This is a genomic window from Polynucleobacter sp. AP-Melu-500A-A1, assembly GCF_018882125.1.
Lineage (GTDB): Bacteria > Pseudomonadota > Gammaproteobacteria > Burkholderiales > Burkholderiaceae > Polynucleobacter.
Genome location: NZ_JACVOZ010000005.1, coordinates 1 through 115,343, shown reverse-complemented (window position 1 = coordinate 115,343; position 115,343 = coordinate 1). Strand labels below are relative to the sequence as shown.

The 115,343-nt window shown below is 45.6% G+C and carries 100 protein-coding genes (1 of these 100 running past the window's edge); 44 read left to right on the top strand and 56 right to left on the bottom strand.

Annotated features, from left to right (window positions below; genetic code table 11):
- Positions 1-611 carry the 3' portion of an SGNH/GDSL hydrolase family protein gene (locus ICN38_RS11105; RefSeq protein WP_216257158.1) on the top strand. It extends 481 nt beyond the left edge of the window, so 611 of the gene's 1,092 nt are visible here — the last part of the coding sequence; the start codon falls outside the window, past its left edge; its stop codon occupies positions 609-611.
- Between the two features lie 22 nt (positions 612-633).
- On the opposite strand, the gene ICN38_RS11100 is transcribed toward ICN38_RS11105, so the two are convergent.
- The 3 genes from ICN38_RS11100 to ICN38_RS11090 are packed head-to-tail and all read right to left on the bottom strand — an operon-like array spanning position 634 to position 4,216.
- Positions 634-2,142, bottom strand: a complete 1,509-nt coding sequence (locus ICN38_RS11100) for a hypothetical protein (protein ID WP_216257157.1) — start codon at positions 2,140-2,142, stop codon at positions 634-636.
- 17 nt (positions 2,143-2,159) lie between these two features.
- Entirely contained in the window at positions 2,160-3,254 is a 1,095-nt protein-coding gene (locus ICN38_RS11095) for an acyltransferase (RefSeq protein WP_216257156.1), read from the bottom strand.
- A gap of 59 nt (positions 3,255-3,313) precedes the next feature.
- Positions 3,314-4,216 (bottom strand): dienelactone hydrolase family protein, encoded by a 903-nt coding sequence (locus ICN38_RS11090; RefSeq protein WP_216257155.1) that lies wholly within the window; start codon positions 4,214-4,216, stop codon positions 3,314-3,316.
- Positions 4,217-4,323: 107 nt separating this feature from the next.
- Here ICN38_RS11090 and ICN38_RS11085 point away from each other — a divergent pair, with 107 nt between their 5' ends.
- Positions 4,324-4,650, top strand: coding sequence for a DUF805 domain-containing protein (locus ICN38_RS11085; RefSeq protein ID WP_216257154.1), 327 nt, complete (start codon positions 4,324-4,326; stop codon positions 4,648-4,650).
- Between the two features lie 173 nt (positions 4,651-4,823).
- A complete protein-coding gene (locus tag ICN38_RS11080) occupies positions 4,824-6,626 on the top strand; it encodes a tetratricopeptide repeat protein (protein ID WP_216257153.1) in 1,803 nt (600 codons plus the stop codon).
- A 177-nt stretch (positions 6,627-6,803) separates the two neighbouring features.
- On the opposite strand, the gene ICN38_RS11075 is transcribed toward ICN38_RS11080, so the two are convergent.
- The 3 genes from ICN38_RS11075 to ICN38_RS11065 are packed head-to-tail and all read right to left on the bottom strand — an operon-like array spanning position 6,804 to position 9,709.
- Positions 6,804-8,171, bottom strand: a complete 1,368-nt coding sequence (locus tag ICN38_RS11075) for an NAD(P)(+) transhydrogenase (Re/Si-specific) subunit beta (RefSeq protein ID WP_216257152.1) — start codon at positions 8,169-8,171, stop codon at positions 6,804-6,806.
- Between the two features lie 43 nt (positions 8,172-8,214).
- A complete protein-coding gene (locus tag ICN38_RS11070; RefSeq protein WP_011903634.1) occupies positions 8,215-8,553 on the bottom strand; it encodes a proton-translocating transhydrogenase family protein in 339 nt (112 codons plus the stop codon).
- A gap of 25 nt (positions 8,554-8,578) precedes the next feature.
- The gene (locus ICN38_RS11065; RefSeq protein ID WP_216257151.1) at positions 8,579-9,709 is read right to left on the bottom strand and encodes a Re/Si-specific NAD(P)(+) transhydrogenase subunit alpha; all 1,131 of its coding nucleotides are present in this window, start codon (positions 9,707-9,709) and stop codon (positions 8,579-8,581) included.
- A gap of 203 nt (positions 9,710-9,912) precedes the next feature.
- Between ICN38_RS11065 and mnmA the strand changes: the two genes are divergently transcribed.
- Positions 9,913-11,025: a tRNA 2-thiouridine(34) synthase MnmA gene (gene mnmA, locus ICN38_RS11060; RefSeq protein ID WP_216257150.1), complete on the top strand. Its 1,113-nt coding sequence runs from the start codon at positions 9,913-9,915 to the stop codon at positions 11,023-11,025.
- A gap of 4 nt (positions 11,026-11,029) precedes the next feature.
- On the opposite strand, the gene ICN38_RS11055 is transcribed toward mnmA, so the two are convergent.
- A complete protein-coding gene (locus ICN38_RS11055; RefSeq protein WP_216257149.1) occupies positions 11,030-11,644 on the bottom strand; it encodes a glutathione S-transferase N-terminal domain-containing protein in 615 nt (204 codons plus the stop codon).
- 88 nt (positions 11,645-11,732) lie between these two features.
- On the opposite strand from ICN38_RS11055, the gene purB reads away from it, so the two are divergent.
- Entirely contained in the window at positions 11,733-13,112 is a 1,380-nt protein-coding gene (gene purB, locus ICN38_RS11050; protein WP_216257148.1) for an adenylosuccinate lyase, read from the top strand.
- Positions 13,109-14,470 carry a 3-deoxy-D-manno-octulosonic acid transferase gene (locus ICN38_RS11045; RefSeq protein WP_216257147.1) on the top strand — a complete coding sequence of 454 codons (1,362 nt, stop codon included), beginning with the start codon at positions 13,109-13,111 and terminating at the stop codon, positions 14,468-14,470. The genes purB and ICN38_RS11045 overlap by 4 nt, the downstream gene beginning before the upstream one ends.
- Here ICN38_RS11045 and secF read toward each other — a convergent pair.
- The 5 genes from secF to queA form a co-directional block, all read right to left on the bottom strand.
- Complete coding sequence (gene secF, locus ICN38_RS11040) at positions 14,467-15,441, bottom strand: protein translocase subunit SecF (RefSeq protein ID WP_216257146.1); 975 nt, start codon at positions 15,439-15,441, stop codon at positions 14,467-14,469. The genes ICN38_RS11045 and secF overlap by 4 nt on opposite strands.
- A gap of 3 nt (positions 15,442-15,444) precedes the next feature.
- Positions 15,445-17,304, bottom strand: coding sequence for a protein translocase subunit SecD (gene secD / locus ICN38_RS11035; RefSeq protein WP_216257145.1), 1,860 nt, complete (start codon positions 17,302-17,304; stop codon positions 15,445-15,447).
- Between the two features lie 25 nt (positions 17,305-17,329).
- Complete coding sequence (gene yajC, locus ICN38_RS11030) at positions 17,330-17,656, bottom strand: preprotein translocase subunit YajC (RefSeq protein ID WP_216257144.1); 327 nt, start codon at positions 17,654-17,656, stop codon at positions 17,330-17,332.
- A gap of 132 nt (positions 17,657-17,788) precedes the next feature.
- The gene (tgt, locus tag ICN38_RS11025; protein WP_216257143.1) at positions 17,789-18,946 is read right to left on the bottom strand and encodes a tRNA guanosine(34) transglycosylase Tgt; all 1,158 of its coding nucleotides are present in this window, start codon (positions 18,944-18,946) and stop codon (positions 17,789-17,791) included.
- Positions 18,943-19,989 carry a tRNA preQ1(34) S-adenosylmethionine ribosyltransferase-isomerase QueA gene (queA, locus tag ICN38_RS11020; RefSeq protein ID WP_216257142.1) on the bottom strand — a complete coding sequence of 349 codons (1,047 nt, stop codon included), beginning with the start codon at positions 19,987-19,989 and terminating at the stop codon, positions 18,943-18,945. The genes tgt and queA overlap by 4 nt, the downstream gene beginning before the upstream one ends.
- 9 nt (positions 19,990-19,998) lie before the next feature.
- Between queA and recG the strand changes: the two genes are divergently transcribed.
- Positions 19,999-22,089: an ATP-dependent DNA helicase RecG gene (gene recG / locus ICN38_RS11015; RefSeq protein WP_370624406.1), complete on the top strand. Its 2,091-nt coding sequence runs from the start codon at positions 19,999-20,001 to the stop codon at positions 22,087-22,089.
- A 10-nt stretch (positions 22,090-22,099) separates the two neighbouring features.
- Entirely contained in the window at positions 22,100-22,963 is an 864-nt protein-coding gene (gene ubiA, locus ICN38_RS11010) for a 4-hydroxybenzoate octaprenyltransferase (protein WP_216257140.1), read from the top strand.
- 7 nt (positions 22,964-22,970) lie between these two features.
- Here the strand turns inward: ubiA and proC are convergent, their stop codons facing one another.
- Genes proC through ICN38_RS10985 form a run of 5 tightly spaced genes read right to left on the bottom strand, consistent with a single transcriptional unit; the run spans position 22,971 to position 28,486 of the window.
- Positions 22,971-23,828: a pyrroline-5-carboxylate reductase gene (gene proC / locus ICN38_RS11005; RefSeq protein ID WP_216257139.1), complete on the bottom strand. Its 858-nt coding sequence runs from the start codon at positions 23,826-23,828 to the stop codon at positions 22,971-22,973.
- A complete protein-coding gene (locus ICN38_RS11000) occupies positions 23,825-24,550 on the bottom strand; it encodes a YggS family pyridoxal phosphate-dependent enzyme (RefSeq protein ID WP_216257138.1) in 726 nt (241 codons plus the stop codon). The genes proC and ICN38_RS11000 overlap by 4 nt, the downstream gene beginning before the upstream one ends.
- Positions 24,547-25,821, bottom strand: a complete 1,275-nt coding sequence (gene glcF / locus ICN38_RS10995; protein WP_216257137.1) for a glycolate oxidase subunit GlcF — start codon at positions 25,819-25,821, stop codon at positions 24,547-24,549. The genes ICN38_RS11000 and glcF overlap by 4 nt, the downstream gene beginning before the upstream one ends.
- An 8-nt stretch (positions 25,822-25,829) precedes the next feature.
- Positions 25,830-26,981, bottom strand: coding sequence for a glycolate oxidase subunit GlcE (glcE, locus tag ICN38_RS10990; protein ID WP_216257136.1), 1,152 nt, complete (start codon positions 26,979-26,981; stop codon positions 25,830-25,832).
- A complete protein-coding gene (locus ICN38_RS10985) occupies positions 26,981-28,486 on the bottom strand; it encodes an FAD-linked oxidase C-terminal domain-containing protein (RefSeq protein WP_370624401.1) in 1,506 nt (501 codons plus the stop codon). Before ICN38_RS10985 ends, glcE begins: the two co-directional genes overlap by 1 nt.
- A 27-nt stretch (positions 28,487-28,513) precedes the next feature.
- Between ICN38_RS10985 and ICN38_RS10980 the strand changes: the two genes are divergently transcribed.
- Positions 28,514-29,083, top strand: coding sequence for a cob(I)yrinic acid a,c-diamide adenosyltransferase (locus ICN38_RS10980; RefSeq protein ID WP_216257135.1), 570 nt, complete (start codon positions 28,514-28,516; stop codon positions 29,081-29,083).
- A gap of 42 nt (positions 29,084-29,125) precedes the next feature.
- Here ICN38_RS10980 and ICN38_RS10975 read toward each other — a convergent pair whose 3' ends face one another.
- From ICN38_RS10975 to ICN38_RS10960, 4 genes are read right to left on the bottom strand one after another with little or no spacing between them, the layout of a single operon-like run.
- Positions 29,126-30,250: a 3-deoxy-7-phosphoheptulonate synthase gene (locus ICN38_RS10975; RefSeq protein WP_216257134.1), complete on the bottom strand. Its 1,125-nt coding sequence runs from the start codon at positions 30,248-30,250 to the stop codon at positions 29,126-29,128.
- Between the two features lie 30 nt (positions 30,251-30,280).
- Positions 30,281-31,771 (bottom strand): metalloprotease TldD, encoded by a 1,491-nt coding sequence (tldD, locus tag ICN38_RS10970; RefSeq protein WP_255562834.1) that lies wholly within the window; start codon positions 31,769-31,771, stop codon positions 30,281-30,283.
- Between the two features lie 23 nt (positions 31,772-31,794).
- Entirely contained in the window at positions 31,795-32,628 is an 834-nt protein-coding gene (locus ICN38_RS10965) for a carbon-nitrogen hydrolase family protein (RefSeq protein WP_216257133.1), read from the bottom strand.
- Entirely contained in the window at positions 32,625-36,755 is a 4,131-nt protein-coding gene (locus ICN38_RS10960) for a YhdP family protein (protein ID WP_216862759.1), read from the bottom strand. Before ICN38_RS10960 ends, ICN38_RS10965 begins: the two co-directional genes overlap by 4 nt.
- Positions 36,756-36,835: 80 nt before the next feature.
- On the opposite strand from ICN38_RS10960, the gene glnE reads away from it, so the two are divergent.
- Positions 36,836-39,649, top strand: coding sequence for a bifunctional [glutamate--ammonia ligase]-adenylyl-L-tyrosine phosphorylase/[glutamate--ammonia-ligase] adenylyltransferase (gene glnE, locus ICN38_RS10955; protein ID WP_216257132.1), 2,814 nt, complete (start codon positions 36,836-36,838; stop codon positions 39,647-39,649).
- Positions 39,650-39,654: 5 nt separating this feature from the next.
- On the opposite strand, the gene recN is transcribed toward glnE, so the two are convergent.
- Positions 39,655-41,319, bottom strand: coding sequence for a DNA repair protein RecN (recN, locus tag ICN38_RS10950; protein ID WP_216257131.1), 1,665 nt, complete (start codon positions 41,317-41,319; stop codon positions 39,655-39,657).
- Between the two features lie 26 nt (positions 41,320-41,345).
- Positions 41,346-42,251, bottom strand: a complete 906-nt coding sequence (locus tag ICN38_RS10945; RefSeq protein ID WP_216257130.1) for an NAD kinase — start codon at positions 42,249-42,251, stop codon at positions 41,346-41,348.
- A 37-nt stretch (positions 42,252-42,288) separates the two neighbouring features.
- Between ICN38_RS10945 and hrcA the strand changes: the two genes are divergently transcribed.
- The 5 genes from hrcA to dnaJ all read left to right on the top strand — a co-directional run bounded on the left by hrcA (position 42,289) and on the right by dnaJ (position 48,393).
- Complete coding sequence (gene hrcA, locus ICN38_RS10940) at positions 42,289-43,299, top strand: heat-inducible transcriptional repressor HrcA (protein WP_216257129.1); 1,011 nt, start codon at positions 42,289-42,291, stop codon at positions 43,297-43,299.
- A 31-nt stretch (positions 43,300-43,330) separates the two neighbouring features.
- Positions 43,331-44,431, top strand: a complete 1,101-nt coding sequence (gene hemH, locus ICN38_RS10935; RefSeq protein WP_370624405.1) for a ferrochelatase — start codon at positions 43,331-43,333, stop codon at positions 44,429-44,431.
- A gap of 61 nt (positions 44,432-44,492) precedes the next feature.
- Positions 44,493-45,032 (top strand): nucleotide exchange factor GrpE, encoded by a 540-nt coding sequence (gene grpE, locus ICN38_RS10930; RefSeq protein ID WP_216257127.1) that lies wholly within the window; start codon positions 44,493-44,495, stop codon positions 45,030-45,032.
- Between the two features lie 188 nt (positions 45,033-45,220).
- Positions 45,221-47,155 (top strand): molecular chaperone DnaK, encoded by a 1,935-nt coding sequence (dnaK, locus tag ICN38_RS10925; protein ID WP_216257126.1) that lies wholly within the window; start codon positions 45,221-45,223, stop codon positions 47,153-47,155.
- 101 nt (positions 47,156-47,256) lie between these two features.
- Positions 47,257-48,393 carry a molecular chaperone DnaJ gene (gene dnaJ, locus ICN38_RS10920; protein ID WP_216257125.1) on the top strand — a complete coding sequence of 379 codons (1,137 nt, stop codon included), beginning with the start codon at positions 47,257-47,259 and terminating at the stop codon, positions 48,391-48,393.
- 6 nt (positions 48,394-48,399) lie between these two features.
- On the opposite strand, the gene panB is transcribed toward dnaJ, so the two are convergent.
- Genes panB through ICN38_RS10890 form a run of 6 tightly spaced genes read right to left on the bottom strand, consistent with a single transcriptional unit; the run spans position 48,400 to position 53,679 of the window.
- Complete coding sequence (panB, locus tag ICN38_RS10915) at positions 48,400-49,218, bottom strand: 3-methyl-2-oxobutanoate hydroxymethyltransferase (protein ID WP_216257124.1); 819 nt, start codon at positions 49,216-49,218, stop codon at positions 48,400-48,402.
- Between the two features lie 17 nt (positions 49,219-49,235).
- On the bottom strand, positions 49,236-49,763 hold the full coding sequence (folK, locus tag ICN38_RS10910) for a 2-amino-4-hydroxy-6-hydroxymethyldihydropteridine diphosphokinase (RefSeq protein WP_216257123.1): 528 nt from the start codon (positions 49,761-49,763) through the stop codon (positions 49,236-49,238).
- A 52-nt stretch (positions 49,764-49,815) separates the two neighbouring features.
- Positions 49,816-51,225 (bottom strand): polynucleotide adenylyltransferase PcnB, encoded by a 1,410-nt coding sequence (pcnB, locus tag ICN38_RS10905; RefSeq protein ID WP_216257122.1) that lies wholly within the window; start codon positions 51,223-51,225, stop codon positions 49,816-49,818.
- On the bottom strand, positions 51,222-51,902 hold the full coding sequence (locus tag ICN38_RS10900; RefSeq protein ID WP_216257121.1) for an HAD-IB family hydrolase: 681 nt from the start codon (positions 51,900-51,902) through the stop codon (positions 51,222-51,224). Before ICN38_RS10900 ends, pcnB begins: the two co-directional genes overlap by 4 nt.
- 19 nt (positions 51,903-51,921) lie before the next feature.
- Complete coding sequence (hda, locus tag ICN38_RS10895; protein ID WP_216257120.1) at positions 51,922-52,677, bottom strand: DnaA regulatory inactivator Hda; 756 nt, start codon at positions 52,675-52,677, stop codon at positions 51,922-51,924.
- Between the two features lie 12 nt (positions 52,678-52,689).
- Positions 52,690-53,679, bottom strand: coding sequence for an AI-2E family transporter (locus tag ICN38_RS10890; protein ID WP_216257119.1), 990 nt, complete (start codon positions 53,677-53,679; stop codon positions 52,690-52,692).
- A 72-nt stretch (positions 53,680-53,751) separates the two neighbouring features.
- Here ICN38_RS10890 and purM point away from each other — a divergent pair, with 72 nt between their 5' ends.
- On the top strand, positions 53,752-54,804 hold the full coding sequence (purM, locus tag ICN38_RS10885; protein WP_216257118.1) for a phosphoribosylformylglycinamidine cyclo-ligase: 1,053 nt from the start codon (positions 53,752-53,754) through the stop codon (positions 54,802-54,804).
- Positions 54,805-54,811: 7 nt separating this feature from the next.
- On the opposite strand, the gene miaA is transcribed toward purM, so the two are convergent.
- Positions 54,812-55,813, bottom strand: a complete 1,002-nt coding sequence (gene miaA / locus ICN38_RS10880) for a tRNA (adenosine(37)-N6)-dimethylallyltransferase MiaA (protein ID WP_216257117.1) — start codon at positions 55,811-55,813, stop codon at positions 54,812-54,814.
- 70 nt (positions 55,814-55,883) lie between these two features.
- Here miaA and ICN38_RS10875 point away from each other — a divergent pair, with 70 nt between their 5' ends.
- Positions 55,884-56,516 (top strand): VTT domain-containing protein, encoded by a 633-nt coding sequence (locus tag ICN38_RS10875; protein ID WP_216257198.1) that lies wholly within the window; start codon positions 55,884-55,886, stop codon positions 56,514-56,516.
- A 28-nt stretch (positions 56,517-56,544) separates the two neighbouring features.
- Here the strand turns inward: ICN38_RS10875 and ICN38_RS10870 are convergent, their stop codons facing one another.
- Both ICN38_RS10870 and murJ read right to left on the bottom strand, forming a co-directional pair.
- On the bottom strand, positions 56,545-57,387 hold the full coding sequence (locus tag ICN38_RS10870) for a SirB1 family protein (protein ID WP_216257116.1): 843 nt from the start codon (positions 57,385-57,387) through the stop codon (positions 56,545-56,547).
- A gap of 5 nt (positions 57,388-57,392) precedes the next feature.
- Complete coding sequence (murJ, locus tag ICN38_RS10865; RefSeq protein WP_216257115.1) at positions 57,393-58,946, bottom strand: murein biosynthesis integral membrane protein MurJ; 1,554 nt, start codon at positions 58,944-58,946, stop codon at positions 57,393-57,395.
- Positions 58,947-59,098: 152 nt separating this feature from the next.
- Between murJ and rpsT the strand changes: the two genes are divergently transcribed.
- The gene (gene rpsT / locus ICN38_RS10860; protein WP_216257114.1) at positions 59,099-59,365 is read left to right on the top strand and encodes a 30S ribosomal protein S20; all 267 of its coding nucleotides are present in this window, start codon (positions 59,099-59,101) and stop codon (positions 59,363-59,365) included.
- Between the two features lie 79 nt (positions 59,366-59,444).
- On the opposite strand, the gene ICN38_RS10855 is transcribed toward rpsT, so the two are convergent.
- A complete protein-coding gene (locus tag ICN38_RS10855) occupies positions 59,445-59,753 on the bottom strand; it encodes a DUF3579 domain-containing protein (protein ID WP_216257113.1) in 309 nt (102 codons plus the stop codon).
- A 151-nt stretch (positions 59,754-59,904) separates the two neighbouring features.
- Here ICN38_RS10855 and argF point away from each other — a divergent pair, with 151 nt between their 5' ends.
- The 3 genes from argF (at position 59,905) to ICN38_RS10840 (ending at position 62,490) form a co-directional block, all read left to right on the top strand.
- Positions 59,905-60,852, top strand: coding sequence for an ornithine carbamoyltransferase (argF, locus tag ICN38_RS10850; RefSeq protein ID WP_216257197.1), 948 nt, complete (start codon positions 59,905-59,907; stop codon positions 60,850-60,852).
- A 66-nt stretch (positions 60,853-60,918) separates the two neighbouring features.
- Positions 60,919-62,151 carry an argininosuccinate synthase gene (locus tag ICN38_RS10845; protein WP_216257112.1) on the top strand — a complete coding sequence of 411 codons (1,233 nt, stop codon included), beginning with the start codon at positions 60,919-60,921 and terminating at the stop codon, positions 62,149-62,151.
- Positions 62,152-62,184: 33 nt separating this feature from the next.
- Positions 62,185-62,490, top strand: coding sequence for a pyrimidine/purine nucleoside phosphorylase (locus tag ICN38_RS10840; protein ID WP_216257111.1), 306 nt, complete (start codon positions 62,185-62,187; stop codon positions 62,488-62,490).
- Positions 62,491-62,571: 81 nt separating this feature from the next.
- Here the strand turns inward: ICN38_RS10840 and ICN38_RS10835 are convergent, their stop codons facing one another.
- On the bottom strand, positions 62,572-63,036 hold the full coding sequence (locus ICN38_RS10835) for a DUF192 domain-containing protein (RefSeq protein ID WP_216257110.1): 465 nt from the start codon (positions 63,034-63,036) through the stop codon (positions 62,572-62,574).
- A gap of 84 nt (positions 63,037-63,120) precedes the next feature.
- The gene (locus ICN38_RS10830) at positions 63,121-63,324 is read right to left on the bottom strand and encodes a cold-shock protein (RefSeq protein WP_011903586.1); all 204 of its coding nucleotides are present in this window, start codon (positions 63,322-63,324) and stop codon (positions 63,121-63,123) included.
- Positions 63,325-63,598: 274 nt separating this feature from the next.
- Between ICN38_RS10830 and clpS the strand changes: the two genes are divergently transcribed.
- From clpS to ICN38_RS10815, 3 genes are read left to right on the top strand one after another with little or no spacing between them, the layout of a single operon-like run.
- Positions 63,599-63,955, top strand: a complete 357-nt coding sequence (gene clpS, locus ICN38_RS10825; protein WP_255562828.1) for an ATP-dependent Clp protease adapter ClpS — start codon at positions 63,599-63,601, stop codon at positions 63,953-63,955.
- Positions 63,952-66,258 (top strand): ATP-dependent Clp protease ATP-binding subunit ClpA, encoded by a 2,307-nt coding sequence (clpA, locus tag ICN38_RS10820; protein ID WP_216257109.1) that lies wholly within the window; start codon positions 63,952-63,954, stop codon positions 66,256-66,258. The genes clpS and clpA overlap by 4 nt, the downstream gene beginning before the upstream one ends.
- A gap of 30 nt (positions 66,259-66,288) precedes the next feature.
- A complete protein-coding gene (locus ICN38_RS10815; RefSeq protein WP_216257108.1) occupies positions 66,289-66,522 on the top strand; it encodes a hypothetical protein in 234 nt (77 codons plus the stop codon).
- A gap of 69 nt (positions 66,523-66,591) precedes the next feature.
- On the opposite strand, the gene dut is transcribed toward ICN38_RS10815, so the two are convergent.
- The 5 genes from dut to ICN38_RS10790 are packed head-to-tail and all read right to left on the bottom strand — an operon-like array spanning position 66,592 to position 72,586.
- Positions 66,592-67,041 (bottom strand): dUTP diphosphatase, encoded by a 450-nt coding sequence (gene dut / locus ICN38_RS10810; RefSeq protein WP_216257107.1) that lies wholly within the window; start codon positions 67,039-67,041, stop codon positions 66,592-66,594.
- Positions 67,042-67,062: 21 nt separating this feature from the next.
- The gene (gene coaBC / locus ICN38_RS10805) at positions 67,063-68,274 is read right to left on the bottom strand and encodes a bifunctional phosphopantothenoylcysteine decarboxylase/phosphopantothenate--cysteine ligase CoaBC (protein WP_216257106.1); all 1,212 of its coding nucleotides are present in this window, start codon (positions 68,272-68,274) and stop codon (positions 67,063-67,065) included.
- A gap of 9 nt (positions 68,275-68,283) precedes the next feature.
- Entirely contained in the window at positions 68,284-68,772 is a 489-nt protein-coding gene (gene lspA / locus ICN38_RS10800) for a signal peptidase II (RefSeq protein ID WP_216257105.1), read from the bottom strand.
- 9 nt (positions 68,773-68,781) lie between these two features.
- Entirely contained in the window at positions 68,782-71,643 is a 2,862-nt protein-coding gene (gene ileS, locus ICN38_RS10795) for an isoleucine--tRNA ligase (protein ID WP_216257104.1), read from the bottom strand.
- On the bottom strand, positions 71,636-72,586 hold the full coding sequence (locus tag ICN38_RS10790) for a bifunctional riboflavin kinase/FAD synthetase (RefSeq protein WP_216257103.1): 951 nt from the start codon (positions 72,584-72,586) through the stop codon (positions 71,636-71,638). Before ICN38_RS10790 ends, ileS begins: the two co-directional genes overlap by 8 nt.
- A gap of 39 nt (positions 72,587-72,625) precedes the next feature.
- On the opposite strand from ICN38_RS10790, the gene purN reads away from it, so the two are divergent.
- The 3 genes from purN to ICN38_RS10775 are packed head-to-tail and all read left to right on the top strand — an operon-like array spanning position 72,626 to position 76,055.
- Positions 72,626-73,255: a phosphoribosylglycinamide formyltransferase gene (gene purN, locus ICN38_RS10785; protein WP_216257102.1), complete on the top strand. Its 630-nt coding sequence runs from the start codon at positions 72,626-72,628 to the stop codon at positions 73,253-73,255.
- Positions 73,252-74,829 carry an RsmB/NOP family class I SAM-dependent RNA methyltransferase gene (locus tag ICN38_RS10780; protein WP_216257101.1) on the top strand — a complete coding sequence of 526 codons (1,578 nt, stop codon included), beginning with the start codon at positions 73,252-73,254 and terminating at the stop codon, positions 74,827-74,829. Before purN ends, ICN38_RS10780 begins: the two co-directional genes overlap by 4 nt.
- Positions 74,830-74,855: 26 nt before the next feature.
- Positions 74,856-76,055, top strand: coding sequence for a fatty acid desaturase (locus tag ICN38_RS10775; protein ID WP_216257100.1), 1,200 nt, complete (start codon positions 74,856-74,858; stop codon positions 76,053-76,055).
- Between the two features lie 114 nt (positions 76,056-76,169).
- On the opposite strand, the gene rpmG is transcribed toward ICN38_RS10775, so the two are convergent.
- The 3 genes from rpmG to radC all read right to left on the bottom strand — a co-directional run bounded on the left by rpmG (position 76,170) and on the right by radC (position 77,409).
- Positions 76,170-76,337 (bottom strand): 50S ribosomal protein L33, encoded by a 168-nt coding sequence (gene rpmG / locus ICN38_RS10770; protein ID WP_015421876.1) that lies wholly within the window; start codon positions 76,335-76,337, stop codon positions 76,170-76,172.
- Between the two features lie 11 nt (positions 76,338-76,348).
- Positions 76,349-76,582: a 50S ribosomal protein L28 gene (rpmB, locus tag ICN38_RS10765; RefSeq protein WP_011903570.1), complete on the bottom strand. Its 234-nt coding sequence runs from the start codon at positions 76,580-76,582 to the stop codon at positions 76,349-76,351.
- A gap of 149 nt (positions 76,583-76,731) precedes the next feature.
- Positions 76,732-77,409 carry a DNA repair protein RadC gene (gene radC, locus ICN38_RS10760; RefSeq protein WP_216257196.1) on the bottom strand — a complete coding sequence of 226 codons (678 nt, stop codon included), beginning with the start codon at positions 77,407-77,409 and terminating at the stop codon, positions 76,732-76,734.
- Between the two features lie 42 nt (positions 77,410-77,451).
- Between radC and ICN38_RS10755 the strand changes: the two genes are divergently transcribed.
- A complete protein-coding gene (locus ICN38_RS10755) occupies positions 77,452-77,898 on the top strand; it encodes a peptidylprolyl isomerase (protein ID WP_216257099.1) in 447 nt (148 codons plus the stop codon).
- Positions 77,899-77,901: 3 nt separating this feature from the next.
- Positions 77,902-78,852 carry a 4-hydroxy-3-methylbut-2-enyl diphosphate reductase gene (ispH, locus tag ICN38_RS10750; RefSeq protein WP_216257098.1) on the top strand — a complete coding sequence of 317 codons (951 nt, stop codon included), beginning with the start codon at positions 77,902-77,904 and terminating at the stop codon, positions 78,850-78,852.
- Positions 78,853-78,857: 5 nt separating this feature from the next.
- Here ispH and ICN38_RS10745 read toward each other — a convergent pair whose 3' ends face one another.
- Together ICN38_RS10745 and ICN38_RS10740 are read right to left on the bottom strand one after the other, a co-directional pair.
- A complete protein-coding gene (locus ICN38_RS10745) occupies positions 78,858-80,051 on the bottom strand; it encodes an acetylornithine transaminase (protein WP_216257097.1) in 1,194 nt (397 codons plus the stop codon).
- A 55-nt stretch (positions 80,052-80,106) separates the two neighbouring features.
- Positions 80,107-81,147 (bottom strand): 2Fe-2S iron-sulfur cluster-binding protein, encoded by a 1,041-nt coding sequence (locus ICN38_RS10740; RefSeq protein ID WP_216257195.1) that lies wholly within the window; start codon positions 81,145-81,147, stop codon positions 80,107-80,109.
- Between the two features lie 27 nt (positions 81,148-81,174).
- Here ICN38_RS10740 and ICN38_RS10735 point away from each other — a divergent pair, with 27 nt between their 5' ends.
- Positions 81,175-82,071, top strand: coding sequence for an SDR family oxidoreductase (locus tag ICN38_RS10735; protein ID WP_255562827.1), 897 nt, complete (start codon positions 81,175-81,177; stop codon positions 82,069-82,071).
- Here ICN38_RS10735 and ICN38_RS10730 read toward each other — a convergent pair.
- From ICN38_RS10730 to ICN38_RS10720, 3 genes are all read right to left on the bottom strand, one after another.
- Positions 82,052-83,821: a glutamine--tRNA ligase/YqeY domain fusion protein gene (locus ICN38_RS10730; protein WP_216257096.1), complete on the bottom strand. Its 1,770-nt coding sequence runs from the start codon at positions 83,819-83,821 to the stop codon at positions 82,052-82,054. The two genes, ICN38_RS10735 and ICN38_RS10730, sit on opposite strands and share 20 nt — an antisense overlap.
- Positions 83,822-83,905: 84 nt before the next feature.
- On the bottom strand, positions 83,906-85,411 hold the full coding sequence (locus ICN38_RS10725) for a tripartite tricarboxylate transporter permease (RefSeq protein ID WP_216257095.1): 1,506 nt from the start codon (positions 85,409-85,411) through the stop codon (positions 83,906-83,908).
- 19 nt (positions 85,412-85,430) lie between these two features.
- Positions 85,431-85,892, bottom strand: a complete 462-nt coding sequence (locus tag ICN38_RS10720; protein WP_216257094.1) for a tripartite tricarboxylate transporter TctB family protein — start codon at positions 85,890-85,892, stop codon at positions 85,431-85,433.
- 125 nt (positions 85,893-86,017) lie between these two features.
- Between ICN38_RS10720 and alaS the strand changes: the two genes are divergently transcribed.
- Entirely contained in the window at positions 86,018-88,642 is a 2,625-nt protein-coding gene (gene alaS / locus ICN38_RS10715) for an alanine--tRNA ligase (RefSeq protein ID WP_216257093.1), read from the top strand.
- Positions 88,639-88,878, top strand: a complete 240-nt coding sequence (locus tag ICN38_RS10710; RefSeq protein WP_216862756.1) for a sulfurtransferase TusA family protein — start codon at positions 88,639-88,641, stop codon at positions 88,876-88,878. Before alaS ends, ICN38_RS10710 begins: the two co-directional genes overlap by 4 nt.
- Positions 88,879-88,908: 30 nt before the next feature.
- Here ICN38_RS10710 and galU read toward each other — a convergent pair whose 3' ends face one another.
- A complete protein-coding gene (gene galU, locus ICN38_RS10705) occupies positions 88,909-89,793 on the bottom strand; it encodes a UTP--glucose-1-phosphate uridylyltransferase GalU (protein ID WP_216257092.1) in 885 nt (294 codons plus the stop codon).
- Positions 89,794-89,807: 14 nt separating this feature from the next.
- A complete protein-coding gene (locus ICN38_RS10700; RefSeq protein WP_216257091.1) occupies positions 89,808-92,699 on the bottom strand; it encodes a valine--tRNA ligase in 2,892 nt (963 codons plus the stop codon).
- A gap of 24 nt (positions 92,700-92,723) precedes the next feature.
- Between ICN38_RS10700 and ICN38_RS10695 the strand changes: the two genes are divergently transcribed.
- Positions 92,724-95,087 carry a UvrD-helicase domain-containing protein gene (locus ICN38_RS10695; RefSeq protein WP_216257090.1) on the top strand — a complete coding sequence of 788 codons (2,364 nt, stop codon included), beginning with the start codon at positions 92,724-92,726 and terminating at the stop codon, positions 95,085-95,087.
- A gap of 12 nt (positions 95,088-95,099) precedes the next feature.
- Here the strand turns inward: ICN38_RS10695 and ICN38_RS10690 are convergent, their stop codons facing one another.
- The 3 genes from ICN38_RS10690 to ICN38_RS10680 are packed head-to-tail and all read right to left on the bottom strand — an operon-like array spanning position 95,100 to position 97,275.
- Positions 95,100-95,876, bottom strand: coding sequence for a BPSS1780 family membrane protein (locus ICN38_RS10690; protein ID WP_216257089.1), 777 nt, complete (start codon positions 95,874-95,876; stop codon positions 95,100-95,102).
- The gene (locus ICN38_RS10685) at positions 95,873-96,850 is read right to left on the bottom strand and encodes a homoserine kinase (RefSeq protein ID WP_216257088.1); all 978 of its coding nucleotides are present in this window, start codon (positions 96,848-96,850) and stop codon (positions 95,873-95,875) included. Before ICN38_RS10685 ends, ICN38_RS10690 begins: the two co-directional genes overlap by 4 nt.
- 17 nt (positions 96,851-96,867) lie before the next feature.
- A complete protein-coding gene (locus ICN38_RS10680; RefSeq protein ID WP_255562826.1) occupies positions 96,868-97,275 on the bottom strand; it encodes a hypothetical protein in 408 nt (135 codons plus the stop codon).
- 82 nt (positions 97,276-97,357) lie between these two features.
- Between ICN38_RS10680 and polA the strand changes: the two genes are divergently transcribed.
- The 3 genes from polA to ICN38_RS10665 are packed head-to-tail and all read left to right on the top strand — an operon-like array spanning position 97,358 to position 101,849.
- Positions 97,358-100,180 carry a DNA polymerase I gene (polA, locus tag ICN38_RS10675; protein WP_216257087.1) on the top strand — a complete coding sequence of 941 codons (2,823 nt, stop codon included), beginning with the start codon at positions 97,358-97,360 and terminating at the stop codon, positions 100,178-100,180.
- An 11-nt stretch (positions 100,181-100,191) separates the two neighbouring features.
- Entirely contained in the window at positions 100,192-101,070 is an 879-nt protein-coding gene (locus tag ICN38_RS10670) for a dienelactone hydrolase family protein (RefSeq protein WP_370624400.1), read from the top strand.
- A 5-nt stretch (positions 101,071-101,075) separates the two neighbouring features.
- Positions 101,076-101,849, top strand: a complete 774-nt coding sequence (locus ICN38_RS10665) for a ZIP family metal transporter (RefSeq protein WP_216257085.1) — start codon at positions 101,076-101,078, stop codon at positions 101,847-101,849.
- On the opposite strand, the gene ICN38_RS10660 is transcribed toward ICN38_RS10665, so the two are convergent.
- Positions 101,846-102,676 (bottom strand): sulfurtransferase, encoded by an 831-nt coding sequence (locus tag ICN38_RS10660; protein WP_216257084.1) that lies wholly within the window; start codon positions 102,674-102,676, stop codon positions 101,846-101,848. The two genes, ICN38_RS10665 and ICN38_RS10660, sit on opposite strands and share 4 nt — an antisense overlap.
- A 37-nt stretch (positions 102,677-102,713) precedes the next feature.
- Positions 102,714-103,820, bottom strand: coding sequence for an aromatic ring-hydroxylating dioxygenase subunit alpha (locus ICN38_RS10655; RefSeq protein WP_216257083.1), 1,107 nt, complete (start codon positions 103,818-103,820; stop codon positions 102,714-102,716).
- 160 nt (positions 103,821-103,980) lie between these two features.
- On the opposite strand from ICN38_RS10655, the gene xseB reads away from it, so the two are divergent.
- The 4 genes from xseB to folE2 are packed head-to-tail and all read left to right on the top strand — an operon-like array spanning position 103,981 to position 107,891.
- Complete coding sequence (gene xseB / locus ICN38_RS10650) at positions 103,981-104,214, top strand: exodeoxyribonuclease VII small subunit (RefSeq protein ID WP_216219391.1); 234 nt, start codon at positions 103,981-103,983, stop codon at positions 104,212-104,214.
- Positions 104,214-105,116: a polyprenyl synthetase family protein gene (locus tag ICN38_RS10645; protein ID WP_216257082.1), complete on the top strand. Its 903-nt coding sequence runs from the start codon at positions 104,214-104,216 to the stop codon at positions 105,114-105,116. The genes xseB and ICN38_RS10645 overlap by 1 nt, the downstream gene beginning before the upstream one ends.
- A 20-nt stretch (positions 105,117-105,136) precedes the next feature.
- Positions 105,137-107,038 carry a 1-deoxy-D-xylulose-5-phosphate synthase gene (dxs, locus tag ICN38_RS10640; protein ID WP_216257081.1) on the top strand — a complete coding sequence of 634 codons (1,902 nt, stop codon included), beginning with the start codon at positions 105,137-105,139 and terminating at the stop codon, positions 107,036-107,038.
- 25 nt (positions 107,039-107,063) lie between these two features.
- Positions 107,064-107,891 carry a GTP cyclohydrolase FolE2 gene (gene folE2, locus ICN38_RS10635; RefSeq protein WP_216257080.1) on the top strand — a complete coding sequence of 276 codons (828 nt, stop codon included), beginning with the start codon at positions 107,064-107,066 and terminating at the stop codon, positions 107,889-107,891.
- A 38-nt stretch (positions 107,892-107,929) separates the two neighbouring features.
- Here the strand turns inward: folE2 and tsaD are convergent, their stop codons facing one another.
- Complete coding sequence (gene tsaD / locus ICN38_RS10630) at positions 107,930-109,015, bottom strand: tRNA (adenosine(37)-N6)-threonylcarbamoyltransferase complex transferase subunit TsaD (protein ID WP_216257079.1); 1,086 nt, start codon at positions 109,013-109,015, stop codon at positions 107,930-107,932.
- 77 nt (positions 109,016-109,092) lie between these two features.
- On the opposite strand from tsaD, the gene rpsU reads away from it, so the two are divergent.
- The 4 genes from rpsU (at position 109,093) to rpoD (ending at position 114,666) form a co-directional block, all read left to right on the top strand.
- Positions 109,093-109,305: a 30S ribosomal protein S21 gene (rpsU, locus tag ICN38_RS10625; RefSeq protein ID WP_011903537.1), complete on the top strand. Its 213-nt coding sequence runs from the start codon at positions 109,093-109,095 to the stop codon at positions 109,303-109,305.
- 120 nt (positions 109,306-109,425) lie between these two features.
- The gene (locus ICN38_RS10620; RefSeq protein ID WP_216257078.1) at positions 109,426-109,872 is read left to right on the top strand and encodes a GatB/YqeY domain-containing protein; all 447 of its coding nucleotides are present in this window, start codon (positions 109,426-109,428) and stop codon (positions 109,870-109,872) included.
- Positions 109,873-109,922: 50 nt separating this feature from the next.
- Positions 109,923-111,866: a DNA primase gene (gene dnaG / locus ICN38_RS10615; protein WP_216257077.1), complete on the top strand. Its 1,944-nt coding sequence runs from the start codon at positions 109,923-109,925 to the stop codon at positions 111,864-111,866.
- 223 nt (positions 111,867-112,089) lie between these two features.
- The gene (rpoD, locus tag ICN38_RS10610; protein ID WP_216257076.1) at positions 112,090-114,666 is read left to right on the top strand and encodes an RNA polymerase sigma factor RpoD; all 2,577 of its coding nucleotides are present in this window, start codon (positions 112,090-112,092) and stop codon (positions 114,664-114,666) included.
- Positions 114,667-115,343 lie beyond the last annotated feature (677 nt).

Below are 115,343 nucleotides of genomic sequence, written 5' to 3'. Positions count from 1 at the left end.
TCAATGACCAATTAGTCGATTCAGGAATCCGTATTAATAAAGTGATTGTTCCCTTTATATCGGATGACTATCAAAGAGTCGTCTGGAATTTTCCTGAGCGTTTTTTAAATTGTCTGGCTGATAGTAAAAACTGTAAGGGCGATGAAGGATATTATCCAAAGCCCGAAAAAGATGACGAAGCATTTGTTAGTCAGTTGAGGAAATTTAGAGATGCTGAATATGCAGATAAAAGCGTAGCCAAGGAGAAAAAATTCTTTCGTCAATATTTCTCAAGTCTTCATTTTATATGGGGATATATCAAAAATGAATACAAATTAAGATTTGCCAATCCTAATTTACCTGCTATGGAGACTTTGATAAAGCAATACGGGAATAATATTGTTTTTATTCACATCCCTACAAAAGAAGAGCTTGAACGTGGCAATACCCCCAATCCCTTAGGTCAGCTGGCCAGAGAAAAAATAGCTCACTCTGGCGCTAAGCTAGTAGATGGATTCAAAAACTGTGGTCTTGAGCCTGCGGATTATTTTATGAATGACCCTCACCCAAATCCAGAGGGGTATAAAAAAATAGCAAGATGCGTGGATAAAACAATGCAAGAACTTCATTAGTGCAGATGTAGGTCCGCAAAAATTAATCCTTTGGGACCCAAAACTCAGTGACCCAATTTTGCCCACCTGTTTGTAGGTCAATGGTTTCCAATTTCAAATAATTAGCCTCTAAAGTGGTTTGGGCAATCATCGGATGAAAATCTTTGGTGGTGGCAATTAACTTGAAGTGTTTACGGGCTATTTGGCTATCAATGTCATCGTAATAGGTTTTAAAAGCATTGAAATAGATATGCCTTTTAGGGAAGAGGATATCTAGTGTTGTTGAAGGGGTATCTAGACCTACATAACACTCAGAGTGTCCGTTATCTAGCAAAACTGAATCACCCATGATGGGAGCCAAAATTGGGCTAGAAATTAATTTTGGCCCTTGAATATTTGCAATGATTTGATTAGCAAAAGACCATCTCTGCAAAGACTGCTCGCTATAGATGGAGCGATAGCTTAATAGTTCACCATGAAAAATACTAAAGATCAGGATTCCGGTAATAAAAAAAGCACTGGCCGCTTTTGATCTTAATCTGGATAGAGAAATCAATCCAATAACAATTAGTGCCGGTAAGGCCAATTGATAGTAGTAGCTCAAGAAAGAGCCTGTATTGCGTCCCAAGGGAATTAAGCATAGCGCCGCAATCAATAAGACTAATAGATATAAATTTTCACCAGGGCTATAGGCACCCTGTTTTTTTGCTCTCTTCCAAAGGTATAAGAAGAGAAGGATGATGAGGGGCCAATATTGATTAAAAAAGAGAATCAGTTGACTGCGGGCATGACCCCACCCACCGCCTACTGCATAGAATTGCGCCAATATTGTGGCGTAGAAATAAACTGGATAGATTTGACTGATGAGTAGAACGGACGCTACCAAAATACCTAAGAAGGCTAAGGCATAAGTCAGCGCTTTTTTAAATCCTGAGTTCAGTAAGAGAAAAAGAAAAATAGGCGCAAAAATATAAACAAAATATTGTTTTGTATAAAAGGCTAGAACAGTTCCTAGTGCGACTACTAGAATCGAAGTGAAGCTTTGAGATTTTCTGATTTTGGATAAAACAAATATGATGATCAATAGCCCGCAGGAAGCGGGATTGAGTATGAATGCCGCATTGGTTGCTGACCCAGTCCAAAGGATTGCAGCAAAGCCTAGAATTGCTGGAAACAGCTGGCTACTTAATGCAAAAACTTCAGAGGCGATGAGTAAAGCAGTCAGGATGATGCAGGCGCATACGAATAATTTCGTGAGCAAAAATATATCGACATGAAAAATGCTGCTCAAACCTCCCGCTATAAGGGGAAAAACTAATCCATAGATATAGAAAAACGGCGGCCCATCAGAAAATGAATACGGTGAAAGTTGACCATAAAGGGCATTACTAAGATCAATACTGCCCCAATCTCGATATTCAGTAGGGATGGGATATTGAATGAGATGAAAGCACTGAATAATCCAAAAACCAATGAAGTAAATCACAAACACTAGAAAAAATTGCTGCAATCTAGTGAATGACTTAAGTTGATTGGAAATTTTTGCAGGCATATGTTGTTCTAGGCAGACTATTTTACTTTTTTAAGATTGCTAGCTCGTAAACGGATGAAATCTTGCATCGGCTTTTCATATTTTAAGTAAATAATGCGGGATAAGCATAAGACTAATGCCATATAAAAAATAAAGAAGTAGGACGAATAAAAAGGCATGGCTATATTTAGGGCTCCTAGCATTAAAACAACCAAGAGCTGAAGCGGAAGATGGATGAGATAGCTCGAATAGGTCATATTCCCTAGGGCCTCAATCAAATTTCCAATTTTCTGAGAAACCTTAATCTCCACTGCTGCAATATATATCAGTGCTGGGGCGAAGATAAGCAAGAAAATAGTTTTCATTTGCCTAAAAGAATCTTCATTTAGAACAACAAGAGGGCTAATGACCACTAAAAGACTGAATACCAGAATAAATTTTTGGTATTTTGTGTTTTCAAATATTTTGAATATCTGGGCAGTTAAGCCACCAAGGTAAAAGTAGATGATGCAGTCCACAATAAATGACTCGGTTAGATTATTAAACTTAATCAATCCAGCAATTAATAGCACCAACAAGGTCACCCAGACAGCTTTACCAACATATCTTAGTACTAGAAAGAAAAACAGATATATCAGTACCTCAACAGAAATAGACCAAATGGGCGCATTAAAGCTAAATCCTTGACCACCCCAATTGCTGGCTAAGAAAAGCTGCAAAATGAAATGCTTTAGATCATTATTGTGTACTACGAAATAATTACCATAGTCTCTGAAATAAATGATTTGCAGCGCAGCGATGAGTAGCAAAGTTGCAAAGTGCAATGGGTAGAGCCTAGAAAGTCTTAGGACAAAAAATTGACCACCACCAATGATTTTTTGATGGATCGCATTTTGGTATTTCCAGAAGAAAATAAAACCACTAATGCACCAAAAAAACTGAACACCTAATTCGCCATGAAGATAAAACCATTTAAAGAGCGTGTAAAAGGGCTGTTGATCCGCTTGATAGTTAACTAATGTGAGACCAACATAGGCAAATTGGTGATAGTGAAACACTAAGATCGCCATTGCTGAAATAAATCTTAATACCTCAAGGCCCAACAGCTTTTTTTCAGGTAAGGAATTAATCACAATTTTATTAAAGTAGCTTTACGTAAATGCTCTAGTGTGAAAAATCATTTTTAAAAGAACTAAAAGCCAAGGGACTTCACAAATGGATCGGTATGATCTGCCCAAAGTCGGCCGCCCCATTGTAGTAGGCTGTGACCACCGCGTCCCGGTAGGGGAGCAGTCATTACAAACTGTCCAGAGCCCCCGCTTGCTAAAAAGGCTTTGTGCCATTCAATGGGTGCAGTTGCACCCCAGTACTCATCGTTTTCTGCGTAAAGCCAGAGATTGGGTATTTTGGTGGTCTTGCCAAGACTGCCATAGAGTTCAGTTAAAACTTCAGGAAAGCAGGAATTACCGGGGTTGCGGATTGGATCGCCTCCTGTGCCACCAACAAAATTGATATAAGCAAGAACTCCTGAAGGAGGATTCGCACCAAGAGCAACTGCTGTCAGTCCACCTACCGATTGTCCAACTAGTAAGATTTTTTGGGGATTCACCCAACTTTGGGATTTTGCCCATCCAATCAGATCTCTCATTGGTTTTGCAGCATTTTCTGCAACCTCTTTATATTTGTGATCTCCAATACAGCGACCATCTTTTGTTATGGAATTGCCTGAGCGTTCCATATCTGGCCCCCCAGTTTCTCCATAACCAGGTCTAAATGGTGCTATCACTGCAAAGCCTTTACGCATCCAATATGCAGCATGGCCAGGAAGAATTGGATTTTTAAGGTTTGCTCGAGCTTCTTGGGTGCCAGCGCGCCCGTGCATAAAGACAACCAGCGGAAAAGGACCATCGCCTTCGGGTTTAAAAACTTGCACGACTATGGGTGTGCTGTAATCTTTCAAATTAATCCTGACAGTTTCTGGAACAGGTATTTCAGCAGTAATACCAGGATTTATCCAGCAAAGGAGAATGCCCAATGACAGCCCAAGGACTAACTTTTGGAATGCATTACTAGTAATAGGGAGGGGTTGAAGCATAGTCTTAAATTTTGCTTGAGATAAATAAAGTCTGATAGTAAATTGAATTTTTATAGCTTTACAATGATTTTTAAAACATTTACATTTTTTATGGAGACTAAAATACTATGACGTTTACTGAATCGATTTCAACTTGTTTCAAAAAATATGCAACATTTACTGGCCGCGCTAGTCGCAGTGAGTATTGGTGGTTCAGTCTTTTTTGTGTCATTGTTGGATTGGCTTTGTCTACACTTTTTGGAGATGGCAGCATCGTTTCCTTCGCCAATATTATCTTGATTTTGCCTTCGATTTCTGTTGCTTGCAGAAGATTACATGACGTAGGAAGATCAGGTTGGTGGCAGTTACTTGCAATTAGCTTGATTGGTATTCTTGTTCTGATCTATTGGTATGTACAACCAAGCAAAGAAGTCGATAATCAATACGCAGTGTAAGTTCTGATATTAAGTTAAAAGGCCCGAGTAAATCGGGCCTCATTCCTTTGCTCCCTGAGGGAATAAAACTTCCCATTTGTATACTTTTACAAAGTAGGACAGTATTTTTCTCGAATTAATATTCAATTTAATCTTATCTTTAAAGTAAGTATCGTCGCGATAGAATACCTACTATGAATTCCGAACTTCAAGCAGTACTTCAGCAAGCTATCCAAAATTTCCAGGACGGAGATTTTGATAGTGCTAAATTGGTGCTACAGGAGACTCTGGAAAACGATAAAAATAGTGCTGATGTTATTTTTGAAATGGCTATTGCTTATGCAAAAGCCAATAGATTTATGGAGGCATCAGCTATTTTTTACTGCTTGCAGTCCTATAAAAATGATGACGTAAGGATTCCTTATAACCTAGGACTTATCCATTCATTAAAGGGTGAGCACCAGCTTGCACTAGATGCCTATGATTTAGCCCTCAAAATTCAGCCCGATGATGCCGAGGTTTTGATTAATAAGGGTTCAACTTGTAATGATATTAAAAATTATCTTTTGGCATTAGAGGTCTTAGATAGGGCAATCCAAATAAGGCCTGATATCCCAGAGGCTTGGTCCAACAAAGGTATTGCATTAAATAATTTGAATTTATATCAGGAGTCCATCAACGCCTATAACGAGGCTATTAAGCTTGCCGCTAGCTATCACGAGGCTTGGTCAAATAAAAGTGTTCCCCTTAATAAGTTAAAACGATTCTTAGAGGCTTTAGAGGCATGCGATAAAGCGCTCAGTCTGAAGCCTGACTATGCAGAAGGCTGGTCCAATAAAGGCAATACCCTGCATGAACTTAAACGTTATGAAGAGGCTATTGCTCACTACGATAAGGCATTAAGTCTGAAACCCGATTATGCGGAAGGCTGGTCCAATAAAGGCAATACCCTGCATGAACTTAAACGGTATGTAGAGGCTATTACTCACTACGATAAAGCGCTCAGTCTGAAACCCGATTATGCGGAAGGCTGGTCCAATAAAGGCAATACCCTGCATGAACTTAAACGGTATGACGAGGCTGTTGCTCATTACGACAAGGCATTAAGTCTGAAGCCTGACTATGCAGAAGGCTGGTCCAATAAAGGCAATACCCTGCATGAACTTAAACGTTATGAAGAGGCTATTGCTCACTACGATAAGGCATTAAGTCTGAAACCTGATGAAGCAAGTTATTTTTATCAAAAAGCTTTAACGAATATTGCGCTTAATCAACATGCAAGCGCTATAGAGAATTTAGAAAATGCAGTTAAATATAACTATAGCCGAGAAGGGTATGCAGAATATCTACTTTCAGCATTAAAGCCTAACAATGGCTTAAAACCAATGCCGAAAAATTTTGTTGCAGAGTTATTTGATAATTACGCCGATTCCTTTGATCAACATCTTATCAATACCCTTAAATATGAAGCTCCGAATAAGTTGCTTGGATTATTAAATCTAAGTATTAACAACAAATTCGAAATCTTGGACATTGGTTGTGGCACTGGATTAATGGGAAAGTTGCTCAAGCCCTATGCCTCAAGAATTGTAGGGGTTGATTTATCGAAAGAAATGCTTGCAAGGGCGGAGTTAACAGGTGCTTACGATAAGTTGGTCGCTGAAGAAATTTCGGAATTTTTGAATAACTGTAACGATGAATTTGATTTGGTTATTTCCTCTGATGTATTTATTTATATTGGAGAGCTAAGTAATATTTTCATATCCTTATCTAGGCTCATAAAAGCTGGCGGCCTTTTTTGTTTCAGCGTAGAAAAGAGTGATTCTAGCGAATTTGTTTTGTCACCAAGAACGCTGAGATATAGTCATGCAAAGGAGTACATTCAAAAATTAGCATCTTTGCATAACTTCAAAATCGAACATTTTTTGGAGAGCCCCATAAGACAGGAAAATGATGTTGAAGTTGAGGGATATTATTTCTTGCTTAAGAAATACTGACAGAAGTTTTTCACAAATATGTTTGAAATTATCGCAACTGCTGCTTTATACAAGTTGCATAAAGCAGCGTAGAGCAGACTTTAAGTACTTCATCGTTAAAACTGTACGAGGGGTGTGATGTTGAAATAAAAAAATCCCGCCCTGGTTGGAGCGGGATTTTTATTGAGTACTTTTGCTTTAAGAGACTGACTTCACCATATCTTCAACGACCTTCTTCGCATCACCGAAGACCATCATGGTTTTATCCATGTAGAAGAGTTCGTTATCAAGACCAGCATAACCAGCGGCCATCGAACGTTTGTTTACGATGATTGTTTTCGCTTTGAAAGCTTCCAAGATTGGCATACCAAAAATTGGGCTGCCAGGGGTACGTGCAGCTGGATTCACCACGTCATTTGCGCCAAGCACTAAGACAACGTCGGCTTGACCAAAATCACTGTTGATGTCTTCCATCTCAAATACTTGATCATAGGGAACTTCAGCTTCAGCTAATAGAACGTTCATGTGGCCAGGCATACGACCTGCCACTGGGTGGATCGCATATTTAACCGTCACACCATGATGCGTAAGCTTCTCAGTTAATTCTTTCAGAGCATGCTGGGCACGCGCCACCGCTAAACCGTAACCTGGAACGATGATGACAGTGTCAGCATTTTCCATTAGGAATGCAGCATCTTCTGGTGAGCCAGTTTTGTAATTCTTTGGACTGCCATCATCGCCACCACCAGCAGCAGCTTCAGCACCGAAGCCGCCGAGCAATACTGCGATGATGGAGCGGTTCATCGCTTTACACATAATGTAAGACAGAATTGCGCCTGATGATCCAACGCAAGCGCCGGCAATAATCAACACAGGGTTGTTTAAGGTGAAACCAATACCAGCAGCCGCCCAACCAGAGTAACTGTTGAGCATCGATACCACTACTGGCATATCTGCACCGCCAATGGGGATGATCAAAGTCACACCCAATACCAAAGCAATCGCACACATTGCCAAGAAGGCTGCGTGACTATCACCCAAGTAGTAAGCAATACCAGCGCCTATCATCGAAATTGCTAGCACTAAGTTGAGCAAATGTTGGCCAGCAAAAGTGACTGGTTTGCCACTCACTTTGCCAGACAACTTACCAAAGGCAATTACCGACGCAGTAAAGGTAATTGCACCAATGAAGGCGCCAATAAAGAGTTCAATCTTCTGCGCACCAGTGTGGTCTTGGGCTGGATTGATAACCGCTGCAATCGCGATCAAGACAGCAGATAAGCCCACAAAGGAGTGCATCAATGCAACCAGCTCAGGCATTTTGGTCATCTGTACGCGTTTAGCAGCAATCGTACCGATGATGGCGCCACCAACAATGGCGACACCAATTAAAGAAATCACTGGCTTAAAGTCAGGAATGAAGAAGGTCGTAATGACGGCCAAGAGCATACCAATCATGCCGAAAGTATTGCCTTGGCGTGAAGTGGTGGGTGATGACAATCCACGCAGTGCCAGAATAAATAGCACTGAGGAAATGAGGTAAGAAATAGCGGTGATGTTTGACATTATTTTGGTCTCTATTAGTCTCTATACAGGTCTTGTTCTAGTTTTATTTAGTTCCAGCTGCATCAGCTTTAGGAGCTTTTTTCTTGAACATCTCTAGCATGCGACGGGTGACCATAAAGCCACCAAAAATGTTGATAGATGCAAGGAATACCGCAACTGCACCAATGATGCTGGTGAGGGTGATTTCATCACCGCCGATAACTTCGGTCTGCAGTAAGGCGCCAACAATAATAATTCCAGAGATAGCGTTAGTTACGGCCATCAATGGAGTATGTAGTGCTGGAGTAACGTTCCACACCACGTGGTAGCCAACAAAAATGGCCAGCACGAACACCGTGATATTTTGGACTGTGAGGATGCTTTGAAAGGCAGCGAGATCCATGATATTTCCTTAGAATTTTTTACTATTAGTTTTTACGGATGGCTTGGCCATCACGACACATTAAGCAAGCAGTAACGATGTCATCATCAGTTGGAATCACTAACTTTGCATCTTTATCCACAATTAACTTGAGGAAGTCGAGTAAGTTACGTGAGTACAGCGCTGAAGAGTCTGCTGCAACCATGCTAGCCAAATTGGTATAGCCCACAATCTTGACACCATTCACATCAACCAATTTATCCGCTTGAGTGAGTGGGCAGTTACCAGATCCGTTATCACCTTTGCCTGCAGCTAAGTCGATCACCACAGAGCCGGGTTTCATATTGGCAACGGTATCGCTATGCAACAGGATAGGAGGTTTGCGACCTGGAATTAATGCAGTGGTAATAACGATGTCAGCTTGCTGAGCACGCTCAGCAACCAAAGCAGCTTGACGTTTCATCCAAGCCTCTGGCATTGGACGGGCATACCCACCAACACCCTGAGCGATTTCACGCTCTTCATCGGTTTCATAAGGTACATCAACAAATTTTGCACCCAAAGATTCAATTTGCTCTTTCGCAGCTGGACGCACATCGGATGCTTCAATCACAGCACCAAGGCGTTTAGCGGTAGCAATTGCCTGTAAGCCTGCAACACCAGCACCTAAAATTAATATACGAGCTGCTTTGACGGTTCCTGCAGCAGTCATGAGCATTGGCATGAAACGTTGATACTCATTCGCTGCAACCATGACTGCTTTGTAACCAGCAATATTGGCCTGTGAAGAGAGTACGTCCATGCTTTGCGCGCGAGTAGTACGTGGCGCAGCTTCCAATGAGAATGCGGTCACACCTTGAGCAGCCATCGCAGCAATATTATCGTTATCAAATGGGTCGAGCATGCCCATGAGCACACTACCCGCTTTAATTTGTTTTAATTCGGCCGCTTCAGGTGCACGTACTTTTAGTACAAGCTCAGCACCAAATGCATCTGCAGCGCTACCAATGGTGGCCCCAACAGCTTCGTATGCAGCATCTGGTTGACTAGCCTTCACGCCGGCGTCTTTTTGAATGACGACGGTATGACCCTGACTAATCAGTTTTTTAACGGTTTCTGGTGTAGCGGCTACTCGAGTTTCCCCGAGTCTAGTTTCCAGCGGCACTCCTATGCGCATGGCATGTCTCCAAAAGCAAAATTTTTAAAAGTTCTATTTTATATATAAACGGGGTAGGTTTTACCTACTTAGTTAGCCCCTAGGTTTACCGGCGTGGTTTTTACCGATAATCCTGCGAAATCGTGGTGAGACTTCTACAATGGGGCTTAGCAATTTATAAAGCATTCTCGCATTTTTTTGATGATTCTTCCCATTCTTCTGTGATGTTGACAATAAAACCCTTGAAATCTCCTAAATATCCCACCAAAGTCGTCATTGGCATGTCTGGAGGGGTGGATTCGTCGGTTGCAGCCTGGATGCTTAAGGAGCAGGGCTACGAGGTGATTGGCCTATTTATGAAGAACTGGGAGGATGATGACAACGACGAGTATTGTTCAGCCCGCCAGGATTGGCTCGACGTTGTTTCTGTAGCCGATTTAATTGGAATAGATGTGGAAGCGGTTAATTTTGCTGCCGAATACCGTGAACGGGTGTTTGCCGACTTTTTGCGCGAATACGCTGCTGGGCGAACCCCTAATCCCGATGTGCTTTGTAATGCAGAGATTAAATTCAAAGCCTTTTTAGATCATGCCATGAGTTTAGGTGCCGATGCTATTGCTACTGGTCACTATGCCAGAGTAAGACACGAAGCAGGCAAAGTGCAATTGTTAAAAGCAGTCGATGCTAGTAAAGATCAAAGTTATTTTTTGCACCGCTTGACGCAAAGTCAATTGGCAAATGTTTTATTTCCGCTCGGAGAAATTCCGAAAACTGAAGTTCGAAAAATAGCAGAAAAAATTGCTTTACCGAATGCCCGAAAAAAAGATTCCACTGGAATTTGTTTTATTGGCGAACGTCCTTTTAGAGAATTCTTAAACCGCTATTTACCAACAACACCAGGACCAATTAAAACCCCTGAAGGCAAGGTGGTTGGCGAACATATGGGCTTAGCTTTTTTCACCTTGGGTCAGCGCAAAGGGATTGGACTGGGCGGAAGTCAAGATGGTAACGGTGATGCATGGTATGTAGCGCGCAAGGATGTGGCGAACAATACTTTGTATGTGGCTCAAGGCCATGAGCACCCATGGTTATTGGCTAATAGGCTTGAGGCCATTGATGCGAGTTGGGTTGCGGGTAGCGCACCTACTTCAGGAAATTATTCTGCCAAGACGCGTTATCGTCAAACCGATTCTGCGTGCGCAATCAGTGATGGCAAAGAAGGTCCACTCAGTTTTGAGTTGCGCTTTCCGGATGCGCAGTGGGCAGTAACACCAGGACAATCAGCAGTGTTATATGACGGCGATGTTTGTCTAGGTGGCGGAATTATTTCCGCCTAAAGACTTAAGCTGGTGGTGGCGCTGTTTCTATAAACGATGCTCTCTGTATTAACTTTTGATAGAGGCGATCGAGATTGGGATATTGTGTTTGCCATTTCACTTCTGGAAAGCGAAATAATAAATAGCCAATCGCACAACCTACAGCAATATCTGCCAAGGTCATTTGATTGCCATGACACCAAGCATTTTCACCAAGGTGTTCTGACATTTGGCGTAGGGCAGTATTAATCTTGCCCATTTGGCGATCTACCCAGATCTGGCTTTGCTGTTCTGCTGGACGTAGAGTGCGCTCTAAGCGCGCCAAAATACCTGCATCCATAATGCCATCGGATAAGGCTTCCCAGGTCCTTACAGAGGCGCGATCGCGAGCTTCTGCTGGAATTAGCTTGCATACGGGGCTAAGGCCATCAGCGTATTCCGCAATCACACGCGAGTCATAAATTACGCCGCCATCATCCAGAATTAGGCATGGAACCTTGCCTAAGGGGTTGGTTTGGGCAATTTTAGTATCTGGGGCCCAGACGTTTTCCAGGGTATGGTCAACATCAAGCTTTTTCTCTGAGAAAACAATGCGTACTTTACGTACATAGGGGCTGGTGAGGGATCCGATGAGTTTCATGGGGCACAGTATAGCCATACTGAGGAAAGGATGGCAGAACGCATTAAAATCAGGTTTTATAGATATATTCCATGCAAAGGCAATATTCGTGAGTCAGCCGCTTTCAACCCTTAATGCCCTTTCCCCTTTAGATGGCCGCTACGCTGGAAAATTAGATGCGCTTCGTCCCTGGTTATCCGAAGCTGCCTTTATGCGCCAACGTGTCTTTGTCGAGATTCACTGGCTTTTGGCTCTAGCATCAGCCGGCTTGCCAGACGTCCCAAAGATCAGTGCAGCCGATGAGGCCTTCTTACTTTCTCTTCCTGAGAATTTCTCAGATGCAGATGCTCAGCGTATTAAAGATATTGAAGCGGTAACCAATCATGACGTTAAGGCGGTTGAATACTTCCTTAAAGAAAAAGTTTCAGGGCGTCCAGATTTATTGAAGGCCAGTGAGTTCATTCACTTTGCCTGTACTTCCGAAGATATTAATAACACTTCACATGGTTTGATGTTGCGCGGTGCTCGTGATGAAGTACTCTTGCCACAGCTCAACAAGATTTTGTCAGTGCTGACAGATTTAGCGCTTGAGAATGCCAAGGTGCCTTTGTTATCCCGCACCCATGGCCAACCAGCCTCCCCAAGTACTCTAGGAAAAGAGATCGCTAATATTGCTAAACGTTTGGAGCGTGCGATTGAATCGATTGCAGCAGCTCCACTACTAGGCAAGATGAATGGTGCAGTTGGAAATTACAACGCTCATATTTCTGCATACCCAGATTTTGACTGGGAAAACTTTTCTAAAGGTGTGGTGGAGAAGCGTTTGGGTTTAACTTTTAATCCCTACACCATTCAGATTGAACCTCATGACGGCATGGCGCAACTGTTTGATGCGATTGCGCGTGCAAATACTATTCTTTTAGATATGGATCGTGATTTCTGGGCCTATATTTCTATTGGATACTTTAAACAGCGCACTAAGGCAGGTGAAATTGGTTCCTCAACGATGCCGCATAAAGTCAATCCGATTGACTTTGAAAACTCTGAAGGTAATTTGGGTGTAGCAAATGCATTGTTGCGCCACCTCGCAGAAAAATTACCAATCTCACGCTGGCAGCGTGACCTGACTGACTCCACAGTGTTGCGCAATTTAGGCCCTGCATTCGGTCACAGCGTTTTAGCCTATGACAGTGCCTTGCGCGGCTTGGGTAAATTAGAAGTCAATCATGCTGCCATTGCTGCTGACTTAGATGCCTGCTGGGAAGTATTAGCTGAGCCTGTTCAAACGGTCATGCGCCGCTATGGCATTGAGAATCCGTACGAGCAGTTAAAAGAGCTCACCCGCGGCAAAGGCATTAATCAAGCTGATCTACAGAATTTCATTCGTGGCTTGAAGATTCCGGATGATGCAAAAGCCCGCTTATTAGAAATGACACCTTCTTCATATTTAGGTAAGGCGGTCGAGCTGACCGAACGTCTGAAAAAGTGAGTCTCACTACCGCTTCAGAATACGGGGCGCGTCCTCGGGTTTGGTTTGCTGTTTATCAATTGCTTTGGCATCTCTTATTGCCATTAGCTTTTATTCGACTGGCATGGCGTTCCAGACATGCGTTTGCCTATCTTCATCACATTCCCGAGCGTCTTGGTTTTGGTTATAGCAAGCCCATTACCAAAGGTGTTGTGTGGATTCATGCGGTATCTGTTGGTGAGACGCGAGCGGCACAACCGCTGATTGAGGCTTATCTTGCCAAAGGAGAATCCATTCTTCTCACGCATATGACGCTCAATGGTCGCCGCACTGGCAAACAATTATTTGGTCAAGAGATAGCAGCTGGTCGGATTCGTCAGGTGTATCTGCCGTATGACTTGTGTTGGACTGTCGAACATTTTTTGAATACCTTTGCACCCAAGCTTGGCCTCTTTATGGAAACTGAAGCCTGGCCTACTGTAGTCTTTCGTTGTGCTGATAAAGGTCTGCCACTCTTTTTAGTCAATGCACGCCTCTCTGAACGAAGCGCACGTCGTGTCAAACAATTTGGTAAAGCAGGGCGCGCTTTATTTCAGGCATTTGCAGGGATCTTGGCCCAGACTGATTTTGATGCGCAGCGCTATCGCAGTCTTGGTGTTCAAAATGTCGAAGTAGTGGGCAATCTGAAGTTTGATGTACCACTAGATGCCACCTTAGTTAAACAAGGTAAGGCTTGGCAAGAAAATTTACATGCAAGTCACCGCCTCACGGTGTGTGCTGCCAGTACCCGTGATGGTGAAGAAGTCATCATTTTGAAGGCTTGGAAAGATTTACTGCTGGGCCACGCTTTTGAGGTTCAGCCTTTGCTGTGTTTAGTGCCGCGTCACCCTGAGCGATTCTCTGAAGTTGCTGATCAGATTAATGCTGTGGGCTTGAAATTTCGTAGACGTACTGAATGGCAAGGCATACCCAAAGACAATACAGATTTAGACGTAGTCTTAGGCGACTCCATGGGTGAGATGCCAATGTATTACAGCGCTGCCGACTTGGTGGTGATGGGTGGCACCCTCTTACGTTTTGGAGGCCAGAATTTGATTGAAGCTTGCGCTGCTGGATGCCCGGTATTACTGGGTGAGCATACTTATAACTTTCAACAAGCATCCATAGACGCGCTTGACTCAGGCGCTGCTAAACGAATTCAAGGGGATTTACTCTTAGGTGAACCCATCGCATTGATGGAGGCTTTGAAGTCTTTATTGCTTAATCCTGCTGAGTTAGCGCTGATGGCAAGCGCTGCAAAGACGTATTCAGTAGAACATCAAGGTGCGACAAAGCGGATTATTGCCGCCCTTGATCATCAACACTTTTCTCGCGCTTAGACTCTAGCGCCAAAATTAGGATCATCTTTTCTGGCATCGTCGTCTGGCTTTTTTTCGCCTTTGATTAAATCTTCACGGGTAACGCCAAGCCACATTGCTAGTGCTGCTGCAACGAAGACAGAAGAGTAAATACCAAACAAAATACCAATGGTGAGTGCCAAGGCAAAGTAGAACAAAGTGGGCCCACCAAAAATCAACATCGCCAGAACCATCATCTCGGTACTACCGTGAGTAATAACGGTACGGCTGATGGTGCTGGTGATGGCGTTATCAATAATCTCACGCGTGTTCATCTTGCGGTACTTGCGGAAGTTTTCACGAATACGGTCAAAGATCACCACGGACTCGTTTACGGAGTAACCCAGAACTGCCAATACAGCCGCAAGTACGGAGAGTGAAAACTCCCACTGGAAAAAGGCGAAGAAGCCTAAGATGATCACAATGTCATGCAAGTTCGCGATGATGCCGGCCAGAGCAAACTTCCACTCAAAGCGGAATGAAAGATAAACAACTATGCCGATGATGACAAATATCAGTGCCTTCAGACCATCAAATGCTAATTCTTGACCGACTTGAGGACCAACAAATTCAACACGCTGAAGCTTGGCGCCAGTTGCGCTAGAGTCAAGCGCTTGCATCACGGAAGTGCTTTGATCGGCAGAGGAGATAAGCTTACCTTCAGCATCTTTTTGTAGTGGCAGACGAATCATCACATCACGTGAGCTACCAAAGTTTTGGATTTGCGTATCTGCATAACCTAGCTTTTCTACCTTGGCCCGAATGGAATCCAGCGGGGCTGTTTGAGGATAGCTTACCTCCATCACGGTACCACCCGTAAACTCAATAGAGAGATGGAGGCCGTTATGCCAGAGGAAAAATACTGCTGCTAAGAAGGTGACGAGAGAAATCGCATTGAGCACCAATGCATGGCGCATAAATGGAATATCTTTTTTGATGCGAAAAAATTCCATGACTTATTTCTCCTGTGGGCGCCAAACTTGGCCAATAGCGAGTTTCTGAATCTTTTTATGCCTGCCGTACCAGAGGTTGACAAGACCGCGCGAGAAGAAGACTGCTGAGAACATCGAAGTCAAAATACCAAGGCAATGCACTACCGCGAATCCTTTAATAGGACCGGAGCCAAAAGCGAGCAAGGCAAGACCAGCAATTAAAGTGGTGACGTTAGAGTCCAAAATAGTGGCCCAAGCTTTATCAAAGCCGACTGCAATGGCTGTATGGGGCGCAGCGCCATTGCGTAGCTCTTCTCGAATACGTTCGTTAATCAATACGTTCGAGTCAATCGCCATACCGAGTGCTAATGCCATCGCCGCAATACCTGGTAAGGTAAGTGTTGCCTGCAACATCGATAAAACAGAAATCAACAAAAGCAGGTTTACCGCCAAAGCAATGACCGAGAAAACGCCAAAGAGTAGGTAGTAGGCCATCATGAAAATGGCAATGGCAGCAAATCCGATCAACAGGGATTTAAATCCCTTCTCAATATTCTCTGCGCCTAAGCTTGGTCCAATGGTGCGCTCTTCAATGATCTCCATTGGGGCTGCTAGTGAGCCTGCGCGTAGCAAAAGTGCTAAATCATTGGCGCTTGCAGTAGTTGGCTGGCCCGTAATTTGAAACTTAGAACCAAATTCACCTTGAATCGTGGCAATCGTGAGCACCTCACCTTTCCCTTTTTCAAAGAGAATCATGCCCATGGGTTTGCCAATGTTTTCACGCGTGATTTCTTGCATTACTCGTCCGCCAGCAGCGTCTAATGAAATATTGACTGCAGGTCTTTGGTTTTGATCAAAGCCAGCACTCGCATCAGTAATGCGATCCCCACTGAAAATAACGGACTTCTTAAACACGCCAAGACGTGTTTCTCCAAAGCGGAATACATCCATTCCAGGAGGCGGGGTTTCACCAATGCCAATAGTAGAAACGATTGGATCAGCAAGACGTGACTCTAAAGTTGCCGTACGACCAATAATGTCTTTGGCGCGCGCTGTATCTTGGACACCTGGCAGTTGCACGACAATCCGCTCTGCACCTTGTTGCTGAATCACAGGCTCTTTCACAGCTAATTCATTAACGCGCTTATTTAAGGTGATGATGTTTTGTTTAACGGCGTTATCTTGGATTTCTTTTAATGCAGTTGGCTTAAATTCACCGACTAATTTTGGTGAGAGACCCGTAGGTTTCACTTGCCAAATCAATTCTGGTTGAGCATTCATCAGCACTGTACGTGCTGCCTCTGCATCGGCGATGCTGCCAAAATTAATAGTGATGGAATCTGCGCCGCGTTCAATACCCTGATGGCGGATAGTCTTATCACGCAATTGAGTGCGAATATCAGTGGCTAAAGAAGTCACTTTCTTTTGTACTGCACCTTTCATGTCTACCTGCAAGAGGAAATAGACGCCACCCCGCAGGTCAAGGCCTAAGGGCATTGGTAGGGCATTGAGTGCACTTAACCAGCCTGGGGTATTGGAGAGTAGATTAAGTGCAACAGTGAAATTGGGATCATTTTGATCGATATTTAACTTCTGCTGTAAGAGATCACGAGCACGTAGTTGAATATCAGTATTGTTAAAACGAACTTTGATAGACCCAACATTACCGGTGGCCTCAAAAAAGATGCCAGTGTTAGCAATGTCAGCTTCTGACAGAATTTTCTCAACCCGAGACTGTGTCGCCAAATCAACCTTGATGGTTGGCTTGGCGGACGAGACTTGAACCGCAGGCGCCTCTCCATAGAAATTTGGTAATGAATATAGTCCGCCAATGAATAAAGCAACGACGATAACTAGGTATTTCCAGAGAGGATAGCGATTCATATTGAGAAACTTTTCAACTAACTAATTAAGCAGACTTCAAGGTGCCTTTTGGCAATACAGTGGTGATAGCGCCTTTTTGCATTTGCACTTCTGTACCAGCAGAAATTTCAACAGTGACTACCGCATCTTTTAATGCAGTCACTTTGCCCATGATGCCGCCAACAGTCACTACTTCGTCGCCAACTGCTAATGCTTCGAGCATTGCTTTCGTTTCTTTTTGACGCTTCATTTGTGGGCGAATCATGATGAAGTACAAAACTGCGAACATCAACACTAAGGGAAGAAAGCTCATTAAGCCGCTTGAATCTGCGCCCGCAGCTGGAGCTTGGGCAAAAGCGTTACTAATCCACATACAAAACCTCCTTTAAAGACTATTTGGAAACTGCTTTAGTTTTAGGCTTTTAAGCAAAGCCGTAGACCCGCAATTCTAAACTGTGTGTGGCTTTGGGGGTGATTTGGAGGGTCTTAAGGCTCTGCAGGGCTATTAATCCTGCCCGGGCTCCACGCCACGCTGGCGATTGCTGCGAAATTCCTCGCGATAGGCGCTAAAACAGTCCTTGCTCAAGGCCTCTCGAACTTCGGTCATTAATTGTAGGTAGTACGAGAGGTTGTGAATGGTATTGAGCTGGGATCCAAGGATCTCATTGGCTTTTTGGAGGTGATTTAAGTAGGACCTGGTGAAGTTTTGGCAGGTATAGCAAGCACAGGTGGGGTCTACTGGACGATCATCGTCCTTGTAGCCAGAATTGCGTAGCTTTAGATCGCCAAAACGGGTAAATAACCAACCATTTCTGGCATTACGAGTTGGCATCACGCAATCAAACATGTCAATTCCAAGGCTGACCCCCAAAATCAAGTCTTCCGGTGTTCCTACTCCCATGAGGTAGTGCGGCATGTGCTCTGGTAACTTAGGCGCTGTGAAAGTCAGAATACGTTCAAATTCAGGCTTAGGCTCTCCAACCGAAAGGCCGCCAATGGCAATGCCATCGAATCCTTGCTGACTTACTGCATCTAGTGAAAATTCCCGCAGATTTTCAAACATGCCACCTTGGACAATACCAAAGAGTCCATTACCAGTCTCTAGTTCCCGAAAGCGTTTTAGAGAACGATCCCCCCAACGTAATGACATCTCCAGGGAAGCGCGCGCTGTATTTTCAGAAGTTGCTTGGCCTTTCACTTCATAAGGAGTGCACTCATCAAATTGCATAGCGATGTCACTATTTAACACTGCCTGAATCTCCATGGAGACTTCAGGAGACATAAATAATTTGTCACCATTAATCGGTGATGCAAAGGTCACGCCTTCTTCAGAAATCTTCCGTAGTGCACCCAAGCTAAATACTTGAAAGCCACCAGAGTCAGTGAGGATGGGTTTATCCCAGCCCATAAAGCGATGTAAGCCGCCATGTTTTTTGATGACATCTAATCCTGGTCTAAGCCAAAGATGAAACGTATTGCCCAGAATGATTTGCGCTTTGGCTTCTTCGAGATCTCTTGGAGTCATGGCTTTGACCGTGCCATAGGTTCCTACGGGCATGAAGATTGGGGTTTGCACGCTTCCATGAGGAAGATCAAGCTGACCGAGGCGTGCTGGACTTTGTGAGTCGCGTGCCAAGATATTGAAGTGAACAGGTTTGGTCATAACTTTGTAGTCTCGAGTCGGCTTAAAAACATCGCATCTCCATAACTAAAGAAACGATATTGTTGTTGTATGGCATGTTGATAGGCTGAGCGGATATTGTCTACACCCGCAAAAGCACTTACCAGCATTAATAAGGTAGATTTTGGCAGATGAAAGTTGGTTAATAAGCAGTCTACTGTTTTAAATTGAAACCCCGGCGTAATAAAGAGATTAGTCTGCCCACCGCTTTGGCCACTAATCGCTTGACTCTCCAGGGCTCTGAGGCTGGTGGTTCCAACCGCAATGATGCGACCGCCCCCACGCTTAGTTTCTTCAATCGCCTGAAGAGTTGATTCTGGAATGGAAAACCACTCGTAATGCATCTTGTGCTTTGAAAGATCTTCTTCACGCACAGGGGTAAATGTGCCTGCGCCAACATGCAAAGTAAGGGCTACATGATTGACCCCTAAATCATGTAGTTGCTGCAGAATAAGCTCATCAAAGTGCAGTCCTGCAGTTGGGGCAGCCACGGCGCCTGGATTCTTTGCTACTACTGTTTGATAGCGCTGCGCATCCTCCCCATCAGGCTGGTGTTCAATGTATGGCGGTAAAGGGAGTTCACCGAAGCGCTCAAGCAATGCAAAGACATTTTCTGGAAAGCGCACTTCATAGAAGCGTCCATCATAGCCAATCATTTCTACATCAAATGTTTCGCCTGCCTGATTGTGAATTTCCACAATCGATCCGATCTTAGGCACCTTGGATGCTCGGATTTGAACCCAAGCTTGTTGTTCACCACTGATGCGTTCAATCAGAAGTTCAACTATCCCGCCCGTTTCTTTTTTGCCATGAAGGCGAGCGGGAATCACTTTGGTATCGTTAAATACTAATAAATCCCCAGGTTTCACAAGGTCTAGGATTTCTCTAAACTGACGGTCTACCAATTGGACGTGTTTATCCTCGTCGGGCACCAGTTCCAGGAGGCGACTATCGGTTCTATTCGCTAAGGGATGTTGAGCGATTAGATCGTTGGGAAGTTCGTAATTGAAGTCAGAGAGTTGCATAGCATTACCATCAGGTATGAGATTTTAACGATGACTACTAAACCAGCACCAACTTCACTCCAAAAAATGGGTTTAGACAGCCCCATGGCCCTTGCTTTGCATCTTCCATCTCGTTATGAGGATGAGACAGAATTGCTGACGATTGAGGAAGCCATCAGTCACGGTAGGTTTAATGCAGTCCAAACTCAGGGTATGGTGATCCGTAATCAAGTGCTCTTTAGGCCCAGAAGGCAAATGCTGGTCACGATTGAGGATGACACCCAAACTCTGCAACTTCGCTTTCTGAACTTTTATCCGAGTCAGCAAAAACAAATGGCTGTCGGCACCCATATTCGAGTGCGTGGTGATGTGCGCGATGGCTTTCAGGGGTCTGAGATGGTGCACCCCACGGTCAAAGCTATTGCCCCAGATGCACCGTTGCCCAAGAGTCTTACCCCAGTCTATCCAGCGAGCGCAGGAATTTCGCAAACTATCATTCGCAAAGCTGTGGCACAGGCACTTCGTGATCCCAGTTTGCAAGAAAGTTTGGCTGAGTTTTTACCAAAGCAATTAATGACCCAGCTTTTACCAAGTAATGATTGGCCAAGTCTGCAAGCAGCAATTACCTATTTGCATCAACCCCCTGCAGATGCTGATACACAAGCATTGCTTGAGCGTACACATCCTGCGTGGCGACGCGTACAGTTCGAAGAATTACTAGCACAACAAATTTCCTTAAAGCGCGCTCATGCAATTCGTAGAGGGCGTCATGCGCCTAGTTTTGCGAAATTAAAAAAAGATGAAGCGAGTATTGAAACGGGGCTAATGAAGGCCTTGCCATTTACCTTAACTAAGGCACAAGATCGCGTCTGGAGTGAGATTGGAGTTGACTTATCCAATGCATTTCCAATGAATAGGTTATTACAGGGGGATGTCGGTAGCGGCAAGACAGTCGTAGCTGCGCTGGCTGCTGCGCGTGTCATGGACCACGGTTATCAAGCTGCAGTTATGGCGCCAACAGAGATCTTGGCTGAGCAACATTATCTGAAGATGAAAGAATGGTTTGAGCCATTAGGTGTGAAGATAGCTTGGTTATCGGGTAGCTTAAAGGCAAAAGAAAAAAGACTTGCTCAAGAAGTGATTGAGAATGGTGAGGCCCAGCTCATAATTGGTACTCATGCTTTGATTCAAGAGAGCGTGCACTTTTCAAAATTAGGTTTAGCGGTAATTGATGAGCAACATCGCTTTGGCGTTCGGCAGCGTTTAGAAATTCAACAGCGCCTTGGCTCTGAATTGTTCTACTGCCACCAATTAATGATGTCGGCTACTCCAATTCCCCGAACTCTGGCGATGACTTACTACGCAGATTTAGATGTATCTGTGATTGATGAATTGCCCCCTGGTCGTAAGCCCATTACCACTAAAGTGGTTAAGGCAAGCCGTCGCGATGAGGTCATTAGTGGATTGCAAAGCTGGCTAACAAAAGGGTTACAGGCTTATTGGGTTTGTCCTTTGATTGAAGAGTCAGAAGCGCTTCAATTGCAGACTGCAGTAGAGAGTTATGAGCAGTTAACCCAAGCCTTGCCAGGCTTTAAGGTAGGCCTCGTGCATGGGCGACTCAAGGCAGACGAAAAAGCAGCAGTGATGGCGGCGTTTAAGGCAAATGAAATTCAACTATTAGTAGCGACGACCGTGATTGAAGTTGGAGTGGATGTGCCTAATGCAGCCTTAATGGTGATTGAACATGCTGAGCGTTTTGGTTATGCCCAAATTCATCAATTACGCGGACGAGTGGGTAGGGGGTCAGCAGACTCTGTTTGTATTCTGATGTACGCAGAGCCGCTTTCAATGGCAGCTAAAGAGCGCTTGCAGACCTTACGAGAAGTCTCCGATGGTTTTGTGATTGCTGAGCGGGATTTATCACTGCGGGGTCCCGGTGAACTCCTAGGGGCAAAGCAGTCGGGCGACGCTATGCTGCGCTTTGTGGATCTGCAGCGTGATGCTTGGCTGATTGAGTTAGCCCAGCAAGCAGCTGATCGCCTCTTGGCCAATCACGGCGATATCGTTGAACGCCACTTGGAGCGCTGGTTGGGTTCTCGAGCTGAGTTTCTAAAGGCATGATAATTGCCCTATGGCTTTAATTGATCGCCTCACCTCTTATGCATACCTTATTAGGTTAGATAAACCCATTGGTACGCTCTTACTTTTATGGCCTACCTTATGGGCCTTGTGGTTGGCGAGCAGTGGTGTACCCAATCCTGCCGTTTTGCTGATCTTTGTTCTTGGAACCTTTTTAATGCGTAGTGCTGGTTGCGCTATGAATGACTATGCTGATCGAGACTTTGATCGGCATGTGATGAGGACGCAAGGGCGTCCAGTAACCAGCGGCAAGATTTCAGGTAAAGAAGCCGTGGGTGTAGCGCTGGCTTTAGCCTTGCTTGCATTCTTATTAATTTTGCCTCTAAATGATTTTACGAAAGAGTTATCCGTTTTGGCTTTACTAGTTGCCTTTATCTACCCATTTACAAAACGTTTTTTTGCAATGCCTCAGGCTGTTCTGGGGATCGCATTTGGTTTTGGTATACCGATGGCTTACGCTGCAGTCTTGGATTTCATTCCCCTAGAAGCATGGGTTTTATTTATAGGCAATATATTTTGGGCTATTGCCTATGACACTGCTTATGCTATGGTCGATAGAGAAGACGATATACGACTCGGTTTGCGTACTTCGGCAATCACCTTTGGACGCTATGATGTGCTTGCTATTGGCCTGAGTTATGCCATCTTGTTTATGAGTCAGTTATGGGTAGCTAATCTTGCCAGTTTGAGTAATTACTTCTTGGTAGGCTGGTGTGCAGCGCTAGCCTGCGCTATTTATCATATGAAATTAGTATCCACTCGCAAAAGAGAAGAATGCTTCCAGGCTTTTCGCCACAACAATTGGTTGGGTGGATTTTTGTTCTTAGGAATTGTATTGGGCTTGAGCCTGAATTAGTTTGAGCTTAACTCTTACCTAATTCATCACCCATGACTTTGCCGCGCTGATCTGCAGCGGTAATGGCTTTTTCTAAAATTGCATACCAACCATCTTGATTTAAAACTTCTAGAGCGGCTGCAGTAGTTCCACCTTTGGATGTCACTCTTTCACGTAATACGCTGGCAGATTCACTAGAGTTTTGCGCTAGCTGAGTAGCGCCCTCAAGAGTGGCGTAGGCTAACTTGCGAGCGGTATGTGTATCTAAGCCTAATTTTTCACCAGCAGATTGCAGCGCTTCTAAGAATGCAAAAACATAAGCAGGGCCACTGCCAGAAACAGCAGTAACGGCATCCATCAACTTTTCATCGGTAACCCAAACGGATTGGCCAACAGCATTACAAATGGTTTCCGCTAAGGCGCGGTCATCTGTATTGATATCCGCATTAGCAAAGAGACCGGTAATGCCTTTACCAATGAGCGCAGGAGTATTGGGCATGGCGCGCACGCAACGCTTCTGATCTAACCAGCGGCTCATATCACCAAGACGAATACCAGCGGCAATACTGAGTACCAATGGACTTTGTGCTGAGGCATGCTTTAGCTTGGTTGCCAGTCCTTTAGCAGCAGTATTGAAATCTTGTGGTTTGATAGCCATGACTACGACATTATTTTTAGCAAAGTCAAAAGCAATATTTTCTAGAGCACTAATCATTTTCACCTTGAAATCATTCTGAAGATTTTGTGCAGTGGTGGTATTGGCTTCTACAACTGAAATTTGATTGGCATTAAAACCATTTGCTAGCAGACCGCTAATGAGGGCGCGGCCCATATTGCCACCTCCGATGAAGGTGATATGGGCGTTGGCGTTAATCTTGATGCTCATGGGTGAATTTTATCCCGCTTCCCAAAAATAGCAGTTCCCACACGAACCATGGTGCTGCCTTCGGCAATGGCCGACTCTAAATCATCGGACATGCCCATAGAAAGGGTATCAAAAAATTGAAAGCCTAGATCCGCGGAATTAGCAGCCAAAATACCAATAAAACAATCGCGTACTGCAGTAAAAGCTTGACGCTGTAATGCAGGATCAGCATTTGGGGCTGGAATAGCCATTAAACCCCTTAGGATGACGTTAGGTAATTTTGCAATTTCCTGACACAGTGCTTTGGCTTCGGCGAGAGCTACGCCACTCTTACTGTCTTCAGCACTGACATTCACTTGAACGCAAAGCTGTAAAGGTGCTAAATCAGAAAATTCACCTCGTTGAGTAGAAAGCCGTTCTGCAATCTTCAAGCGGTCAATACTGTGAACCCAATCAAAATGCTCTGCTACTTCTCTGGTTTTATTACTTTGAAGTGGACCTATAAAGTGCCATACTAACCAAGGACGTAGTTTGGCGAGTTGCACAATTTTTTCAATTCCTTCTTGGACATAGTTTTCGCCAAATGCAGATTGACCGGCATGCATCGCTTCTTCAATGGCGCTAGCTGGAAATGTTTTACTTACTGCTAATAGCTCTACATCTTCAGGCTCGCGTTTTGCAGCTAAGGCGGCAAGTTCAATACGCTGTCGAACTTGCATGAGGTTCGCAATGATAGAGTTCACTGCGATGTTCTTTTACTCAGAAGCTGATCAACCATTTCAATCCAATGCAATACAGGTCTATCTTCTTGTTGCAGATGGGTGATGCAGCCAATGTTTCCAGAAACGATGACATCGGCATCAAATTCTTCACAAGCGGTATTTAAATGGGCTAATTTATTTTTACGTAATTGCTCTGAGAGCTCTGGTTGTGTAACCGAGTAGGTTCCCGCTGAGCCACAGCACAGATGGCTATCAGTACATAAACGCACGCCAATACCAATGCTGGTTAACAAGGCTTCTACATTGCCGCGAATTTGTTGGCCATGTTGCAAAGTGCAGGGAGGATGGTAAACCACACCCGGCTTAGGATCATTACCAATGAGTTCAACCAATTCTGTTTGTAGACCTGGAAGTATTTCTGAAATATCTTTAGTCAGATCAGAAATCTTTTGAGCCTTAGCAGCATATTTTGAATCACCGGCAAGAAGATGAACATAGTCTTTTACCATTACGCCACAGCCCGATGCTGTCATCACAATAGCCTCAATTCCTTGTTCTACTAGAGGCCACCATGCATCAATATTTTGTCTGGCGTTATCTAAGCCACCAGCTTGATGGTTAAGATGGAAGCGCAAGGCACCACAACAAGTTGCATTTGGAGCACTAATTAATTCTATCTTGAGTGCATCGAGGACACGTGCAGTTGCCGAATTAATATTTGGAAGCATGCCAGGCTGTACACATCCTTCTAGGATGATCATCTTGCGATCATGATGATGCGTCGGTCTAGTATGGGGATTAGTGCTTGGTGCATGCGCCTTATTCTTTAGTTTTGGAATCTTGCGTTTAATGCCGTGCGGCATCAGCGGACGCATGAGGCGACCCAAGGCCATCGCAGAATTAAATAATGCTGGTTTCGTGAGACCTTCTTTGAGAGCCCAGCGAGTGAGCCTCTGTCCTAAGGGGCGCTTAGGCGTATTTTCTTCTGCCCATTGACGGCCAATATCAATTAACTTTCCATATTGCACGCCGCTTGGGCAAGTGCTTTCACAATTACGACATGTCAGGCAGCGATCTAAATGCAGACGAGTTTTTTCAGTAGGCGCTTGGCCTTCTGCAATTTGTTTAATGAGATAGATTCGTCCACGCGGACCATCGAGTTCATCGCCAAGTAATTGGTAGGTGGGGCAGGTTGCGGTACAAAAACCGCAGTGAACACATTTACCTAAAATGCGTTCTGCTTCTATACCTTCTGGGGTATTAGCAAATTGAGGGGCGAGTTGAGTTTGCATAGGGCTACTTAAGGAAGGCGGGAGGTGGCAAATACGCCTGCTGGATCAAAAGTAGATCGCAGACGAGCCTGAACAAGTTCAAGTGCTTTGGAGTGCGCTTGTTCGCTAAGTAAAGTAAAGCGTTGAAAAGAAGCGTCAATATTGCTGCCTTGCTTAAAACGAGTTGCATGGCCACCATTCGCAGTTGCTAATTTTTTGATGGCATCAAATGTAACTGCATCACCTGGGGCTTTTATCCAGCGTTGTTGCCCATGCCACTCCAATACGATTTCAGGATCTGCATTAGGAATATTTAAGGAGCCACATGCAGCGGGGAGGGCTAATCGATATAAGGTTTGATCGCTCCCAAGATGGTCAAAAACAGACAATTTTTGTTCACGTAAATCATTCCAAAACGTTTGAGCTATTTGCGGATCAACTTCACTTGCAAGTACTAAGGAGCTCATTAGTGGAATAGCAGCTTGAACCGCTGCAGCAGCGCCAGCTAAGCGAATGCTTAACTCTCCATCGCCGCCCATGCCTTGACCAATCCAGCAGCTTGCTGAGAGGGGCAGCGGCTGACCAGCCCATTCATTCAGAAACTTGAGTGCTTGCGCTTGAGAAATTTGGCAGCGTAGCGTAGCAGTAGCAGCTGGTTTAGGCAGTACTTTGACTGACGCTTCTAAAAGTAAAGAGAGCGTACCCATTGATCCTGGTAGTAGACGCGAAACGTCATAACCCGCTACGTTCTTCATGACTTTGCCGCCAAAAGACAAATCTTGTCCTTTGCCATCCAGAATGCGGGCACCCAAGACAAAGTCTCGGAAATTGCCAACACTAATACGACCAGGGCCAGAAAGACCTGCAGCAATAGCGCCGCCAAAAGTGGCGTCTGCACCAAAGTGTGGGGGCTCACATGCAAGAACTTGATTCTTCTCATGCAGAACTGCTTCAATTTCTTTTAAAGAAGTTCCTGCACATGCAGTAATGACTAATTCTTCTGGTTGATATTCCAAGATTCCAGAATAAGTACGAGCATCTAACTTTGTATATTGATTTGTATTGCCGTACCAAGACTTTGTTCCACCACCTTGGATGGAAAGAGTTTGCTTGCTATTCGCCGCATTGAGGATTTGCTCTTGGAATACCTTGATTGCAGGATTGTCGCTGCCGGAACTCATTAGAAGCGCTCCAAATCTGGGTGGGGGAGCTTGCCCCCACTGATCCGCATGCGACCATATTCTGCACAACGATTTAGTGTGGGGATAGCCTTATCAGGATTAAGTAATTTTTCTGGGTCGAATGCACTCTTGACTCCCCAAAATGACTCACGCTCACCTTCACCAAATTGAACGCACATGGAGTTAATCTTTTCGATGCCAACTCCATGTTCGCCAGTAATTGTTCCACCCAACTCAACACAGGCTTCTAAGATTTCAGTACCAAAATCTTCCGCGCGGTGCCATTCATCTTGATCGGCACCATTAAACAAAATCAGTGGATGCATGTTGCCATCACCAGCATGAAATACATTGAGACACCCTAAGCCATATTTAATTTCCATACCCTGGATACGCTTGAGTAAGGTGGCAATATGTCGGCGTGGAATAGTGCCATCCATACAGTAGTAGTCTGCTGCTAAACGCCCAGCTGCGGGGAAAGCGTTTTTGCGGCCACTCCAAAATTTAAGGCGCTCAGCCTCATCTTTAGAAATCCGAATACCGCTAGCGCCAGATTCCTCTAGAACCTTAGTCATACGGGCTATTTCTTCGGCAACTTCTTCAGGCGTGCCATCAGACTCGCACAGCAATATTGCAGTGGCTTCTAAGTCATATCCAGCATGAACAAATTCTTCAACGGCGCGGGTTGTAGCTTTGTCCATCATCTCTAAACCAGCGGGAATAATGCCGGCAGCAATAATGGCAGCAACGGCATTTCCACCTTTTTCAATATCGTCAAAGCTGGCCATAATCACGCGTGCCAATTTTGGTTTGGCAATGAGTTTGACAGTGACTTCAGTGACTACCGCCAACATGCCCTCGCTACCCATCATGATGGCTAGTAAATCAAGTCCAGGAGAGTCTGGAGCAAGACTGCCAAATTCCACAATCTCACCATTCATTAAAACGCCGCGAACACGCAGTACATTGTGAAGGGTGAGGCCATACTTCAAACAATGAACACCACCAGAGTTCTCATTGACGTTGCCACCAATGGAACAAGCAATTTGAGAGGAGGGATCTGGAGCGTAGTAAAGGCCATGATGCGCAACTGCTTCAGAGATTGCTAAATTACGAACGCCAGGTTGAACAACAGCAGTTCGGGTAAAGGGATCAATGCTGACAATTTTCTTGAGCTTGGCTAGAGACAGAACCAAACCTTGAGAAATTGGCATAGCGCCACCGGAAAGTCCCGTGCCGGATCCGCGTGGTACCACCGGAATTTGCATTTCAAAGCAAATCTTGAGGATTTGAGCAACTTGCTCTTCGGTTTCCGGAAGGGCTACTGCTAAAGGCATCCTGCGATAAGCGGCTAGACCATCGCATTCGTAGGGGATCGTATCCTCAGGCTCCCAAAGCAGGGCATGATCCGGGAGGATGGGACGCAGGGAAGAAACCAGTTTGAACTGAAGAGCGCTAATAGCAGCTAGATCGGGGGGCGGGGTCAGCATATTCATAGGAATCATTTTAGCCACTTACCTATAATCAAGCTTATGGGAAATCGATTATCAAAAATAGCCACTAGAACGGGCGATGCTGGGATGACTGGCCTAGGCGATGGCAGCCGTGTAGAGAAGGATCATTTGCGGATTTGCGCCATGGGTGATGTAGATGAGTTGAACTCAGAAATCGGTGTTTTGATGACCGAGGAGATCCCTGAAAGCCTTGATGCCGAACTTAAAAAACTTTTTTTGCAAGTCCAGCACGATTTATTTGATTTAGGTGGGGAACTTTGTATTCCCAATTACAAGTTACTGAAGCCTGAGCATGTCGCTCAGCTTGATGTCTGGTTAGAAAAGTACAACAAGGAACTTCCTCCTCTAACGGAATTCATTTTGCCAGGTGGAACACGTGCAGCAGCACAAGCTCATGTATGTCGCACGGTTTGCAGAAGAGCAGAACGTTCGATTGTGCGTTTAGGCTGGGTTGAACCTTTATATGATTCGCCGCGCCAGTATGTCAATCGCTTATCGGATTTATTATTTGTTTTGGCACGTATTCTGAATCGTGCTGCTGGTGGATGTGATGTGCTGTGGAAGCACGAAAAAAAAGAGACTAAGTAATCTAGTCTCTTTTTTCATCAAGCTTGCCTGATTTAATGACGCTTACTTCTTCTTGCTTCTGCGTTTCTTAACAGCGGTAGCTAGACGCTCAAGTACTTTGACTGAATCATCCCAGTTGATGCAGGCATCCGTAATACTCTTACCGTATTCTAAATTAGCTGGATCATCTTTTCCTGGGGTAAATTTTTGTGCGCCATCATTGAGATGACTTTCAATCATGACACCAAAGATTTGGTTTGATCCAGATTCAATTTGCTTGGCAATATCATCAGCAACAATGATTTGACGCTCATGCTTTTTACTGGAGTTTGCATGTGACAAGTCAACCATCAAACTGCCTGGAAGCTTTGCAGCTTCTAGCTCAGAGCAGGCTGCTTGAACATATTGCGCTTCATAGTTCGGCTCTTTACCACCACGCAAAATAACATGACAATCTTTATTACCTTTGGTTTCCACAACCGCAACTTGACCATTCTTGTGAACAGAAAGGAAATGGTGTGGACGACCAGCTGCTTGAATTGCATCAGTAGCAATTTTAATATTGCCATCAGTACCATTCTTAAAACCAATTGGCGCAGAAAGACCAGAGGCAAGTTCACGATGGACTTGACTCTCAGTAGTACGCGCACCAATCGCACCCCATGAAATAAGGTCGGCGATATATTGCGGAGAAATCACATCCAAAAATTCACTACCCGCTGGCATACCAAGGCGATTAATTTCCATCAGCACTTGGCGAGCAAGTCGCAGGCCTTCTTCAATCCGATAGCTCTCATCTAAGTAAGGGTCATTGATCAAACCCTTCCAGCCAACAGTCGTGCGTGGTTTTTCAAAATACACGCGCATCACAATTTCTAATTCACCGGCAAAACGTTTTCTCTCCACCAAAAGACGCTGACAGTACTCCAAGGCTGCTCTGGGATCATGAATGGAGCATGGCCCAATGATGACTAATAAACGATCATCTTTGCCGTGAATAAGGTCGCGAATTTTTTTACGAGTTTTGCTGATCAGCGCTTCAGTTGGCGTTCCCGAGATTGGGAAAAAGCGAATCAAATGCTCTGGCGGGGGTAGAACAGTAATGTCGTGAATGCGTTGATCATCGGTATCCGACGTTTTATCAACGACGGAGTACCAATTAGCGGGATTAGTATTTTGTTGGCTCATACGGCTATTTTAAGCCGTAATTGGCTAATATTAGGCAGTGCCACCGACTGTGAGGCTGTCAATCCGTAAAGTGGGCTGTCCAACCCCCACTGGAACGCTTTGTCCTTCCTTACCGCAGACCCCGACGCCGCTATCTAATTTGAGGTCATTTCCAATCATGGAGACCTGCTTAAGGGATTCAGGGCCACTTCCGATGATGGTCGCCCCTTTCACTGGGTACTGAATTTTTCCGTTCTCTACCCAGTAGGCTTCTGAGGCTGAAAACACAAATTTTCCACTCGTAATGTCTACTTGCCCACCACCAAAGTTGACTGCATACAGACCACGTTTAATGCTGGCAACAATCTCTTTGGGATCATCTTTGCCGGCCAACATATAAGTATTTGTCATGCGGGGCATTGGTAATGAAGCAAAACTTTCGCGACGACCATTACCAGTGAGTGGCATTTTCATCAGTCGTGCATTAAGGCTATCTTGAATATAGCCCTTTAAAATGCCATCTTCAATTAAGGTGGTGCATTGAGTCGGCGTTCCTTCATCATCAATATTGAGAGAACCTCTGCGTCCTGAGAGAGTGCCATCATCGACAACCGTGACACCTTTAGCGGCAACGCGTTGACCGATGCGGCCAGCAAATGCTGAGGAACCTTTGCGGTTAAAGTCACCCTCTAGTCCATGACCGACAGCTTCATGCAAAAGTACGCCAGGCCATCCTGGTCCCATTACTACCGTCATTGGGCCAGCAGGTGCAGGGCGTGACTCTAGGTTTACTAAGGCGCCATCTACTGCTTCATCTACATAGCGATTAATCAGGGTCGTATCAAAATATTGATAGTCATGTCTTGCTCCACCGCCGGATGATCCAGATTCACGACGACCATTTTGTTCGGCAATTACATGTACTGAAACTCGCACTAGTGGACGAATATCTGCAGCAAGCAAGCCATCGGCACGGACTACTAAGACCACATCAAATTCACCAGCAAGACTTGCCATGACCTGAATGATGCGAGGATCTCGCGCTTTTGCGCGTTTCTCAATACTTTCCAGTAATGCAATCTTTTCTTTAGGTTGCAGGGAGTTCAAAGGATTGATATCGGAGTACAACTTATTCGAGACAGGATTAAAGAGTTTGCTTACAACTGCCTGCCTACCACCTTGCGGTCCAATGACACGCGTTGCCTTAGCGGCTTTACTAAGAGCCTCGAGGTTAATCTCATCTGAATAGGCAAAAGCAGTTTTATCTCCATAAATTGCCCGTACTCCAACGCCTTGATCAATATTAAAACTACCAGATTTAACAATTCCCTCTTCAAGACTCCAACTTTCGCTGCGAGTATGTTGAAAATAAAGATCGGCATCATCTAAGCGATGCGTAAACATGTCACCAAAAGTGCGATGAAGATCTTGCTCTGTAAGACCAGTCGGCTCGAGCAAAATCGATTTAGCTACTTTGAGGAGATCTGCTTGTTTTTTAGCTTTAGTCCAACTGCTGGGAAACAGTGCTTCTGGTGCATTCATTGAGTGTGAAGGTCTTTCAGTGGTTACAGCTTGCGATGTGCAAGAGCGGGTAACGTAGAGCGTACATCGTTTAATTTATCTTTGCATAAAACCCCAGAAATAAAGCCCTCACCTTCAGGAAGGTCAGCGAGAACCTCACCCCAAGGATCAATCAGCATGCTATGACCCCAGGTGCGGCGTTGATTGAGGTGGGTTCCACCTTGTGCAGAAGCTAAGACATAGCATTGATTTTCAATCGCGCGAGCACGTAGGAGAATCTCCCAATGGTCTTTGCCAGTGGTGTAAGTAAAAGCTGCAGGAATTACATGGCAATCGACTTGACCAAGGGCGCGGTACAGTTCTGGGAAGCGCAGGTCGTAACAAATGCTCAGACCTAAAACCCATTCTTGACCATCAATATTAATATTTAGCAAACCGGGTACATTGCCAGCTTCAATCGTTTCAGATTCTTGATAGCGTTCATTTTCAGTCTGAAAGTCAAATAAATGAATTTTGTCGTAACGCCCAATATTTTGACCTTGTGGATCAAAGACCAAGGTGGTGTTAAGAACTTTTTGAGGATCGCTTGCCTCGAGTGGAATCGTACCAGCTATTAAATAGATATTATTTTCTTTGGCAATCGCGCAGAGTCGTTCCTGAATAGGGCCATGACGATAACGTTCACGAGCGCGTACTTTATCAGTATCTTTTAAGCCCATTAAACAAAAGTATTCTGGGAGCACGGCAAGTTGCGCGCCTCCTTTGGCTGCTTGCGAAATGAAGCCACTGGCTGTTTCCAAGTTGAATTGAATGTCAGGCGTCGACACCATTTGAATAGCAGCGATATTGAGTGTTGCCAAATGATTATCTGTGCTCATGAGGGTGTAGGTTGATTACTTGGAGTATTGGGAGGGTTGATAGGAGCTGGCTTACTTTGTTCCCTCAGCAGTTCTTTGCTGCGAATGGTGTCTAGCGTTTTGGGATCAATCGGCTGGCCCTTTGGATCAAGGAGAATGATCTCCGGATCTGTCCAGGATCCCTGAACTAAATAGTCCGACTGAAAATTACGATTAATTTGGCTGGTAATTAAGTACTGACCCAAAAGTGCGCCCAATCCAATGAGGGGGTTAATTGCAAAAGCAGCTAGTGAGCCAGCGGTAGCATCAATCGTAGGGAAAACCGTCACGCGCAGATCTTGAGTTTGCTTAGCAAGATTAATTTGGCCAATCATGGCTACACGAGCTTGATCAAGCTGCATTGAAAATTCCTTCGTTTGTGCAATCCCGTTATTGATATCAAATCCACCATTGATCGAGCTAAAAGTGGTTCCTTTGCTGGCAATGCCACCAACGCTGCCTTGTAAATCTAAGGTAGCAAACTTAAATAGACTTTGCAAACTCAGTACATCTAAGAGTTGGGCGCCACTGGTATCAACTTCAAGCAAGCGTCCTTTGGTAAGGCTGAGGTTGGCCTTCCCTGTAAGGGTTTCATATTGCGGGTTAAAAGGAGAGCCATCCCATTGGGCATTCGCTGTAACCAGTCCTTGACCGCCCTCTACCGACTTCTGTGGACTCCAGTGAGCAATCAGTTGACCAGCATCTTTAACATTACTGCTGACTTTAATTTGCGTATGATCGGCTTGGTTTTGCGTTGCTCCTGTCCATTGGCCAGATGTATTAGTGGAAGCTTGCGGATTATTTGTTTGAAAAGAATCCAACTTCAATACATTGTTGCTTGATATGGCTTTGATTTTGACTTGCCCTAGAAGTGCCCTAGACCACGCAAAATCCTCGATCGTTAAATCTAAGCTTGGGATGTCGTTTGGCTCAAGAACTTTTTGATTGGTAGTGGTGCCAGTAGAGGTCTTGGGTAATACATTGGCGGCATCTTCAGTCATTCGTAGTCGACTCATCGAGCCACTGAGTAAACCATTGGGGTGATCTTGATTTGCTTCTTGGAATTGAATTTGCCCAGCAGCCTGCTGCGAGAGAAGACGTATTTGCCAAGCACCATTCTTTTGGTTACTGATAATGCCCACATCATTCCAATTGTGTTCAAAAGCAGTCAGTTTTTTGATCTGAGCTGTGATTTGAGAACTGCCACTACTTGAGCGATGCGTTTCTTGAGCAGCAGCAGATTTATGTTGGCTGTCAAAAAATTCATGCCATGCATCAAAGTTCAACTCATTGAGCAGTAGATTGAGGCTAAACCCTTGTTGTGGAAGGTTGGCTGGACCACCTATTCCTAAGGCCGCACGAACTTCATTATCAGACCCCAGTACACCTTGTACGGCATACAGATCACCCATTTTTCCAGCCCAACTAATGTTGCTTGGATTTGTTTTATTAGCCTGGGTATTTTTCAGGGTGAGCTGTCCACTCATAGGAAGACCAACTGCTTTGGAGGCTGGGTATGGGGCTGCACTGCCAAAGTTCCGCATATCAAATTTCAAATTTGTTTCACCACCGGCTTTAGAAAAATTGAGATTGCCATCATATTTGATTGAACCACTTAGCGCCTTTGTCAGCGCATTTACTTGATGATTTGCATGAGTTGCAAAATAATTCTTAATAAAGTTTGCTTGAATATCACCAGTGATACTGTAATTCTGATTCCCTGGAGTCGAGGGTGAGGTAGCAATTTTAAGGGAGCCACCTAAAAAGTTAGCAGTCACATCATCAAATTCTGGATTGGTATCGGTAATGCGAATTTTCCCCTTTAGGTTTTCAAGGGGTGGTATGTCACCCCATTGAACCTTGTTGCCTGGAAGGGTGAGTTTCATATCAATACTCGTATCAGCGTTGCCTGAAAGCGGAATTTTCAAGCCAAGATCAAGGCTGGCATTGCCAGAAGCATGTAAATGCTTTTCTAAATTGGGCTGCTGTTTTCCTACTGGTGAGGCGAGCACATAGTCGAGCATTTGAGACATCTCCCCCTGAGCGTTGCCATTTACGTTCAGCATCAATTGCTTGGCGCTGACGCTCGGAATTTCTGCATGGAATTTACTAAGGGCCACTTGTTTAAAGCTCCCTTGATTAATGTCTATCGTGAGCAATTCGTTTTTCATTGCGATGACACCATCGACATTATTAAATGCTAGCCATACGCCTTGATTGCTTGGCAGGGTTGGCACTGGGCTATAAGTCACTCCAGTCACTGGTAGATTTAATGTGAACTCGCCTTCACTACCTTTAGGATAAGGAATTTTTTTAGGATCACCTTTGATATGTAGCTTGCCGTTTTGAATACTTCCTGAACTAAATGCTTTACTCAAATAGTGAGTAGTATCCTCATCCATATCTACAGGCAGGTAGCGGTGGGCGGTAGTGAGTTTGGCCCTTGGAAAGCTCATATCTAAAGACAGGAGGTCAGCTTGCCCGCCAGCCCCGATAACATAGTTAAGGTCTAAGTTTGTTGTTAATTCCGAATTGCTTAAAGCAAGATCTTGAGCGCTGACAACCCAGTTCCCCTTCGTTTTTGTCCACGTGATTTGGCCTTTTGCTTGGTCTAGCTGAATTTTGGGATCTGCTAGTAGACCTTTAATATCTAAGTCAAGATTATTGGAATTTACGCTAAAGCTCCCCTGATTTTGATTGCCTGTCAAAAACCCAGAGAGATTAGTAACTGAAGGCATGTTCTTATTAATACCCGTAAAGCTGAGATTAATGAGTTTGGTGCTGATATTGAAATCTAATTTATTGGATTTAAACCAACCACCTGGAATATTGAGGGCAGCCAGCGGTGATTTGCTTTCGGACCAATTAATGTCTAAGTTTTGTAATTCTCCATCAGCATGAGAGTCTTTAATCCAGCGATGTACATTTTTAGAGAGCGGCAGATTGAGTGCAAACAAGGCAACATCTTCCACCAAAATTTTGGGTGAAGAAAAACCAAACTCTTTAATTTCCCCATCAGGGCCAGGGGGTCGCCACCGGAAAGTCATGGGGCTTAAGTTTTCTAAAGGCGCATTTTTGGGCCCATCAATTTCACGCCACGCAAAGGTTTTCGTGGTAACAGTAATCATTCCGTCAATCGTTTCTTGGAAGAGGTTTGTTTCTAATCTTCCCAGCGCGATTGCATCCTCATCTTTGGATAATTGAATGATGAGCTTATCTGCGGCTAGATAGATCTCACCCCCATCAGGCTTACTGTTATCAATGTTCAGTTTTCCCTTGGAGCTAAGGATGCCCTCTAGGGTATTGGGGCGAAGCTTGAACTCTTTAGCAATTTGGGTAAGGTTAATATCATTTAAATCCCATTCAATCGCCCCAATCCAATTACGCCAATTACCTGCTTGTCCAGTAAGGCGGTGAGCAAAGTCTACTTTGATCTCCACAGGACCCTTAGTCCAGGGTGTAGTCGCTGTCAGGGCGCCTTTGTGTCTCCGAATGCCATTGCTAAGAGTGAGATTTTGAATATCAATAGTACTTAATAGTTTCTGGCTTTTTTGGTCATCCCAAATTAATTTGACGTCATTAATGTTGATATCATTTTGTGCAAAGAGCCAATTTTCAGCAGTGTAATCATCAGTCTTGCCATGAATGGGGATGCCTGCTACTGTGACTTGGCCTTTGCTATCACGTTGAACGTAAATTTGCGCGCCTTGAAAATTTAGCTCATGAAAATACGGTGCCAAATGGTAAAAAGAATTCCAGCTCAACTCCCCATTAATTTTCTGGATGAACAATAACGGCTTCGATTGATCGGAGCCATTAAAACGAAGCCCCTCTAGTTCAAAGCTGGGTCGGATCCACGTCCATGAGACTTCTAACTTATCCATCGTTACATCGGCACCAATACGGGCGCTAATCAACCTTTCAATAGATGCTTTAGATTTTTCTATTTGAGGCCAAAGTACAAAGCGAACTCCGAAATGGCCAATGACAAATAAGGCCAGCACGAGGCCAGCAAGAATGTAAGCGCGCTTACGCCAAGTTTGGCCTGAACCTGGCGGGCGTTTTGCAAATACACCTTTGAGGCGAGGCGGGATGATGTTTTCCAGCATGGACTCTATTATCCGTCAGCCCATGGTTGACCACCAAGCTTCTGCCTATCCAGTTCTGGGCTCGGATTAAGATGGGGGAAATGAATGAATTTTCGCAACAAATCGAATTTTTGCAGGAGCACTCCACTTATGCGCGCCGTTGGCTGAGCGCGCACCCTGAATGGATCGAGTGGTTACGGGTCTGTGGACGGCAAGAAATTGATATACAGGGTATTGAGGATTTGCTGTCTGCCTGCAAAGTATCCTCAGATAGGCAAGCTCAGGATGAGGCCGAGTTCATGGCCAATTTACGGCTAGCTCGGCAGCGTTTAATGCTATGGGTAGCGTTTCGTGATCTCAATGGCATGGCTAGCCTAGAAGAGGTCACCCATAGCCTTAGCCATTTTGCTGAAATAGCAGTTTCTGATTCGATTGCTTTTATACGCATTGATTTGCAAGCTCGTTTTGGGCTGCCTTGGAGCAAAACTACCGATTCTGAAATGCCCTTAATGGTGGTGGGTATGGGGAAATTGGGTGGCCTCGAGCTCAACCTTTCCTCAGATATTGATTTAATTTTTCTTTATGAATACGAAGGTGAGACAGTAGGGGCAGAGAAAAGTCTTTCGAACCACGAGTGGTTCACCCTTATGGGAAAGCGTTTAATCAAGCTTCTTTCGGAGCATGATGCTAATGGTTTTGTGTTTCGGGTAGATATGCGTTTGCGTCCAAATGGCGATTCTGGTCCACTGGTTTGTAGCTTGGACATGCTTGAAGAATATCTACTGGTTCAGGGTCGCGAATGGGAGCGCTATGCCTGGATCAAGGGGCGCTTAATTGCACCTATGCCAAGCTCCGCCTCTTATGCGCATTGTGAAAAAGAACTTGAGCAACTGATTCGTCCTTTTGTATATCGTCGGCATCTTGATTACGGGGTGATGGCTTCGATACGTGACTTGCATGCGCAGATTCAGTTGGAGGCGGAGAAGCGATCATCGGGTCGACATGGCCGCTCCCGTGATATTAAATTAGGCCGCGGCGGTATTCGTGAAATTGAGTTTTTGGCGCAAATGTTTCAGTTAATGCGCGGGGGTACTGATCCTCGTTTTAGGATGCGCCCAACCTTAGGAGTGCTGAGCCTTATTCAACGGTGTGGCAGCTTGCCAGCGCAAGAGGTAAAAGATCTGGAGTCGGCTTATCTATTTCTTCGGCGCCTCGAGCATCGTATTCAGGTTTGGGATGACCAGCAAACCCATTACCTTCCAGAGGACGAGTCTGCACGTCATCGCCTAGCGATATCGATGCTCGAGTCTACTGATGCAAAGGAGGCTGATTTGTTGGCAGAGCTTGATCGTCATCAAAATAAGGTCGCACATCTTTTTGAAAAAGCCTTCTTACTAGATGATGCTACTCGCCTAGATCTTGCTCCTGTTGCACTTGATTGGGAGCCTAATGCTAACTTCTTTCCTCAGGCTTTCCAGAGATGGCACGGTTGGCTTGATAGTCCAAAGCAAAGACAGTTGCCTGAAAAAAGTCGTCTTATTTTTAATAAGCTCATGCGTAAGGCGACCGAGAGTTTGCAGGGCAATGGCAGTCCACCGAGCGATGCTGACACGACGCTCTTACGTTTTTTTGATTTACTCGAAGCCATTGCCCGGCGCAGCGCTTATTTATCTATCTTGGCTGAATATCCTAGGGCACTCTCGAATGTCTTGGCATTGCTAAAGTCCTCTCAGTGGGGTGCGCAGTATTTAACTCGACATCCCCATTTGCTGGACTACTTGTTAAATTCAGGAACAGAAAAAGCCTTAATTGACAATCCCCAAGAGTATTTGCGTGATGTCAAAGCCCATTTAAATATGCGTCTTGATGATGTGATGGCCAATGGAGATGGATCAGAGCAGGCCATGGATATCTTGCGGGTCACGCATCACACAGAAACTTTTATCACCTTGCTGGCTGACTTAGGAATTGGAGTAGAACAAGCATTATCAGTTGAAAAGGTCAGTGACCATCTTTCCGCATTGGCTGATTTAATTTTGCAGACTACTTTTGAGCGTGTGTGGCCAAGCGTGGCGTCAAAGTTTGATTTACCAGATCATTTCATTCCTCCTTTTGCCATTATTTCCTATGGAAAATTGGGCGGCAAGGAGTTGGGATACGCCTCAGATTTAGATTTAGTATTTTTATTTGAGGCTGATGAAGCCGACTATGCTGCTGGTGAGATCTATGGGCTCCTTGCGAAGCGCATGATTAATTGGCTTACTACTTTTACTGCTGCGGGCGGCTTATTTGAAATTGATACACGCCTTCGGCCCAATGGTTCAGCAGGTTTTTTAGTGACCAATGCCGAGGCTTTTAGAAAGTATCAAATGCGTGAAGGCGATAACGCTGCCTGGGTATGGGAACATCAAGCGCTTACAAGAGCGCGTTGCTCTGCAGGCAATGCAAACGTAGGCCTAGTATTTGATGGTGTACGTGCCGAAGTCTTAAGTCAGCAACGTAATGTTGACAATTTGCGTAATGAAATACTGGAGATGCGCCACAAGGTTCATGCAGGCCATCCCAATCCAAGTAATGAGTTTGACTTAAAGCACGATGCAGGTGGCATGGTGGATATTGAATTTATAGTGCAATTTCTAGTTCTAGCTTATGCCCATCAACATCCTCAGTTAATAGGTAACCTAGGAAATATTGCTTTACTGAGGATCACAGGAGAATTAAAACTGATTGATCAAGCTAGCGCTCAATCAGTCGGTGATGCCTATCGTTTGCTGCGATCTAAACAGCATCGTTTGCGTTTAGACGGCGCAGAAAAAACCCGCGTTCTTCTCGAAGGAAATCCTGAAATGATTCTTGCTAGGGATGCTGTCCTGGCACTATGGCAGGAGATATTTTTACCAAAATCGAATGGGTAATTTGTTTAACCCAATAACTCACGTGCATGACGGCGCGTGGTGTCGGTGATGGTGGCACCTCCCAGCATACGAGCAACTTCCTCTACCCGCTCGGTTCTTCCAAGTATTTCAACCTGAGATATGGTTTTATCAGCGTGTTGTGACTTGCTGACTTTGAGGTGATGGTTGCCTTGAGCGGCTACTTGCGGTAAATGGGTGACACACAAAATTTGATGAGATTGCCCGAGTTGGTGCAAGAGTTTGCCTACGGTCTCAGCAACAGCGCCACCAATACCGGCATCTACTTCATCAAAAATTAAGGTGGGAGTAAATGAGGCCTTGCTGGTAATGACGCTAATGGCCAAACTAATGCGAGCTAACTCACCTCCAGAAGCAACTTTAGCTAATGATCTAGGCGTACTGCCAGCATGACCCGCTACTAAAAACTCAATTTGCTCTAAGCCATTCGAACCACCTTCATTTAGTGGTGTCAGTGCAATTACCAGTTGTCCACCAGCCATGGACAAATCTTGCATACCATCGGTCACTAATTTACCTAACTCGGTTGCTGCTTTACTCCGTTTTTGTGAAAGTTGTTTTGCAATCTTTAAATAAGCAGCTTCTTCGGCTTTTACTTTTTCTCGTAGGGCATCGATATTTTGGGATGCCGTTAGAGCCTCTAAGCGTTCAGAAGTTTCTAACAATAACTTTGGTAGCGCATCCTCTTCACTGCGGTATTTGCGAGCAGCGCCATGAAGCGCTTGCATACGGTCTTCTACTTGTGCCAATCTCGCAGGATCTAAATCTACTTTTTGTAAATAGCGGTTGAGCCCATGAATAGCCTCATCGAGTTGAATCTGTGCTGATGCTAGGGCCTCGCTAATCGTACTGAGCGCTGGATCGTGCTCTGCTAAAGAGCTAATGGTGTTAGAGGCTTTAGATAATGTGGAGTCAACTGAATTCTCAGCATCACTTAAGGTTTCGATAGCCTCTTGGCATCCGCCAATGATTTTGGCACCATTCGCTAGTCTGGCATGCTCACTCTGAATACTCATCCACTCACCTTCTATGGGAGAGAGCTCAGTGAGTTCCTCTAACTGCCATTCGAGACGTTCACGTTCACGCTCAATATCTTGCCCAGCATTTTCTGCTTGCTCTAAACGGCGGCGAGAGTCATTGAGGGTTTTAAAGGCTTGGGCTACCTCTATTGCCAGGGGAAGTAGTCCGGCATGACGATCAAGTAGCTCTCGTTGTGCACCACCCTTGAGAAGTAGTTGATGGGCATGTTGGCCATGGATGTCTACCAACTGATCCCCAGCTTCCCGTAATTGGGTCACGGTAGCAATGCTGCCATTAATAAAAGCGCGACTCCGACCATTTGCCTCTACCGTTCTTTTGAGTAAGAGGCTTTGACCATCATCCTCCAATGGAAAGCCTTGATCATCTAACCATTTATTAAAGTGGGAGGTTTGTTCTGGGTCTATTCTGAAGAGAGCAGAAATTTCTGCGCGATTAGCGCCTTCACGAATTTGACTACTGTCCGCCCGCTCACCTAATACCAAGCTCAGCGCATCGAGCAAGATGGATTTACCGGCACCAGTTTCGCCCGTCAGGACTGTAAAACCAGCAGCAAAATCTAGTTCAAGTTGATCGACGATGACAAAGTCACGAAGAGAGATAGTTTGAAGCATGTATTAGCGTAGCAAAAAATACGACATCAAAATGTCGATGGGTATTCATTCCAGTGAAGCTTCTCGCGCAAAGTCTTGTAGTCGCTATGACCGCAGGGATGAAGGAATGTAATAGTTTTACTAGATTGGCGTACTTCAATTTTGTCGCCACTTTGTAATTCAGTTTGGGATTGCATATCAAAATTCACAATCACCTCACGACCATCAACTACTTCAATAATGGTTTCGGAATCTGCTGGTAAGACAATTGGGCGATTAGAAAGAGAGTGTGGTGCAATCGGTGCAAGTAAGATTCCAGCAACACGCGGATGAAGAATGGGTCCGCCAGCGGAGAGTGCATATGCGGTTGAGCCAGTCGGTGTTGACACAATCAAGCCATCAGAGCGTTGGTTGTACATGAAGGAGCCATTGACGTTCACAGCTAGCTCCACCATTCCTGAAATACCAGAGCGATTTACTACTACATCATTGAGGGCGAGGGCACGATTCAATTCTTTACCATTGCGCAAAACGACCGCATCTAACAATGTCCTGGTATCTGCCTCGTATTCACCGGCAATAATTTTGGGAAGAATGGATTGCACTGATTGAATGGGGATGTCGGTCATATAACCCAGGCGCCCCATATTGATTCCTACCAGTGGGACGTTCATACCAGCCAATTGACGGCCAATTCCTAACATTGTCCCGTCACCACCCAAAACCACTACTAAATCAATTACTCCGGCAAAATCATCCGCCACCTTGGTTGGGAAGTCTTTCAGCTGGAGATGATCTGCGGTCGCAGCTTCAATAAAGACCTCACAGCCTAGATCAGAAACCAGCTTTGCCAGGTCTTTAAGGCGTTCCTCAATCCCATCTGCCTGAAATTTGCCGACAAGCGCAACTCGGCTAAATGCCTTGTTGGTGGAATTTGGGGAAGGGCTTAACATATAACGATTAAACCATAGGCATAAAATCCCTTCCACCATGGATGAACGTTCCCGCGCCTTACTAAAAACCCTCATCGAGCGCTATATCGAGGAGGGTCAGCCTATTGGCTCACGCACCCTCTCGAGATTCTCCGGTCTGGACCTCTCTGCGGCCACCATTCGTAATGTCATGGCTGATCTGGAGGAGATGGGCTTAGTAACCAGCCCGCACACTTCAGCTGGCCGTATTCCAACGCCAAGAGGCTATCGTTTATTTGTAGATACGATGGTGACGATTCGTCCCTTAGAAGAAATAGCAGCTCGTGAAGTGGAAAAAGGACTTTTGCCAGATTCACCGCAAAAGGTTTTAATCTCCGCTGCCCAAATGCTCTCAAATCTGACCCATTTTGCTGGGGTTGTGATGACCCCCAAACGTGCTCAGGTTTTTAAGCACATTGAGTTTTTGCGACTAGGGGAAGGCAAGATCTTGTTAATTATGGTCACGCCTGAGGGTGATGTGCAAAATCGTATCTTGCCCACTACCCAAGATTACAGCCCAAGTCAGCTGATTGAAGCAGGCAACTACATTAATGCACAGTTCGCAGGAAAAAGTTTTGATCAAGTACGCTTACTTCTTAAAAATGATTTGGATAATTTGCGTACAGATATTTCTGGTTTGATGGCTTTAGCATTGCAAAGCGGCGTACCTGAATACAATTTAAGTGGTGGTGAAGTCGTTCTTTCGGGTGAGCGCCGCTTGCTTAATGTGGGTGACCTTAGCTCTAACTTAGATAAGCTTCGTAAGATGTTTGACATGTTGGAGCAAAAATCTGTTCTCATGCAATTACTAGATGTATCAAGTCATGCGGATGGAATTCAAATCTTTATTGGTGGTGAGAGTGATCTCTTACCTTATGAGGATTTAGCAGTCATTAGCGCACCTTATAGTGTCGACGGTCAAATTGTCGGAACTCTCGGTGTCATTGGCCCGACCCGCATGGCTTACGACAGAGTAATTCCGATTGTGGATATCACCTCTAAACTATTATCTGGCGCACTAAGCTCTTAAGAAAAATTTATACCCTAATTACTAGAGACACATTACATTGAATCAAAATCCCCACTTAAGAGCCTCCAAGACTGCAGTGCTGTTACTCAATCTGGGTACACCATCTGCGCCAACTCCTAAAGCCGTAAGAGCGTATCTCAATGAATTTTTATCTGATCCTCGCATCGTAGAGATTCCGCGGTTTATTTGGTGGTTCATTTTGCACGGCATTATTTTGCCGATTCGCAGCAGTACATCTGCTAAAAAATACGCCTCCATTTGGTTGCCAAAATTAGGCTCCCCTTTAATGCATTACTCGCGTTTACAGGCCAAAGAGTTGGGTGAAAAATTTGCCAATCAAGGGCATACAGTCTTAGTAGACTTGGCTATGCGTTATGGCAAGCCCTCAACGCAAGAAGCCTTGGATAGCCTTAAGGAGCAAGGGATGGAGCGCTTACTACTGCTGCCCTTATATCCCCAATATTCCGCTACTACTACTGCCTCAAGTTTTGATGAAGTTTTTCGGGTGTTAAGCACCTGGCGCGATCAGCCCGAGTTACGTTTAGTGAAGCACTACCAAGACAACCCAGCTTACATTGAGGCTTTGCGTGATCAAGTGCTTCATAGTTGGGATAAAGATGGACGCCCTAATTTTGCAGTAGGCGATCGTTTCGTAATGTCCTTTCATGGATTGCCAAAGCGCAATTTAATGAAGGGTGATCCTTATCATTGCGAGTGTTTAAAAACAGGACGCTTATTGGGTGAATCGTTGGATTTAGAGCCCAATCAATACGTAGTGACTTTTCAATCACGCTTTGGAAAAGCTGAATGGTTGAAACCCTACACAGCGCCCACTATTGAGAAACTGGCCAAAGAGGGATGTCAGCGCATCGATATTTTTTGTCCTGGCTTTCCAGCAGATTGCTTGGAAACCCTTGAAGAGATTGCCATGGAGGCCCGAGAAACTTTTCTAGATCATGGCGGTCAGGATTATCGGTATATTCCCTGTCTAAATAGCAATCCAAAATGGATCGATGCCTTAAGTGATATTGCCTATCAACATCTCATGGGGTGGTCATTAGGTACAGAGTCTGAGGTGGAGCTTGCTAGGCGTAATGAAAGAGCAGAAATAGCCGAGCAAAGTAAAACTTGAAATTTTATAAAGTAGCCCCACATTGCAGTAGTCACTCTTATTTAAAAGCGAACTAGCATCTATGACACAAGAAAACCAAAACCCGGAACAAGAAAATTCAGCTGAGCAAACGCCGACTGAAGCCACTGAGGCAGCAGCTCCCAATACGCCGGAACAAGAAATTGCAGAGCTCAATCAAAAGTTGGCTGATATGCAAGACAACTTCTTGCGCGCTAAGGCAGAGGGTGAAAATATTCGCCGCCGTGCAGTAGAAGACATTGCTAAGGCGCATAAGTTTGCAATTGAAAGTTTTGCGGAGCACTTAGTCCCCGTGACAGATAGTCTTTATGCCGCACTAAGTACCGATGCAGGTGATGCAAAAGCATTTAAAGAGGGTCTGGAAATTACCCTGAAACAGCTTCTTTCCGCCTTTGAAAAAGGTCGAATGACTGAAATTAATCCAGCGGTAGGGGATAAATTTGACCCACACCATCACCAGGCAATTGCCTCCGTCCCGTCCGAGCAAGATCCCAATACTGTTGTTTCTGTCTTGCAACGAGGTTATACGGTCGCCGATAGAGTGTTGAGACCTGCCTTGGTAACGGTCAGCGCAGCAAAATAAGGTCCTTTTAGGGGATAAATTCCTTAAAAAGAGTAAAAAAAGCATAAAAAAGGCATAAATCTACCTTTTTTGCTATTCCTACCCTTGAATTCTGCTTTTTACACCCCATTTATTGGGTATCGATTTATTCATAGCCGTACAGAAGAATTTAAATAAAACAACGCAGTACTTAATTTTTTGGAGTCATTATGGGAAAGATTATCGGAATTGACTTAGGAACCACTAACTCGTGCGTTTCAGTCGTTGAAAACAATGCACCTAAGGTTGTCGAGAATGCCGAAGGCGCTCGCACAACACCTTCCATCATTGCTTATGTTGAAGATGGAGAGGTATTGGTTGGCGCTCCCGCAAAACGTCAGTCAGTCACCAATCCTAGAAACACCATCTACGCCGTAAAGCGTTTGATGGGTCGTAAATTTACTGATGCCGAAGTTCAAAAAGACATCGGACTTATGCCTTACAAAATTATTCAAGCAGACAATGGCGATGCTTGGGTTGAAGCGCGTGATCAGAAAATGGCGCCACAACAAGTGTCCGCTGAAATTTTGCGCAAGATGAAAAAGACTGCAGAAGATTATCTTGGTGAAGAAGTAACCGAGGCAGTGATCACTGTTCCTGCTTACTTCAATGACAGTCAGCGTCAAGCCACTAAAGATGCTGGTCGTATTGCTGGCTTAGATGTCAAGCGGATCATTAACGAGCCAACCGCAGCTGCTTTGGCCTTTGGTCTTGATAAACAAGACAAGGTTGATCGCAAGATTGCTGTGTATGACTTGGGTGGCGGTACGTTTGACGTATCCATCATTGAGATTGCTAACGTCGATGGTGAAAAGCAATTTGAAGTGCTCTCTACTAATGGTGACACATTCTTGGGCGGCGAAGACTTTGACCAACGCATCATTGATTGGATCATTGCCGAGTTCAAGAAAGAGCAAGGCGTTGATCTGAGTAAAGATGTATTGGCATTACAGCGCTTGAAAGATGCTGCCGAAAAAGCCAAGATTGAGTTGTCATCTGCCCAGCAAACTGAAATCAATTTGCCTTATGTGACAGCTGATGCTAGCGGTCCTAAGCATTTGAACTTGAAATTGACCCGCGCTAAGTTAGAGTCATTGGTAGAAGAGTTGATTAACCGTACTGCTGGTCCTTGCTTAACAGCAATCAAGGATGCTGGCGTAAACGTAGCCGATATTGATGATGTGATTTTGGTTGGTGGTCAAACCCGTATGCCTGCTGTTCAGGACAAGGTTAAAGAAATCTTTGGTAAAGAGCCGCGTAAAGACGTTAACCCAGATGAAGCAGTCGCTGTTGGCGCTGCGATTCAAGGTTCCGTGTTGTCTGGCGACCGTAAAGACGTATTGCTCTTGGACGTTACTCCATTGTCATTAGGCATCGAAACACTTGGTGGCGTGATGACCAAGATGATTCCAAAGAACACCACGATTCCTACTAAGCATTCACAGGTTTACTCTACAGCCGAAGATAATCAGCCTGCGGTAACCATCAAGTGCTTCCAGGGCGAACGTGAGATGGCTGTTGCAAACAAACTGTTAGGTGAATTTAACCTCGAAGGTATTGCACCAGCACAACGCGGTATGCCACAAATTGAAGTGACCTTTGATATCGATGCCAACGGTATTTTGCATGTCACTGCAAAAGACAAAACCACAGGTAAAGAAAACAAGATCACCATTAAGGCGAACTCTGGTTTAACTGAAGAAGAAATTCAACGCATGGTAAAAGATGCTGAAGCTAATGCTGCTGAAGATAAGAAAGCCTTAGAGTTGGTAACAGCGCGTAATACTGCTGATGCTTTGGCTCACTCAACCAAGAAAGCTTTAGAAGAGCATGGTACAAGCTTAGAAGCTGCTGAAAAAGAAGCGATTGAAGTAGCCCTGAAAGAGTTGGACGAAGCCATCAAAGGAAGCGATAAAGCGATCATTGAAGCCAAGACCGAAGCTTTGGGTAAAGCAAGTCAGAAGCTTGGCGAAAAAGTCATGGCTGCTGAGCAAGCTAAAGCTGGTGGTGGTGCTCCGGGCGCAGCTCCTGGTGCTGCACCTGGCGCAGCCCCTGATGCTGATGTCGTTGATGCTGACTTTAAAGAGGTTGATGAGAAGAAGTAATTCTTAAATCAAATATTTCACTAAGGTATTTTTGAAGTACTTAAATAACAAGTCGGCCTCGTGCCGACTTGTGTCATTCAGGTTGTTGAGAGGAATTGGCTGTGCCGAAAAGTAAACGCGATTATTACGAAGTGCTTGGTGTGGCAAAAGGTGCCAGCGATGAAGATCTAAAAAAGGCTTATCGCAAAATGGCGATGAAGCACCACCCTGATCGCAACCCCGATAGCAAAACCTCAGAAGGCCAATTTAAAGAAGTTAAAGAAGCCTACGAAACTCTGACCGATCCCAATAAGCGTGCTGCTTATGATCAGTATGGACATGCTGGAGTAGATCCCTCTATGGGTGGCTTTGGTGGTGGCGGCTTTGGCGGTGGTGGCGGTTTTGCTGATGCCTTTGGTGATATTTTCGGTGATATTTTCGGTCAAGGCGGTGGCCGTCATGCTGGCCCGCAAGTCTATAAGGGTGCAGATCTGCGCTACAACATGGATATCACCTTAGAGCAAGCTGCTGAGGGGTACACCACCCAAATTCGTGTGCCTAGTTGGAGTAATTGCAAGCCCTGTCATGGCACAGGTGCGGAGCCAGGCACTAAAGCAGAAAAATGCACGACTTGTGATGGACATGGTCAAGTTCGGGTGCAGCAAGGTTTCTTCTCTATGCAGCAAACTTGTCCTAAGTGCCGTGGCACTGGCGAGTACATTCCGAAACCTTGCAAAACATGCCATGGCAGCGGTAAACATAAAGAACAAAAAACGCTTGAGATCAAAATACCTGCAGGTATTGATGATGGTATGCGCGTGCGTTCAGTGGGTAATGGTGAACCTGGCATCAACGGGGGACCATCCGGTGATCTTTATGTCGAAGTCCGCGTGAAACCACATAATGTATTTGAGCGCGATGGCAGCGATTTGCATGTACAAATGCCAATCTCTTTTGCAACTGCTACGATTGGCGGTGACATTGAGGTACCTACTTTGTCGGGTCGAGTAGAGTTTCCGATTCCCGAAGGAACGCAGACAGGGAAGACATTCCGTTTGCGCCATAAAGGAATCAAAGGATTGCGCTCCTCTTTAGTGGGCGATCTTTTTGTTCACGTCTTGGTAGAAACTCCTATCAAACTGACAGATGAGCAGAGAAAATTACTGCAAAAATTTGATGACAGCCTTAAATCTGGAGGCGATAAACATAGCCCTCAACAAAAGGGCTGGTTTGATGGTGTGAAGAGCTTCTTTAGTTAAGGGCTGTTAACCAGCAAAGGCGTACTCGGGTCCGGGGAATTTACCGGACTTTACCTCTCTGATGTAGGCTTTAATAGCAGCCTCGATAGAGTGGTGACCATCCATAAAGTTCTTCACGAATTTCGGGGGTTTACCTGGGCTAATGCCCAACATATCTTGGAGCACCAATACCTGTCCAGAACAATCTGGGCCAGCTCCAATCCCAATCGTTGGAATATGAAGTTCTGCTGTAATTCTTTCGCCTAGCGTTGAAGGAATAGCTTCTAGAACAACCATTTGAGCACCAGCATGTTGGCAAGCAAGCGCTTGCTCGAGCATGATGCTTGCGGAATCCTTTGATTTACCTTGTACTTTATAGCCACCCAAAAGATGGACTGATTGCGGGAGCAAGCCAAGATGAGCACAAACAGGTACAGCACGCTCAACTAGGTATCGAATGACTTCTACTTGCCAATCTCCGCCGCCTTCAATTTTGACCATATCCGCACCCACGCGCATCACAGCAGCAGCAGATTCCAATGCTTGTGCAGGATTGCCATAGCTGGCAAATGGCAAGTCCGTAATCAGAAATGCATGGGTGTTGGCGCGAGCTACACATTCTGTGTGATAGACCATTTGTTCAACAGTCACTGGTGTAGTACAAGAGTGGCCTTGAATAACATTACCCATGGAGTCACCAATCAATATCACTTCAACACCGCAGCGATTGAGTAGCGCAGACATAGTGGAGTCATACGCTGTGAGCATAGTGATCTTCTCCCTCTCGGCATGCATCGAGAGGAGCTTAGTAATCGATATTGGCTTTTCGCCTTGTAAATAACCCATGGCGTGAGTTTAATGAATTAATGCGTCGATGGGCTATAAACTGCTTTTTCCCCACAATTGCAGTTGCCGCAGGAGAGTTTTTCTATACGTTGGTGCGCTACCTTAGGTAAATAGGCCTTTAGCTCACCAAAATCAGGAAGGAAAAAATTAGGAGCGATTTCTAAAAGGGGTAATAGTACAAATGAGCGCTCGGTAATCTTGGGATGGGGCAGCATGAGCTCAGTTTCATTTTGAAATATCCCCTCAAAAGACAGAATATCAATATCTAGAGTGCGCGGTGCATTGGTATAGGGGCGTTCACGACCAAACTCCTGCTCGACTGCTTGGCATACATGCAAAAGACCGTATGGTGTGAGTTGAGTATCAATTTCGATCACGGAATTGATGTAGTCGCCACCGGCGGCTTCAACGGGTGCACTTTGATAAAAACAGCTTTTAGCAATAATTTGCAATTCACAACGTTGCGCGAGGCAGACGATCGCATCAGTGATGAGCTGACGTGAGTCGCCAATGTTGCCGCCAAATCCGATATATGCCCGTGCCATAAGATTCCAAACCTGTGATGAAACTACTTTACTGAAATTTTGGAAAACGTGCTTAGCTTAGCTCGCCCGCAGTTGGGGTTTCTGGTGTGGCGGATTTCGGTTTACGACGACGACGCCTCTTTGCGGGAGAGGCGTTATTGCCAACAGCATTCTTGACATTGGCCATTAAGGCCTCTTGTTCAGTAGGGTCGGCAGCGATAAAGTCCGTCCACCACTGTCCTGGTGCAGGCTCTTTTTCCCCGGTGGCACAGCGCAGAAGCAGAAAGTCATAACCCGCTCTAAAGCGGGGAGATTCAATCAGGCGATAGGGGTAGCGGCCTACCCGTTTTTCAAAACGGGGCTGCATAGACCAAATTTCACGCATATCACTTTCAAAGCGACGTTGGATAGTCATACCGCTACTTTGGGTGGCAATAGTGTCATCCATAGCATCTTGCAAGGCAGGAATATTTGACATCCCCTTGGCTAAATTGGCGTTCCAGTTTTTTAGAAGATCAGGCCAAAGTAGTGTGGCAAATAAAAATCCTGCTGAGACACTTTTGCCCGCTTGGATACGTTGATCCGTATTTGCCAGCGCTAATTTTACAAATTGATTGGCATCTTTAGAATCTTCACCACTATCGAGAATGTGGTCAAGCAAGGGTAAGACACCATGATGCAATCCTGCATCGCGTAAACCTTGAATTGCCGCCCAAGAATAACCTGACATCAATAACTTGAGGATCTCATCAAATAGACGTGCCGCCGGAACATCTTGCAATAAGGTGCTTAATTTTGCAATCGGCGCTCGCGTAGCAGTTTCCAAAGTAAATCCTGTTTTTGCAGCAAAACGTATTGCTCTGAGCATGCGAATAGGATCTTCGCGATAGCGCTTTGCAGGATCACCAATCATGCGTAAGGTCTTCTTCTGAATATCGGCCATGCCACCGTGATAGTCGAGTACGGTTTCAGAAGAGGGGTCATAGTACATCGCGTTGATACTGAAATCACGGCGTGCAGCATCTTCTCCCTGTGATCCCCAAACGTTGTCACGCAGAATGCGACCGCTTTCTGCGACATGGTCTCCCGCGTTATCTAGCAAGGCTCTAAAGGTCGAAACCTCAATAATTTCAGGGTGACCTTTGCCAAAAAAGGTCACGTGAACAATCTGAAAGCGACGTCCAATTAAACGGGCCTTGCGAAATAGTTTTTGAACTTGATCGGGGGTGGCATTAGTTGCTACGTCAAAATCTTTTGGACCAATTCCTAAAACCAAATCACGTACTGCACCACCCACAATAAATGCTTCATATCCACCCTGTTGCAAGGTATCGGTAACTTTTACGGCATTCTTAGAGAGTAGGTGAGGATCAATTCGATGTGATTTTTTGGGTATGCGTTTAGGCGCACCCGTCTTATTTGCTTGCGTATGCTTGATCATCGGATCACGACGCAAGATACGTTTAATAAATTTAGTGATCATGCGAATAACTCAAGAATGGGCCAATTGCGTTTCTGAGCTTCTTTGCGCAAACGATCATCGGGGTTGGTAGCAATTGGATGACTGACTTTTTCTAATAAGGGAAGATCATTCATCGAATCTGAATAGAAATAACTACGAGGTAAAGTATCTAGTGCAAGTTTTCTTTCAGCTAGCCAGTCATACAAATTCGTAATTTTTCCCTCACGAAAATTGGGGATACCTTGCACCTCTCCAGTGAAGCTGGCTAGCGGGTGATTTGTAGTGGTAGCAGGCTCAGTGGCAATCAGATGTTCAATTCCAAAACTTTCCACAATGGGGCGCGTGACAAAACTATTGGTGGCAGTAATGACACAACATAAGTCTCCGGCATCTTGATGACGCTTCACTAAATCAATCGCTTGCTGACGTAATTGCCCATTGATGACTTCTTTCATAAAGGCATCGTGCCATTCCTTTAGTTGCTCGCGTGAATGTTCTGATAATGGCTTTAAAGCGAAGCGTAGGAATTCTTGAATATTGAGTTTGCCGTCTTTGTAGTCCTGATAGAAGCGCTCATTTTGTTTTTCGTAATACTCTCTATCCACCACACCAATGCGCGCTAGGAATTGACCCCATTCGTAATCGCTATCGCAGGGTAAAAGAGTGTGGTCTAAATCAAATAAGGCTAATTGGGTCACGAATGAAATCTTTAGTAAATTATTTTGGCTGCAAGAGCTCGCGCACTAGGGGCAAGGTTACAGCACGTTTTGTTTCAAGTGAATAAGCATCCAAAGCAGCTATCAGAGCCATCAAATTCGGCATATCACGATAGAAGCGACTTAGTAGCCAAGGTAAAACATCAGGCGATAGTACTAGACCACGCGCCTGTGCAGCTTGTTCCAATGCTTGTATTTTCGCATCATCATCCAAAAGATCTGTCTGAAATACCAAACCCCAGGCCAGACGGGTACGCAAGTCCTCTCTGAGCTCTAGGGCTGCAGGTGCAGCTTTACCTGCCATGAAAATATGGATAGCCTTACCTGCCTGCACTGCGTTGAGGATACGAAAGAGTGCCCCGACCAAGCGATCATCGAGGACATCGACATCGTCTACCGTAATCACCGATGGCGTATCGCTGGATACTAAGGAAGTTAATTTTTCTTCTAACCGCACCCAAGATGTAGGCTCTTGAGGCCGTAAAGAAAAATGTGCAATGCCAGCCTGGGCAGCAGCATTTCCTACCGCTTCTAATAAGTGCGACCTTCCAGATCCTTCTGGGCCCCACCAATAAATCCAGCGTTGATTTAGAGGGTTACTAAGGGTCTTACTAGGTTGCAGTTGCCAGGACTTGCTCAAATCCTGAAGGGTAGAGATCAATGCCAGATCTTTTCCGGGTAAGTAATTTTCTAGACTTGCTTTGGGAGTATGACTGAGGTCTAGAGCAAATTGTTTTGGCAGTGAGGTCTTATTCATTACTGCGCAAATCTACTTTTGATACCAAGAGCTTTGTATATAAAGAGACCAGGCATATTGAACCAAAACCATACTAACGGCGCTGATTGGCAGTGCTAGCAATACCCCAAAGAATCCAAATAACTTACCGAAAAATAGCAAAGCAAATAGCACACCAACGGGATGTAAGCCAATGCGCTCACCTACCAAACGGGGGGTTAAGAAGAAGCCCTCTAAAAATTGTCCCGCACCAAAAACAGCGGCAACACCAATGATTTCAGGGCTTGGCCCAAATTGAAGCAGTGCTGATAATAGCCCAAGGGTTACTCCAAGTGTGATCCCCACATAGGGAATGGCAACCATTAATGCAGTAAAGACTCCAACCGCAACACCACCTTTAATTCCAACGAAACTTAGTCCTACACTATAAAAAATAGCCATGATTGATATGACGATCAACATGCCGCGTAAGTATTGGGATAGCAGTTCGTTAGTTTGGACTGTGAGGCGATAAACGGTTGCTTGTGCACGCGGCGGAATGATTTTTTTAATGAGATTGAAAAATTGGTTCCAATCAATAAGTAAATAAAACATCACAAACAGAATTAGGACTGCGTTTACAAAACCGGCAATCACAGAGCTACCTGAGACCAGAACTGTCTCAATAGTTGTGTTCATGAGAGCATCAGCGTTATCGCTAATGTGCTCCGTCACTTTTTTAGTGGCATTTGCCTTCAGATGAGCCCAATCAATATTCATGTGCCATTCTTCGAGTTTTGGGCTTAGCCAAGACTGCGTATTGGCAATCCATTCTGGAAGTTGCGTTTTGATCAGCGGAATTTCATCTTTTAGTAAATTGACAAAAAGGCTCAAAATAGAAAAAAGGAGTCCGAGACCAATCAACATGGTCAGCAGGGCGGCTAAAGCACGGGGCACACGATGTCTCTCAAACCACAGGCAAACTGGGCGTAAGGCATACGCCAGAATGAATGCTGCGAGAAAAGGGGTAAAAATTTCAGCCATTGCTTGTAATCCTCTAGAATTCAATGATTCTACTGACCCAGTAGCATCTTTTACTAATATTCCGACTCAAATATGACTTCTTCTAGCAATTCTCCATCAAAAGGCCTTTCCTACCGTGACGCTGGTGTCGATATCGACGCTGGGGATGACTTGGTAGATCGCATTAAGCCATTGGCTAAGAAAACCATGCGGGAAGGTGTTTTAGCCGGTATTGGTGGCTTTGGAGCACTTTTTGAGGTTCCTAAGCGCTATCAGGAGCCGGTATTGGTGGCTGGAACTGACGGGGTAGGTACGAAACTTCGCCTGGCGTTTGAATGGAATCGTCATGACACTATCGGCCAAGACTTGGTCGCAATGAGTGTGAATGATATTTTGGTCCAGGGTGCTGAACCGCTCTTTTTCTTGGACTACTTTGCTTGCGGAAAATTAACAGTAGATACTGCAGCCACGGTTGTGGGTGGCATTGCAAAAGGTTGTGAATTAGCAGGTTGTGCATTGATCGGTGGTGAAACTGCTGAAATGCCTGGCATGTACCCCCCTGGGGAATATGACTTGGCGGGTTTTGCAGTGGGTGCGGTTGAGAAATCCAAGATCATTACTGGCGCTCGCATTGTTCCGGGCGATACTGTTTTAGCGATTGGTTCAAGTGGCGCACATTCCAATGGCTACTCTTTAGTACGAAAAATTATTGAACGCGCCGGCGCAAAACCAAGCGATGACTTAGGTGGTCGTCCTCTTGGCGATGTGGTGATGGCGCCAACTGAAATTTATGTGAAGCCACTCTTAAAACTGATTTCAGAAATGGATGTCAAGGGTATGGCGCACATCACTGGTGGTGGTTTGGTAGATAACGTTCCCCGTGTTTTACCGGAAAATGTTCAAGCCATATTGCACCGTGACAGCTGGCAAATGCCGGAACTCTTTCGTTGGTTGCAAATGAAGGGTGGCGTTGCGGATGCAGAGATGTTTCGCGTATTTAACTGCGGCATTGGGATGGTAGTCATTGTGTCGCCTGATCAAGCCGATACCGCAATTCAATCATTGACTACGCAAGGCTTAAAAGCATGGGCAGTGGGTGAAGTAGTGGAGCGCCCAAAGGATGCACCTCAAACCATCGTCGTTTAAAGCAAACTTACTTTAAATTTACCTTGCAGTAATCTAAGGCCGCCCTCAATTCATTTGGATTGAAGGGGTCAAAAGTATTTCTTCCTGCAATTGCACGTAGCCATGTCAGCTGGCGTTTTCCAAGTTGTCGAGTGGCAGCCAAGGCTTTGTAACGCATTTGCGCCCAATCGATTTCCCCATCAAGGTATTCCCAAACTTGGCGATAGCCTACTGAGCGGATAGCAGGTAAGTCAGCATGCAAGGCAGTATTTTTTCGCAAAGCTTCTACTTCTTCAAGTAGCCCTCCCGAGAGCATTTCATCAAACCGTTTTTCGAGATTGAGATGTAAGCGTGCACGATCTCTTGGTTCAAGAGAAACTAAGTTGATCCATGGTGGAATTACAGAGCCTTCTCGACCATCTTCACTGGGCGATTCGGCCAATAAGGCTGACATGGGTTTGCCGGTAATTTCAAATACCTCGAGCGCGCGTTGAACACGTTGTGAATCATTCGGCATCAAGCGTGCGGCAGTGACGGGGTCTACTTGTGAGAGTTGCTGATGCATTGCAGGCCAACCAATCGTTTTCGCTTGTTCTTCCAGTCGAACGCGAATCTCAGGATTTGCTGGAGGAAGGGTAGATAGGCCATGAGCCCACGCTCTCCAATACAACATGGTCCCCCCAACAACTATAGGAATATGCCCTCTACTGCGAATCTCTTCGCAGAGTCGCTTAGCGTCCTTAGCAAAGCGTGCAGCAGAATAGACTTCGGTAGGATCAAGAATATCGATGAGGTGATGCACAACCGCTGCTTGTTCTGCTTTAGTGGGTTTAGCACTGCCTATATCTAAGCCACGATAGACGAGTGCGGAATCCATACTAATGAGCTCAATACAAAGACCAATAGATTTCGCATGCTCGGCCAAAGCCATCGCTAAATGTGTTTTGCCTGCACCAGTGGGGCCAACAATACAAATGGTTGGAAAAGGCTCTGGTGATTGCATAGGCTGAATGTAGGGTTCAGTTTGCATATCTCATTATAAGAGCCTGTTAATATCGCTATCAAACCAATATTTGGAGCTTAAGTTGATTGATACTTTGATGCAGTTAGGCGATTTATTGCTACATATTGATCGTCATTTAGACGTCGTTATTCAGCAATATGGCGCATGGGCATATGGCTTGCTATTTGCCATTGTCTTTGCCGAGACAGGCCTGGTAGTTGCCCCATTTTTGCCAGGAGACTCCCTCTTGTTTATTGCAGGAGCGTATTGCGCCACAGAGCATTTCAATATTTGGACTTTGACTATTGGGCTTTTGATTGCCGCAGTTGCCGGCAACACGGTGAACTATTTCATTGGCCGTTGGATTGGTAAAAAAGTGTTTAGTAGTCAATCGCGTTGGATCGATCAAAACGCTTTGCGTAAAACACATGCCTTTTATGAGAGGCATGGTGGTAAGACCATTATCTTGGCGCGCTTCTTACCCATCTTTCGGACATTTGCGCCATTTATTGCTGGTGTATCTGAAATGAATTTTTCACGCTTTCAGTTTTTCAATATCACCGGCGCATTACTTTGGGTATATGGATTAGTCATTGCCGGTTACTTCTTTGGCAATATTCCGATTATTCGTCAGAACTTGAATGTCATTGTGCTAGTTGGCGTTGGGGCTGCTGCCGTTCCCGTTGCGCTAGCTGCGGTATATAAGATTTTTCAGCGCAAGCAAAAGTAGACCAGTAGCCAAACTGCAGGCTAAAACATTAGTGCAGTTTGGTTTGGCTTTCCAGTGTGGCGATATGCTCACGAATATCGCTAGCATCTTCCGCTCCTGGCGCTTCACTCAGGTAACGATGCATATCAGCCAAGGCGGGACGGAAATATTCCAGTTGTGCAAAGATTAGACCGCGATCGCGAATCTCCTCTGCAGAGTCAGGCAATAGAATGACCAAGCGCTCCTGTATACCTAGCAAGCGTTCCCAGCGCTCATGTTCTGAGTAAATCATTTTGAGATTTCTTAAAAAGCGTGAGAGGATTTCTCGAGGACTAGAAGCGCGCAAGAAAACATTCAATGGCAGGCTGAGATCTCCACGATAGCCTTTGGCATCCAGATAGGGATCCAACATTTCTTGTAGCTGATGCTTAGAGCGAGATTCTCCTGTGAGAGGATCCATGATCACTTCACCTTGTTGCAAAGAGATCCGCATCATAAAGTGATTCGGAAATGACACGCCGCGTATTTTTAAGCCAATTTGATTGCCAAGCTCCATCATTAATATTGCCAATGAAATGGGGATGCCTCTGCGATTTTCTAGGATGTAGTGCAGATAAGAATTTTCTGGATTGTAGAAATCATTTGGGTTTGGACCAAAACCCAGCTCAGTATAAAAAAAATGTTTCAGAATTTGTAAGCGCTGAACGGGTGAAGTATCCGGCGTAATACGGGTTTTGAGTTTGTTACCCATCTCGTCAATTTGATCGAGCACCCCTTGAACATCTAGATCGGGATAAGCGTGCTGAGCAACCGCAATGGCTGCCTCGGTTAAAGGCAGGTGTTCGTCTTCAGCAACTAAGGAGGTGAAATAATCGAGTTGTTGTGTTGGCATAGAAGCTATTTTGCATGACGTAAGAATTTTTGCCAGCGAATTCCGACTAAAGCCAGGGATGCAAAGTAGACAATCGCTGCCAATCCAAGCCACCCGGCTAGAAGTCCAATCCGGATCCAAGGCTCCGCCTGAAGAGCGATCCAATTGTGGGCATAAGCCCCATAAAACAGTACCCCCGCCAGAGGAATCAGCGCCAATAATAATTGCCCCAGGTATTTAGCCCAAGCAGCATCTGGTAAGGCGCCACGTTTACGTAAACCGACCCAAAGTAGTGCAGCATTTAGACAGGCTCCAGCCCCTACTGAAAGTGCTAGACCTGCATGCCCAAGCCAGGGAACAAATACCAGGTTAGCCAATTGGGTGGCAACCAATACAAGTATGCCAATTTTGACGGGTGTCCGAATATCTTGGCGAGAATAAAAACCGGGCGCCAATATTTTTACCAAGATCAAGCCGATGAGTCCAACGCCGTAAGCAGATAGGGCGCGCTGCGTCATCAAAACATCGAGGGCATTAAATTTTCCATAGTGATACAAGACAGCCGCAATGGGCTCGCCAAAAATAAACAATGCAATTGCACAAGGGGCCGCCAATAAGAATGTCAGTTGCAAGCCCCAGATCAAAAGTTCGCCAGCATGAACCAAGTCATTTTTAGCATTGGCCTTACTTAAGCTTGGTAGGAGCACGGTACCCAAAGCTACCCCAAGCAAAGCCGTTGGAAATTCCATCAAGCGATCGGCATAGGAAAGCCAAGAAACACTGCCAGCTTGCAAGCGTGAGGCAATGTTGGTATTAATAATTAAAGAAATTTGCGCAACTGACACAGCAAACACGGCAGGCCCCATCAGTTTTAAAACACGCCTTGCATCAGGATTACGAATTGCTGCTTTGATTGCGCCAGGCATTAAGCCAACGCGCGGCAGAAGACCCAAGCGAGACAATGCCGGAATTTGAATAGCTAACTGAAGTACACCACCTATCAGCACGCCAATGCTCAAGGCATAAATGGGTTGCTCAAGATGTGGCGCTAAAAAGATGGCGCTTCCAATTAGGGCAAGATTGAGCAATACAGGGGTAAAGGCTGGAATTGCAAAACGCCCAAAGGTGTTCAAAATACCGGCCGATAGCGAGACCATGGATATCAGTCCGATATAAGGGAACATGATGCGGGTCATTACGACACTAGCCTCAAAAGCCGGCCCACCACTGAAGCCTGTAGCAATTACCAGAATGAGCACTGGGGCGCCAATAACGCCTATCAATACGGTGAGCAGTAATACCCAAAATAAGAGCGTGGCGACCGCATTAACTAGGATTTGAGCCTGTTTCTGATCTCCGCTACTGGAAATCTCCCCCAAAATAGGTACAAAAGCCTGGGAAAAGGCCCCTTCGGCAAATAATCGGCGTAAGAGATTGGGTAGCCTAAAAGCCACATTAAAGGCGTCAGTCCACTCGGAGGCCCCGAAACTACGGGCAATCAGAGTCTCTCGGAGGAGGCCCGTAATGCGGGAAAGCATGGTCAAGGAGCTAACCTTGAATGCGGCAGAAAGCAGATTCATGAGCCGATTTTCCCCTATTTATCAAGCAACTGGGCTTTTTTGCCCCTTTAATGTAAAATCTTGGGTTTTGGTGGGCTGGCTTACAAATCCGGCGCATCCGACAAGATTTTCAACTAATCGTATTTAGCAATTTATAGAGGCAAGGTTTAAAGATGGCCAATACCGCACAAGCGCGCAAGCGCGCACGCCAGGCAGTAAAACAGAACGAGCATAACTCCAGCTTGCGTTCAAAGCTCCGTACATCCATTAAGGCAGTACGTAAAGCAATCGACACTGGTGATAAAGACGCAGCTGCTAAAGTATTCGCAGCAACTCAAGCAACGATCGACAAGATTGCTGACAAAAAGATTGCTCACAAAAATACTGCTGCTCGTCAGAAGTCACGTTTGTCTGCAGCAATTAAGGCGATGGCAGCGTAATTTAGTAATTGTTGTAGGCTGGTCGAGTGTATTTCGACCTAAGCCCGCTCCTCATCAGAGCGGGTTTTTGTTTTTAGGGCTAGGTTTGGGGTTTGGGTTCAAACTCACATGCCTCTTCGATCGGTAGACTGTTGTCTTTGGCAAAGTTCATTACAAAGTCCAGCGCTCTTGGATCAAGATCACCTAGTCTGGTATCAATAACAACGCATTTCACTTTTGCAATCAGTACAGGTCTAACGTAGGGCGAATAAGTGAAGCGAGGGTCTCCAGAATCTCCTGGTGGGCGAAACGTAGCCATTACCCCGCAAAGACGCTCCGCCCAGTCACTGGGGCGAAAGGGCTTGCCAGAAGTTGTAATACCTTGAATGAACAACTGTTTATAGTTCAAATTGGCTTTTGGAACGTGGAAGAAATAAGTGGTACTAAGCCCTCTAGCTTAACAGCCTGAGTTGGCCGTAAGATGACTTTAGGATCTATTTTTGTGTAGTCGAAAGCTTTGAGAAAAAATGCAAGCTAAAACTTTAGTAGAAAGCTCAACAATGACATCTCTGGCAAAGCCTCAAGTGCCTGGTCAGGTCAAGCACTACCTCCAGTTTTCCGACTTGAGTCGTGAGGAGTATGAATTCTTGCTCAAAAGAACGGCATGGCTCAAGTCAAAATTCAAAAGTTACGAGACTTGGCATCCTTTGCACGATCGTACATTGGCAATGATTTTTGAGAAGCACTCCACTCGTACACGTCTTTCTTTTGAGGCGGGCATACATCAACTTGGTGGCCATGCTGTATACCTAAATACCCGAGATACACAGTTGGGCCGTGGCGAGCCTGTAGAGGATGCTGCGCAGGTGATTTCTCGGATGACTGACATCATCATGATTCGCACCTTCGGACAGGACATTATCGAGCGATTTGCAGCGAATTCTCGTGTGCCAGTCATTAATGGCTTAACCAATGAGTTTCATCCTTGTCAGGTATTAGCCGATATCTTCACTTATGTGGAGGCACGCGGCCCTATTCAAGGAAAAACCGTTGCCTGGGTTGGTGATGCCAACAACATGGCTTACACCTGGATACAGGCAGCAGAATGTTTGGATTTCCAATTTCGTTTTTCAGCACCCGCAGGATATCAACTTGATACCAGTCGCTTGACAAAGGAAGCTGCAAAGCATTTAACGGTTTGTGCTGATCCCAAGGACGCTTGCAAAGATGCAGATTTGGTAACCACCGATGTATGGACCAGCATGGGCTATGAAGCTGAAAATACTTCACGCATGAAGGCTTTTCAGGATTGGATGGTAGACGAGGAGTTAATGGCTGCTGCAAAACCAGATGCCTTATTTATGCATTGCCTGCCAGCGCATCGTGGAGAAGAGGTGTCTGCCGAAGTCATAGACGGGCCTCAAAGCATTGTGTGGGAAGAGGCGGAAAATCGTCTGCACGTCCAGAAGGCATTGATGGAGTATTTGCTCTGCGGGCGTTTGGAATAAAAAGTTATTTAAGTGTTCATTGAGTTTTGTAATTCGTTTTGATTATTTTTTGATTGAATAGAAAACATGTCTGATATTAAAAAAGCAGTACTAGCTTATTCCGGTGGTCTAGACACTAGCGTGATCTTGAAATGGCTTCAAGATACTTACGGGTGTGAGATTGTGACTTTTACCGCTGACTTGGGTCAGGGTGAAGAGTTGGAGCCAGCGCGTGCTAAGGCTTTGCAGTTTGGTATCAAACCAGAAAATATTTTTATCGATGATTTGCGTGAAGAGTTTGTTCGCGACTTTGTATTTCCGATGTTCCGTGCGAACACAATTTATGAAGGCGAATATTTACTAGGCACTTCGATTGCCCGCCCCTTAATTGCCAAGCGTCAAATTGAAATTGCTCGTCTGACAGGTGCAGATGCAGTTTCACACGGCGCTACTGGTAAAGGTAACGATCAGGTTCGATTTGAGTTGGGTTACTACGCATTAGAGCCAGGAATCAAAGTGATTGCCCCATGGCGTGAATGGGATCTACTCTCTCGTGAAAAACTCATGGCCTATGCTGAAAAGCATGGCATTCCAGTAGAGATGAAGCACAAGCAAGGTGGCTCACCTTATTCAATGGACGCCAACTTGCTGCACATCAGTTATGAAGGTCGTCATTTAGAGAACCCGAATGCTGAGGCCGAAGAGTCAATGTGGCGTTGGACAGTTTCCCCTGAAAAAGCACCCGATGCCGCTGAAATTATTGAAATTGAGTTCCGTGCGGGTGATCCCGTTGCCATCGATGGAAAAGCCTATAAAGCTCATGAGTTGTTGGCGGAACTAAACCGTATTGGTGGCAAGCACGGTATTGGCCGTTTGGATTTGGTAGAAAATCGCTTTGTGGGCATGAAGAGTCGTGGCTGTTATGAAACTCCTGGCGGTACCATTCTTCTGAAAGCGCACCGCGGTATCGAGAGTATTACCCTCGATCGCGAAGTGGCTCACCTCAAGGATGACCTCATGCCACGTTATGCGAGCTTGATCTATAACGGTTTATGGTGGTCTCCCGAGCGCATTGCTTTGCAAACTTTGATTGATCATACGCAGCAGATGGTCAATGGCGTAGTTCGCTTGAAGCTCTATAAGGGCTCAGTGTCAGTCATCTCACGCGATTCAGCGAATACTTTGTTTGATCAAAATATCGCCACCTTTGATGATGATGGCGGTGCATACAACCAAGCGGATGCTGGCGGCTTTATTAAGCTCAATGCGCTGCGTATGCGGATTGCAGAAATTGCCAAGCGCAAGCGTGCCAAGAAATAATCAAACCTAAAATTTAAATTAGAGGAAATTCAGATGCAATTTGATCAAGTTTCAGTAGGCAAAAAGGCCAATGTATATTTTGACGGTAAATGCGTATCGCATACTGTGACTTTGCCTAATGGTATTCGTAAGTCAGTAGGTGTTGTATTGCCAAGCACCTTGCGTTTTGACCTCAGTACCAAAGAAATCATGGAAGTAGTCGATGGCAATGCTTTTGTCAGTATTAATGGCGCTCCAGAACAAGAGTTCAAAGCTGGTCAAAGCTGGGAAGTCGAAAAGGGCGGTTATTTCATCATCCGTGCGGAGCAACCCGTGCATTATGTTTGCCACTTTGAATAAAGTAATCGGAAATAAGTCAGCAGCACTCATAAACAAAACGCAGACCGAGGTCTGCGTTTTTATTGGTAATTCTTTTACCGCTTACCTCTTAGGTAGCCCTGTAATCACTGTACCAGGCACAATGACTCGCTCTGAGAACCATTGCTTGTTCATCTCAAGGGCATAACGCACAGTTGCTTTAGGGCAGTGGCTATTCGTAGTTTCTGCTTGCATCTCTTCAATATTGATAATCTTGCCATCGTCAGCAATAAAGGCAATAGCAAGAGGGATCTTAGTGTTATTCATCCAAAAGCAATGACCAGCCTTTTGTTCAAAGACAAACAGCATGCCCGAGTTGGCTGGCATCGTGGTGCGATTCATGAGGCCTACCTCTCTTGCTTTTGGGTTATCAGCCAGTTCTGCCTGAATACGATAAATACCTGTCTTTAATTCAATCGTGGGTAAACCTACATTCACTTGTGCTGGCACAAGTCCTGAACAAACTAAAAGGATAGATGAGAATATTGATGTGCATGCGTTGCGCAAGTATTTTGTGGATAGAGACATGTTGTGCATTCTAAGCGAGAGAAAATGCAGACGAAAAAAAACCCAGGAACAAGTCCTGGGTTTTCCATAATGATCTAAGGACTATTAAGCCGCTTGGATATTGGTAGCTTGCTTGCCTTTAGGGCCTTGGGTAATGTCAAACGTTACCTTTTGGTTTTCCTTGAGGGTTTTAAACCCAGGCATAGTAATTGCGCTGAAATGCGCGAACAACTCTTCTTCACCATCATCAGGTTTGATAAAGCCAAAACCTTTTGCATCATTGAACCACTTAACAATTCCGGTCGCCATGCGAACTCCATTACATAAACTTAAAACAACCGTGATGAGGGTAAATACTTTTTAATCAGTCTCGCTCCACAACACGCCTAAATAGAACCTCAATAAAGGCCTACCCCTCGATTGTTTGCCCTTTTTGTAGGGGTGTCAAGGAGTTATATGTGCTCATACCCTAGTGATTACCCCTTTTTTTCTCAAAAAATGCCCCAATATGGTTTAAATAGGGGTTTTTGCGGGGTTTTCGCAACAAGATCCTAAAAATAAAGTTTTGTTATCTGTGTTTAGAATGTTTCTCATGAGTACCGCACCTAAAAATCCCACTACTGGTAATCCAGCCAATCCCTACCTCGAGGATACGATTCTGCTCGAAAAGCAAGCAGAAAAAGTTAAAGCACCCTCGATGTTTAAAGTATTGTTATTAAATGATGATTACACCCCAATGGAGTTTGTGGTGATGGTGATTCAAGAGTATTTTAATAAAGATCATGAAACTGCAACTCGCATCATGTTGCAGGTTCATTTAGTTGGCAAAGGCATTTGTGGAGTGTTTACTCGCGATGTCGCTGCTACGAAGGTGCATCAAGTTGTTGAATTATCCCGTGAAGCGGGCCACCCACTACAGTGCACTATGGAGGAAGCATGATTGCCCAGGAACTAGAAGTCAGTTTGCACATGGCGTTCGTTGACGCAAGAGCTTCTCGTCACGAATTCATCACAGTGGAACATTTATTGGCCGCGTTACTTGATAACGCTACAGCCGTTGAAGTCTTGAAGGCTTGCGCTGTGAATATTGCAGAGCTGCGAGCACAGCTCAAGAATTTCATCAATGACAATACGCCGGTGGTGCCTGGCACTGATGAAGTAGATACACAGCCAACTCTAGGCTTTCAGCGTGTCATCCAGCGCGCCATCATGCATGTGCAATCCACGTCCAATGGTAAGAAAGAAGTTACTGGTGCCAATGTACTAGTTGCGATTTTTGGTGAGAAAGATTCTCACGCAGTGTATTTCTTGCAACAGCAGGGGGTAACGCGTTTAGACGTTGTCAACTTTATTAGTCATGGTGTACGAAAAGATCAGGCTGAGCACATCAAACCTACTGATGCAGCACAAGAGACTGAGGAGGTCGCCTCTTCTGGAAAAGAAAGTCCCTTAGATCAATACACTCAAAATCTCAACACTTTGGCGCGTCAGGGCAAGATTGATCCGCTCATTGGGCGTGATAGTGAAGTTGAACGCGTGATTCAGGTCCTATGCCGCCGTCGTAAAAATAACCCACTCTTGGTGGGTGAGGCTGGCGTTGGTAAGACGGCCATTGCCGAAGGTTTGGCATGGCGCATTGTGAAAGGTGATGTTCCAGACATTTTGGCTAACGCTACTGTGTACTCATTGGATATGGGCGCCCTCTTGGCAGGTACTAAATATCGTGGCGACTTTGAACAGCGCTTAAAGAGCGTTCTCAAGTCATTAAAAGATCATGCGCACGGTGTTTTGTTCATTGATGAAATTCATACCTTAATTGGTGCTGGCGCTGCATCTGGTGGAACCCTAGATGCAAGTAATTTATTAAAGCCTGCGTTATCGAATGGTCAATTGAAATGTATTGGGGCAACTACTTTCACTGAGTACCGCGGTATTTTTGAAAAAGATGCTGCATTGTCGCGTCGTTTCCAGAAGGTCGATGTAGTTGAGCCAACAGTCGATCAGACGGTACAAATCTTGCGTGGCCTTAAATCACGCTTTGAAGAACACCATAGCGTGAAATACGCTGCTGCTGCTTTAGTTGCCGCTGCAGAACTTTCTTCACGCTACATCAATGATCGTCATTTGCCAGATAAGGCGATTGATGTGATTGATGAAGCAGGTGCTGCACAACGTATCTTGCCTAAGTCTAAGCAAAAGAAAACCATTGGCCGTCCTGAGATCGAAGAGATTGTTGCCAAAATTGCTCGCATACCGCCCCAGTCAGTCACCGTGGATGATCGTAGTAAGTTGCAAACATTGGATCGCGACATTAAGAGTGTGGTGTTTGGCCAGGATCCTGCGATTGAGGCCTTGGCTAGCGCGATTAAGATGACCCGCGCTGGTCTGGGTAAGATCGACCGTCCCATTGGCTCTTTCTTATTCTCAGGACCTACGGGTGTTGGTAAGACTGAGGTTGCTAAGCAGATGGCCTACATTTTAGGAATTGAGCTGCTGCGCTTTGATATGTCCGAATATATGGAGCGGCATGCTGTCAGTCGTTTGATTGGCGCCCCTCCAGGCTATGTGGGCTTTGATCAGGGTGGTTTGCTTACTGAGGCGGTTAGTAAGAAGCCCCATTGTGTTCTCTTGCTTGATGAGATTGAAAAAGCCCATCCGGATATTTTCAACATCCTCTTGCAGGTGATGGATCACGGTACTTTGACCGATAACAATGGTCGTAAGACTGACTTCCGTAATGTGATCATCATCATGACTACCAATGCTGGCGCAGAGGCAATGCAAAAATCTACCATCGGATTTACTAATGCACGTGAATCTGGTGATGAGATGGCTGACATTAAAAAATTCTTTACGCCTGAGTTCCGTAACCGTTTAGATGCGATTGTTTCCTTCAAGGCACTTGATGAGACCATCATCATGCGCGTAGTGGATAAATTCTTAATGCAGCTAGAAGAGCAACTGCATGAGAAGAAAGTCGATGCTGCTTTCAGTCCAGCTTTGAGAGCGCATCTGGCTAAGCACGGATTTGATCCGCTCATGGGTGCTCGCCCAATGCAGCGGATTATTCAAGATACGGTTCGTAAAGCGCTTGCTGATGAGCTTTTATTTGGCAAATTGGCTCAAGGCGGTCATGTTTCGGTCGATATTGATGAGGAAGGTAAGGTGAAATTAGAATTTGATGCACCTGCTGTTTCACGTAAGGCCCCTAAGACTGATATTGCTTCAGCCGAAGAAATTTAAATCTTTTAATAACGAATTAAAAAGGAAAAAATGTCCCATCACGATAAATTACTAGATGCTTTTGAAACCTACAAGGCTGAAAATGAAAAGTTTCAAGGTAAAGGTATAAAGGCTTCTGCTGCACGTGCTCGTAAGGCACTGCAAGAAATTGCTGGTTCTTGTAAAGAGCGTCGCAAAGAAATCACTGCAGAAAAAGAATCTCGCGAAGGTCCTGGCGCTGGCATGTCACAAGATGCTGCTCGTAAAGCGCATATTCGTAAATAAGTAATACTTGCTTATTAGAAAAGCCACCCTAGGGTGGCTTTTCTAATATTGAGTATCTATATCAATTTCTTAGCTTCTGCCCGTGCTTCCAAATCCACCAGCGCCACGACTACTTTCAGTAAACTCTTCCACTATCTTGAGTTCAACTTGTTGTACAGGCATGACGACCAATTGAGCTAAGCGCTCCATAGGCTCCAGTTTAAAGGGGGTTGAACCTCGGTTCCAGGTGCTCACCATGAGCTGTCCCTGGTAATCTGAATCAATGAGACCAACCAGATTGCCCAAGACGATGCCATGTTTATGGCCAAGACCTGAACGCGGCAGAATAAAAGCGGCATAACGTGGATCTTCTACATAAATAGCCAATCCCGTAGGGATAAGCACTGTTTGACCTGGGGCAATTTCAATTGTTTCATCAATGCAGGCTCTCAAATCGAGTCCTGCACTGCCAGGTGTGCCATAAGAAGGCAACTGATCACGCATACGTTCATCGAGAATTTTGACTTGGAGTATTTGCATGAAATTTCCTAAAGCGGGGATTTAAATTTTCTTGGCGACCAGCTGAATAAGTTGCCGTGCTAATTGGAGTTTTTCGGCTTTAGCAATTTTTTTACTTCCTTGAGCATCGATCACCATGAGTTCATTGAGGTCGCTACCAAAGGTGGCTGGGCCGAGATTGCCAACGATCATTGGAATGCCTTTACGCTTCCGTTTCTCCTCTGCATGCGCCTCTAGATTGGTAGACTCTGCTGCAAAGCCAACGCAATAAGGATAAGACTTACCATTCTTGGTTTTAACCGTCTTTGCGATATCTAAAAGAATATCGGGATTGGCAACAAACTCTAATGCAGGCGGATTTTGTCCCTGACGTTTAATCTTTTCTTTCGCAGGCTTGGCAATACCCCAGTCTGCTACGGCGGCGACAGCAAAGAAGATGTCCTTATCAGTTGAATTCAGAGCGGCCGCATGCATTTCTTTCGCACTGATCACATTGGTGCGGGTAATTTTCCCAGCCGCTACCAGCGGGGTCTCTAGGTCGCAGGGACCTACAATGAGATGCACCTCTGCACCTGCCTCTAATGCCGCACGAGCAATCGCAAAGCCCATCTTGCCAGAGCTATGATTTGTGATTCCGCGAACGGGATCAATTGCTTCAAAGGTAGGGCCGGCAGTAATTAATACTTTTTTGCCCAGTAAAGTTTTTTTCTGAAAGAAGGCGACTACTTGCTCTGTAATTTCTGCAGGCTCGAGCATTCTGCCCATGCCTACTTCACCACATGCCTGAAATCCACTAGCTGGACCCAATAAGCTAACGCCATCCTCTAGCAATCTTTGCGCACTGCGTTGAGTGGCAGCGTGGTCCCACATTTGCTTATTCATTGCTGGAGCTAGTAATAGCGGGCAATCTCTTGCAAGACAGAGGGTGCTGAGTAAATCATCTGCTAATCCTAGAGAAAGTTTAGCCATGAGATCGGCACTAGTGGGAGCAATCAGAATGGCATCTGCGGCTCTCGACAATTCAATATGAGCCATATTGTTCGAGATACTGCTATCCCATTGACTTGTATAGACCGGATTTCCTGTAAGAGCTTGCATCGTCACTGCCGTCACAAATTGTCCTGCTGCTTCAGTCATCACCACTTGTACTGTGGCACCTTCTTGTATTAATTGACGAGCAAGTTCAGGCGTCTTATAGGCAGCGATGCCACCAGAGATACCGAGAACAATTTTTTTATTTAAAAGTGATTGCATGGCGCCAGCTTAATGGGATTGGGCAGATTTGCCAAACGACTTACGAAATTCACCCCAAATAATGAGGGCGGCACCGATACAAATAGCGCTGTCAGCAATATTAAATGCAGGCCAATGCCAGTTTGCGTAATGCACATCAATAAAATCGACTACTGCCCCGAACATCATCCTATCTAAAACGTTACCGAGTGCCCCACCGAGGATCAGGCTTAAGGCTATGCATAGCATTTTTTCACCTTGGCTTTTGTAGAGCAAGTAAACAATATAAATTGCAGCCCCAAGACCAAGGATAGTAAAGAACCAACGTTGCCAGCCAGAGCCCTGTGCCAAAAATGAGAAAGCAGCGCCTGGATTAAACAGCAGTAACCAATTTAAAAATGGGAGTACTGGCTCAGGGACGCCCATCTGTAAGTTGCTTAATGCAGACCATTTACTCAATTGATCTAGCAATAGAACCAATGTGGCAAGTGCAAGATATCGTAGCAATGTTAGTTTCATTTACTTCGCTTACGCAAATAGACGGTGATCACCATCACCAAAGAGGTTGCTGATGCAGCGACCACAAAGATCAGAATGCTCTGGATTGCTACCTACATCGGCAGTGTGATGCCAGCAACGTCCACATTTCTGATATTGACTACCGCGCACCAAGACTTCTAGTCCATTGTTATTTAATTCAATATCAGCACTTGAGGTAATGGTGACAAAGCGTAAATCATTCTCGAGAGAATGCAGAATAGCAAAGTCGATATCGCCTACCTTGATAGTGAGCTCAGCCTGCAAGGATGAGCCAACATGACCAGCTTCACGCTCGATTTCGATGGCCTTGGTTACTTCAGAGCGTATTTCCCGAATACGATTCCACTTGGCAAGTAGTTCATTAGCATTGGCCACATCAGGGAAGCTTCCAAACTCTTCCATGAAGATAGATTCTTTTACTTTTTCATTTGAGCCATGGGGGAATGACTGCCATGCTTCCTCTGCGGTAAAGGAGAGAAATGGAGATAGCCATTTCAATAGATTGCGGGTGATATGAAATAGTGCATTTTGCGCAGCACGACGATCCGCTGAGTCTGGGGCGCTCGTGTAGAGACGATCTTTTAGAATATCTAAATAGAATCCACCCAAATCTTCAGAGCAAAAGCTTAGCATCCGAGCAACTGCTGGCTGGAACTCATAAGCCTGATAGTGCGCCTCAATATCACTTTGCAATTGGTTGGCTAACGCAACTGCATAGCGATCAATTTCTAGCCACTGATCTGCTGGCATAGAGTGTTTGCTTGGATCAAAGTCAGAGAGATTAGCCAATAAGAATCGTAAGGTATTGCGAATACGGCGGTAACTTTCCGTAACGCGCTTCAGAATTTCATCGGAGATGGTCATCTCGCCGGAGTAGTCAGTAGAGGCTACCCATAAGCGAATGATTTCAGCACCCAGTTTATCGGCCACTTGTTGTGGTGCAATCACGTTGCCAACGGACTTACTCATCTTGCGACCTTGACCATCGACGGTAAAGCCGTGCGTCAACAGCGCCTTGTAAGGAGGCTTGCCATCAAGCATTGCGCCGGTAAGCAAAGATGAATGGAACCAGCCACGGTGCTGATCTGATCCCTCAAGATATAAATCGGCTAGACGACCGTTTGGAGTCTGCGCTTCAGTGGTGAGTAACTCATCGCGATGTGAGCCACGAATGACATGCCAATGCGTTGTTCCAGAATCAAACCAAACGTCTAGAGTGTCACGATTCTTTTCATATAGAGCAGTTTCATCACCCAATAGCTCTGCAACTTCTAATTTCTGCCAGGCTTCAATACCACCTTTTTCTATGCGCTGAGCAACTTCTTCGAGAAGTTCTACGGTGCGTGGATGAGGCTCACCACTTTCTTTGTGAACCAAGAAAGCCATGGGCACGCCCCATTGACGTTGGCGTGACAAGGTCCAGTCTGGTCGATTGGCAATCATGCTGTGCAAACGCTGTTGACCCCATGCTGGGAAGAACTGAGTATTTTCAATGCCTGCTAATGCTGTTTCACGCAAGCTAGGATTGCCATCGGATGGCTTCTTGTCCATGCTGGCAAACCATTGTGAGGTAGCGCGATAGATGATCGGCGACTTATGGCGCCAGCAATGCATATAGGAGTGGGTATAGGTTTTATCGCGTAACAGGCTGCCTGCTTCACGCATTGCTTCAACGATCTTAGGATTGGCTTTCCAGATATATTCGTTAGCGAAGAGAGGTAACCAAGATGCATAGACTCCGTTACCCATGACAGGGTTCAAGATATCTTTGTCATCTAGGTGATTAGCTTTGCAGGATTTAAAGTCTTCTTCGCCATAGGCAGGCGCTGAGTGAACAATGCCGGTACCAGTATCTAAGGTGACGTATTGGGCAGGATAAATTGGAGAGAGACGTTTGTATCCTTCATGCAATGACGCAAGCGGATGCCAGAAAGAAATATTTGCTAGATCATTACCTTGGCATGTACCAATCACCTTACCTTCCAGACCGTAGTCTTGCAGACAGATCTCCACCCGGTCTTGCGCCAGAATCAATAATTTGTCACCCACATCAACTAAGGCATAGGTCAGTTCAGGATGAACGTTCATAGCTTGGTTGGCTGGGATAGTCCAAGGTGTTGTGGTCCAAATCACAATCTGACCTGGTTTATTTGGAAGCTCTGATAAACCAAATGCCTTTGCAAGTTGTGGGCGCTGCGCATCATCAAATGCAAAGCCTACGTCTACTGTTGGATCAGTCTTGTCTTGGTATTCCACTTCTGCTTCTGCTAAGGCAGAGCCACAATCAAAACACCAGTTGACGGGTTTTAAGCCTCGGAAGACGTAACCCTTTTCCCAAATCTTGCCGAGCGCGCGAATTTCATCAGCTTCGTTGCGATAGCTCATGGTGAGGTAGGGATTATTCCAATCACCGAGTACACCCAAGCGCTCAAAATCCTTCTTCTGTTTTTCAACCTGCAGCAATGCATAAGCACGTGCTTTCGCTTGGACTTCCGCGGTAGGTAAGTTTTTGCCAAACTCTTTTTCAATCTGAATTTCAATTGGCATGCCATGGCAATCCCAACCAGGGACATATACCGAATCAAAGCCCAATAACCAACGGGACTTCACAATCATGTCTTTCAGAATCTTATTGACCGCATGTCCAATATGAATGTCGCCGTTCGCATAAGGAGGGCCATCATGCAAGATAAACTTGGGTTGATTGGCGTGTGAAGCACGAATCTTTTCGTAGAGCTTATTCTTTTGCCACTGGGCAACCCATTGAGGCTCACGCTTAGCAAGATCCCCTCGCATCGGAAACGATGTATCTAGCAGGTTGACGGGATAGGTGTTTTCTTTTTCAGACATATGCTTTTTTCAGGAAATAATTTCTGGCATGCACTGCATCGGCTGCAATGGCTTTTGTGAGGGTGTCGAGGTCCGAATACTTTGCCTCGTCACGAATTTTTTCTAAGAGCTCTACAGTAATAATTTTTCCGTAGACATCTTGGCTGTAATCAAAGATGTGGGTTTCGAGCAATACGCGACCTTCGTCTTCAACGGTTGGTCTCACACCTAAGCTAGCAACAGCTTTGAGAGGTTTATCGCCCAGACCCAATACCTGCGCAGTAAAGATACCAGTCGTTGCTGGCTTGCGATGATGCAAGTGATTGGCTACTGCTAGGTTCAAAGTAGGGAAACCCAATTGACGACCCAATTGTTGTCCATGAATGACGTGACCAGATATTCCATAAGGACGACCCAATAATTTTTCTGCTTGTTGCATATCGCCATTGGCTAGTGCAGTTCTCAAAGCAGAACTAGAAATACGCTCACCATCTTCCAAAATAGTTTGAATACTAGAAACTGTAAAGCCATACTTTTCGCCAGCAGTCATGAGGCTAGCAAAATTACCGGCGCGTTTGGCGCCGTAGCAAAAATCATCACCAATTAAAATCCATTTTGCATTCAGTCGCTTCACAATAATTTCAGAAACAAACTCTTCAGGGGAGAGGCGAGCAAACGCAGAGTTGAAATGTTCCACAACCACTCGATCAATGCCGATGTTGGCAAGCGCTGCTAATTTATCTCTTAAATTTAGGATTCGGGGCGGGGCTTGTTCAGGAGAAAAGAATTCCTTGGGGTGCGGCTCGAAAGTCATGACGCAGCTCACCAAATCTCTTTCTTTGGCACCTTCCACCAATTGCTTGAGCAGGGCGCGATGACCCCTGTGCACGCCATCGAAATTGCCGATGGTTAGGGCACAAGCTGGTCCTGCAGAAAACTGGGTGGGGCCTCGGAATACGTTCACAAAATCGCTTTCAGGGTAGCCATCAATTATATTGTGGGCATGCTTTCAATCGTCACCTTAATCTCAGGCCGCGGATCTAATTTCGAGGCTATTGTTAAAACTGCTCAAAAAGAGCAGTGGCCAGTCAAATTTACTGGGGTCATCGCAAACCATTCTGAGGCTAAGGGCCTTGATTTTGCTCGCTCTCAGGGCATTCCAGCGTTTATCATAGAGCACAAAGAACATACAAGCCGCGAATCCTTTGATGCTGCCCTAATCCAGCAAATTGATAGTTTAGGAGCTGATTTAGTGGTTTTGGCTGGGTTTATGAGAATCCTCACTCCAGGGTTTATTCATCATTTTAAGGGTCGACTGATCAATATTCATCCAGCGCTCTTGCCGGCATTCCCGGGTTTGCATACTCATGAGCGGGTTTTAGAGGCTAGGGTTCAAGAGCATGGTGCTACGGTCCACTTTGTCACTGAAGGTGTGGATGATGGCCCGATTATTTGTCAGGCCTCCGTTCCTGTGCTGTCAGGGGACGATGCAGATACTTTAGCAGCACGTGTTTTAGCTGCTGAACATCAGATTTATCCGCGGGCCGTAAAATGGTTTCTTGATGGACGATTGCGAATAGAAGGTAATCAAGTGAAGTTACAACCCCCAGAGTCGCAATTTTTTAAATTATGAGTACCGAGCGCCCTTTAAGAAAATCTACCAGTGGTTCAAGAACTGGCAACAGGTTAGCCCCTCATAAAAGTTATGCAGCAAAAACGAAAGACCCACTGCGTCGTCCTGAAAGACGTAATGCCAGTGGCAATTTAATTGCGCCTGAAGGTCAAAAGAATTTTTCTAATGCCAAGGCTCTGCCGCAACATGCGATTCATTTAGAGCGCTTATTGCCAGAGTTACTTACTTTTGAGCAACCAGCTGATCGCGTTGTCAGTCGCTACTTTCGCGCTGAACCGCAATTAGGAAATCGTGATCGTGCTTTGATTGCTGAGAGTGCATTTGCGATTTTGCGTCGTAAAAATGAATTCTCCCAATTTGCCTCAAGCGGTGAAGGATCTCAGGCTAGACGCTTAGCCCTATTGGGTTTGCTGTCTGCCCTCTCGGAGGGCGGCCTAGGTTCTGCTAATCGAGCAGAAAGTGCCATTGCGGATTTAGCGCATGTATTGAAGGCCGGTGAATATGAATGGTTACAACGTTTTTCTAAAGTGGATCCAACTGCTTTAAATCCCTTGGTACGCAATAATTTACCGGAGTGGTTGTGGGATGCATTTGGAAAATATCCTGGTGAAGAAACGCGTGAAGAGCTAGCTAAATCATTAATGCATCCTGCGCTTTTGGATTTACGTGCAAATACTATGAAAACCAATCGCGAAGAATTACTGGCGCAAATGAATGCCTTGGGTGGTCGTTACCAAGCGATACCTACACCTTACGCACCTGACGGTGTGCGCATTATGGGTAAGCCAGCACTGCAAAATACCGCAGGCTTTAAAGCGGGAATGTTTGAGGTGCAAGATGAAGGTAGCCAACTCTTAGCCTATTTGCTCGCCCCAAAGCGCGGTGAGATGGTGGTGGATTTTTGTGCGGGCGCTGGCGGTAAGACCTTGGCGATTGGAGCCTTAATGCGCTCCACAGGGCGTTTGTACGCCTTAGACACATCTGAGCGTCGTTTAGCCAACTTAAAGCCAAGACAAGCCCGGAGCGGACTCTCAAACGTGCATCCTGTCTGGATTGATAGTGAGAATGACAGCAAGATCAAACGCTTGGCCGGAAAAATCGATCGCGTGCTGGTAGATGCCCCTTGTAGTGGTATGGGTACTTTGCGTCGCAATCCAGACCTGAAGTGGCGCCAAACGCCAACTGGCGTGCTAGAGCTCAATGTTAAGCAGATCAATATTTTGACCTCTGCAGCCCGTTTATTAAAGCCGGGCGGCCGTCTGGTCTATGCCACTTGCAGTCTTTTACCCCAAGAGAATCAAGGAATTGCGGAAGCTTTCTTGGCAAATCACCCTGAATTTGAGGTGGTTCCAGCAGCAGAGGTATTGCAGCCACTCTTTCCAAAAGACAAATTGCCCTTAGGATGCAGCCCAGACAATCCTTGGTGGCAGCTATGGCCCCATATTCATGGGACAGATGGCTTTTTTGGAGCCGTATTTCAAAAGAAGGCCCCATTAAAAATCTTAAGCCCTGAAAAAGATGGGGAAAAAGAGATCAAGGTCAAAACCAAGAAAGCCCTTAAAGAACTAAAATAGAGTTTTAGAACTTTAGGGCATCACTTTTGAATTTATCAGCAAACACCGGCTTTGACTCTTTTCTTCATTGGCTTGCCAATGGTTATTTAGACTGGTCTTGGTGGCAAATCACCATTTTCACTCTCGTTGTGACCCACATTACGATTGCTGCAGTCACGATTTTCTTGCATCGCTGCCAAGCACACCGTGCTTTGGATCTACATCCAATTGTTTCTCATTTTTTCCGTTTTTGGCTTTGGTTAACAACCGGCATGGTGACAAAAGAGTGGACTTCTATTCATCGTAAGCATCATGCTAAATGCGAGACCGTGGATGATCCCCATAGCCCACAAATATTGGGTATTAAAACTCTGTTGACTCGGGGTGCTGAGCTTTATAAAAAAGAGGCAGGCAATCTAGAAACGCTTGAGAAGTTTGGTCACGGCACTCCAGATGATTGGCTCGAGCGCAATATTTATTCCAAGTTCTCCTGGCAGGGCGTTGGCCTGATGCTCATTATTGATGTCTTTTTATTCGGCGGCATTGGTTTAACGGTATGGGCAGTACAAATGTTATGGATTCCGATTACTGCTGCCGGTGTGATTAATGGGATTGGACACTTTTGGGGTTATCGCAATTACGATTGTGAAGATGCCTCAACCAATATTATTCCCTGGGGAATTTTGATTGGCGGCGAAGAGCTGCACAACAATCATCATACCTTTGCTACCAGCGCTAAGCTCTCCAATAAATGGTATGAGTTTGATATTGGTTGGCTCTATATTCAGATGATGAGTGCAGTAGGTTTGGCCAAGGTGAAGAAGACGCAACCAAAGCCAGTGCTAAGTGACTTGCGCCCAGCAGATCAAAACACCCTTGAAGCCATCATCGCTAATCGTTATGAAATTATGGCCCGCTATAGCAAAACTTTGCGCAACTACTTCAGCAATGAAGCTCAGCATATGCAAGTTTTAGCAGTGCATTTAAAAGATGCGCGTACCTGGTTAGCGAAAGATGAAGCTCGCTTAAGTAGCGATGAGAAGGCTAAGCTTGAGGAATTGATGGCAAGCAACGCGCAGCTTCGCAAGATGATTGAAATGCGTCGTGACTTACATGCGATCTGGGGTCGCTCTAACTCTACTAGGGAGCAGCTAGTATCCCAGTTGCATGCATGGTGCCAACGCGCTGAAGATAGTGGCTTAGCAAGCCTGCGTGAGTTCTCATTAAGATTGCGTCGATACGCTTAAGTAACACTTAGTTAATTCAGTAAAAGGATTTTGTCTTTGGCAATCTGAAGGCAATAAAAAACCCGCTGATGTAGCGGGTTTTTTATTTACTTGAAGTAAGGATTGCTTGAGTTCTTACTTCAGCTTTGTTTCTTTGTAAGCAACGTGCTTGCGAATAGTAGGATCGAACTTCATGATCTCCATTTTTTCAGGCTTTGTACGCTTATTTTTTGAAGTTGTGTAAAAGTGACCAGTACCAGCTGATGACTCTAACTTGATTTTTTCTCTGCCGCCTTTAGCCATTTGTGCGCTCCTTAAATTTCACCACGAGCACGTAGATCAGACAACACGGCATCGATGCCATTCTTGTCGATAACGCGCAAACCAGCATTGGTTAAGCGCAAGCTAATCCAACGGTTTTCAGATTCAACCCAGAAACGACGATTTTGCAAATTAGGCAAAAAGCGACGCTTTGTTTTATTGTTTGCATGGGATACATTGTTGCCAACCATCGGCTTCTTCCCAGTGACTTGGCAAACTTTTGCCATGGCTTACTCCATTAATTGCGAAAAGAGAAGATTGTATCAGTCTCGACCTATTTTGGGCTAGTCCTAAATGGCTTTGCCAAAGGGAATTGTTCGCTAGAATCCCTCTAGAGATCTGAGATAGCTTAATAAGTTAGTGTTTACTCTCATTATTAATCAATTTTCATAAGCCCCGCATCGGAAAATGAGAAAAAACCAGTGCCACTAACAATGCAATGATCCAGCAGTGGAATATCGACCAGCTGGAGTGCTTTGATGAGGGTCTTGGTTAGATCTTGATCAGATTCACTCGGAAGTGGGTTTCCGCTAGGGTGGTTATGGGCTACAACAAGTGCACTGGCATTTCTGGCCAAGGCCTCTTTCAGGATCTCCCGAGGATAAACCGCGGTATGGGTAATTGAGCCCCTAAAGAGCTCCTGGCATTCAATCAGATGAAAGCGGGAGTCAAGGTATAGGCATAAGAAAACCTCATGGGGGAGGGCCCCTATTTTGGCTTGCAGGAACTCTCGTACCTGGCTGGGGGAAGAAAAAACCGAGTCCTGGGCGAGTCTTTCTTCAAGACTGCGTTTGACGAGCTCGTAGGCCGCCTGTATTTGGGACCATTTTGATAATCCCATGCCATGAACTTGAATAAATTCTTCTGGGCTACAAGCGAGCAGTCGAGGGAGGTTGCCAAATTGACGTAATAAATCTTCAGCCAAAGAAACAGCACTTTTGCCTTTAACCCCAACGCGCAAAAAGATGGCCAGTAGCTCAGCATCAGAAAGGGCTCTAGCCCCATAAAGGCGAAGCTTTTCTCGTGGTTGCTCGTTCTTGGGCCACTCTGGAATCGGAGAATGTACGTTCGTCGTGGGCCTCGATACAATTAGCCTATGTCCAAGCTTACTGTTTTGCCTAATTCCTATTTGACCCTCAACTATCGGCTTACTTTGCCTAGCGGGGATGATTACATCAACACTTTTGTCGATCGTCCTGCGACGGTTCTGATGGGATCTGGACAATTTGCTCCTTGCTTTGAAAAGGTGTTGTTGGGCTTGGGTGTAGGCGAGAAACGAAGCGCGCTCTTACCGCCAGAAGAAAGTTTTGGTGATCGCAAGGAAGATTTGGTTCAGTGGGTTTCCTTGAAAGCACTTAGAGAAGGTCGTGATGAGGATACGAAATTTCATCCTGGTGATGTAATTGAATTTAATGCTCCTGGAGGCGCTCAATATGCAGGTGTTTTGCAATCGATTGATGATGAAGGCGCATGGTTCGATTTCAATCACCCCTTGGCTGGAAGGCCGGTTACTTTTGAAGCAGAAATCGTTGCTATTCTTTAAGACATGACTAAACAAAACCTTTCCGATAGCTCTGAAATTTTGATGGCACAACCGCGTGGCTTTTGCGCTGGCGTGGATCGCGCAATTAATATCGTGAATGAAGCGCTGAATCGTTTTGGTGCGCCAATCTACGTACGCCATGAGATTGTGCACAACGCTTATGTAGTCAATGAATTGCGTGAACGTGGCGCCGTATTTGTGGAACATTTGCATGAAGTTCCCAAAGGGGGGATTGTGGTGTTTAGTGCCCATGGTGTTTCGCAAGATGTTCGTAAAGAAGCGAAAGAGCGAGGTTTGCAGGTATACGATGCAACTTGTCCCTTGGTTACCAAAGTGCACCTTGAGGTAGTCAAGATGTGTAAGGATGGCTTCATAGTGCTGATGATTGGTCATGCCGGTCATCCAGAAGTTGAAGGGACAATGGGGCAGGTGAAAGAAGGCGTCTTCCTGATTGAAAAAGCGGAAGATTTAGAGCATTTAAATTTTGCAAACGAAAAAAAGATAGCCTTTGTTACCCAGACTACGCTCTCTGTAGATGAGACCAAAGAGATTGTTGAAGCACTAACAAAAAAATTCCCCAATATTGTCCAACCTCGTAAACAAGATATTTGCTATGCCACCCAGAATCGACAAGATGCTGTGAAATTTATGGCACCACAAGTAGAAGTGGTCATTGTGGTTGGTAGTGCGGCGAGCTCTAACTCCAATCGCTTGAGGGAGCTCTCTGAAAAGTTAGGAGTTCCTTCCTACATGGTTGATGCTCCGGATCAATTAAAGCCGGAGTGGTTTGTAGGCAAAAAACGAATCGGCCTAACTGCGGGAGCCTCAGCCCCAGAGACACTAGCGCAGTCTATCGTAGAGCGCATCCAAGAATTTGGACCGCGTCAGATCCGGGCACTACCAGGTATTGTAGAAGACGTTACTTTTTCTTTGCCCAAAAACCTAGTTGACTAAATTTATTAAGCTACTTGCTTGAGTAATTCGCGCAAGATATTGCACATCTGACGAATCTCATCATCGCTCACATTTAATGCAGGCATAAAGCGCAATAAGTTTGGTCTTGGTGAATTGATCAGCAATCCTTCTGGGGTGCGTTCCCGTGCTAGCTCAACCAGTTTTCCGCCTACATCTTTACTGAGCATCAGGGCGCGCAGTAAACCTTCACCACGCTCACCTTCAAGATTAAACTCCGCAGAAAGGGTGAGGAGCTCAGACTTTAGTAACTCCCCTTTTCTTTTTACTTCCCCTAAAAAACCAGGGGCTAAGAGTTGTTCGATAACACTAATACCTACCGCAGTCATTAGTGGGTTACCGCTGTATGTTCCACCTTGATCACCAGGGACAAAGCAGGCTACAGCATCCGTTGCCAAGAGGGCTGCTAATGGGACGCCACCACCAATGCCTTTGCCTAAAGTCATGATGTCAGGCTCAATACCGTAATGTTGGTAAGCAAATAAAGTGCCAGTACGCCCACAGCCAGCCTGCACTTCATCAACGATGAGGAGGATGTTGTTCTCCCTAGTGAATGCGCGCAACTCACGCATAAATTCTGGAGCAGCAGGAATGACGCCACCTTCCCCTTGCACGGGCTCAATCATGATGGCAACAGTTTTATCGCTGACTAACTTCTTGACTGAATCTAAATCGTTTAAATCTGCCTTCGGAAATCCTGCAACCTGGGGTGCAAACATGGTATCCCAACCCGGCTTTCCAGAAGCACTCATGGTGGCTAATGTACGTCCATGAAAGCTGTGATCAAACGTAATGATTTCAAAGGCGCCAGATTTATTGAGTTGACCCCATTTACGTGCCAACTTAATCGCACCCTCATTCGCTTCAGCGCCGCTGTTAGCAAAAAAGACTTTATTGAAGCAACTATTTTGTGTGAGCAGATCCGATAAACGAATCATGGGTTCGTTATAAAACGCAGGACTTGGATTGATGAGTTTTTTTGCTTGCGCATTTAAAGCATCTATCATCCCGGCATTGCTATGACCCAAGCAATTTACAGCCCAGCCCTGTAAGAAATCTAAATAGCGTTTGCCATTGTTATCCCTTAGCCATGAGCCATTACCTTCGACCATAATGACTTCTGGTCTTGGGGTAATAAACATGACTGAATGGGTGTCGATGGCTTGGGCTGGCTTGTTCATGTTAATTTCGGGTTATCAGTACAAAAAGTGTTTCTATTATCTCGCTTTATAGGATTTAGTTTGTAGCTAAATCAGCAGCACTGGTAAAGGAATCTGCAAAGAATTCTTCTTCAGGAAGATGACATTGCGATGAAAAATCCTCACGAGCTGCATTGACCATTACTGGGGCGCCACAGGCATATACCTGGAAGTCCTTTAGGCTAGGATGGTCAGCCATCACAGCTTGGTGAACAAAGCCAGTACGCCCCTGCCAGGAGTCTTCTGCCAAGGCATCTGAAATCACTGGAATATATTTGAAGTTAGGGATGTCCTTAGCCCAGGCCATGCATAAGTTATCGAGATAGAGATCGTTTGGGCGACGTCCACCCCAATAAAGATGAATCGGCCTCTCGATCTTCTTAGCTCGCATTTGTTCGATGATGGATTTGATTGGGGCAAAGCCAGTACCTGCGGCTACAAAGATGATGGGTTTTTTGGAGTCTTCTCTCAAAAAGAAGCTGCCCATCGGACCTTCAAAGCGCAGGATATCTTTTTCTTTTAATGCAGGCGTAGCAGCACCAAAGACAAAGTCAGTAAAGATGCCGCCAGGCAAATGGCGAATGTGTAACTCGAGAGGACCTTCTTGTTCGGGAGCATTGGCAATAGAGTAAGCGCGACGTTGCCCATCTTTTAACAGAAACTCTAAATATTGACCTGCTAAAAACTGGAAGCGCTCAGATGCTGGGAGTTGCAGCTGCAAAATAGCCACATCACTGCTGGGCTTAAGGATGCTATTCACACGACAGGGCACTTTCCGGGTGGCAATATCACCAGCACCCTGAACTTCACGGGCCTCGATTAATAAATCAGATTGAGGGTGAGCGCAGCAAAATAAAGTATTACCGGCAGTTTCATCGGCACTGCTCAGCGCATTCGCACTATGCTGCCCATGGGTGACCTGTCCCTCAAGGACTTTGCCTTTACAAGACCCACAGGCACCATTCTTACAGCCATAGGGTAAATTAATGCCTTGACGCAGGGCTGCTTCCAGAAGAGTTTCTTCCTGTTGAACAGTAAATTGTTTGCCGCTCGTTTTGAGCGTGACCTGGTAAGACACTCTCATTCCTCTCAATAAATCGTTACGATGTTATCTATGCAATCTTTTGGTAAACCTCGAATCCTGATTATTGGCTGCGGCGATATTGGCCTGCGAGTTGCTAGGCAGCTTGCACGGAGCTATCGGGTCTTTGCTTTAACTTCTTCGCAAAGTCGCTTTCAGGAATTGAGGGAGGTTGGCGCGACTCCTATTTTGGGTAATTTGGATCAGCCTGAATCTTTATGGCGGCTGCCTGGATTAGCGCAAACCGTGATTCATTTAGCTCCACCCCAAAACTCTGGAAATCGTGATTGCCGAACCCGCAACCTTCTCCGAATTTTAGCCCAAGCTCCTAATGTCGTCAGGCGGCTGATCTATATCAGCACAACAGGGGTCTATGGGGATCAAGGAGGCGCCCCAGTCAGTGAGACCACCCCCGTTAAACCGCAGAGTGAGCGGGCCCAAAGAAGGGTGGATGCTGAGCGTGCTTTACGTTTATGGGCGCCTGCCCATGGGGTTGCGCTCACCATATTACGAGTCCCCGGTATTTATGCGTTTGACCGTTTGCCACTTGAGCGCTTGAACTCTAAGACACCTGCTTTGCTGCCAGAGGAGGATGCTTACTCAAATCATATTCAAAGCGATGACCTTGCCAGATTGGTTTGTGCTGCGGTGTATCACGGCAAACCACAACGTGTGATTAACGCATGTGATGGTGGCAAAACTAAAATGGGTGACTACTTCGATGAAGTGGCCGATGCTTTTGGTTTGGAAAGACCACCCAGATTGCCGGCAAGTCAATTAGAAAAAATAGTCAGCCCAATGCTCTGGTCATTTATGCGCGAGTCTAGGCAGGTGACTAATGCTCGATTGGCTGAATTAAAAACGCCGCTACGCTATCCCAGCGTTGCTCACTTTTTGAAAACTATTTCCAAGAATCCTTAAGGCCAACCGTTCGATTAAAGACGGGTTTACCTGGCGTTGAATCTATCTGATCTGCAATAAAGTAACCGTGCCGCTCAAACTGAAAGCGATCTTCAGCTTTGACATCTTTCATGCAGGGCTCTAGATAGGCTGAGATTGTTTGCTTGGAGTCGGCATTGATTGCATCTAAGAAATTCTTATCGCCACTATCTGGGTGTGGATCGATGAAGAGATGATCATAAAGGCGCACTTGAGCAGGAATAGCCTCAGCAGCGCTAATCCAGTGAATATTACCTTTGACTTTATAGTTGTTTGAGCCAGGCGTACCGCTCTTGCTGTCTGGGAAATGGGTGACATTGACTTGAGTGACATTGCCATTGGCATCAGTCTCAAAGCCAGTGCACTCGACAACAAAGCCATGACGTAAGCGAACGCGACTGCCTGGCTGATCACCGATTGGCGGGTACAGGCGGAAGAAACCTTTGACAGGTTCTTGCATAAAATCATCCGCCTCAATCCAGAGTTCTTTAGTGAAATTAAACTCCCGATTACCCCATTCTGGATGCTGCGGATGGCGAGGTGCAGAGCAAGGTTCGCTTGCTGTCACATCAAAATTGTCAACAATGAGCTTGAGGGGTTTGAGAACTGCAGTAGCACGAGGTGCCCTCACTTCTAAATCATCGCGCAAAGCCTGATCTAGTGTGCTCATATCAATCCAGCTATCTGCCTTAGAAACGCCAATGCGTTCGCAGAACAGGCGGATGCTTTCAGGGGTATAGCCGCGACGACGAATGCCAACAATCGTTGGCATTCGGGGATCATCCCAGCCTTCAACATGCTTTTCTTCAACCAATTGCAAGAGCTTACGCTTGCTAGTGATGGTGTAAGTCAGATTAAGGCGTGCGAATTCATATTGGCGAGGCACTGGATCCTTAAAGACACCTAGTTCTTTTAGAGAATTAACAATCCAGTCATAGAGCGGGCGATTATTTTCAAACTCGAGCGTACAGATCGAGTGAGAGACATTTTCTAATGCGTCTGAAATGCAATGGGTGAAATCGTATAAAGGATAGATGCACCATTTATTGCCTGTTCGGTGGTGATCGGTATGGCGAATACGATAAACCACGGGATCACGCATCACGATATTAGGATGCGCCATATCAATCTTTAGACGCAGAACATGTTCACCATCTTTAAATTTCCCATCGCGCATATCGCGAAAGAGTTGAAGATTTTCTGCAGGACTACGATCACGATAGGGGCTATTTATACCCGCTTGACCAAAGTTACCGCGATTGGTATGAATGTCATCTGCACTTTGACTATCCACATAAGCCTTACCGTTTTCAATAAGAATTTCGGCAAAGGCATAGAGTTGATCAAAATAGTCACTCGCGTGATAGAGATGTGTGCCCCAGTCAAACCCCAGCCACTTCACCGCATCCAAAATACTATCGGCGTATTCAACATCCTCTTTTACGGGATTGGTGTCGTCTAAACGCATATTGCAGCGAGCACCACCAGCTTGCTCGTTGTAATCTGCCGCCAAACCAAAGTTCAGACAAATACTTTTGGCATGACCAATATGTAGATATCCATTAGGTTCAGGTGGAAAGCGCGTAATGATGGATGGAATAGCTTGCCCAGCCATATTCGTGCGCTGATTAAATGCAGCACTGGCTAAGTCATGATCAATGATCTGACGTAAAAAATTCGATGGCTCGGTCGTGGGAGCGACTGTTTTGGAGGATTTGCTATCTTGGGACATAGCGTCATTGTAGAGAAAAGCCCCAAGCCATAAAGAAAAAGCCCGCAAACTGCTGCGGGCTCGTTCTTGTGAAGGTGAAGGGAATTAATCCTCTTCGGTAAACGCCTCTTCACGGGTTTTCTTAACCGCTGGCAAAGCCACGATCACAACCAAGAGGGCTGCTGCAATCAGCAATCCTAAAGAGAGTGGGCGTGTAACAAAGGTCGTAAAATCGCCGCGTGACAAGAGCAGGGCGCGGCGGAAGTTCTCTTCCATCATTGGCCCTAGTACGAAGCCCAAGAGCAATGGAGGCGGTTCGCAACCGAGTTTGAAGAAGAGATAACCAATCAAGCCGAAAGCTGCGGTGATGTATACATCGAACACCGTGTTATTTACGGTGTACACACCGATACAGCAGAATACCAAGATAGCTGGGTAGAGGAAGCGATAAGGAATCTTCAAGAGCTTTACCCAGATACCAATCAGTGGCAAGTTCAAGAGAATCAACATCACATTACCAATCCACATGGAAGCGATCAGACCCCAGAACAAAGCTGGATTGCTGGTCATTACTTGTGGACCAGGTTGGATGTTATGAATAGTCATCGCACCAACCATCAAGGCCATCACAGCATTTGGTGGGATACCTAAGGTGAGCAATGGAATGAATGAGGTTTGAGCTGCAGCATTATTTGCAGACTCAGGACCAGCAACACCTTCAATCGCACCTTTACCAAATTCATGGCTGTACTTAGAAGATTTTTTCTCAACAGAGTAAGCGCCGAATGCAGCTAATGCAGCGCCGCCGCCTGGGAGGATACCGAGAATCGAACCAATCGTTGTACCGCGCAAAATAGAAGGAATCATGCGCTTGATATCTTGCTTAGTGGGAACCATGGTGGTCAGTTTGTTGAGGAAGCCCTCATCGTCACCAGTTTTTTCCAAATTACCCATGATTTCTGCGAAGCCGAAAACACCCATGGCCACTGCAACGAAGCCGATACCATCACTGAGTTCTGGAATATCAAACGCATAGCGAGAAACACCAGAGTTCACGTCGGTACCAATCAAGCCCATCAAGAGACCTAAGATGATCATGCCAATCGCTTTGATCAAAGAGCCCGATGCCAATACCACGGCACCGATTAAACCTAAGACCATCAGCGAGAAGTATTCCGCAGGACCAAACTTAAAGGCGAGTTGTGAGAGTGGGGCAGCAAAAGCAGCCAATACCAAAGTTGCTACGCAACCAGCAAAGAAGGAGCCCATACCGGCAGTGAATAAGGCAACACCCGCTCGACCATTTCTGGCCATTTGGTATCCGTCAATCGCCGTCACCACCGAGGACGTCTCCCCTGGGATGTTGAGCAAAATTGCTGTTGTAGAACCGCCGTATTGGGAGCCGTAATAAATACCGGCCAACATGATCAATGCAGCAATTGGAGGCAAGGCATACGTTGCTGGCAATAGCATCGCGATGGTTGCAATTGGGCCAAGGCCAGGTAAAACACCAATCAAGGTTCCCAAGACACAGCCGATGAGGCAGTACAGGAGGTTTTGTAAGGTAAATGCAGTCTCGAAGCCGAGGGATAAATTAGCAAATAAGTCCATTTTGTAGTTTCTCGGTTCGTTATTGTTGTAAGAAGACTGGCAAGAGTGGGAACTGGAGCTTTAAGCCCAGTACAAACACGGAATAAGTAAAGGTTACTAAGAATGCAGCATTAATTGCGGTGCCCTTCCAAGTAAATTCCTTGCTAGCGCTTGCAGAAACAAATACCAAAACCACTACCGCAACTAAAAAGCCCATTCTAGGAAGGAGCAGACCATAGAGCACAACAGCGCCAGTAATCTGGACAATAATGCGCCAGTTGAATTTGGGAATCGATTCAATCGCAGCTTTAGCACTAAAGGATTTCACAAAAACCAATAGACCTAGAAGGGTCATCAAAATGCCTAGCCAGAAAGGGAAATAACCAGGTCCCATCTTGGCTGCTGTGCCATATTGATATTGAGTAGCAATGAAGGTGAAGAAGAGGCCGATAACCATATACATGATTCCAGCCCCAAAATCCCGTTGGTTACGAATTTTCAAGTTTTGCTCCTAATTTATCGACATCATTGCCGATCTATTTATTGGTGTTGTGCGATTGTAAGCCACGATAGGGGTATCTTGTCTAGGGTTTGCCCTAGACAAGTGCCAATGCGATAATTATTACTATGAAAGTCTCCCAAATTCGCCAGGCATACCTGGACTTCTTTGCCCAAAAAGGCCACCAAATCGTCCCTTCTAGCCCCGTAGTGCCAGGCGATGATCCAACCCTGCTCTTTACGAATGCGGGCATGAATCAGTTCAAAGACGTATTTTTGGGTTTTGACAAGCGAGCCTATAACCGGGCCACGAGCGCTCAAAAGTGTATTCGAGCAGGTGGAAAACACAATGACTTGGATAACGTAGGCTATACCGCCCGTCACCATACTTTTTTTGAAATGTTGGGTAATTTTTCTTTTGGTGATTATTTCAAGCGGGATGCCATCCAATTTGCTTGGGATTTGCTGACCCAGGTTTTCAAGTTACCCAAAGAGAAACTCTTAGTCACGATCTATGCAGAAGATGACGAAGCATATGAGATTTGGAATAAACAAATAGGCGTACCTGCCGATCGCATTATTCGTATTGGTGATAACAAGGGTGCGCGTTATGCCTCCGATAATTTCTGGATGATGGGCGATACGGGGCCTTGTGGTCCCTGCACCGAAATTTTTTATGACCATGGTGAACACATTCCCGGTGGTCCTCCAGGAAGTCCAGATGAAGATGGCGATCGCTTCATTGAAATTTGGAATAACGTTTTCATGCAGTTCAACCGCGATGAAGCAGGCAATATGCATCCGCTGCCAAAGCCAAGCGTAGATACTGGTATGGGTCTAGAGCGTATCGCAGCAGTCTTGCAACACGTCCATTCCAATTATGAAATCGATCTCTTCGTCAATTTATTAAAAGCTGCCAAAGATGCTGTAGATCAAGCTGGTGGCGAGAACTGTGATGCGCAAAGTCCATCACTCAAAGTGATTTCAGACCATATTCGTGCCTGCAGTTTTGTAGTGGTTGATGGAGTGATTCCTGGTAATGCAGGGCGCGGTTATGTCTTGCGTCGCATTGCTCGTCGTGCAATTCGTCATGGTTATAAATTGGGTGCACGCAAACCGTTCTTCTATCAATTGGTTCCTGCACTTGTAAAAGAAATGGGTGATGCGTATCCAGAGTTACGTGCAGCACAAGACAAAGTAAGTGATGTACTCAAGCAAGAAGAAGAGCGCTTCTTCCAAACGATCGCCAATGGTATGGAGATTTTAGAAGGCGCTTTAGCCGGTGGTGCAAAAGTGGTTGATGGTGACACTGCTTTCCGCTTGCATGATACTTTTGGGTTCCCATTGGATTTAACGGCTGACGTTTGTCGTGAGCGTGGCGTTACTGTAGATGCAGAAGGTTTTGAAGTAGCTATGCAAAAGCAGCGGGATCAAGCACGTGCTGCTGGTAAATTTAAAGTAGCTCAAGGCTTGGAATACAAAGGCAAACCTACCCAGTTTCATGGTTATGACACCTTGAAGCACGAGGGTGCAAAAGTGACTGCTCTGTATGTAGATGGTACGCAAGTGCAGTCTGTGAAAGCAGGTGATGCGGCAGTGATCGTCTTAGATAACACCCCTTTCTATGCTGAGTCTGGCGGGCAGGTCGGCGATAAGGGTGAACTGCGTAATGAAACAGTGCGCTTTGGTGTGGATGATACTTTCAAGATTCAGGCAGATGTCTTTGGACACCAAGGTGAAGTGCTTGAAGGTGAAATTAAAGTGGGTGATGCATTAAATGCCCTGGTGGATAGTTCCCAGCGGATCGATATCATGCGCAATCACAGCGCAACCCATATTTTGCATAAGGCTCTCCGTGAGGTCTTAGGTGATCATGTGCAGCAAAAGGGATCTTTAGTTGATGCTGGCAAAACCCGTTTTGACTTTACACACAATGCACCCGTGACAGCAGGACAGATTCGCCGTATAGAAGATATTGTGAATCGTGAAATTTTAGAAAACAGCGCTACTTCAGGTAAGGTCATGTCTTTAGAGGATGCACAAAAGACTGGCGCCATGATGCTCTTCGGTGAGAAATATGGCGATGAGGTGCGCGTTCTCGAGATTGGTAGCTCTAAGGAATTGTGTGGCGGTACCCACGTAGCGCGGACTGGCGACATTGGTAGCTTGAAGATTATTTCTGAAAGTGGTGTAGCTGCTGGTATTCGTCGCGTGGAAGCCATTACTGGTTATAACGCCCTGCAATTTTTACAGGGCTTGGAAGATAGAGTGAATGAGGCGGCAACGATTCTCAAAACCCATCCAGGGGACTTGGTTAATCGTGTTACTCAGCTGCAAGATGCATTGCGTCAGGCGGAGCGTGAATTAGAAAAAGCCAACTCGAAATTGGCTGCAAGCCAGGGCGATGAGTTAGCGAGTCAAGCAATCGACGTCGATGGATTAAAGGTTCTTGCAGTTCGCTTAGACGGTGCAGATGCACAAGTTTTACGGGAAACCATGGACGCACTTAAAACCAAATTAAAGACTGCTGCAATTGTCTTGGCTTCTGTACAGGGCGATAAGGTGAGCTTGATTGCTGGCGTTACCGCTGACTCAATTGCTAAAGTCAAGGCCGGGGATTTAGTGAACTTTGTTGCGCAACAAGTTGGTGGTAAGGGTGGCGGTAAGCCTGAAATGGCAATGGCTGGTGGTAATGACCCAAGCAAGATTAACGCCGCACTAGCTGGCGTTAAAGATTGGGTGGCTAGCAAATGAGTCTAGATATCGTTTTTAATGCTGAAGTAGATGCGATTGGTATGAACTGCCCGCTACCCATTTTGCGTACTAAAAAAGCCTTAGCCACAATGCAGTCGGGTGAAGTCTTAAAGATTAAGGCAACGGATGCAGGGGCAGCCCATGACTTTCCAGCTTTTGCTAAGCAGACTGGTAACGAATTGATTGCCAGCACTACCGAAGGCGAAGTGCTGGTCTTCTATATGAAGAGACGATAAGCAGTAAACACAGCAGTTTGCAATACAGCCTTAAGTGAGTGAACGGCTTTTTAAATACGCTGCAAAATCTGCCGCTACCTCTGGATGGCGCAATGCAAATTCTACTGAAGCCTTGAGATAGCCTAATTTGCTACCGCAGTCAAAGCGCACACCATCATATTCATAAGCAAAGACCGGCTCCACCTTCAATAATGAAGCGATCGCATCAGTGAGTTGAATTTCTCCGCCTGCACCAGGCTTGAGATTGCGGATGTGGCTAAAAATATCAGATGACAATACATAGCGCCCCACAACTGCCAAGTTGGATGGAGCATCTTTAGGTTGAGGCTTCTCTACGATACCCTGAAGACGATAGATGCCTTTAGCTACTTCGAGGCCGTCAACGATACCGTAAGAACTACTCTTGGCAGGATCAATCTTCTCAACCGCCAATACAGATCCGTTTTGCTCTTCAAATACTTTTAGCATCTGCTTAAGTACTGGAGGTTGCCCATCCAATAAGTCATCTGCCAAGATGATGGCAAAAGGTTCATCGCGCACTAATTTTTCTGCACATAAAACGGCGTGGCCTAAGCCAAGTGCTTCTGGTTGACGGACATATACGCAATCTACGTGACTTGGCTTTACGCTGCGAACGATTTCGAGCAAAGCCTGTTTATTTTTAGCCTCAAGTTCTGCCTCAAGCTCATAGGCTTTATCAAAGTGATCTTCAATCGCACGTTTGCTGCGGCCGGTAACAAAAATCATCTCAGTGATGCCGGCAGCAATCGCTTCTTCTACTGCGTACTGAATTAAGGGCTTGTCGACCACATTGAGCATTTCTTTTGGGCTCGCCTTGGTAGCTGGCAAAAAGCGGGTGCCTAGTCCGGCAACTGGAAAAACTGCTTTAGTAATGGCTTTGGTGCTTAAAGGCATTTTGGATCCAATCTTTATTTAAGTCGCTCTAATTGTGCAACAAGCTTCTGATGGTTCTGCTCAAAACCGGTAAGACGTTGTTTTTCCTGGGCAACAACTTCAGCTGGGGCTCTAGCCACAAAGCTTTCATTGGTGAGTTTAGCGTTTGCTTTATTGATTTCATTAGCAAGGCGTTCAATTTCTTTACTCAGGCGAATACGCTCTGCAGCAACGTCTACCTCAATTTTGAGCAAGAGCTTCAAATCACCTACTAAGGCCATTGGTGCCCCTGGGGCCTCTTTCTCAAGAGCGGATTCATCGCTGTAGATCTTGACCTCAGAAAGCTTAGCCAAGGCCAAAAGATAGGGAGTCGCTTTTTGCAGGAAGGCTTCAGACCCACTAATCCAAAGCGGCACTTTTTGACCTGGAGGCACTTGCATTTCTCCACGCAGATTTCTGCAAGTATCCACAATCGATTTAATTTGGGTGACCCAAGCTTCGCTTTTTACATCGACTTTATCAAGCTGTGCAACAGGATATGTTTGGAGTGCAATGGTTTGCTTTTCTTGATCGGCAATCGCTTTGCCAGTTTTGGGTGCAACGGTTTGCCACAAGGTTTCTGTAATAAAGGGAATGAGTGGGTGGGCCATACGCAGAATGGTTTCAAGCACGCGCAATAAAGTGCGGCGAGTAGCGCGTTGCTGTGCAGGTGTCCCTGTTTGCAACTGCACCTTAGCTAACTCTAAATACCAGTCGCAGTATTCATCCCAAACGAATTGATAGATGCTGCTAGCAATATTGTCAAAGCGATAGTTCTCAAACCCTTTGGCAACATCAGCCTCAGTTTTTTGCAAAATCGACACAATCCATTTATCCGCTGGAGAGAAATCTAAATAGCCATCAGGGCCGCACTGCTGATCGCATGGAGTAAAGCCATTATCTTCGTCGCTACCTGGGCAATTCATCAACACAAAGCGTGTGGCGTTCCACAATTTGTTACAAAAGTTACGATAGCCTTCACAGCGCTTTTGATCAAAGTTGATATTGCGACCTAAGGAGGCCAATGAGGCAAAGGTAAAGCGCAAAGCATCTGTTCCAAAGGCAGGTATACCTGCCGGAAACTCTTTTTTAGTTTTCTTACTAATACTCTCAGCTTGTTTTGGATTCATCAAGCCAGAAGTTCTTTTGCCAACAAGCTCTTCAATCTCAATGCCATCAATCAAATCAATTGGATCCAAGGTATTGCCTTTGGACTTACTCATCTTCTGGCCTTCAGCATCTCTTACTAAGCCATGAACATAGACGGTATGGAAGGGTACTTTGCCGGTGAAGTGGCAGGTCATCATGACCATGCGAGCAACCCAGAAGAAGATGATGTCAAAACCTGTCACCAATACGGATGAGGGTAAGAAATGTTCGAGGGCCGGGGTTTTCTCTGGCCAGCCCAGGGAGCTAAAAGGTACTAATGCAGAGCTGAACCAGGTATCGAGAACATCAGGATCGCGAATGAGTGAGCCGGTATAGCCAGCTTTTGTAGCCTGAGCTCTAGCGTCCTCTTCCGAGCGCGCGACATAGATTTGCCCATCATCACCATACCAAGCGGGGATTTGATGGCCCCACCAGAGTTGACGAGAGATGCACCAGTCTTGAATATTTTCTAACCACTGGGTATAGGTGTTAATCCAGTTTTCTGGAACAAGCTTGATGTCTCCTTTAGTGACTGCATCTAAAGCGGCGCCAGCAATGGATGAACCCGGTTGATATTGGTTATCTGGACTCGGTTTGGACATCGCCACAAACCACTGATCTGTGAGCATCGGCTCGATAATAGTTTGCGTACGATCGCCGCGCGGTACCATCAGTTTATGGGGCTGTACTTTTTCTAATAGCCCAGTATTCTCAAGATCAGCAACGATTTGTTTGCGAGCGGTAAAACGTTCCAAGCCTTGGTACACGGCAGGCGCATTCTCATTAATCTTCGCATCCAAGGTAAGGATATTGATGAGTGGCAATTGGTGACGTTGCCCAACCGCATAGTCATTAAAGTCATGTGCAGGAGTCACTTTCACGACACCGGTACCAAAGTTCGCATCTACATAGTCATCGGCAATGATCGGAATTTCACGATTGCATAAGGGCAGATTTACAGATTTACCAATCAGATGTTTATAGCGTTCATCTTCTGGGTTTACCATGACTGCAACGTCACCCAGTAAGGTTTCTGGGCGAGTAGTAGCAACCGTGAGATGTCCTGAACCATCAGTCAATGGGTAGCGGATATGCCACATCGAACCATCTTCTTCTTCGCTGACTACCTCAAGATCAGAAACAGCGGTACCCAATACAGGATCCCAGTTCACTAAACGCTTGCCGCGATAAATTAAACCTTGCTCATGAAGTCGTACAAATACTTCTACTACCGCTTCGGACATTTTGCTGTCCATCGTGAAATATTCTTTACCCCAATCAATCGATGCACCAAGGCGACGAATTTGTCGAGTAATCGTATTTCCAGAAGTTTCTTTCCACTCCCATACTTTTTCTAAAAATTTCTCACGACCCAAATCATGGCGAGAAACTTTTTGTGCATCGAGTTGACGTTCCACCACAATTTGCGTGGCAATACCTGCGTGATCAGTGCCTGGTACCCAGAGAGTATTTTGTCCAGACATACGAGCATGACGAATCAAGCCATCCATGATGGTTTGATTAAAGGCATGACCCATGTGAAGGGTGCCAGTGACATTGGGGGGTGGCAGCTGAATGGAAAAATCACCCTTGTTGGGATCCATGCTGGCATCAGCAATACCTCTACGTTCCCACTCTGGACCCCAATAGGCTTCAATCGGAGCAGGTTCGTATGATTTGGCGAGTTCGTCTACCGAACTGGTCGCCGAAGAATTAGGGGTATTTGAGGCATTTGGCATAAGAGGCAAATTATAATTGGGACGATGTACTCAGACTTGCTCGCGAACCTCAATCCAGAACAGCGCGAGGCAGTAACCCTCCCGCCCATCAATGAAAATGGCCAGGCCCAATCCGCCATGATTTTGGCTGGTGCAGGCAGCGGAAAGACGCGCGTACTCACTACCCGTATCGCTTGGCTCATCCAAACCGGACAAGTTTCCCCCATTGGAGTCTTGGCAGTGACCTTTACCAATAAGGCTGCTAAAGAGATGATGCTTCGCCTAAGTGCGATGTTGCCCATTAATACCCGTGGAATGTGGATAGGCACTTTCCATGGACTTTGCAATCGTTTATTGCGAGCCCATCATAAAGAAGCAGGTTTACCTTCTACTTTTCAGATTCTGGACACTCAGGATCAGTTATCCGCCATTAAGCGACTTCTCAAGGGCTTAAAAGTCGATGATGAGAAATATCCACCTAAGCAACTGCAGTACTTTATTGCACACGCGAAAGAGCGTGGCCAGCGCGCCAAGGATTTATCGGTAGGAGATGATTTTCAGGCGAAGATGGCGCAACTATATGCTGCCTATGATGAGCAATGCCAACGTGAAGGGGTAGTTGATTTTGCTGAACTCCTATTGCGTAGCTATGAATTACTCAAACACAGTGAGCCCATTCGGACGCATTATCAAGAACGCTTTCGTCATATATTGATTGATGAGTTTCAAGATACCAATGCCTTGCAATATGCTTGGCTCAAATTATTGTCTGGGCATGATGCTAGTCGCATCAATGTCAGTGGCATGGGTAGTAGCTCAGTTTTTGCGGTGGGTGATGACGATCAAAGTATTTATGCTTTCCGCGGAGCAGATGTTGAGAATATGCGTCTCTATGAAAAGCAATACCATCCCATGATGGTGAAGCTGGAGCAGAACTATCGCTCCCATGGCCACATTCTGGATACCGCAAATCACTTGATTGCAAATAATTCAGAACGCCTAGGAAAGAACCTACGCACGGATGCTGGACATGGTGAGCCGGTCCGTATCTACGATGCACCTAGCGATCATGCCGAGGCTGCTTGGCTTATCGATGAAATCAAAGCATTGGTCGGTAGCGGTATCAAACGTACTGAGATTGCTTTACTTTATCGGAGTAACGCGCAATCCCGCATCATTGAACACGCATTATTTTCTGCTGGTATTCCGTATCGTGTATATGGTGGCTTGCGATTCTTCGAGCGCGCAGAAATTAAACATGCACTGGCTTATTTACGCCTACTTGAAAATCCTAACGATGACACTTCATTTTCGAGAGTCGTTAATTTTCCAACGCGTGGGATTGGTGCAAGATCCATTGAGGCCTTGCAAGATGCTGCCCGAAGTCAACAGTGCTCTTTGTATTTAGCAGCCTCGTCCCTAGAGGGTAAGGCAGGCGCAGCACTAGGCGGGTTTGTGCGCTTAGTAGATCATATGCGCGAAGCCACTCGCCACAATACCCTGCCTGAAACAGTCGAGTTTGTCATTCAGCACAGTGGTCTGATACAGCATTATTTGACAGAGCGTGAAGGCCAGGATCGCGTTGAGAACTTACAAGAATTAATTAATGCTGCTACCGCATTTATCGCGGAAGAAGGTTATGGTCAGGATGCTGCGGCAGCCATGTTGCCAGGTGAGAATGCGCCAGGAGCAGTGGAGGTATCACCGCTAGCTGCTTTCCTGTCTCATGCCTCCTTAGAGGCGGGCGATAACCAGGCACAAGCTGGACAAGATGCCGTACAACTCATGACAGTGCATTCTGCCAAGGGTCTGGAATTTACCTCCGTCTTTATTACTGGGCTAGAAGAAGGTTTGTTTCCACATGAGAATAGTGTGAATGAGCAAAATGGCTTAGAGGAAGAGCGCCGCTTGATGTATGTGGCAATTACACGAGCCAAAGAGCGTTTATATCTCTCACATACTCAATCACGCATGTTGCACGGTCAAGTGCGCTACAACATGCCATCTCGCTTCCTTGAAGAGTTGCCTGAAGAGTCTTTAAAGTGGCTAACCCCTAAAGCAAAAGATGCGCGATGGGGCGGCAGTACTAGATCAGGGTCTACTTGGCAAGATGGCTATACGCGTCAACGCGAATATGAGTCTAATGATTTTTTTGATTCAGGCAGTGAGCGACCAAGGCCTACAAAAAGGATTGGCTCAGCCTCTACTGAAGTGAGGAGATTGGTTGCGCCACCTAGGGGAGATTACCCATTTACCATTGGTCAGAATGTATTTCATACCAAGTTTGGTGAAGGTCGCGTGACTGGCTTAGAGGGTGTTGATACAGATGCCAGAGCGCAAGTGAACTTTAAGCGCCACGGTGTGAAGTGGTTGCAGCTCAGTATTGCAAAGTTAGCAGCAATCGACTGAGCTTAATCCCACTTAGACTGGCAATACTTCATCCTCAGTAAAGCAAGCTTTCCAGCTTGCAAAGAATGAGCAATGCATGATCGTCAAACCTGCCATGGAGATGGGCGCGATCACAAATGAGGCTGCCTGACCTAAATTGAGCGCATCAAATGTCATGCCCACCGTGAGCGGTAGACCAATCAAAACAGCACTCCAAATAGCAAGATACAAAAAGAATGCACTACGATTTGACCAGCAAGCAAGTGCGCTAGAAAATAGCGCTTGAGCTACTGACATATCAGACCAGGTAATGAGGACGGGCGAGAACCACATCAACATTGCTATTGGGATATAAAGAAGCGCACCAAAAAATAAGACTAAATAAATTTGGCGCAGCGCCTCCGGAGTGATGGCTTTATCACTTGTCATGAGTGGTAAGAGCAACTCAAAATCAACTACGAGACTGAGAGTAAAGCTAAGCGTTAGGATGAGTGCGGCGTATACCAAGCCCAACTGCAAAATGCGTTTACGAATAAGGGGAGTAGATTGCAAGGCAACCAGATATACCATCGGCCGAATACGTTCTTTTTGAATCGCTTGGCGACAGGCCGTCAGAAAACCGACCGATAAGGTGGGTGTCAGTATCAGCACAGCAAATACCCCAATCACTGGAACGATGACGGCTAGCTGGGCAGCAAAAACGTACATGAAGATCAACATTAAAAAGCCCAATGGACTTTGTTTAAAGAGCCAAATTCCTTGCCGTATCCAGGTATAACCTTCTTTGGGTGCAACAGTATTGAGTTTCATAGTGAGCGTCGGCTTAAGAGAATGTGTTCGAAGTGTGTAGGGTCATGCGGTGTCAACATTTGGGCATCGCGCGGTAAATAGAAATCCCAGAGGCGTGAAATCCAAAAACGTAGTGCTGCAGCACGTAACATCAAGGACCAACTAGCTTGCTCTTCTGTTGTCAGTGGACGTACAGATTGATATGCGTTCATCAAGGCAGTTAAACGTTCTGGATCTAAATCTTGTTTATTATCAGTAAGGCACCAATCATTCGCCGTTACTGCTAAATCGAAAAGCCACTTGTCTGTGCCGGCAAAATAAAAATCAAAGAAGCCACCTAAATGATCATTTGCGCTATCGGCCGCACCTTTAGGGTCAAACAATACGTTATCCCTAAATAAATCACAATGACTTGCTCCAGCAGGAAGCAAAGCATATTGGCTAGAGCCAAAAAATTGTTCTTGAATTGATAATTCAGTGCTGAGCAATTCTTGTTGAGCAGGATCTAAGTGAGGCAGCACCAGCGGAACCGTTTTTTGCCACCATCCAAGGCTGCGTAAGTTTTCTTGAGGCTTAGAAAAATCCTTGCCTGCAAGATGCATCTTCGCGAGCATCTCGCCTACAAGGGCGCAATGCTTAGCTTTGGGCTGCAGGCGAGATAAACCTGGGAGCTTAGTAACAATAGCCGCGGGTTTGCCTTTGAGGGAGAACAATATCTGCCCCTGCTTGTTCTTAATGGGTTTGGGAACGGGAATGCCTTGGATCGCCAAATGACGCATCAACTCCAAGTAGTAGGGTAGTTGCTCTGCAGATAGGCGCTCAAAAATAGTGAGAACGTATTCCTGTTTTTTTCCATCAAGTTCGGTATCTAGAAAGAAATTCGAATTTTCGATACCACCATGGATGCCGCGCAGTTCTGTGGCTAGGCCGATATTGAAGTCACGAGAAATCCAGTCAGAGATGTCGCTTAATTCAATCGGGGTAAATACAGCCATAGATTGCTAAGTGGTAATTAGAAGGGGATGCTAATACTGGGGACGCTTAGCAAATCCGTTTCTTTGGGAACGCCAGGCATGACTGAAGTAGGCGGCGCCATTTCATAGCTGGTATAGGGTGTCTTGACATCTACCTGAGTAGGTGCGTTGATATCCTTGTATTCGGTGATCTCAGTACCGTTCGTAGCCTTGTATTGGTAGCTTGGTTTGCGACCCTCGGGCGCGTTAATCACGCCAGTGGCACTAACGCTTGGCGCTAGGGGCTGGTTATTGATCCGATTGAGCTCAGCGGGGCTTAGGGCCTGACTGTTATTCTGTGCTTGGGTCAGGCTAGTACCAAAGAGTCCAAAACAGACTAAAAAGCTCATCAGAGCAAGGTTTTGGCTGAAAAAATGGCCAATTAAGTTAGTAAGAGCATGCATCATTTTTCACCTTTTAAAGCCTACTTGTGGGTGGTTACTTAACCAGTCCTGTAGGCAATTCACAACTAGATTGTACGATTGCGGTATGACTAAACATAGACTCTTGTTGGTAGACGGTTCTAGCTACCTTTATCGCGCCTTTCATGCCATGCCAGACCTACGCAATGGGGCCGGCGATCCCACTGGCGCTATCTATGGGATGGTCAATATGATGCGTCGGGCTCGTTCCGAAATCAAGGCTGACCATATTGCTTGCGTTTTTGATGCCAAAGGGAAGACTTTTCGCGATGAAATGTACCCTGAGTACAAAGCGCATCGCTCCCCCATGCCAGAGGATTTGGTTAAACAAATTGAGCCCATTCATGCAATGGTCAAAGCAATGGGTTGGCCAGTATTAATGGTTTCGGGTGTTGAAGCTGATGATGTGATCGCCACTTTATCTTGTCAGGCTACTCAAGCAGGATGGGAAACGATCATCTCTACTGGCGATAAAGATTTGGCGCAATTGGTTAATCCATCTGTCACCTTGATTAATACGATGACCAATGAAAAACTCGATATCGATGGTGTTATTGAAAAATTTGGGGTCCCACCGGATTTGATCGTGGATTATTTATCGATCATTGGTGATGCAGTAGATAACGTTCCAGGAGTTCCGAAAGCGGGCCCGAAAACAGCTAATAAGTGGTTAGCAGAATTTGGCAATCTGGATAACTTGATGGCAAACGCAGATCAAGTCAAAGGCGTTGTTGGTGATAATTTACGCGCCTCATTAGATTGGTTGCCACAGGCGCGCCAACTCATTACCGTTAAAAAAGATTGCGATCTCTCTCCACATTTGCCTGGCCTAGATGATTTACATGCCAAGCCAGAAGATGCACAACTCCTGCGTGATTTATTTGAGCGATACGCTTTTAAATCATGGCTAAGGGATGTTGAAAAGCGCCTAGAAAGCCCTTCAGATAAGCCTCTAGAGGTGGAGAGTGCCGTAGATTTAGCTGGCACGCCAATCGCCCAAGAAGTGCTCGAGGAAAAAAAATCTCGCTCGATTGCATCATCACCCACTAAAGCTTTATCGCAAGACACTACGGATTTGCAAGATGCTATTGAGCGTCAGTACGAATGTGTGGTCGATGAAGCTGGATTAGAGAAGTGGTTGAAAAAGATTGAAACATCCTCACTGACTGCAGTCGATACTGAAACAACTAGTCTGGATGCATTAGCAGCAGAGTTAGTGGGAATTTCTTTATCAGTAAAACCTGGCGAAGCTTGTTACATTCCGGTAGCACATCGCAATGGTGAAGTGCAATTGGACAGAGAATATGTTCTCTCGCGCATCAGGCCATGGCTAGAGAATGCGGATCACTTCAAAGTTGGACAAAATCTGAAGTACGACATTCATATTTTTGCCAACTATGGCATCACACTTCAAGGTGTTGCATTTGATACTTTGCTCGAGTCTTATGTGCTCGAGTCTCACATGCCTCACAACATGGATAGCTTGGCCGAACGCCATCTGGGAATGAAAACTATTCGCTATGAAGAGGTCTGTGGCAAAGGCGTTCATCAGATAGGCTTTGATCAGGTTGACCTTGCGGTTGCGACAAACTACGCAGCTGAGGATGCAGACATTACTTTGCGCCTACATCTGGAGCTTTGGCCGCAGATTCAGGAAAATCCAGGACTGCTCTATATTTATGAACAGATAGAAATGCCCGCCATGCGCGTTCTGGGAATCATGGAACGCAATGGCATTCGGATTGACTCAGCCTTATTGGCCAAACAGGGTCAGCAGGTTGGTAAACGCTTACTTGAGTTAGAGGGGGAAATTCATCAACTGGCAGGTCAGCCCTTTAATATTCAGTCGCCAAAGCAGATCGCGGAGATTCTATTTGGCCAGTTGGAATTACCGGTAATCAAAAAGACGCCTTCTGGCGCACCATCAACTGATGAAGAGGTATTGCAGAAATTAGCTGAAGACTATCCCTTGCCAGCGCGAATTTTGGATTACCGTAGCTTGGCTAAATTAATGTCAACCTATATTGAAAAATTGCCACGCATGGCAGATCCCAAGACGGGTCGTGTTCATACGAATTTTTCTCAAGCTACTGCTGTTACAGGCCGTCTGGCTTCAAGTGATCCCAATTTGCAAAATATTCCCGTGCGTACCGAAGAGGGGCGTCGTATTCGAGAGGCATTTATTCCTGCGCAAGGTTGCAAACTTTTATCTGCTGACTATTCACAAATTGAATTGCGTATCATGGCGCACATTGCTGAGGATGAAAATCTTCTAGAAGCATTTAGGACTGGCAAGGATGTACACCAAGCAACTGCTGCTGAGATCTTTGGTATTGCTTTGGATGAGGTGAATTCTGAGCAGCGTCGTTATGCCAAAGTGATTAACTTCGGATTAATTTATGGCATGAGTGCTTTTGGTTTGGCAGGTAATCTAGGCATTGAGCGCTCAGCAGCACAAAACTACATTGCCAAGTATTTCGATCGCTATCCAGGGGTTGCACAATATATGGAGCGCACTCGCCTGGAGGCGCGTGAGAATGGCTATGTAGAGACGGTTTTTGGTAGACGTCTTTGGCTTCCCGAGATTAAAGGCTCGAATGGCCCCCGTCGCCAGGGGGCAGAGCGTGCTGCCATTAATGCCCCAATGCAAGGGACGGCTGCCGATTTAATCAAGTTGGCGATGATTGCTAGCCAAAACTGGCTTGAAAAAGAGAAGTTAAAGACCAAGATGTTGTTACAGGTTCATGATGAATTGGTATTTGACGTGCCATACGATGAGTTAGAGCTTTTACAAGCGAAGTTGCCTGATTTGATGTGCAATGTAGCCGCACTCAAAGTTCCCTTGGTGGTTAGTATTGGGATTGGTGATAATTGGGAAGAAGCACATTAAAACGGAGACAAATGATGAATGACAAAGCACAAAATAGTAGAAGATCTTTTATGAAGGCATCCGCAATCGGTGCAACCGGAATTGGTATCGGATTTGTTGCTGCATCCGAGCCGGTCATGGCTGCTGCTATTGAAACCGATTTCAAGGGCATTAAAGCAGGCGAACAAATGATTCCGGTGGGCAGTTTTCAGATGCCAGCCTATGTATCTCGTCCTGAAGCATCCAAAGGTTCACTGCCTATCGTGATTGTGATTAGCGAAATCTTTGGTGTGCATGAACACATTGCTGATATCACAAGACGTTTTGCCAAACTGGGCTATCTTGCCATTGCGCCCGAGAAATTTACTCGTGCTGGCGATCCTAATTCTTATGGAACGGTGGCAGAGATTCAGAAGAATATTGTGGCCAAAACAACGGATGCACAAGTGATCAATGATTTTCAAGCTGCCTTAGTGTGGGCTGGAAAAAATGGTGGTGATCTCAAAAGAGTTGGTGTGACTGGCTTTTGTTGGGGAGGTCGAATTACTTGGCTCGTCGCTACCTTGCCCCAAGTACGAGCAGGTGTAGCCTGGTACGGTCGTTTAATTGGCGAAAAAACTGAAGGTAACCCACGTCATCCTGTCGATATTGCTGCCGAGCTCAAAGCGCCTGTTCTGGGTTTGTATGGCGGCGCTGATACTGGCATCTCATTAGAAAGTGTGGAGCAAATGCGCGCCGCTTTAGCGCAAGCAGCCCCTAAAAATCCTGCTGCTAAAGCTTCCATGATTGAGGTGTATCCAGATGCGCCACATGCCTTCCACGCAGACTATCGTGCCTCCTATCGTGAGGGCCCTGCAAAAGATGGCTGGGAAAAGTGCCTAGCTTGGTTTAAGAAAAATGGGGTAGCTTAAACCGCATGTCGGTTTTACAAACCATTCTTTTAGTTACCGCGCTGGCAGGAACCGCTAGCGTTTTGGTAGCTGCCAGTTGTTCTTTGGCATTGCTGTCCAAGATGGTGAACAATATGGTGAGTTTGTCGGTGGGCATCTTATTGGCCACCGCCTTGCTCCATTCCCTACCTGAAGCATTTAGTATGGAGGGCGCCAGCCCTCAATTACTGTTTGCTACTTTACTAGCTGGCTTACTGGGATTTTTCTTGCTCGAGAAAATTGCACTCCTTCGCCATGATCATCATCATGAAGGAGATGGTCATCACCATCATCATGGACACGATGCAGAGAATGCTGGGCGTAGTGGTTGGATGATTTTGGTGGGTGATGGCATTCATAATTTTGTTGACGGTATTTTGATTGCCGCCGCTTTTATGGCCGACTATCAAGTGGGTATCTTTACCGCGATTGCCATCATTGCCCATGAGATTCCACAAGAGATTGGTGATTTCATCGTCCTGCTTAACGCTGGCTTCTCAAGAGCGCGTGCTCTGCTCTATAACTTTATTTGTGGCTTATCAGCAGTTGTTGGTGGTGTGTTGGCTTATTTCTTCCTAGAGAAGGCAAATACAGCAATGCCTTATTTATTAGTCATTGCTGCAAGCAGTTTTATTTATATTGCGGTAAGTGATCTCATTCCGCAAATGCATCGTCGCCCACACTGGGCAGAATCTTTGCGTCAAACAGTCTTGATTGCATGTGGAGTAGGATTTGTGATCCTACTGTCTCTGCTGCACTAAAGTTCGATTGGCCTATCGGGATTGGAGCACCACTCGCTCCAACTGCCTACATAAAGACGTGAGCCTTTGAGGCCTGCAGCTTCCATGGCTAAAAGGTTATGACAAGCACTCACACCTGAGCCACACGAATGAATGACCTCGGAAGCTTTGGTGGAGCCCAATAATTCTAGAAACTGTTTATAGAGTTGCTCGGGCGCTTTGAAGGTGGTGGCTGATAAATTGTTTTTAAAAAAATGATTGATTGCGCCAGGGATATGACCACCGATGGGATCGATGGTTTCATTTTCACCATGAAAGCGATCATTGGATCTTGCATCGAGCACTATATTTTTCTTGGAAGATATATTGCTCATGAGTTCATCAACCAGTGCCAAGCCAAAATACGGCATGGGTGATTGTGGGTGTGGGCTTGGGGTGGGCTGGCGAGGGATGCTGCCCATTGGACCATTCCAGGCATCTAAGCCACCATCGAGAACGCGAACATTGGCATGTCCAGTAGCTTTGAGCATCCACCATAAACGACTGGCATATACCGAACCTTGTTTGTCATAAGCAACTACAAGGGTATTGCCATTGATACCAAGGCGTGTTTTAGTTTGTGCCCATGCCTCTGGACTAGGTAGCGGATGACGACCGTTACTACCAGTTTTAGGGCCAGATAAATCTTGATCAAGATCTACATAGATGGCGCCTAGCATGTGACTCTCTTCGTAGGCTTTTCTGCCGGCTTCTGGGTTTGTTAAATCAAACCGGCAATCACACAATAAGACATTCTCACCACTATTGATGATTTCTTCTAACTGGTTTGCGGTAATTAGAGGAGTCATAAAGCTTCCTAAATGGGTGAGTTGGGAACTGCCTTAATTATGCGCCTTGAAAGTTCATGACGCGACGATACCATTCATGAAAATGTTGCATTCCGTCTTCCATAGGACTTTGATATGGCCCAATCTCATTAACACCACGCGCTAGCAGTGCAGCGCGTCCAGCATCCATGCGTTCTGCGATCTCATCATCCTCTATGCAGGTTTCCATATAGGCAGCACGTTCTGCTTCGACAAATTCACGCTCAAATAGGGCAATTTCTTCAGGATAATAAAACTCAACAATGTTGCGGGTCTTATTGGGGCCTAGTGGATGCAAAGTAGAAATACAAAGGACGCCGGGATACCACTCCACCATGACATTGGGGTAGTAGGTTAACCAGATGGCACCATGCCTTGGAGTTTTGCCCTCATATTGACGCAGGACTGCTTCATGCCATTTTCGGTAATTTGCAGAACCCGGCGTTTCCAGATCTTTATGGATACCAACCGTTTGCACGCTGTGCCAATCCCCAAATTCCCAATGCAAATCTTCACAAGAAACAAATTTACCAAGGCCTGGATGAAAAGGAACGACGTGATAGTCCTCGAGATAAACCTCGATGAACGTTTTCCAGTTGTAATTGCAGTCATGTACTTCTACATGGTCAAGCATGTATCCATCAAACTTCAAATCTTCTGCCACTCCCAGGTTCGCTAAATCAGTGCGAACATCGCGCGGACCCTCGAATAAAAGTCCTTGCCAATTTTGTAAAGGAGATTTACCTAGATTTAAGCAAGGCTTGTCTTCAAAGTGAGGAGCGCCTAATAAGTTACCCCCCAAGTCATAGGTCCAGCGATGCAGGGGACACACAATATTTTCAGCCGTTCCACGACCATTGAGCATGAGTGCTTGGCGATGGCGGCAGACATTAGAGAGTAGCTCAACACCCTGAGCATTACGAACCAATAAGCGACCTTCATTTTCGCAGGCCAATGTTTGGTAAGAGCCAAGGTCAGGAACCATGAGTTCATGGCCGACATAGCCAGGCCCCTGCTTAAAAAGCAGATCGATTTCTCGCTGATATAAGTCAGCGTCAAAATATGCCGAAACCGGCAGTTGTAGATTGGACGGCGCAAGCTTCTGCGCGGTAGCCAGATTAGTCATTCTCCCCACCCCCGAAAACGTCAGCCGAAGCTAAGCGGAATAACCAATCCAACCATCGACGGATCGATATTGGAAAGGAAGGGTAGGATTATACCCATTTAGACCTCGTCTGCCTCGTAAGGGTGGGGCTAAAATGGGGAAAATATCAAGGAAATCGCATATGCCAGCCAAGAAGTCTGAGAGCCAAAAACCCGGCCTTGAAGTCCAAATCGACCCTGATTTACGCTACGAGCAGGCAGTCAAAGAGCTTGAAAAGTTAATCTCCGATATGGAATCTGGAAAGTTTTCACTAGAGGAAACGCTTTTAGCCTATCAGCGCGGCGCAGCTTTACTTAAGCATTGCCAAGCAGTGCTTGCGCAAGTGGAGCAACAGGTAAGAGTATTCGAGGCTTAATGAGTTCTGTTGATCTATTTCAAGAGTGGCTGACTTCTCACTCTGCGCGCACTGAGGCAGCCTTAGAAGTTTTATTGGATTCTGCGCAAACCAATCCATTGCGCTTACATGAGGCTATGCGTTATGCCGCTCAAGGTGGCGGCAAGCGTATTCGTCCCTTATTGGTTTATGCCGCTGGGCAGTTAGGTAATGATCAAAGCACATCTAAAAAAATTGCATTAGATGCTGGAGCAGTAGCCATCGAATGTATTCATGCCTATTCATTGGTGCATGATGACATGCCTTGTATGGATGATGATGATTTGCGTCGTGGCCGTCCAACTGTGCATAAAGCATACGATGAGGCTACCGCTCTCTTGGTCGGTGATGCTCTGCAAACGCGTGCCTTTGAAATCTTGGCAAATGCAAAGTGTGGTGCGGATGTACGTCTTTCCATGATTAGCGCTTTAGCTTCTGCATCAGGATCAAGGGGCATGGCGGGTGGCCAAGCGATTGATTTAGAAAGCGTTGGCAAGAAACTGGATTTAGCGGGTTTAAAGCAAATGCATGCGATGAAGACGGGTGCATTATTGTCTTGCGCAGTTCAATTAGGCGGCATTGCTGCAGATCTCAATGCAATACAGATGACGCACCTTCAAGATTATTCTCAAGCGCTAGGTTTGGCATTTCAGATTGTCGATGATGTTCTCGATGCGACTGCTGATAGTCAAACCCTTGGAAAAACAGCGGGTAAGGACGCCATCAACGATAAGCCAACCTATGTGACCTTGATGGGTTTAGACTATGCACAGAAAACGGCACAAGAATTACAAGAAACTGCCATTGCAAGCTTAGATAGCTTTGGTAGCAAAGCGCAAGCCCTAAAAGATTTAGCCTTTTTGGTTGTGAACCGAGGTAAATAAGTGGATATTCATTAGATTCAATGACTTTAGACTCCATTAACTCCCCTGAAGAATTAAGAAAGCTGACTCGAGAAGAGCTTCCTCCTCTTGCGGATGAGTTGCGCCAATTTATTTTGGATTCGGTTTCTAAAACTGGTGGACATCTTTCTTCTAATTTGGGAACGGTTGAGCTATCCATCGCTCTGCACTATGTATTTGATACTCCAGATGACCGCATCGTATGGGACGTTGGGCATCAAAGTTACCCACACAAAATATTGACTGGTCGTCGCGAGCGAATGGGGACATTACGTCAATTTAAAGGTATCTCTGGATTTCCACAGCGTGCTGAAAGTGAGTTTGATGCTTTTGGAACGGGCCATTCTTCTACGAGTATCTCTGCGGCAATGGGCATGGCTCGTGCATTTCAAACTAAGGGCGAAGCTCATGTGGCGGTAGCCGTCATTGGCGATAGCGCAATGACCGGTGGTATGGCATTTGAGGCAATGAATAATGCAGGGGTGTACGAAGACTTACCACTGGTTGTCATTTTGAATGATAACGATATGTCGATCTCTCCAGCAGTGGGCGCACTGAACCGTCATCTTGCAAGATTACTGAGCGGTAATATTTATTCAGCGACCAAAAAAGGAATTGATAGCGTTTTGTCCATTGCGCCGCCTTTGCGCGAGTTTGCTAAACGTCTTGAGGATCATGCTAAAGGCATGGTCTCACCCTCTACGATTTTCCAAGAGTTCGGATTTAACTACTTTGGTCCTATTGATGGCCATGATTTGGATGCCTTGATTCCAATGTTGCAAAACGTACGCCGCTTAGCCTTAGAAGGTCGGGGCCCGCAGTTCTTGCATGTCGTGACACGTAAAGGCCAAGGCTATGAGTTGGCCGAGGCTGATCCTGTCCTGTATCACGGCCCCAGCAAATTCAACCCTAGAGAAGGCGTTAAAAAATCATCCGTTTCAAAAATGACTTTTACCCAGGTATTCGGTGAGTGGTTATGCGATATGGCGCATGCTGATCCATTATTGGTGGGTATTACACCAGCAATGCGCGAAGGCTCTGGCCTAGGGGCATTTGAGAAAAATTTTCCAAAACGCTATTACGATGTTGGTATTGCTGAGCAACATGCCGTGACTTTTGCTGCAGGTATGGCTTGTGAAGGCATGAAACCAGTAGTGGCAATTTATTCCACTTTCTTGCAGCGTGGCTATGATCAATTGATTCATGATGTAGCACTACAAGATTTGCCAGTATTGTTTGCTTTAGATCGTGCAGGCTTGGTGGGGGCTGATGGCGCAACGCATGCAGGTGCTTACGATATCCCTTTCTTACGGTGTATTCCAAACATGTTGGTTTTGACTCCTGCTGATGAAGCCGAGTGTCGTGATCTGTTGACCACTGCTTTCCATCAGAGCCATCCTAGTGCAGTTCGTTATCCACGTGGTTCAGGTGTTGGCACTATTCCCTCTAAAGAGTTGCGCACCCTGCCATTGGGCAAGGGGGAGATTCGGCGCAAGTCGAATGCGCCTGCAGGAAAGCGACTAGCAATTTTGGCTTTTGGTACTTTGTTATATCCAGCGCTTGAAGTGGCAGAGGGCATTGATGCCACTGTAGCCAATATGCGTTTCGTGAAACCCTTAGATCTTGATCTCATTAAATCCTTGGCGGCAGATCATGATTTTTTTGTCACGATTGAAGATGGCGCCATTCAAGGTGGCGCTGGCAGTGCTTGTTTAGAGGCCCTATCTCATTTAGATATTTATAAACCCCTCTTGCAATTAGGTCTTCCTGATCAATTTATCGAACATGGTGATTACAACCTCTTAATGAGCAAGTGCGGACTGGATGTGGAAGGTATTAGCAATTCCATCAAACAACGTTTTCCTGCAATATCGACAATAAATTCAGAGCTTGTAGGCAAATAAGCCCGTTTTGCTTGAAAATAGCTCTATGAATGATATGAACCCCGCCTTTTTAAAAGCCAGCGCAATGCCTGATGTGCAATCCACATTGGATGGACGCGCCTTACCGATTGAGCAGGTAGGTATTCGGGGGGTTCGTCATCCGCTCACGATTCGGAGTCAGACTGGTAATTTCCCATCAGTGGGACAGTTCGAGATGGATGTTGCTTTGCCTGCGCATGTCAAAGGAACGCACATGTCGCGTTTCATGGCACTCTTGCAAGAACAAGATGCGCCAGTAGATAGCACAACCGTGGTAGCAATGGTGAATGCAATGTTGCCTTTGCTTGATGCCAAAGAAGGCCATGTGCAATTTACGTATACACACTTTGTTAAAAAAGCAGCACCCGTTTCTGGTGTGGAAAGCCTGATGGATTACGAAGTGACGTGGATGGCAACTGCTAAGCAAAATACTGCAGGCAGTACAGATGTCGAATTGGGTTTACGCGCTCAAGTACCTGTGATGAGTTTATGTCCATGTTCAAAAGAGATTTCAGAATTCGGTGCACACAATCAACGCTCACATGTCACCATGTCAGTAGTGCTAGATTCTCAAGCAATCATGACAGTAGAAGATTTGATTACGGCCGCTGAAAGCGAAGCCTCTAGTGAATTGTGGGGCTTACTCAAGCGTCCCGATGAGAAGTGGGTGACTGAGCGCTCTTATAGCAATCCGAAGTTTGTAGAAGACTTAGTGCGCGATGTAGCTGGGCGCCTTAAAGCTGATGAGCGTATTCGTTCTTTTGTCGTTGAGGCCGAGAACTTTGAGTCCATCCACAACCACAGTGCCTTTGCCAGAATTAGCTTTGCCAAATAAGTGCAAGCCCGATGAAATCTAGCTCCCAGCCATTCCGATTACATTAAGTTATTACTCGCCAAATCCCAACGGGGTTTGATATCAAAGGCTCCCGATGTTGTGGAGCCATTATTTTTTGCCAGCAAGCGGAGTGCTCCTGCAAACGCAATCATCACCCCGTTATCAGTGCAAAGTTCAAAGGGTGGATAGTGCACTGCAAAGCCATTCTTCAAAGTCATGGCATTTAAGGAAGATCGTAGTTGCAAATTGGCTCCCACACCACCAGCCAATACTAAATGTTTACAGCCTGTTTGCTTTAGCGCTTTTTCAGATTTACTAACCAGTACTGCAACAATCGCATCTACAAAACTTCTGGCAAGATCTGCATGAAATTGCACGGTCTCTGCATTTACGGGATCGATCACTACATGATTTTTCTCTGCATATTTTTTGGCTTGATTTAATACAGCGGTCTTGAGTCCTGAAAAAGAAAAATCTAAATCTCCGGAGTGCAGCATAGGTTTGGGTAAATCAAATATCCCTGGCCGCCCCTTTTCAGCTAGCTTCGAAATGGCGGCACCACCTGGGTAATCCAATCCCAATAGCTTGGCGGTTTTATCAAAAGCTTCTCCTGCCGCATCGTCTAAGGTTTCACCCAAGAGTTCGTACTGACCAATGCCAGAAACTTTCATGAGCTGGGTATGGCCACCAGATACCAAAAGGGCAATAAAGGGAAATTGTGGAGCGGAGTCACCTAGGAGCGGAGAAAGAAGATGACCTTCTAGGTGGTGTACTCCAATCGAGGGAAGATCAAGACTCTGGGCTAAAGCCTTGGCAAAGGCACTTCCTACTAGGAGTGCTCCCGCTAAACCGGGCCCTTGAGTGAATGCCACCGCATCGATATCGCTCATTTTGAGGCCAGATTGGTCCATAGATTGATCTAAAAGGGGCAAAATACGACGTATATGGTCACGGGAAGCAAGCTCCGGAACTACGCCTCCGTAGTCCCGGTGCATATCGATCTGTGAGTGCAAACCTTGCCCTAGGATGCCTAAAAACGCAGGTTTACCCTCTTCCCAGGGGGCGGTGTTGTATAAAGCCACCCCGGTCTCGTCACAAGAAGTTTCTATTCCTAAAACAATCATTTTTTTGCTTGGTCGTGCTAGAATCGCAATTCAGTTAATTTTTCGATATTTATCGAGCATATACGAGTTAAATAAGTATGACTACAGTCCGCCTCCGCGAAAACGAACCATTTGAAGTGGCATTGCGCCGTTTCAAGCGCACCATTGAAAAAAATGGTCTTTTAACCGACTTGCGTGCTCGCGAGTTTTACGAGAAGCCAACAGCTGAACGTAAGCGTAAAAAGGCTGCTGCTGCTAAACGCCATTACAAGCGTATTCGCAGCCAAATGTTGCCTAAGAAGCTTTACTAATAGAATTAAAAAGCTCTCTTCACCGAGAAGCTTTGAAACCCGCTGACGGTGAAACGCAGCGGGTTTTTGCTTTTTAATCACGAGTAATCATTCAATTTTAAATACATCAGGAACTGAGTCATGACTTTAAAAGATCAAATCACTGAAGATATGAAATCTGCCATGCGTGCAAAAGAAACTGCGCGCTTGGGCGCGATCCGCCTTTTGTTGGCAGCCATCAAACAGCGCGAAGTCGATGAACGCATTGTGGTTGATGATGCTGGTGTTATCGCTACGATTGAAAAAATGATTAAGCAGCGCAAAGACTCTATCTCTCAGTTTGAAAAAGCGGGCCGTGATGATTTGGTGGCAATTGAAGTGGGTGAGGTCACGATCTTGCAGACGTATTTACCGGCACAGTTATCGGATGCCGAAGTAGAGGCAGCTGTAGCTGCTGCAGTAGCGGCAACAGGTGCATCTGGCCCTCAAGATATGGGCAAGGTCATTGGCGCTCTTAAGGCCCAATTGGCTGGCAAGGCAGATATGGGCAAGGTATCAGGTCTCGTTAAAGCTGCTCTTGCTAAGTAAATTGACGAAGTCAATTGATTTGGTAAGCCAATTCGTTTCATACTAGCCGCATGGCACTCATTCCCCAATCCTTCATTGCTGATCTTTTAAATCGGGTCGACATCGTTGATGTGGTTGGGCAGCATGTAAAGCTTAAAAAAGCGGGTGCGAACTTTCAAGGTTTGTGCCCGTTTCATTCTGAAAAGTCTCCTTCATTTTCTGTATCGCCAACTAAACAGTTTTATCACTGCTTTGGTTGTGGTGCGCATGGCTCGGCCATCAGCTTTCTGATGGAGTATTCCGGCTTGGGTTATGTGGATGCCATCGAAGATCTCGCGCGCTCTGCAGGTTTGGATGTGCCACGTGAAGAGCGCACAGCGAATGATGTCGCAAGACAACAGCAAGCAATGGCTCTGAGTGAAGTTATGAGCTCAGCAGCCGATTGGTATCGTCAGCAATTAAAAGGTAACACTCGGGCAGTGGAGTATTTAAAAGGCCGTGGGCTAACGGGTGAGATTGCAAAACGCTATGCCTTAGGATACGCCCCGGATGGCTGGCAAGGCCTAGAAGCAGTCTTTGGAACATACGCTAACGATGAAGTAGCCAAGACCTTACTTGAAGGGGGATTGTTGATTCAGGGAGAGCAGACTCAAGGCGGTCAGCCTGTGAAACGCTACGATCGTTTCCGTGATCGTGTGATGTTTCCAATTCGCAATCCAAAAGGTCAAACGATTGGCTTTGGTGGGCGTATTTTGGATCAAGGTGAACCTAAGTATTTAAATTCTCCTGAGACACCATTGTTTTCAAAAGGCAATACGCTCTACGGTTTGTTTGAAGCGAGGCAAGCAATCCGTTCGCAAGAATTTGTCTTGGTGTGCGAAGGGTACATGGATGTTGTCGCTCTTGCACAGCTGGGCTTTCCAAATGCAGTAGCCACTTTAGGTACTGCCTGTACTGCAAACCATGTGCGCATGCTGTTGCGTCAAACCGATAAAGTGGTTTTTTCATTTGACGGGGACTCAGCTGGACAACGCGCTGCGCAACGTGCATTAGAAGCATGCTTGCCACTCATGTCGGACGATAAAGAAATTCGTTTCTTATTTTTACCAACCGAGCATGATCCTGATAGTTATGTTCGTGCCTACGGTGCGCCTGCATTTGAAAAAGTGATTAAAGAAGCGATGTCTATCTCTAGTTTCTTCTTCAAGATTGTTAGTGAGGACCATGAGCTCAACACCCCAGAGGGCAGAGCGCATACCCACCATGCTGCTAAGCCATTATTACTGTCGATGCCACCGATTGCGCTACGTACCCAAATCTTGCGTGAGTTGGCGATTCGTACCAACACCACACCAGCAGAGCTAGAAGCATTTTGTGGTTTGACAGTTGCCCCTGCACCGGTTCAACAGAAAGCTTATCAGCCTGCTCAAGCGCGCAACCAAAGTAATTATGCTAACGCGGGCAATAGGCAAGGTGCACCTTGGCAAGCATCGAAAGGTTCCGCTAAGCGTGTAGCCACTCAGAATATTGAACCACCCAAAGCGCCTACAGATTTAGCAGAGCAAATGTTGCGTGTGCTGATTCAGTTTCCCCACCTAGGTAAAGCCTTAGATAGCAATAAACGAGCATTAGCATTAAAGGCTGCAGAACAAAGATCTAGCAAAGCACTCGATTTAATGAAAGACCTTTTATTCCAATGCGATCAAGTAGAGTTGGTTGCTGGTGAGGATGGCAAGCCTGATGTTGTTGGGGCAGGATCTTTTGCCATGTTTCAGGATCAACTATCCCGTAGCGAACTTGCCCCGCTTTATGAAATGCTCAGAAAGCGGGTGATGGACTCCGATTTAGAGCTCAAAGGAGCAGCTGCTGATTTAGATGGCGCCTTCAAAAAGTTGGAATTGACCCATCTGAAGCAAGAAATGACTGAAATTGCCCAAAAAATTGCCGGAAATACTGCCAACGACCAAGATCGGGTCAGATATCGTGAATTGGGCGAAAAACTGAAATTCTCCTAAGATTTTTCTGATTTACCACTAGTAATCCCCTGAAATTCCCCCATATTTATTACAGAACAGGGGGTAAAAAAGTTGCAATCGACTATAATCCTCTGTTCCCAAGAAAAAAATGAATTAATTCAGCCACTTGCGCTTTATTTTGAACAAATTTTGGGTAAGTGGACAACGGGGCTGTGCTTAATCAGTCGATATCAATAACAGTAATGTGAGTAAGTGCTAATAAATGCCTAATACCAAGATCAAAAAACCAATTAAAGCTGTAAAAGTTGCTGCTAAACCAGCACCAAAAGCAAAGACTCCTGCTAAACCAGCGGTTAAGGCAAAAGTACTTGCTAAACCAGCGTTAAAAGCAAAGGCTCCCGCAAAACCGGCTGCTAAACCAGCGGTTAAAGCAAAAGCACCTGCTAAGCCAGCACCAAAAGCGAAGACGCCAGCTAAACCTGCTGCTAAACCAGCGGTTAAAGCAAAAGCACCTGCTAAACCAGCACCAAAAGCAAAGGCTCCAGCAAAACCTGTAGCTAAAAAAGCACCTGCCAAGCCAGCGCCAAAAGCAAAAACTCCAGCAAAACCTGCAGTTAAAGCAAAGACGCCTGCTAAACCAGCACCAAAAGCAAAGACACCGGTTAAGCCAGTAAAAGTTGCTGCAAAAGTTCCTGCTAAAGCAGTTAAAGGAGAAGTAAAGGTTGAGGCACCCAAAAAAGGTAAGGCTGTTGCCCCAAAAGTAGAAGAGGTAAAAGATCTTAAGGGTAAGAAAGCTAAGGCTGCCGAAGTTGAGACTCCGGTAGTAGAGGAAGAAAAGAAACGCGGTCGTAAAGCAAAAGCAGATGCGCCAGTAGAAGGTGCTGAGCCCGTTTTAACAGATCGTCAAAAAGCACGTGAGCGTAAGGCAAAAGAAAAAGCGCTTTTAAAAGAATTTGCTGCTCAACAGTTAGGTACCGAAGAGCAACAAGAGTTGCGTCGCGCTCGCTTAAAGACCTTGATTAAGATGGGTATGTCCAAGGGTTACTTAACCCATGGTGAAATGAATGACGTCATGTCTGATGAGTTGTCTGATGCAGATGCATTAGAGACTTTGATCAGCTTATTGAATGACATCGGCATTACTGTTTACGAACAAGCTCCCGATGCAGAAACATTAATTCTTTCTGACAGCACTGCAGCTGCGGCTTCTGAAGAAGAGGCTGAAGAAGAAGCTGAAGCAGCTTTATCTACTGTGGATTCAGAATTTGGCCGTACCACCGATCCTGTGCGTATGTATATGCGCGAAATGGGAACCGTTGATTTGCTGACTCGCGAAGGCGAGATCGTGATTGCTAAAAAGATTGAAGCTGGCCTCAAGGACATGGTAATGGCCTTGGCTGCTTGCCCAGTGACTATTGGAGAAATCTTAAGCAACGTCGATAAGATTGCCAGCGGTGAAATTGAGATTGATCAATTTGTTGATGGCTTGGTTGATCCAAATGCAGAAGACATTAAGTTGGGACCAGAAGAGCCAGAGATTGATCCCGATGCTGAAGAGGGCGATGAAGAGGGTGATGATGAAGGCGGTGGTGGTGCAGCAGCAACTGCCAACGCTAAACAGCTCGAAGAGTTAAAACAGATTTCTTTAGAGAAGTTCGCAATCGTTCGCACGCAAGCTGACAAGATGCGTCGTGCTTTTGACAAAGATGGCTATAACTGCCCAGCTTACGTTAAGGCGCAAGATGCGATTCGTGCCGAGTTGCTTGGTTTCCGCTTAACAGCAAAGAGTGTTGAGAAGTTATGCGACACCATGCGCTCACAAGTAGACCAGGTATGGAAACTGGAGCGCGGTATTGTGAGTTTGCTGGTAGATAAAGTCGGCGTCAATCGTGGAGAGGTTTTAAAAGACTTCCCTAAGATGTCAATGAACCTTACTTGGACTGAAAAATTACTCAAAGAGAACAAGCCCTACAGCGCACTCTTACAGCGTAACGTGCCTGCGATCCAAGAACTTCAACAGAAGTTAATTGATATTCAGAAGAATGTTGTTATTCCACTTCCAGAATTAAAAGAAGTGAACAAGCAAATGATCGCTGGTGAGAAGCGTGCGCGCGAAGCAAAACGTGAGATGACAGTAGCTAACTTACGTTTGGTGATCTCGATTGCTAAGAAATACACTAACCGTGGCTTGCAGTTCTTGGATTTGATTCAAGAAGGTAATATCGGTTTGATGAAGGCGGTAGATAAGTTTGAATACCGTCGTGGCTATAAGTTCTCTACCTATGCAACTTGGTGGATTCGTCAGGCAATCACGCGTTCGATCGCTGATCAAGCTCGTACAATCCGTATTCCAGTGCACATGATCGAGACCATCAACAAGATGAACCGTATTAGTCGTCAGATCTTACAAGAAACTGGTCATGAGCCTGATGCTGCAACCTTGGCTCTCAAGATGGAAATTCCTGAGGATAAGATTCGCAAGATCATGAAGATTGCTAAAGAACCTATCTCCATGGAAACACCAATTGGTGACGATGAAGATTCTCATTTAGGTGACTTCATTGAAGATGGCAATACTTTGGCACCCGCTGAAGCAGCATTGCATGACTCTATGCGTGATGTGGTGAAGGATGTTCTTGATTCACTAACACCACGTGAAGCGAAAGTATTGCGTATGCGTTTCGGTGTTGAGATGAGTACAGACCACACTCTTGAAGAAGTGGGTAAGCAGTTTGACGTTACTCGTGAGCGTATACGTCAGATTGAAGCTAAGGCCTTGAGAAAAATGCGTCATCCAAGCCGTAGCGACAAACTCAAGACCTTCCTCGAGGAAGATTGATCCAAAGATTAACGGGCCTATAGCTCAGTTGGTTAGAGCAGAGGACTCATAAGAAAGAAGCCCTAGGGGTCTTGTAACAAAGACCTCAATGATTTCAAGAGCTTAGTGGTCGATTAGGTAGTCAAAATTGCTTACACACCGCTTACACACCAGAGAAAAAACCGAGGTGTGTAGTAAATGCGGTTTTAGTGTGGTTTTGCAGTGGTAAACACCAGCAGTAAGGTGTGTAGTAAAAACAGTTTTAGGGCCCATAGCTCAGTTGGTTAGAGCAGAGGACTCATAGCGAAAGTTGTGCCTTATACGTGGAAACTGTATAAGGGATGGTGTCAAATTCGGAGAAAGCTAAATGCAGCCAAGAGCTGCACAAGCTAACGCCGAGCCAAGCTTCAGCGTGAAAGTGCTGTTGAAGGTGTAGAGACTAGACGGCACCCATCTAAGTTCAGACGTTAAGTTTGAATATGATGAAGGCATAGTCCAGGGAGTTGTGAAAGCAACACAAACCGGAATCCTTTGGTCCCAGGTTCAAGTCCTGGTGGGCCCACCAGAAAAGCAAGGTACGTACCGGACACATGCTTTACGTCCGGTACCGACCACATGGTTTACACATTTACCAATCACATCCCCAATACTTTGGGACCAAATGGGTTTTCTAGGGCTTGTACCCTTGAAGACTCCAT

What these genes read in the sequence shown, in the direction of transcription:
- ICN38_RS11100 (WP_216257157.1), bottom strand. Translation starts at nt 2,142, where the DNA reads ATGCCTGCAAAAATTTCCAATCAACTTAAGTCATTCACTAGATTGCAG.
- ICN38_RS11090 (WP_216257155.1), bottom strand. Translation starts at nt 4,216, where the DNA reads ATGCTTCAACCCCTCCCTATTACTAGTAATGCATTCCAAAAGTTAGTC.
- ICN38_RS11085 (WP_216257154.1), top strand. Translation starts at nt 4,324, where the DNA reads ATGACGTTTACTGAATCGATTTCAACTTGTTTCAAAAAATATGCAACA.
- ICN38_RS11080 (WP_216257153.1), top strand. Translation starts at nt 4,824, where the DNA reads ATGAATTCCGAACTTCAAGCAGTACTTCAGCAAGCTATCCAAAATTTC.
- ICN38_RS11075 (WP_216257152.1), bottom strand. Translation starts at nt 8,171, where the DNA reads ATGTCAAACATCACCGCTATTTCTTACCTCATTTCCTCAGTGCTATTT.
- ICN38_RS11070 (WP_011903634.1), bottom strand. Translation starts at nt 8,553, where the DNA reads ATGGATCTCGCTGCCTTTCAAAGCATCCTCACAGTCCAAAATATCACG.
- ICN38_RS11065 (WP_216257151.1), bottom strand. Translation starts at nt 9,709, where the DNA reads ATGCGCATAGGAGTGCCGCTGGAAACTAGACTCGGGGAAACTCGAGTA.
- mnmA (WP_216257150.1), top strand. Translation starts at nt 9,913, where the DNA reads ATGTTGACAATAAAACCCTTGAAATCTCCTAAATATCCCACCAAAGTC.
- ICN38_RS11055 (WP_216257149.1), bottom strand. Translation starts at nt 11,644, where the DNA reads ATGAAACTCATCGGATCCCTCACCAGCCCCTATGTACGTAAAGTACGC.
- secF (WP_216257146.1), bottom strand. Translation starts at nt 15,441, where the DNA reads ATGGAATTTTTTCGCATCAAAAAAGATATTCCATTTATGCGCCATGCA.
- secD (WP_216257145.1), bottom strand. Translation starts at nt 17,304, where the DNA reads ATGAATCGCTATCCTCTCTGGAAATACCTAGTTATCGTCGTTGCTTTA.
- yajC (WP_216257144.1), bottom strand. Translation starts at nt 17,656, where the DNA reads ATGTGGATTAGTAACGCTTTTGCCCAAGCTCCAGCTGCGGGCGCAGAT.
- tgt (WP_216257143.1), bottom strand. Translation starts at nt 18,946, where the DNA reads ATGACCAAACCTGTTCACTTCAATATCTTGGCACGCGACTCACAAAGT.
- queA (WP_216257142.1), bottom strand. Translation starts at nt 19,989, where the DNA reads ATGCAACTCTCTGACTTCAATTACGAACTTCCCAACGATCTAATCGCT.
- ubiA (WP_216257140.1), top strand. Translation starts at nt 22,100, where the DNA reads ATGGCTTTAATTGATCGCCTCACCTCTTATGCATACCTTATTAGGTTA.
- proC (WP_216257139.1), bottom strand. Translation starts at nt 23,828, where the DNA reads ATGAGCATCAAGATTAACGCCAACGCCCATATCACCTTCATCGGAGGT.
- glcF (WP_216257137.1), bottom strand. Translation starts at nt 25,821, where the DNA reads ATGCAAACTCAACTCGCCCCTCAATTTGCTAATACCCCAGAAGGTATA.
- glcE (WP_216257136.1), bottom strand. Translation starts at nt 26,981, where the DNA reads ATGAGTTCCGGCAGCGACAATCCTGCAATCAAGGTATTCCAAGAGCAA.
- ICN38_RS10985 (WP_370624401.1), bottom strand. Translation starts at nt 28,486, where the DNA reads ATGATTCCTATGAATATGCTGACCCCGCCCCCCGATCTAGCTGCTATT.
- ICN38_RS10980 (WP_216257135.1), top strand. Translation starts at nt 28,514, where the DNA reads ATGGGAAATCGATTATCAAAAATAGCCACTAGAACGGGCGATGCTGGG.
- ICN38_RS10975 (WP_216257134.1), bottom strand. Translation starts at nt 30,250, where the DNA reads ATGAGCCAACAAAATACTAATCCCGCTAATTGGTACTCCGTCGTTGAT.
- tldD (WP_255562834.1), bottom strand. Translation starts at nt 31,771, where the DNA reads ATGAATGCACCAGAAGCACTGTTTCCCAGCAGTTGGACTAAAGCTAAA.
- ICN38_RS10965 (WP_216257133.1), bottom strand. Translation starts at nt 32,628, where the DNA reads ATGAGCACAGATAATCATTTGGCAACACTCAATATCGCTGCTATTCAA.
- ICN38_RS10960 (WP_216862759.1), bottom strand. Translation starts at nt 36,755, where the DNA reads ATGCTGGAAAACATCATCCCGCCTCGCCTCAAAGGTGTATTTGCAAAA.
- glnE (WP_216257132.1), top strand. Translation starts at nt 36,836, where the DNA reads ATGAATGAATTTTCGCAACAAATCGAATTTTTGCAGGAGCACTCCACT.
- recN (WP_216257131.1), bottom strand. Translation starts at nt 41,319, where the DNA reads ATGCTTCAAACTATCTCTCTTCGTGACTTTGTCATCGTCGATCAACTT.
- ICN38_RS10945 (WP_216257130.1), bottom strand. Translation starts at nt 42,251, where the DNA reads ATGTTAAGCCCTTCCCCAAATTCCACCAACAAGGCATTTAGCCGAGTT.
- hrcA (WP_216257129.1), top strand. Translation starts at nt 42,289, where the DNA reads ATGGATGAACGTTCCCGCGCCTTACTAAAAACCCTCATCGAGCGCTAT.
- grpE (WP_216257127.1), top strand. Translation starts at nt 44,493, where the DNA reads ATGACACAAGAAAACCAAAACCCGGAACAAGAAAATTCAGCTGAGCAA.
- dnaK (WP_216257126.1), top strand. Translation starts at nt 45,221, where the DNA reads ATGGGAAAGATTATCGGAATTGACTTAGGAACCACTAACTCGTGCGTT.
- panB (WP_216257124.1), bottom strand. Translation starts at nt 49,218, where the DNA reads ATGGGTTATTTACAAGGCGAAAAGCCAATATCGATTACTAAGCTCCTC.
- folK (WP_216257123.1), bottom strand. Translation starts at nt 49,763, where the DNA reads ATGGCACGGGCATATATCGGATTTGGCGGCAACATTGGCGACTCACGT.
- pcnB (WP_216257122.1), bottom strand. Translation starts at nt 51,225, where the DNA reads ATGATCACTAAATTTATTAAACGTATCTTGCGTCGTGATCCGATGATC.
- hda (WP_216257120.1), bottom strand. Translation starts at nt 52,677, where the DNA reads ATGAATAAGACCTCACTGCCAAAACAATTTGCTCTAGACCTCAGTCAT.
- ICN38_RS10890 (WP_216257119.1), bottom strand. Translation starts at nt 53,679, where the DNA reads ATGGCTGAAATTTTTACCCCTTTTCTCGCAGCATTCATTCTGGCGTAT.
- purM (WP_216257118.1), top strand. Translation starts at nt 53,752, where the DNA reads ATGACTTCTTCTAGCAATTCTCCATCAAAAGGCCTTTCCTACCGTGAC.
- miaA (WP_216257117.1), bottom strand. Translation starts at nt 55,813, where the DNA reads ATGCAAACTGAACCCTACATTCAGCCTATGCAATCACCAGAGCCTTTT.
- ICN38_RS10875 (WP_216257198.1), top strand. Translation starts at nt 55,884, where the DNA reads ATGCAGTTAGGCGATTTATTGCTACATATTGATCGTCATTTAGACGTC.
- ICN38_RS10870 (WP_216257116.1), bottom strand. Translation starts at nt 57,387, where the DNA reads ATGCCAACACAACAACTCGATTATTTCACCTCCTTAGTTGCTGAAGAC.
- murJ (WP_216257115.1), bottom strand. Translation starts at nt 58,946, where the DNA reads ATGAATCTGCTTTCTGCCGCATTCAAGGTTAGCTCCTTGACCATGCTT.
- rpsT (WP_216257114.1), top strand. Translation starts at nt 59,099, where the DNA reads ATGGCCAATACCGCACAAGCGCGCAAGCGCGCACGCCAGGCAGTAAAA.
- argF (WP_216257197.1), top strand. Translation starts at nt 59,905, where the DNA reads ATGACATCTCTGGCAAAGCCTCAAGTGCCTGGTCAGGTCAAGCACTAC.
- ICN38_RS10845 (WP_216257112.1), top strand. Translation starts at nt 60,919, where the DNA reads ATGTCTGATATTAAAAAAGCAGTACTAGCTTATTCCGGTGGTCTAGAC.
- ICN38_RS10840 (WP_216257111.1), top strand. Translation starts at nt 62,185, where the DNA reads ATGCAATTTGATCAAGTTTCAGTAGGCAAAAAGGCCAATGTATATTTT.
- ICN38_RS10835 (WP_216257110.1), bottom strand. Translation starts at nt 63,036, where the DNA reads ATGTCTCTATCCACAAAATACTTGCGCAACGCATGCACATCAATATTC.
- ICN38_RS10830 (WP_011903586.1), bottom strand. Translation starts at nt 63,324, where the DNA reads ATGGCGACCGGAATTGTTAAGTGGTTCAATGATGCAAAAGGTTTTGGC.
- clpS (WP_255562828.1), top strand. Translation starts at nt 63,599, where the DNA reads ATGTTTCTCATGAGTACCGCACCTAAAAATCCCACTACTGGTAATCCA.
- clpA (WP_216257109.1), top strand. Translation starts at nt 63,952, where the DNA reads ATGATTGCCCAGGAACTAGAAGTCAGTTTGCACATGGCGTTCGTTGAC.
- ICN38_RS10815 (WP_216257108.1), top strand. Translation starts at nt 66,289, where the DNA reads ATGTCCCATCACGATAAATTACTAGATGCTTTTGAAACCTACAAGGCT.
- dut (WP_216257107.1), bottom strand. Translation starts at nt 67,041, where the DNA reads ATGCAAATACTCCAAGTCAAAATTCTCGATGAACGTATGCGTGATCAG.
- coaBC (WP_216257106.1), bottom strand. Translation starts at nt 68,274, where the DNA reads ATGCAATCACTTTTAAATAAAAAAATTGTTCTCGGTATCTCTGGTGGC.
- lspA (WP_216257105.1), bottom strand. Translation starts at nt 68,772, where the DNA reads ATGAAACTAACATTGCTACGATATCTTGCACTTGCCACATTGGTTCTA.
- ileS (WP_216257104.1), bottom strand. Translation starts at nt 71,643, where the DNA reads ATGTCTGAAAAAGAAAACACCTATCCCGTCAACCTGCTAGATACATCG.
- purN (WP_216257102.1), top strand. Translation starts at nt 72,626, where the DNA reads ATGCTTTCAATCGTCACCTTAATCTCAGGCCGCGGATCTAATTTCGAG.
- ICN38_RS10780 (WP_216257101.1), top strand. Translation starts at nt 73,252, where the DNA reads ATGAGTACCGAGCGCCCTTTAAGAAAATCTACCAGTGGTTCAAGAACT.
- rpmG (WP_015421876.1), bottom strand. Translation starts at nt 76,337, where the DNA reads ATGGCTAAAGGCGGCAGAGAAAAAATCAAGTTAGAGTCATCAGCTGGT.
- rpmB (WP_011903570.1), bottom strand. Translation starts at nt 76,582, where the DNA reads ATGGCAAAAGTTTGCCAAGTCACTGGGAAGAAGCCGATGGTTGGCAAC.
- ICN38_RS10755 (WP_216257099.1), top strand. Translation starts at nt 77,452, where the DNA reads ATGTCCAAGCTTACTGTTTTGCCTAATTCCTATTTGACCCTCAACTAT.
- ispH (WP_216257098.1), top strand. Translation starts at nt 77,902, where the DNA reads ATGACTAAACAAAACCTTTCCGATAGCTCTGAAATTTTGATGGCACAA.
- ICN38_RS10745 (WP_216257097.1), bottom strand. Translation starts at nt 80,051, where the DNA reads ATGAACAAGCCAGCCCAAGCCATCGACACCCATTCAGTCATGTTTATT.
- ICN38_RS10735 (WP_255562827.1), top strand. Translation starts at nt 81,175, where the DNA reads ATGTTATCTATGCAATCTTTTGGTAAACCTCGAATCCTGATTATTGGC.
- ICN38_RS10730 (WP_216257096.1), bottom strand. Translation starts at nt 83,821, where the DNA reads ATGTCCCAAGATAGCAAATCCTCCAAAACAGTCGCTCCCACGACCGAG.
- ICN38_RS10725 (WP_216257095.1), bottom strand. Translation starts at nt 85,411, where the DNA reads ATGGACTTATTTGCTAATTTATCCCTCGGCTTCGAGACTGCATTTACC.
- alaS (WP_216257093.1), top strand. Translation starts at nt 86,018, where the DNA reads ATGAAAGTCTCCCAAATTCGCCAGGCATACCTGGACTTCTTTGCCCAA.
- ICN38_RS10710 (WP_216862756.1), top strand. Translation starts at nt 88,639, where the DNA reads ATGAGTCTAGATATCGTTTTTAATGCTGAAGTAGATGCGATTGGTATG.
- galU (WP_216257092.1), bottom strand. Translation starts at nt 89,793, where the DNA reads ATGCCTTTAAGCACCAAAGCCATTACTAAAGCAGTTTTTCCAGTTGCC.
- ICN38_RS10700 (WP_216257091.1), bottom strand. Translation starts at nt 92,699, where the DNA reads ATGCCAAATGCCTCAAATACCCCTAATTCTTCGGCGACCAGTTCGGTA.
- ICN38_RS10695 (WP_216257090.1), top strand. Translation starts at nt 92,724, where the DNA reads ATGTACTCAGACTTGCTCGCGAACCTCAATCCAGAACAGCGCGAGGCA.
- ICN38_RS10690 (WP_216257089.1), bottom strand. Translation starts at nt 95,876, where the DNA reads ATGAAACTCAATACTGTTGCACCCAAAGAAGGTTATACCTGGATACGG.
- ICN38_RS10685 (WP_216257088.1), bottom strand. Translation starts at nt 96,850, where the DNA reads ATGGCTGTATTTACCCCGATTGAATTAAGCGACATCTCTGACTGGATT.
- ICN38_RS10680 (WP_255562826.1), bottom strand. Translation starts at nt 97,275, where the DNA reads ATGATGCATGCTCTTACTAACTTAATTGGCCATTTTTTCAGCCAAAAC.
- polA (WP_216257087.1), top strand. Translation starts at nt 97,358, where the DNA reads ATGACTAAACATAGACTCTTGTTGGTAGACGGTTCTAGCTACCTTTAT.
- ICN38_RS10670 (WP_370624400.1), top strand. Translation starts at nt 100,192, where the DNA reads ATGATGAATGACAAAGCACAAAATAGTAGAAGATCTTTTATGAAGGCA.
- ICN38_RS10665 (WP_216257085.1), top strand. Translation starts at nt 101,076, where the DNA reads ATGTCGGTTTTACAAACCATTCTTTTAGTTACCGCGCTGGCAGGAACC.
- ICN38_RS10660 (WP_216257084.1), bottom strand. Translation starts at nt 102,676, where the DNA reads ATGACTCCTCTAATTACCGCAAACCAGTTAGAAGAAATCATCAATAGT.
- ICN38_RS10655 (WP_216257083.1), bottom strand. Translation starts at nt 103,820, where the DNA reads ATGACTAATCTGGCTACCGCGCAGAAGCTTGCGCCGTCCAATCTACAA.
- xseB (WP_216219391.1), top strand. Translation starts at nt 103,981, where the DNA reads ATGCCAGCCAAGAAGTCTGAGAGCCAAAAACCCGGCCTTGAAGTCCAA.
- ICN38_RS10645 (WP_216257082.1), top strand. Translation starts at nt 104,214, where the DNA reads ATGAGTTCTGTTGATCTATTTCAAGAGTGGCTGACTTCTCACTCTGCG.
- dxs (WP_216257081.1), top strand. Translation starts at nt 105,137, where the DNA reads ATGACTTTAGACTCCATTAACTCCCCTGAAGAATTAAGAAAGCTGACT.
- folE2 (WP_216257080.1), top strand. Translation starts at nt 107,064, where the DNA reads ATGAATGATATGAACCCCGCCTTTTTAAAAGCCAGCGCAATGCCTGAT.
- tsaD (WP_216257079.1), bottom strand. Translation starts at nt 109,015, where the DNA reads ATGATTGTTTTAGGAATAGAAACTTCTTGTGACGAGACCGGGGTGGCT.
- rpsU (WP_011903537.1), top strand. Translation starts at nt 109,093, where the DNA reads ATGACTACAGTCCGCCTCCGCGAAAACGAACCATTTGAAGTGGCATTG.
- ICN38_RS10620 (WP_216257078.1), top strand. Translation starts at nt 109,426, where the DNA reads ATGACTTTAAAAGATCAAATCACTGAAGATATGAAATCTGCCATGCGT.
- dnaG (WP_216257077.1), top strand. Translation starts at nt 109,923, where the DNA reads ATGGCACTCATTCCCCAATCCTTCATTGCTGATCTTTTAAATCGGGTC.
- rpoD (WP_216257076.1), top strand. Translation starts at nt 112,090, where the DNA reads ATGCCTAATACCAAGATCAAAAAACCAATTAAAGCTGTAAAAGTTGCT.